The organism is Pseudomonas saponiphila (genome assembly GCF_900105185.1).
Lineage (GTDB): Bacteria > Pseudomonadota > Gammaproteobacteria > Pseudomonadales > Pseudomonadaceae > Aquipseudomonas > Aquipseudomonas saponiphila.
Map to the genome: position 1 here is coordinate 1,930,862 of NZ_FNTJ01000002.1, position 107,910 is coordinate 2,038,771.

General features: G+C 62.8%; 123 protein-coding genes, 2 tRNA genes and 1 pseudogene (2 of these 126 only partly in view). 73 read left to right on the forward strand and 53 right to left on the reverse strand.

Annotated features, from left to right (window positions below; translation table 11 throughout):
• Both BLV47_RS30700 and BLV47_RS30705 read left to right on the forward strand, forming a co-directional pair.
• Positions 1–155 carry the 3' end of a hypothetical protein gene (locus BLV47_RS30700; protein ID WP_092320294.1) on the forward strand. It extends 472 nt beyond the left edge of the window, so only the last 155 of its 627 coding nucleotides appear in the window; its start codon lies off the left edge, out of view; the stop codon is at positions 153–155.
• Positions 155–688, forward strand: a complete 534-nt coding sequence (locus tag BLV47_RS30705; RefSeq protein WP_092320295.1) for a hypothetical protein — start codon at positions 155–157, stop codon at positions 686–688. Before BLV47_RS30700 ends, BLV47_RS30705 begins: the two co-directional genes overlap by 1 nt.
• A 69-nt stretch (positions 689–757) precedes the next feature.
• Here the strand turns inward: BLV47_RS30705 and BLV47_RS30710 are convergent, their stop codons facing one another.
• Together BLV47_RS30710 and BLV47_RS30715 are read right to left on the reverse strand one after the other, a co-directional pair.
• A complete protein-coding gene (locus BLV47_RS30710; RefSeq protein ID WP_092320296.1) occupies positions 758–1,645 on the reverse strand; it encodes a dihydrodipicolinate synthase family protein in 888 nt (295 codons plus the stop codon).
• A 31-nt stretch (positions 1,646–1,676) separates the two neighbouring features.
• Entirely contained in the window at positions 1,677–2,459 is a 783-nt protein-coding gene (locus BLV47_RS30715; RefSeq protein WP_092320297.1) for an aldolase, read from the reverse strand.
• Between the two features lie 161 nt (positions 2,460–2,620).
• Here BLV47_RS30715 and BLV47_RS30720 point away from each other — a divergent pair, with 161 nt between their 5' ends.
• Positions 2,621–3,163, forward strand: a complete 543-nt coding sequence (locus BLV47_RS30720; protein WP_092320298.1) for a helix-turn-helix domain-containing protein — start codon at positions 2,621–2,623, stop codon at positions 3,161–3,163.
• A 110-nt stretch (positions 3,164–3,273) separates the two neighbouring features.
• Here BLV47_RS30720 and BLV47_RS30725 read toward each other — a convergent pair whose 3' ends face one another.
• A complete protein-coding gene (locus BLV47_RS30725; protein WP_092320598.1) occupies positions 3,274–4,293 on the reverse strand; it encodes a DUF4917 family protein in 1,020 nt (339 codons plus the stop codon).
• Positions 4,294–4,449: 156 nt separating this feature from the next.
• Between BLV47_RS30725 and yiaY the strand changes: the two genes are divergently transcribed.
• On the forward strand, positions 4,450–5,598 hold the full coding sequence (yiaY, locus tag BLV47_RS30730; RefSeq protein ID WP_092320299.1) for an L-threonine dehydrogenase: 1,149 nt from the start codon (positions 4,450–4,452) through the stop codon (positions 5,596–5,598).
• A 28-nt stretch (positions 5,599–5,626) separates the two neighbouring features.
• Here the strand turns inward: yiaY and BLV47_RS30735 are convergent, their stop codons facing one another.
• Positions 5,627–5,911, reverse strand: a complete 285-nt coding sequence (locus BLV47_RS30735; RefSeq protein ID WP_092320300.1) for a type II toxin-antitoxin system RelE/ParE family toxin — start codon at positions 5,909–5,911, stop codon at positions 5,627–5,629.
• On the reverse strand, positions 5,901–6,140 hold the full coding sequence (locus tag BLV47_RS30740; RefSeq protein ID WP_092320301.1) for a CopG family ribbon-helix-helix protein: 240 nt from the start codon (positions 6,138–6,140) through the stop codon (positions 5,901–5,903). The genes BLV47_RS30735 and BLV47_RS30740 overlap by 11 nt, the downstream gene beginning before the upstream one ends.
• 200 nt (positions 6,141–6,340) lie before the next feature.
• Between BLV47_RS30740 and BLV47_RS30745 the strand changes: the two genes are divergently transcribed.
• From BLV47_RS30745 to BLV47_RS30780, 8 genes are all read left to right on the forward strand, one after another.
• Positions 6,341–7,078, forward strand: coding sequence for a PA3715 family protein (locus BLV47_RS30745; RefSeq protein WP_092320302.1), 738 nt, complete (start codon positions 6,341–6,343; stop codon positions 7,076–7,078).
• A gap of 10 nt (positions 7,079–7,088) precedes the next feature.
• Positions 7,089–7,820, forward strand: coding sequence for a PA3715 family protein (locus tag BLV47_RS30750; protein WP_092320303.1), 732 nt, complete (start codon positions 7,089–7,091; stop codon positions 7,818–7,820).
• Between the two features lie 3 nt (positions 7,821–7,823).
• On the forward strand, positions 7,824–8,240 hold the full coding sequence (gene fos / locus BLV47_RS30755; protein WP_092320304.1) for a fosfomycin resistance glutathione transferase: 417 nt from the start codon (positions 7,824–7,826) through the stop codon (positions 8,238–8,240).
• 126 nt (positions 8,241–8,366) lie between these two features.
• A complete protein-coding gene (locus tag BLV47_RS30760) occupies positions 8,367–9,005 on the forward strand; it encodes a LysE family translocator (RefSeq protein ID WP_092320305.1) in 639 nt (212 codons plus the stop codon).
• A gap of 105 nt (positions 9,006–9,110) precedes the next feature.
• A complete protein-coding gene (locus tag BLV47_RS30765; protein WP_092320306.1) occupies positions 9,111–10,460 on the forward strand; it encodes a sensor domain-containing protein in 1,350 nt (449 codons plus the stop codon).
• Positions 10,461–10,618: 158 nt separating this feature from the next.
• Entirely contained in the window at positions 10,619–11,143 is a 525-nt protein-coding gene (locus BLV47_RS30770) for a DUF4142 domain-containing protein (RefSeq protein ID WP_092320307.1), read from the forward strand.
• Positions 11,144–11,374: 231 nt separating this feature from the next.
• On the forward strand, positions 11,375–12,460 hold the full coding sequence (locus BLV47_RS30775) for a type I restriction endonuclease (RefSeq protein ID WP_092320308.1): 1,086 nt from the start codon (positions 11,375–11,377) through the stop codon (positions 12,458–12,460).
• Positions 12,461–12,653: 193 nt separating this feature from the next.
• Complete coding sequence (locus BLV47_RS30780; protein ID WP_092320309.1) at positions 12,654–13,427, forward strand: GNAT family N-acetyltransferase; 774 nt, start codon at positions 12,654–12,656, stop codon at positions 13,425–13,427.
• On the opposite strand, the gene BLV47_RS30785 is transcribed toward BLV47_RS30780, so the two are convergent.
• The 5 genes from BLV47_RS30785 to BLV47_RS30805 all read right to left on the reverse strand — a co-directional run bounded on the left by BLV47_RS30785 (position 13,387) and on the right by BLV47_RS30805 (position 17,840).
• Positions 13,387–14,205 (reverse strand): AraC family transcriptional regulator, encoded by an 819-nt coding sequence (locus BLV47_RS30785; RefSeq protein ID WP_092320310.1) that lies wholly within the window; start codon positions 14,203–14,205, stop codon positions 13,387–13,389. The two genes, BLV47_RS30780 and BLV47_RS30785, sit on opposite strands and share 41 nt — an antisense overlap.
• Positions 14,206–14,309: 104 nt before the next feature.
• Positions 14,310–15,569, reverse strand: a complete 1,260-nt coding sequence (locus tag BLV47_RS30790; protein ID WP_092320311.1) for an NAD(P)/FAD-dependent oxidoreductase — start codon at positions 15,567–15,569, stop codon at positions 14,310–14,312.
• Entirely contained in the window at positions 15,566–15,799 is a 234-nt protein-coding gene (locus tag BLV47_RS30795; protein ID WP_092320312.1) for a 2Fe-2S iron-sulfur cluster-binding protein, read from the reverse strand. The genes BLV47_RS30790 and BLV47_RS30795 overlap by 4 nt, the downstream gene beginning before the upstream one ends.
• The gene (locus BLV47_RS30800; RefSeq protein ID WP_143038337.1) at positions 15,796–16,905 is read right to left on the reverse strand and encodes an NAD(P)/FAD-dependent oxidoreductase; all 1,110 of its coding nucleotides are present in this window, start codon (positions 16,903–16,905) and stop codon (positions 15,796–15,798) included. The genes BLV47_RS30795 and BLV47_RS30800 overlap by 4 nt, the downstream gene beginning before the upstream one ends.
• A 2-nt stretch (positions 16,906–16,907) precedes the next feature.
• Positions 16,908–17,840, reverse strand: a complete 933-nt coding sequence (locus tag BLV47_RS30805) for a 4-hydroxyproline epimerase (protein ID WP_092320314.1) — start codon at positions 17,838–17,840, stop codon at positions 16,908–16,910.
• 265 nt (positions 17,841–18,105) lie between these two features.
• Between BLV47_RS30805 and BLV47_RS30810 the strand changes: the two genes are divergently transcribed.
• From BLV47_RS30810 to BLV47_RS30825, 4 genes are all read left to right on the forward strand, one after another.
• A complete protein-coding gene (locus BLV47_RS30810; protein ID WP_092320315.1) occupies positions 18,106–19,026 on the forward strand; it encodes a dihydrodipicolinate synthase family protein in 921 nt (306 codons plus the stop codon).
• A gap of 127 nt (positions 19,027–19,153) precedes the next feature.
• Positions 19,154–20,725, forward strand: coding sequence for an APC family permease (locus tag BLV47_RS30815; RefSeq protein WP_092320316.1), 1,572 nt, complete (start codon positions 19,154–19,156; stop codon positions 20,723–20,725).
• A 32-nt stretch (positions 20,726–20,757) separates the two neighbouring features.
• Positions 20,758–22,332 carry an aldehyde dehydrogenase (NADP(+)) gene (locus BLV47_RS30820; protein WP_092320317.1) on the forward strand — a complete coding sequence of 525 codons (1,575 nt, stop codon included), beginning with the start codon at positions 20,758–20,760 and terminating at the stop codon, positions 22,330–22,332.
• Between the two features lie 61 nt (positions 22,333–22,393).
• Entirely contained in the window at positions 22,394–23,404 is a 1,011-nt protein-coding gene (locus tag BLV47_RS30825) for an Ldh family oxidoreductase (protein WP_092320318.1), read from the forward strand.
• A gap of 172 nt (positions 23,405–23,576) precedes the next feature.
• Here the strand turns inward: BLV47_RS30825 and BLV47_RS30830 are convergent, their stop codons facing one another.
• A complete protein-coding gene (locus tag BLV47_RS30830) occupies positions 23,577–24,038 on the reverse strand; it encodes a TonB-dependent receptor domain-containing protein (RefSeq protein ID WP_279626610.1) in 462 nt (153 codons plus the stop codon).
• A 98-nt stretch (positions 24,039–24,136) separates the two neighbouring features.
• Between BLV47_RS30830 and BLV47_RS30835 the strand changes: the two genes are divergently transcribed.
• Complete coding sequence (locus BLV47_RS30835; protein WP_092320319.1) at positions 24,137–24,673, forward strand: GNAT family N-acetyltransferase; 537 nt, start codon at positions 24,137–24,139, stop codon at positions 24,671–24,673.
• A gap of 57 nt (positions 24,674–24,730) precedes the next feature.
• Here the strand turns inward: BLV47_RS30835 and BLV47_RS30840 are convergent, their stop codons facing one another.
• From BLV47_RS30840 to BLV47_RS30855, 4 genes are all read right to left on the reverse strand, one after another.
• On the reverse strand, positions 24,731–25,105 hold the full coding sequence (locus BLV47_RS30840; RefSeq protein ID WP_092320320.1) for a hypothetical protein: 375 nt from the start codon (positions 25,103–25,105) through the stop codon (positions 24,731–24,733).
• Positions 25,106–25,324: 219 nt separating this feature from the next.
• Positions 25,325–25,612, reverse strand: a complete 288-nt coding sequence (locus BLV47_RS30845) for a hypothetical protein (protein ID WP_092320321.1) — start codon at positions 25,610–25,612, stop codon at positions 25,325–25,327.
• Positions 25,613–25,952: 340 nt separating this feature from the next.
• Positions 25,953–27,149, reverse strand: coding sequence for a DUF1501 domain-containing protein (locus BLV47_RS30850; protein ID WP_092320322.1), 1,197 nt, complete (start codon positions 27,147–27,149; stop codon positions 25,953–25,955).
• A 42-nt stretch (positions 27,150–27,191) separates the two neighbouring features.
• Positions 27,192–28,730, reverse strand: a complete 1,539-nt coding sequence (locus BLV47_RS30855; RefSeq protein ID WP_208605319.1) for a DUF1800 domain-containing protein — start codon at positions 28,728–28,730, stop codon at positions 27,192–27,194.
• Positions 28,731–29,026: 296 nt separating this feature from the next.
• On the opposite strand from BLV47_RS30855, the gene BLV47_RS30860 reads away from it, so the two are divergent.
• Complete coding sequence (locus BLV47_RS30860; RefSeq protein ID WP_092320324.1) at positions 29,027–30,802, forward strand: sensor domain-containing diguanylate cyclase; 1,776 nt, start codon at positions 29,027–29,029, stop codon at positions 30,800–30,802.
• A gap of 247 nt (positions 30,803–31,049) precedes the next feature.
• Here BLV47_RS30860 and BLV47_RS30865 read toward each other — a convergent pair.
• From BLV47_RS30865 to BLV47_RS30885, 5 genes are all read right to left on the reverse strand, one after another.
• Positions 31,050–31,123, reverse strand: a tRNA-Gly gene (locus BLV47_RS30865).
• Positions 31,124–31,280: 157 nt separating this feature from the next.
• Positions 31,281–32,165, reverse strand: a complete 885-nt coding sequence (locus BLV47_RS30870) for an alpha/beta fold hydrolase (RefSeq protein ID WP_092320325.1) — start codon at positions 32,163–32,165, stop codon at positions 31,281–31,283.
• Between the two features lie 324 nt (positions 32,166–32,489).
• Positions 32,490–33,182: a pseudouridine synthase gene (locus tag BLV47_RS30875; protein WP_092320326.1), complete on the reverse strand. Its 693-nt coding sequence runs from the start codon at positions 33,180–33,182 to the stop codon at positions 32,490–32,492.
• A 35-nt stretch (positions 33,183–33,217) separates the two neighbouring features.
• Entirely contained in the window at positions 33,218–33,436 is a 219-nt protein-coding gene (locus BLV47_RS30880; RefSeq protein ID WP_092320327.1) for a cysteine-rich CWC family protein, read from the reverse strand.
• Positions 33,429–34,916, reverse strand: coding sequence for a sensor domain-containing diguanylate cyclase (locus BLV47_RS30885; RefSeq protein WP_092320328.1), 1,488 nt, complete (start codon positions 34,914–34,916; stop codon positions 33,429–33,431). Before BLV47_RS30885 ends, BLV47_RS30880 begins: the two co-directional genes overlap by 8 nt.
• A 303-nt stretch (positions 34,917–35,219) precedes the next feature.
• Between BLV47_RS30885 and BLV47_RS30890 the strand changes: the two genes are divergently transcribed.
• On the forward strand, positions 35,220–35,606 hold the full coding sequence (locus BLV47_RS30890) for a hypothetical protein (RefSeq protein WP_092320599.1): 387 nt from the start codon (positions 35,220–35,222) through the stop codon (positions 35,604–35,606).
• 49 nt (positions 35,607–35,655) lie between these two features.
• Here BLV47_RS30890 and BLV47_RS30895 read toward each other — a convergent pair whose 3' ends face one another.
• The gene (locus tag BLV47_RS30895) at positions 35,656–36,768 is read right to left on the reverse strand and encodes an enoyl-CoA hydratase/isomerase family protein (protein ID WP_092320329.1); all 1,113 of its coding nucleotides are present in this window, start codon (positions 36,766–36,768) and stop codon (positions 35,656–35,658) included.
• Between the two features lie 132 nt (positions 36,769–36,900).
• On the opposite strand from BLV47_RS30895, the gene ung reads away from it, so the two are divergent.
• Positions 36,901–37,593: a uracil-DNA glycosylase gene (gene ung, locus BLV47_RS30900; protein WP_092320330.1), complete on the forward strand. Its 693-nt coding sequence runs from the start codon at positions 36,901–36,903 to the stop codon at positions 37,591–37,593.
• A gap of 71 nt (positions 37,594–37,664) precedes the next feature.
• Here the strand turns inward: ung and BLV47_RS30905 are convergent, their stop codons facing one another.
• The 5 genes from BLV47_RS30905 to BLV47_RS30925 form a co-directional block, all read right to left on the reverse strand.
• A complete protein-coding gene (locus BLV47_RS30905; RefSeq protein WP_092320331.1) occupies positions 37,665–38,690 on the reverse strand; it encodes an AbrB family transcriptional regulator in 1,026 nt (341 codons plus the stop codon).
• Entirely contained in the window at positions 38,683–40,197 is a 1,515-nt protein-coding gene (locus BLV47_RS30910; protein WP_092320332.1) for a tripartite tricarboxylate transporter permease, read from the reverse strand. The genes BLV47_RS30905 and BLV47_RS30910 overlap by 8 nt, the downstream gene beginning before the upstream one ends.
• Before the next feature lies 1 nt (position 40,198).
• The gene (locus BLV47_RS30915; protein ID WP_092320333.1) at positions 40,199–40,657 is read right to left on the reverse strand and encodes a tripartite tricarboxylate transporter TctB family protein; all 459 of its coding nucleotides are present in this window, start codon (positions 40,655–40,657) and stop codon (positions 40,199–40,201) included.
• 58 nt (positions 40,658–40,715) lie between these two features.
• Entirely contained in the window at positions 40,716–41,702 is a 987-nt protein-coding gene (locus tag BLV47_RS30920; RefSeq protein ID WP_092320334.1) for a Bug family tripartite tricarboxylate transporter substrate binding protein, read from the reverse strand.
• A 175-nt stretch (positions 41,703–41,877) separates the two neighbouring features.
• Positions 41,878–43,170, reverse strand: a complete 1,293-nt coding sequence (locus BLV47_RS30925) for an OprD family porin (protein ID WP_092320335.1) — start codon at positions 43,168–43,170, stop codon at positions 41,878–41,880.
• A gap of 236 nt (positions 43,171–43,406) precedes the next feature.
• Between BLV47_RS30925 and BLV47_RS30930 the strand changes: the two genes are divergently transcribed.
• Together BLV47_RS30930 and BLV47_RS30935 are read left to right on the forward strand one after the other, a co-directional pair.
• On the forward strand, positions 43,407–44,078 hold the full coding sequence (locus BLV47_RS30930; RefSeq protein WP_092320336.1) for a response regulator: 672 nt from the start codon (positions 43,407–43,409) through the stop codon (positions 44,076–44,078).
• Positions 44,071–45,456, forward strand: coding sequence for a sensor histidine kinase (locus BLV47_RS30935; RefSeq protein ID WP_092320337.1), 1,386 nt, complete (start codon positions 44,071–44,073; stop codon positions 45,454–45,456). Before BLV47_RS30930 ends, BLV47_RS30935 begins: the two co-directional genes overlap by 8 nt.
• A 3-nt stretch (positions 45,457–45,459) precedes the next feature.
• Here BLV47_RS30935 and BLV47_RS30940 read toward each other — a convergent pair whose 3' ends face one another.
• Both BLV47_RS30940 and ygfZ read right to left on the reverse strand, forming a co-directional pair.
• Entirely contained in the window at positions 45,460–46,281 is an 822-nt protein-coding gene (locus BLV47_RS30940; RefSeq protein ID WP_092320338.1) for an HDOD domain-containing protein, read from the reverse strand.
• A gap of 37 nt (positions 46,282–46,318) precedes the next feature.
• Entirely contained in the window at positions 46,319–47,260 is a 942-nt protein-coding gene (ygfZ, locus tag BLV47_RS30945; RefSeq protein WP_092320339.1) for a CAF17-like 4Fe-4S cluster assembly/insertion protein YgfZ, read from the reverse strand.
• Between the two features lie 149 nt (positions 47,261–47,409).
• Here ygfZ and BLV47_RS30950 point away from each other — a divergent pair, with 149 nt between their 5' ends.
• Positions 47,410–47,664 (forward strand): FAD assembly factor SdhE, encoded by a 255-nt coding sequence (locus tag BLV47_RS30950; RefSeq protein WP_016963899.1) that lies wholly within the window; start codon positions 47,410–47,412, stop codon positions 47,662–47,664.
• The gene (locus BLV47_RS30955) at positions 47,648–48,100 is read left to right on the forward strand and encodes a protein YgfX (protein WP_092320340.1); all 453 of its coding nucleotides are present in this window, start codon (positions 47,648–47,650) and stop codon (positions 48,098–48,100) included. The genes BLV47_RS30950 and BLV47_RS30955 overlap by 17 nt, the downstream gene beginning before the upstream one ends.
• Here BLV47_RS30955 and nadB read toward each other — a convergent pair.
• Positions 48,063–49,685: an L-aspartate oxidase gene (gene nadB / locus BLV47_RS30960; protein WP_092320341.1), complete on the reverse strand. Its 1,623-nt coding sequence runs from the start codon at positions 49,683–49,685 to the stop codon at positions 48,063–48,065. The two genes, BLV47_RS30955 and nadB, sit on opposite strands and share 38 nt — an antisense overlap.
• A 557-nt stretch (positions 49,686–50,242) precedes the next feature.
• Between nadB and rpoE the strand changes: the two genes are divergently transcribed.
• The 4 genes from rpoE to BLV47_RS30980 all read left to right on the forward strand — a co-directional run bounded on the left by rpoE (position 50,243) and on the right by BLV47_RS30980 (position 54,063).
• A complete protein-coding gene (gene rpoE, locus BLV47_RS30965) occupies positions 50,243–50,824 on the forward strand; it encodes an RNA polymerase sigma factor RpoE/AlgU (protein WP_007930230.1) in 582 nt (193 codons plus the stop codon).
• Between the two features lie 31 nt (positions 50,825–50,855).
• Positions 50,856–51,443, forward strand: coding sequence for a sigma-E factor negative regulatory protein (locus BLV47_RS30970; RefSeq protein ID WP_016963902.1), 588 nt, complete (start codon positions 50,856–50,858; stop codon positions 51,441–51,443).
• 8 nt (positions 51,444–51,451) lie between these two features.
• Positions 51,452–52,408, forward strand: a complete 957-nt coding sequence (locus BLV47_RS30975) for a MucB/RseB C-terminal domain-containing protein (protein ID WP_092320342.1) — start codon at positions 51,452–51,454, stop codon at positions 52,406–52,408.
• Positions 52,409–52,632: 224 nt separating this feature from the next.
• A complete protein-coding gene (locus BLV47_RS30980) occupies positions 52,633–54,063 on the forward strand; it encodes a DegQ family serine endoprotease (RefSeq protein WP_092320343.1) in 1,431 nt (476 codons plus the stop codon).
• 75 nt (positions 54,064–54,138) lie between these two features.
• Here the strand turns inward: BLV47_RS30980 and BLV47_RS30985 are convergent, their stop codons facing one another.
• A complete protein-coding gene (locus tag BLV47_RS30985) occupies positions 54,139–55,572 on the reverse strand; it encodes a M48 family metalloprotease (protein ID WP_092320344.1) in 1,434 nt (477 codons plus the stop codon).
• Positions 55,573–55,804: 232 nt separating this feature from the next.
• Between BLV47_RS30985 and BLV47_RS30990 the strand changes: the two genes are divergently transcribed.
• Together BLV47_RS30990 and BLV47_RS30995 are read left to right on the forward strand one after the other, a co-directional pair.
• Positions 55,805–56,044, forward strand: coding sequence for a sulfurtransferase TusA family protein (locus BLV47_RS30990; protein ID WP_092320345.1), 240 nt, complete (start codon positions 55,805–55,807; stop codon positions 56,042–56,044).
• Between the two features lie 33 nt (positions 56,045–56,077).
• On the forward strand, positions 56,078–57,148 hold the full coding sequence (locus tag BLV47_RS30995; RefSeq protein WP_092320346.1) for an AI-2E family transporter: 1,071 nt from the start codon (positions 56,078–56,080) through the stop codon (positions 57,146–57,148).
• Positions 57,149–57,183: 35 nt separating this feature from the next.
• Here the strand turns inward: BLV47_RS30995 and BLV47_RS31000 are convergent, their stop codons facing one another.
• On the reverse strand, positions 57,184–57,657 hold the full coding sequence (locus BLV47_RS31000) for a peroxiredoxin (RefSeq protein ID WP_092320347.1): 474 nt from the start codon (positions 57,655–57,657) through the stop codon (positions 57,184–57,186).
• Positions 57,658–57,666: 9 nt separating this feature from the next.
• A complete protein-coding gene (locus BLV47_RS31005) occupies positions 57,667–58,227 on the reverse strand; it encodes a glycine cleavage system transcriptional repressor (protein WP_016963909.1) in 561 nt (186 codons plus the stop codon).
• Positions 58,228–58,553: 326 nt separating this feature from the next.
• On the opposite strand from BLV47_RS31005, the gene dapA reads away from it, so the two are divergent.
• From dapA to BLV47_RS31030, 5 genes are all read left to right on the forward strand, one after another.
• On the forward strand, positions 58,554–59,432 hold the full coding sequence (dapA, locus tag BLV47_RS31010) for a 4-hydroxy-tetrahydrodipicolinate synthase (RefSeq protein WP_092320348.1): 879 nt from the start codon (positions 58,554–58,556) through the stop codon (positions 59,430–59,432).
• Between the two features lie 17 nt (positions 59,433–59,449).
• Positions 59,450–60,565 carry an outer membrane protein assembly factor BamC gene (bamC, locus tag BLV47_RS31015; RefSeq protein WP_092320349.1) on the forward strand — a complete coding sequence of 372 codons (1,116 nt, stop codon included), beginning with the start codon at positions 59,450–59,452 and terminating at the stop codon, positions 60,563–60,565.
• A gap of 4 nt (positions 60,566–60,569) precedes the next feature.
• On the forward strand, positions 60,570–61,328 hold the full coding sequence (locus BLV47_RS31020) for an MBL fold metallo-hydrolase (protein ID WP_092320350.1): 759 nt from the start codon (positions 60,570–60,572) through the stop codon (positions 61,326–61,328).
• Positions 61,329–61,356: 28 nt separating this feature from the next.
• Positions 61,357–62,070, forward strand: a complete 714-nt coding sequence (gene purC / locus BLV47_RS31025) for a phosphoribosylaminoimidazolesuccinocarboxamide synthase (RefSeq protein WP_060838001.1) — start codon at positions 61,357–61,359, stop codon at positions 62,068–62,070.
• Between the two features lie 84 nt (positions 62,071–62,154).
• Positions 62,155–62,244: transfer RNA gene (locus BLV47_RS31030), tRNA-Ser, on the forward strand.
• Positions 62,245–62,356: 112 nt separating this feature from the next.
• Here the strand turns inward: BLV47_RS31030 and BLV47_RS31035 are convergent.
• Entirely contained in the window at positions 62,357–63,061 is a 705-nt protein-coding gene (locus BLV47_RS31035; RefSeq protein ID WP_482822348.1) for a site-specific integrase, read from the reverse strand.
• Between the two features lie 225 nt (positions 63,062–63,286).
• Here BLV47_RS31035 and istA point away from each other — a divergent pair, with 225 nt between their 5' ends.
• Together istA and istB are read left to right on the forward strand one after the other, a co-directional pair.
• Positions 63,287–64,972 carry an IS21 family transposase gene (gene istA, locus BLV47_RS31040; protein WP_062838241.1) on the forward strand — a complete coding sequence of 562 codons (1,686 nt, stop codon included), beginning with the start codon at positions 63,287–63,289 and terminating at the stop codon, positions 64,970–64,972.
• Positions 64,860–65,609: an IS21-like element IS1474 family helper ATPase IstB gene (gene istB / locus BLV47_RS31045; protein ID WP_062838242.1), complete on the forward strand. Its 750-nt coding sequence runs from the start codon at positions 64,860–64,862 to the stop codon at positions 65,607–65,609. Before istA ends, istB begins: the two co-directional genes overlap by 113 nt.
• A 49-nt stretch (positions 65,610–65,658) precedes the next feature.
• Here the strand turns inward: istB and BLV47_RS31050 are convergent, their stop codons facing one another.
• The 16 genes from BLV47_RS31050 to BLV47_RS31120 all read right to left on the reverse strand — a co-directional run bounded on the left by BLV47_RS31050 (position 65,659) and on the right by BLV47_RS31120 (position 75,212).
• Positions 65,659–66,222, reverse strand: a complete 564-nt coding sequence (locus BLV47_RS31050) for an Arm DNA-binding domain-containing protein (RefSeq protein WP_244168979.1) — start codon at positions 66,220–66,222, stop codon at positions 65,659–65,661.
• Positions 66,219–66,434: an excisionase family protein gene (gene xisR, locus BLV47_RS31055; RefSeq protein WP_092320351.1), complete on the reverse strand. Its 216-nt coding sequence runs from the start codon at positions 66,432–66,434 to the stop codon at positions 66,219–66,221. Before xisR ends, BLV47_RS31050 begins: the two co-directional genes overlap by 4 nt.
• The gene (locus tag BLV47_RS31060; RefSeq protein ID WP_092320352.1) at positions 66,431–66,742 is read right to left on the reverse strand and encodes a hypothetical protein; all 312 of its coding nucleotides are present in this window, start codon (positions 66,740–66,742) and stop codon (positions 66,431–66,433) included. Before BLV47_RS31060 ends, xisR begins: the two co-directional genes overlap by 4 nt.
• Before the next feature lie 58 nt (positions 66,743–66,800).
• Entirely contained in the window at positions 66,801–67,511 is a 711-nt protein-coding gene (locus BLV47_RS31065) for a hypothetical protein (protein ID WP_092320353.1), read from the reverse strand.
• Positions 67,508–67,906 carry a hypothetical protein gene (locus tag BLV47_RS35855; RefSeq protein WP_143038324.1) on the reverse strand — a complete coding sequence of 133 codons (399 nt, stop codon included), beginning with the start codon at positions 67,904–67,906 and terminating at the stop codon, positions 67,508–67,510. Before BLV47_RS35855 ends, BLV47_RS31065 begins: the two co-directional genes overlap by 4 nt.
• A complete protein-coding gene (locus BLV47_RS36635) occupies positions 67,903–68,760 on the reverse strand; it encodes a hypothetical protein (protein WP_244168980.1) in 858 nt (285 codons plus the stop codon). Before BLV47_RS36635 ends, BLV47_RS35855 begins: the two co-directional genes overlap by 4 nt.
• Positions 68,757–70,838 carry a DNA cytosine methyltransferase gene (locus tag BLV47_RS31075; RefSeq protein ID WP_092320354.1) on the reverse strand — a complete coding sequence of 694 codons (2,082 nt, stop codon included), beginning with the start codon at positions 70,836–70,838 and terminating at the stop codon, positions 68,757–68,759. Before BLV47_RS31075 ends, BLV47_RS36635 begins: the two co-directional genes overlap by 4 nt.
• A complete protein-coding gene (locus BLV47_RS31080) occupies positions 70,835–71,452 on the reverse strand; it encodes a hypothetical protein (protein ID WP_092320355.1) in 618 nt (205 codons plus the stop codon). The genes BLV47_RS31075 and BLV47_RS31080 overlap by 4 nt, the downstream gene beginning before the upstream one ends.
• A gap of 75 nt (positions 71,453–71,527) precedes the next feature.
• The gene (locus BLV47_RS31085) at positions 71,528–72,340 is read right to left on the reverse strand and encodes a DUF2303 family protein (RefSeq protein ID WP_092320356.1); all 813 of its coding nucleotides are present in this window, start codon (positions 72,338–72,340) and stop codon (positions 71,528–71,530) included.
• Positions 72,341–72,379: 39 nt separating this feature from the next.
• A complete protein-coding gene (locus BLV47_RS31090) occupies positions 72,380–72,730 on the reverse strand; it encodes a hypothetical protein (RefSeq protein WP_092320357.1) in 351 nt (116 codons plus the stop codon).
• Positions 72,731–72,779: 49 nt separating this feature from the next.
• Positions 72,780–73,022 carry a pyocin activator PrtN family protein gene (locus BLV47_RS31095; RefSeq protein ID WP_092320358.1) on the reverse strand — a complete coding sequence of 81 codons (243 nt, stop codon included), beginning with the start codon at positions 73,020–73,022 and terminating at the stop codon, positions 72,780–72,782.
• Positions 73,019–73,387 (reverse strand): hypothetical protein, encoded by a 369-nt coding sequence (locus tag BLV47_RS31100; protein ID WP_092320359.1) that lies wholly within the window; start codon positions 73,385–73,387, stop codon positions 73,019–73,021. The genes BLV47_RS31095 and BLV47_RS31100 overlap by 4 nt, the downstream gene beginning before the upstream one ends.
• Positions 73,384–73,659: a phage antirepressor KilAC domain-containing protein gene (locus tag BLV47_RS31105; RefSeq protein WP_092320360.1), complete on the reverse strand. Its 276-nt coding sequence runs from the start codon at positions 73,657–73,659 to the stop codon at positions 73,384–73,386. Before BLV47_RS31105 ends, BLV47_RS31100 begins: the two co-directional genes overlap by 4 nt.
• Positions 73,660–73,669: 10 nt before the next feature.
• Positions 73,670–74,242: a deoxynucleotide monophosphate kinase family protein gene (locus tag BLV47_RS31110; protein WP_092320361.1), complete on the reverse strand. Its 573-nt coding sequence runs from the start codon at positions 74,240–74,242 to the stop codon at positions 73,670–73,672.
• Positions 74,239–74,424, reverse strand: a complete 186-nt coding sequence (locus tag BLV47_RS31115) for a hypothetical protein (RefSeq protein WP_092320362.1) — start codon at positions 74,422–74,424, stop codon at positions 74,239–74,241. Before BLV47_RS31115 ends, BLV47_RS31110 begins: the two co-directional genes overlap by 4 nt.
• A gap of 137 nt (positions 74,425–74,561) precedes the next feature.
• Positions 74,562–75,212: a S24 family peptidase gene (locus BLV47_RS31120; RefSeq protein WP_092320363.1), complete on the reverse strand. Its 651-nt coding sequence runs from the start codon at positions 75,210–75,212 to the stop codon at positions 74,562–74,564.
• Positions 75,213–75,308: 96 nt separating this feature from the next.
• Between BLV47_RS31120 and BLV47_RS31125 the strand changes: the two genes are divergently transcribed.
• The 30 genes from BLV47_RS31125 to BLV47_RS31265 all read left to right on the forward strand — a co-directional run bounded on the left by BLV47_RS31125 (position 75,309) and on the right by BLV47_RS31265 (position 100,455).
• Positions 75,309–75,536, forward strand: a complete 228-nt coding sequence (locus tag BLV47_RS31125) for a transcriptional regulator (RefSeq protein ID WP_092320364.1) — start codon at positions 75,309–75,311, stop codon at positions 75,534–75,536.
• A 316-nt stretch (positions 75,537–75,852) separates the two neighbouring features.
• The gene (locus tag BLV47_RS31130) at positions 75,853–76,341 is read left to right on the forward strand and encodes a phage regulatory CII family protein (RefSeq protein ID WP_092320365.1); all 489 of its coding nucleotides are present in this window, start codon (positions 75,853–75,855) and stop codon (positions 76,339–76,341) included.
• Positions 76,334–76,540, forward strand: coding sequence for a TraR/DksA C4-type zinc finger protein (locus tag BLV47_RS31135; protein ID WP_092320366.1), 207 nt, complete (start codon positions 76,334–76,336; stop codon positions 76,538–76,540). The genes BLV47_RS31130 and BLV47_RS31135 overlap by 8 nt, the downstream gene beginning before the upstream one ends.
• Positions 76,537–79,233, forward strand: coding sequence for a bifunctional DNA primase/polymerase (locus BLV47_RS31140; protein WP_092320367.1), 2,697 nt, complete (start codon positions 76,537–76,539; stop codon positions 79,231–79,233). Before BLV47_RS31135 ends, BLV47_RS31140 begins: the two co-directional genes overlap by 4 nt.
• A gap of 328 nt (positions 79,234–79,561) precedes the next feature.
• Entirely contained in the window at positions 79,562–80,026 is a 465-nt protein-coding gene (locus BLV47_RS31145) for a hypothetical protein (protein ID WP_092320368.1), read from the forward strand.
• Positions 80,027–80,236: 210 nt separating this feature from the next.
• Positions 80,237–80,578 (forward strand): phage holin family protein, encoded by a 342-nt coding sequence (locus BLV47_RS31150; protein WP_092320369.1) that lies wholly within the window; start codon positions 80,237–80,239, stop codon positions 80,576–80,578.
• 154 nt (positions 80,579–80,732) lie between these two features.
• Positions 80,733–81,254: a terminase small subunit gene (locus tag BLV47_RS31155; RefSeq protein ID WP_092320370.1), complete on the forward strand. Its 522-nt coding sequence runs from the start codon at positions 80,733–80,735 to the stop codon at positions 81,252–81,254.
• 43 nt (positions 81,255–81,297) lie between these two features.
• Positions 81,298–83,184 (forward strand): phage terminase large subunit family protein, encoded by a 1,887-nt coding sequence (locus BLV47_RS31160; protein ID WP_208605320.1) that lies wholly within the window; start codon positions 81,298–81,300, stop codon positions 83,182–83,184.
• A gap of 15 nt (positions 83,185–83,199) precedes the next feature.
• Entirely contained in the window at positions 83,200–83,415 is a 216-nt protein-coding gene (locus tag BLV47_RS31165; protein ID WP_092320372.1) for a hypothetical protein, read from the forward strand.
• A 2-nt stretch (positions 83,416–83,417) separates the two neighbouring features.
• Entirely contained in the window at positions 83,418–85,025 is a 1,608-nt protein-coding gene (locus tag BLV47_RS31170) for a phage portal protein (RefSeq protein ID WP_092320373.1), read from the forward strand.
• A gap of 2 nt (positions 85,026–85,027) precedes the next feature.
• Positions 85,028–86,251 (forward strand): S49 family peptidase, encoded by a 1,224-nt coding sequence (locus BLV47_RS31175; protein ID WP_092320374.1) that lies wholly within the window; start codon positions 85,028–85,030, stop codon positions 86,249–86,251.
• Positions 86,252–86,259: 8 nt separating this feature from the next.
• Positions 86,260–86,610, forward strand: a complete 351-nt coding sequence (locus BLV47_RS31180) for a head decoration protein (protein ID WP_092320375.1) — start codon at positions 86,260–86,262, stop codon at positions 86,608–86,610.
• Positions 86,611–86,621: 11 nt separating this feature from the next.
• Positions 86,622–87,653, forward strand: a complete 1,032-nt coding sequence (locus BLV47_RS31185) for a major capsid protein (RefSeq protein WP_092320376.1) — start codon at positions 86,622–86,624, stop codon at positions 87,651–87,653.
• A gap of 1 nt (position 87,654) precedes the next feature.
• Complete coding sequence (locus BLV47_RS36300; RefSeq protein ID WP_167365725.1) at positions 87,655–87,831, forward strand: hypothetical protein; 177 nt, start codon at positions 87,655–87,657, stop codon at positions 87,829–87,831.
• Between the two features lie 2 nt (positions 87,832–87,833).
• Positions 87,834–88,154: a head-tail joining protein gene (locus BLV47_RS31190; RefSeq protein ID WP_092320377.1), complete on the forward strand. Its 321-nt coding sequence runs from the start codon at positions 87,834–87,836 to the stop codon at positions 88,152–88,154.
• Positions 88,151–88,810: a hypothetical protein gene (locus BLV47_RS31195; RefSeq protein WP_092320378.1), complete on the forward strand. Its 660-nt coding sequence runs from the start codon at positions 88,151–88,153 to the stop codon at positions 88,808–88,810. Before BLV47_RS31190 ends, BLV47_RS31195 begins: the two co-directional genes overlap by 4 nt.
• On the forward strand, positions 88,803–89,318 hold the full coding sequence (locus tag BLV47_RS31200; RefSeq protein WP_244168981.1) for a hypothetical protein: 516 nt from the start codon (positions 88,803–88,805) through the stop codon (positions 89,316–89,318). Before BLV47_RS31195 ends, BLV47_RS31200 begins: the two co-directional genes overlap by 8 nt.
• A complete protein-coding gene (locus BLV47_RS31205; RefSeq protein ID WP_092320379.1) occupies positions 89,315–89,905 on the forward strand; it encodes a phage baseplate assembly protein V in 591 nt (196 codons plus the stop codon). The genes BLV47_RS31200 and BLV47_RS31205 overlap by 4 nt, the downstream gene beginning before the upstream one ends.
• Before the next feature lie 43 nt (positions 89,906–89,948).
• Complete coding sequence (locus tag BLV47_RS31210) at positions 89,949–90,164, forward strand: hypothetical protein (RefSeq protein ID WP_092320380.1); 216 nt, start codon at positions 89,949–89,951, stop codon at positions 90,162–90,164.
• Positions 90,165–90,168: 4 nt separating this feature from the next.
• Positions 90,169–90,495, forward strand: a complete 327-nt coding sequence (locus BLV47_RS31215; RefSeq protein ID WP_092320381.1) for a GPW/gp25 family protein — start codon at positions 90,169–90,171, stop codon at positions 90,493–90,495.
• Positions 90,492–91,373, forward strand: a complete 882-nt coding sequence (locus BLV47_RS31220) for a baseplate assembly protein (protein WP_092320382.1) — start codon at positions 90,492–90,494, stop codon at positions 91,371–91,373. The genes BLV47_RS31215 and BLV47_RS31220 overlap by 4 nt, the downstream gene beginning before the upstream one ends.
• 1 nt (position 91,374) lies before the next feature.
• A complete protein-coding gene (locus BLV47_RS31225) occupies positions 91,375–91,986 on the forward strand; it encodes a phage tail protein I (RefSeq protein WP_092320383.1) in 612 nt (203 codons plus the stop codon).
• On the forward strand, positions 91,983–94,241 hold the full coding sequence (locus tag BLV47_RS31230) for a phage tail-collar fiber domain-containing protein (RefSeq protein ID WP_208605321.1): 2,259 nt from the start codon (positions 91,983–91,985) through the stop codon (positions 94,239–94,241). Before BLV47_RS31225 ends, BLV47_RS31230 begins: the two co-directional genes overlap by 4 nt.
• Entirely contained in the window at positions 94,238–94,585 is a 348-nt protein-coding gene (locus BLV47_RS31235; RefSeq protein WP_092320384.1) for a tail fiber assembly protein, read from the forward strand. Before BLV47_RS31230 ends, BLV47_RS31235 begins: the two co-directional genes overlap by 4 nt.
• Before the next feature lie 98 nt (positions 94,586–94,683).
• Complete coding sequence (locus tag BLV47_RS31240) at positions 94,684–95,847, forward strand: phage tail sheath C-terminal domain-containing protein (protein WP_092320385.1); 1,164 nt, start codon at positions 94,684–94,686, stop codon at positions 95,845–95,847.
• A gap of 12 nt (positions 95,848–95,859) precedes the next feature.
• Positions 95,860–96,369 (forward strand): phage major tail tube protein, encoded by a 510-nt coding sequence (locus tag BLV47_RS31245; protein WP_092320386.1) that lies wholly within the window; start codon positions 95,860–95,862, stop codon positions 96,367–96,369.
• A gap of 11 nt (positions 96,370–96,380) precedes the next feature.
• Entirely contained in the window at positions 96,381–96,683 is a 303-nt protein-coding gene (locus tag BLV47_RS31250; protein WP_092320387.1) for a phage tail assembly protein, read from the forward strand.
• Between the two features lie 141 nt (positions 96,684–96,824).
• Complete coding sequence (locus tag BLV47_RS31255; protein WP_092320388.1) at positions 96,825–99,419, forward strand: phage tail tape measure protein; 2,595 nt, start codon at positions 96,825–96,827, stop codon at positions 99,417–99,419.
• Positions 99,420–99,428: 9 nt separating this feature from the next.
• Positions 99,429–100,274, forward strand: coding sequence for a phage tail protein (locus tag BLV47_RS31260; RefSeq protein WP_167365726.1), 846 nt, complete (start codon positions 99,429–99,431; stop codon positions 100,272–100,274).
• Positions 100,249–100,455, forward strand: a complete 207-nt coding sequence (locus tag BLV47_RS31265; protein ID WP_092320389.1) for a tail protein X — start codon at positions 100,249–100,251, stop codon at positions 100,453–100,455. Before BLV47_RS31260 ends, BLV47_RS31265 begins: the two co-directional genes overlap by 26 nt.
• Here BLV47_RS31265 and BLV47_RS31270 read toward each other — a convergent pair.
• Positions 100,452–100,922, reverse strand: coding sequence for a hypothetical protein (locus BLV47_RS31270; protein ID WP_092320390.1), 471 nt, complete (start codon positions 100,920–100,922; stop codon positions 100,452–100,454). The genes BLV47_RS31265 and BLV47_RS31270 overlap by 4 nt on opposite strands.
• A gap of 80 nt (positions 100,923–101,002) precedes the next feature.
• Here BLV47_RS31270 and BLV47_RS31275 point away from each other — a divergent pair, with 80 nt between their 5' ends.
• Both BLV47_RS31275 and BLV47_RS31280 read left to right on the forward strand, forming a co-directional pair.
• Entirely contained in the window at positions 101,003–102,046 is a 1,044-nt protein-coding gene (locus BLV47_RS31275; protein WP_092320391.1) for a phage late control D family protein, read from the forward strand.
• Between the two features lie 27 nt (positions 102,047–102,073).
• Positions 102,074–102,625, forward strand: coding sequence for a glycoside hydrolase family 19 protein (locus tag BLV47_RS31280; RefSeq protein WP_092320392.1), 552 nt, complete (start codon positions 102,074–102,076; stop codon positions 102,623–102,625).
• Positions 102,626–102,642: 17 nt separating this feature from the next.
• Here the strand turns inward: BLV47_RS31280 and BLV47_RS37215 are convergent, their stop codons facing one another.
• Positions 102,643–102,858: a hypothetical protein gene (locus BLV47_RS37215; RefSeq protein ID WP_425272214.1), complete on the reverse strand. Its 216-nt coding sequence runs from the start codon at positions 102,856–102,858 to the stop codon at positions 102,643–102,645.
• On the opposite strand from BLV47_RS37215, the pseudogene BLV47_RS31285 reads away from it, so the two are divergent.
• A pseudogene (locus BLV47_RS31285) lies at positions 102,781–103,222 on the forward strand (lysis protein). The gene BLV47_RS37215 and the pseudogene BLV47_RS31285 sit on opposite strands and share 78 nt — an antisense overlap.
• A 478-nt stretch (positions 103,223–103,700) precedes the next feature.
• Here the strand turns inward: BLV47_RS31285 and BLV47_RS31290 are convergent.
• Positions 103,701–104,024 carry a hypothetical protein gene (locus BLV47_RS31290; protein ID WP_092320393.1) on the reverse strand — a complete coding sequence of 108 codons (324 nt, stop codon included), beginning with the start codon at positions 104,022–104,024 and terminating at the stop codon, positions 103,701–103,703.
• A 364-nt stretch (positions 104,025–104,388) separates the two neighbouring features.
• Positions 104,389–104,724 (reverse strand): hypothetical protein, encoded by a 336-nt coding sequence (locus BLV47_RS35860; protein ID WP_143038325.1) that lies wholly within the window; start codon positions 104,722–104,724, stop codon positions 104,389–104,391.
• Positions 104,725–104,871: 147 nt separating this feature from the next.
• On the opposite strand from BLV47_RS35860, the gene BLV47_RS31295 reads away from it, so the two are divergent.
• From BLV47_RS31295 to BLV47_RS31305, 3 genes are all read left to right on the forward strand, one after another.
• On the forward strand, positions 104,872–105,435 hold the full coding sequence (locus BLV47_RS31295) for a fimbrial protein (protein ID WP_092320394.1): 564 nt from the start codon (positions 104,872–104,874) through the stop codon (positions 105,433–105,435).
• 27 nt (positions 105,436–105,462) lie between these two features.
• Positions 105,463–106,227: a fimbrial biogenesis chaperone gene (locus tag BLV47_RS31300; protein WP_092320395.1), complete on the forward strand. Its 765-nt coding sequence runs from the start codon at positions 105,463–105,465 to the stop codon at positions 106,225–106,227.
• A gap of 184 nt (positions 106,228–106,411) precedes the next feature.
• Positions 106,412–107,910 carry the 5' portion of a fimbria/pilus outer membrane usher protein gene (locus tag BLV47_RS31305; protein ID WP_244168982.1) on the forward strand. It continues 1,057 nt past the right edge of the window, so 1,499 of the gene's 2,556 nt are visible here — the first part of the coding sequence; it begins with the start codon at positions 106,412–106,414; its stop codon lies off the right edge, out of view.

Genomic DNA, 107,910 nt, shown 5'->3' on the forward strand with positions numbered 1-107,910 from the left:
TGCACAGCGACCACCTGGTGCGCGCCAAGTACCCGCAGGTGCCGAGCCTGCAACGGGTCGATCTGGAGCAGATGGAACAAGTCACCTCGCTGATCGTCAAGGAGCAGGGGCCCAAGGCGTCGATGCTCAAGGCCATGCTCTCGGGGGATCTGTAATGGGCGCTCGGTTGTGGTGGTTGATGGTGCTGATGCTGGGGCTTGGCGGTTGCCAGACCAGCCATAGCCTCAAGCCGGCCGAGGTGGATTATCGGCAGCGGCTGCCGGCGATCAGCGTCAGTGTGATGGGCGCCATCCCGGCCGGCCTGATCCGTGACGAACTGCGTCGGCGCGGAACCTTCGAGCAGGTGCAGTCGGGGTTCAGCGCCGATGGCTACAACGTGATCGTGGCGGCCAACAGTGATTACTTTGGCTGGCAGAACATTCCCATGGGGCTGCTCAGTGCGATGACCTTTTTCATCGTGCCGGGCCGGGTCACCTGTGACAGTCAGGTGATGTTCCATGTCAGCCGTGGCGACCAGCCGCTGGCCAAGTATCGGGTCAGCAATCAGACCCGCTCCTGGCGCGGTTGGGCCAATCCCGATGGCAGCCAATACCAGCATGTGCAGCGCATCACCGATGACTTCATCGCACAGATGTTGCAGGACCCGCAGTTCAAGGCCAAGGCCCCGGTGGCGCTGAACAGCCATTGAGCGAGGGTTGAACGCGGCCCATGCCAAAGCCCGGACGGTGTCAGCCGCCCGGGCTTTTTTGTCAGGGCATCAACCCAGGGTCTGCAGCAGCGTCTGCAACTGCTGGCGTGCGCTCTGGTTCAGGGCAAACACCGGCCGGCGTGGCTCGCCGGCGTTCAGTCCGCTCAGTTCCAGCCCGGCCTTGACCGTGGCTGGCAGGCCGCCCTTGAGGATGAAATCCAGCAGCGGCAGTTGGCGGTAGAACAATTCCCGGGCCCGTTGCAGGTCATGCTCCTGCACGGCCTGATACAGGTCGAGGTTGAGCTGCGGGATCAGGTTCGCCGCCGCCGTGCACCAGCCGCTGGCGCCGGCGGTGAAGGCTTCCAGGGCCAAGGGATTGCAGCCGTTGTAGAACGGCACCTGGCCTTCACCGAGCATGTGCAGCTTGTGCATGCGCTGGATGTCGCCGGTGCTTTCCTTGACCAGGGTGACGTTTTCCACGGTGTGGAAAATCTTCAGGATCAGTTCCACCGACATGTCGGTGCCGCTGGTGGCCGGGTTGTTGTAGAGCATGATCGGCACGCCGATGCTGGCACCGATGGCCTGGTAGTGGGCGAGGATCTCGGCTTCGCTGAGCTTCCAGTAGGAGGTCGGCAGTACCATCACCACGTCGGCGCCCTGGGCTTCGGCAAAGCGCGCGCGGCGGATGGCCTTGGCGGTGGTCAGGTCGGAGACGCTGACGATGGTCGGCACGCGCTTGGCCACGTGGCGGATGCTGAACTCGGCGACCTGGTCCCATTCCGCGTCGCTCAAGTAGGCGCCTTCGCCGGTGCTGCCCAGGGGCGCGATGGCGTGGACGCCGGCGTCGAGCATGCGGTCGATGGAGCGTCCGAGGGCGTCCAGGTCCAGGCCTTCGCCGTTGGCGCCGAAGGGGGTGACGGTGTAGCCGATGATGCCGTGGATCTTGGGGGTAGACATGGTGCAACTCCTGCAAGGCATAAGGGGTGGATCAGTTCAGGCAGTCGGCGTGTTTTTTCAGGTTCTGCCGAGCGTAATAGTTGAAGGCGGCGCCGTGGCGCTTGGGCTTGGAGATCCAGTCGTGGGCTTCGCGGCCCAGCTCCGGGAGGATCGGCTTGATGGTGCCGGCGGCCATGGCCAGCAGTTGCAGCCTGGCCGCGCGCTCGATCAGCTGGGCGATCACGCAGGCCTCCTCGATGCTCGCGCCAGTGGACAGCTGGCCGTGGTGGGAAAGCAGGATCGCGCGCTTGTCGCCCAGGGCCGCGGCGATGATTTCGCCTTCTTCGTTGCCCACTGGCACCCCTGGCCAGGCTTCGAGAAAGGCGCAGTCCTCGTACAGCGGGCAGAGGTCCATGTGCGACACCTCAAGCGGTACTTCGAGCATCGACAGCGCGGCAACGTGGGTCGGGTGGGTGTGGATGATGCAGTTCACGTCCGGCCGGGCGCGGTACACCCAGCTGTGGAAGCGGTTGGCCGGGTTGGGCATGCCGTGGCCTTCGAGGACTTCCAGGTCTTCGTTGACCAGCAGCAGGTTGCTGGCGCTGATTTCATCGAAGCCCAGGCCCAGCTGCTGGGTGTAGTAGGTGCCCGGTTGCGGGCCGCGGGCGGTGATCTGCCCGGCCAGGCCCGAGTCATGGCCGTTCTCGAACAGAATGCGGCAGGTCAGGGCCAGCTTTTGCCGGTCGGTCCACGTATTATCCGCCAGGGTGTTTTGCATCTGGGTCAGGGCTTGCTTGACCAGTTGGTCTTTGGGCAGTGCTAATGTCTTGGCCATGTCGAAGGTCCTTTGAGAAGTGCAATGGACGTCGGATCTGCGCTTCACCTGCTGCTTGCGAGGTCGTTGGGTGAGTCGCGATGACACTTAAAATGCTATATGACACTTTGTGTCATTGGCAAGCGCCAATCGTTGTTTCCTAGATGGATTAACCGCTCCACATGTCTATCCGTTTGAAATTACTCAGAAAAAAACTTGGCGTGACCCTGGAGGCCCTGGCCGAAAAATCCGGGATGACCAAGAGTTATCTGTCGAAAGTCGAGCGCGGGTTGAATACCCCGTCGATCGCGGCGGCGTTGAAACTGGCCAAGGCGCTGAACGTCAAGGTCGAGGAGCTGTTCGCCGAGGACAGCCTCAGCCTCGACAGCTACAGCCTGGTGCGCAGTGACCAGCGCCAGTCGCTGGCGGCCAACGACCAGGCCCCGGGCTATGCGGTGCTGGCTCATCAGGTCAGCGAGCGCAACCTGCTGCCGTTCATCATCTACCCGGCCAAGGAGTTCAGTGACAAGACCTTCAAGGAACACCTGGGGGAGGAGTTCCTGTTCGTCCACGAAGGCCAGGTGGAAGTGGACTTCATGAACGAGCGGGTGATTCTCAACCGTGGCGATGCGCTGCATTTCAACGCACAGAAACCCCATCGCATCCGTTCCCTGGGGGACGAGCAGGCGCAGTTGCTGGTGGTGGTGCACAGCAGCGAGGACTGAAGGCGTTCATCTACCAGGAGCTGGCCGGGCGCTGGAGCCTTGTGTTGTTTCTGCGGTCGCCTTCGCTGGCAAGCCAGCTCCTACGCCAGTCGTGAGATCTGCGGGGTTGGTCAGTGTTCGACGGGCACCGACAGCGCTGGGTTGCCCAGGGCGTGGGTCTTGGAATCGAAGAAGCGCAGGCTCAGGTCCTGGCCCTCGAACAGCTTGGCGTAATGACGCTTCTGGTGCTGGATGAACGCCGCGCTGCGCGGGTAGATGGAGATCGCCAGGGTCGTGACCGCCGACTGGCGGATCGCCTGTGCCAGGTGCTGGTCCTGGGGCCCGAGGTTGTGCCCGAAGATGCACAGGGCGCCGCTGTGATCCTGCAGTTGCTGATAGCAGAACGACAGGTAGTCCGAGCTGCGGATGGTCTTGAGCTTGTCCGCCAGCGGCCCTTCGCTGACGAACAGCGGTACGTCGTCCAGGGTCTTGAGGGTGTTGTTGATGGCGAAGCTGCCCAGCAGCGTGCCTTCGGTAGCGGTCAGCTTGCGCGCGCTGCCGTCCAGGTTGCGCACCAGGTGCAGGCCGCCGTGCAGGTAGAGGAGGCGGGTCGCGGCGTCCGGGGCGGTGCCCGGTTCGAAGGCCGGATCGGCGCCGCGAAACAGGTCGTCGATGCCTTGGCTGTCATGCTGTACGGCCCAGTAGTTGAGCAGGTCGTAGTTGCTGGTGAACACCGTGGGATAACGCCGCAGTTCCTGGTTGATCGCCGCCAGGCTCTGCTCCTGGATCAGGCGCCAGGGAATGTGCACCGCGTGCACGGTGTTGATCAGCGCTTCCTTGATCGCGTAGTAGCGATTGCGCGGTGCCGCCGAGCTGACCGCCAGGGCCTTGTTGACCCGGCTGGTGGTTTTCAGGGCGCCCAGCACCTGTTCGAAACTGCGGGTCTGCAGGGCTTCGAACACGCTGAGTTCGGATGGGCTGAGGGGCTTTTCTTCCACCGTGCGGGCGTTTTCGAACAACGAGTCGTAGGCAAAGTCTTCCCACACGGCGCGGCTGGCGCCGTTGCCGATCAGCAAGCCGCTGAACGGGGTGCTTGCACGCAGGGCGTTCCAGTCTTCTAGTTCGGCATCAAATTCCTGGAAATCCATCATCGCGGTCATCGGTCTCAAGGCTGGAGGTATTTCGGCCGCCGACTTTATCACGACCGACCCTTGAGCCAGATCAACAACGCCGGTGACCGATGAGTCGATCCTGTCACGCATAACCGCATCGACACCCGAATTGGGCCTTCGCCCGGAGACTTCCTGATGAGCAGCACCTTCTTTATTCCCGCCGTCAACATCATGGGTATCAACTGCCTGGACGAAGCCATGGAGGCCATTCGCAACTATGGCTTTCGCAAGGCGCTGATCGTCACCGACGCCGGCCTGGCCAAGGCCGGGGTCGCCGGGATGATTGCCGAGAAGCTGGCCATGCAGGACATCGATTCGGTGATCTTCGACGGCGCCAAGCCCAATCCGAGCATCGCCAACGTCGAGCAGGGGCTGGCGCAGTTGCAGCAGTCGCAGTGCGACTTCGTCATCTCCCTGGGCGGCGGTTCGCCCCATGACTGCGCCAAGGGCATTGCCCTGTGTGCCACCAATGGCGGACAGATTGCCGACTACGAAGGCGTCGACCGGTCGGCCAAGCCGCAACTGCCGCTGATCGCCATCAACACCACCGCCGGCACCGCCAGCGAGATGACCCGTTTCTGCATCATCACCGACGAGTCGCGCCACGTGAAAATGGCCATCGTCGACCGCAACGTCACGCCGTTGCTGTCGGTCAACGACCCGGCGCTGATGGTCGCGATGCCCAAGGGCCTGACCGCCGCCACCGGCATGGACGCCTTGACCCATGCCGTTGAAGCCTATGTGTCCACCGCTGCCAACCCGATCACCGATGCCTGTGCGCTCAAGGCCGTCAGCATGATCAGCGCCAACCTGCGTCAGGCAGTGCACGACGGCAATGACCTGGTGGCGCGGGAAAACATGGCCTATGCGCAGTTCCTGGCCGGCATGGCCTTCAACAACGCGTCCCTGGGGTTCGTACATGCCATGGCCCACCAGTTGGGCGGTTTCTACGACTTGCCTCACGGGGTGTGCAACGCGGTGCTGCTGCCCCACGTGCAGAGCTTCAATGCGACGGTCTGCGCCCAGCGTCTGACCGATGTGGCCCATGCCCTGGGCGCGGACATTCGCGGTTTCAGCCCGGAAGAGGGCGCTCAGGCGGCCATCGCGGCGATTCGCGCCTTGGCTCGGGACGTGGAGATTCCCGCCGGTTTGCGTGAGCTGGGGGCCAAGTTGCAGGACATCCCGCTGCTGGCGGCCAATGCCCTGAAAGACGCCTGTGGCCTGACCAACCCGCGGCCGGCGGATCAACGGCAGATCGAGGAGATCTTCCGTAGCGCGTTCTGAGCCAGGGGGCGGTTCGCGGGCGAAGCGTTCACCAGCGCTGTGGCGGCTGCCGGCGAGTGTGGAATATTCGCAATATCTGTAGTCGATCCCCCCGTACCCGGTAGGGAACCAGGTAGGGCCAGCCCGGGACTACCCACTCCCGGGTGCCGGGCAGGCGGCCTTCGCGGCCGCTTGAGGGGAACCGGGCCAGTTGCTCGATACTGGCCAATAGCGTCCTGACGAATTCCGCTGCGGCCCGGGGATCGTCCTGGGCGATATGACGCGCCTCAGCATCCAGGTTGTTCAAGGCGCTGCGCAGCCATTCAATGCGCATTGTCGGTCCACTTGCCGGCGATGGCCGCCACTTCTTCGGCACTGGCGAAGTCACCCGCGTCGGCCTCGTTCAGAGCCTTCTGGATTTCCTCTATCTGCCAGGCTTCCCGCGCCAGGTATTCCCGCAGGGCATCCACGGCGAGAAACGACTTGCTGCGCCCGGTGGCCTTTGCCAGCAGGGCCAGGGTTTCAGCGAGCTCATCGGGCAAGCGCAGGGACATGATGGACATGGCGATCTCGTTGTAGTGATGTGTAATACAAAATACTACCTCGTCATACCCTAGCCCGGCCCCGGCCATTCGTCAGGTCTGGAGTTGTCACAAGGCAAGGCAACTCCCGAGCACCAGCTCCCAGCGTTGAAAGCGCCCGCGTGGCAGAGGATAGTGCGACCTGAAATCGCGCTGTATCCGCCTGTCACAAGGAGTCGTGAATGTTCCCTCGCTCTTCTCTGATCCTGCTGCTGGGCAGCCTGGGGTTGCTGGCCGGCGCCACCTCGGTGGCGGCCCAGTGCCTGCCGCCACCGCGCAATGCCGAAGTCCCGGGCTTTTCCCTGTGCAAGGACTGGCCGGCGTTTGCCGACCAGAGCATCAGCCTGCTGTCGGAGATGGTCCCGGACCCCAGCGACAGCGGCAACGGTGACGGCACCTACAACCTGCAACTGGCCGTGCTGGAGCGCAACAGCGGACAGGTCCTGGCTCGCTATGCGCAGCCGGCGGCTTTTGTTTCCGACGCGGTGCGCCTGGAGAGCGTGAAGCTCGACACCGGGCGCTTCCAGTTGACGCCCCAGGTGCGGGCGTTCGGGGTCCGGGCCGGGTTCGAAGGCTCGTCCCGGGTCAACCCTTTCAGTCAGGTCTGGCTCAGCCTGTATGTGCGCGAGGGCAGCACCTTGCGCCCGGTGCTGGAGAAGTTCCTGGCCCATTCCTACAACGGCGAATGGGATGGCCAGTGTGCCGGGGAGGGGACCAAAACCACCCGTACCCTGGAGATCGCCAAGACCCGCAGCCACGGTTATGCCGACCTGATCGTGCGTTCGGTCAGCGTCAGTACCCGCAGCGAGCAAGTCGGCGACCAGTGCCAGTCCAAGTCGCTGACCGCCAAGCCGTTGCTCGTCACTTTGCACTACGACGGCCAGCGTTATGTCCTGCCCAATGGCTACAGCGGTATCTGAGGGCGTTTTGATGAAGTGGCTGGAATCATGTGGCCTCGGCCTGGCCCTTTGTGCCGGGTTGGGGGGCGTTACGGCGGCGCAGGCGGGGTGCGACAACACGACGGATATCCCCGGAGAGTTGCATGTCTGCAAGCCCTGGCCCGCGGAGCCGGAGCTGAGCATCAGTGCCCGGGCGACGCCCATGCCCGGAAGCCAGACCGGCGACGTCCGCCGCTACAGCCTGGACGTGTCGCTGCAGGACATCGACTCCGGTTGGACCCTGGCCAGCAACTACCAGGATTCTGCTCTGTTCTCCGATGCCGTGGCCCTGCAGGGGCTGCAGATCGACACCGGGCGCTACCGTCTGAATAAAGAGCAGCGGGCCTTTGGCCTGCGGGTTCTCTATCACCACAGCTCCAGCGCCATTCCCTACGAGAAAAGCGTGCTGACCCTGTATCGACGTGAAGACAAGGAAGTCCTGCCGCTGCTGGAAGGGTTGGTGATGGATGAGAGCAACGGCGAGTTTGGCTGGGGCGGTGAATGCGAGGGCCGCTCCCGGACCCTGCACCGGACCCTGGAAGTCGGCAGTGGCCAACGCAACGGTTACGCCGATCTGATCGTGCGTACCCGTGAAGTCAGCACCCGGCATTTCAAGGGCCGTGATGGCTGCGAAAGCCGCGACCTGCCGCCCAGGAACACGCTGGCGACCCTGCATTATGACGGCCAGCGCTATGTACTGAGCACAGCCCTGAAAGGACAGTAATCGATGCTTACCGGCCTCAATCACCTGACTCTGGCGGTCAGCGACTTGCCCCGCAGCCTGGCCTTCTACCACGCGCTGTTGCAGCTGCGTCTGGAGGCCACCTGGGACGGCGGAGCCTACCTGTCGTTGCCGGGGCTGTGGTTGTGCCTGTCCCTGGACCCGCAACGGCAGGCGCCGGCCGTTGCCGATTACACCCACTACGCCTTTGGCGTCGGCGCTGCGGATTTTCCACTGCTGGTCCAGCGCCTGCGGGAGGCGCCGGTGCAGGAGTGGCGCGACAACCGCAGCGAGGGCGCGTCGTTTTATTTTCTCGATCCCGATGGCCATCGACTGGAGATCCATGTCGGTGACCTGGCCTCGCGATTACGTGCCTGTCGCGAACACCCTTATGCGGGAATGCGCTTTTACCTCAGCAACTGAGGTGGCGCTGCCCGGAAGCAGCTGACGAAAGTCGCTGGTGGCAAGGTGCCTTGATCGTGCAGAATCCGCCAGATTCGTTCTGTGCCTGGCGTTTCCGTGAGGTGCATCCGTTCTGGAGTCTTGCCGATGACCTCATCGCTGTTGCTGGCCGTTATCGCCTCGGGTTTCATTTATGCCATCACCCCCGGGCCCGGGGTCCTGGCGGTGTTCGGTATCGGTGCGTCCCGAGGCCGGAAGGCCGGTGCCGGGTTTCTCGGCGGGCACATGCTGGGGGATGTGCTCTGGTGCAGCACGGCGCTGATTGCCATTGTCGGCGCCCGGGAAATCGGCAGCGACGCTTTCAATATCCTCGGCCTGTTCAGTGGCCTGTACCTATTCTGGCTGGGCATGCGCGCGATCCGCGCCCGTCGCGGCAACGGCGATGAGCCCCAGGGCGCCGCGCGCCATCCGTTCTGGCACGGCGTGCTCTTCGGCCTGACCAATCCCAAGGCCTACCCGGTGGCCGTGGCCACCTTCACCGCGCTGCTGTCCAGCCGCGCCGAACTGCTCACCTGGTCGATGCTGCCCGGTCTGATTGCCCTGAGCTTCCTCGGGGGCCTGGCGGCATACGCTATTCTCATCGGCGTTGTCGGCGCGCGTCGGGTGCGCAACGGCTACCTGCGCCACGAGCTGGCGATCACCCGGATTTGCGGGGTGATGTTCATCGGTTTCGCGATCAATGCCCTGCTGCATGCGGTACCGGGGCTGATCGGCAACAAGGCATAACGCCGCTCGCGGGTTGCGAGGGTGTAAGGCCGGTGCTCGACACTGGCCGAACAGGCTCAAGGGATGGGTACTCAGTGCATTTTTCATGGGTAGTAGCTTTCTCTGATGGCAACCAACAACTCCGCGCCTCTGGCCAGTTTCATCGACCTGCTCCTGGATGCCGTGTGCGCCGTGGATATCGAGGGTCGCTTCGTGTTTGTCAGCGCTGCCTGCGAGCGGGTTTTCGGCTACACCGCCGATGAGCTGATCGGTCGGCGGATGATCGAGCTGGTGCACCCTGACGATCGTGAACGTACCTTGCAGGCTGCCCGGGAAATCATGGGCGGCGTGCCCAAGCCCAACTTCGAGAATCGCTACCTGCGCAAGGACGGGCGCGTGGCCCATATCCTCTGGTCGGCACGCTGGTCGGAGGTGGACCAGTTGCGCATTGCCGTGGCCCGGGACATCACCGAGCGCAAACTGGCCGAGTCGAAACAGGCCGCGCTGTATGCCATCTCCGAGGCGGCCCATGCCACCGAAGACCTGCTGGGGCTGTTCAAGCGGGTGCATCGGATCATCGGCGAGTGGCTGCCGGCGCTCAATTTCGCCCTGGCGCTGTACGACGAACGCAGCGACAGCCTGAGCTTTCCCTACCACGTCGACGACTGCGAAAGCAGCCCGGAACGGCCCGGAACCCTGATCGGGCGTTTTTGCGCCCAGGTGCTGCACCATGGCCAGTCCCTGCTGCTGGCGCCCTCTTGCCCGTTGAGCCGGGACCTGTGGAACGAGTTCGCGGTCATTCAAGGCCCCCGTTGCTGGCTGGGAGTGCCGCTGAATTCGCAGAAGGGCACCATCGGCGTGCTCATGGTCAAGAGCGCCCCTGGCGCGCAAGGCTATGGCGAGGCGGAGCTGGAACTGCTGCAGTACGTCAGTGCCCAGCTGGCGGCGGCCATCGAACGCGCGCAATTGCATGCGCGCCTGCACTACATGGCCGAGTACGACCAATTGACCCATCTGCCCAACCGCGAGCTGCTGCGCGAGCGCTTGCGTTCGGCCCTGGCCCGGGCCCGGCGCGACTCGGGACGCATGGCCCTGCTGTACGTCGACCTGGACAAGTTCAAGGAGGTCAATGACACCTGCGGGCACGCCGTGGGCGACATGCTGCTGCAAGCGGTGGCCAACCGCCTCAAGGGCTGCGTGCGGGAAACCGACACCGTGGCACGGATGGGCGGCGATGAGTTCGTGGTGCTGCTGGAAAGCGTGCAACACAGCGACGATGCCCAGCAGGTGGCGGAAAAAATTCGCCATGCGCTGAACGAGCCACTGCGCCTGGACGGCCATTGGCTGAACATCCTGCCGAGCATCGGCATCGGCCTGTACCCCGAACATGGCCTGGAAGAAAAACAGCTGTTCAAGTACGCCGACGAAGCCATGTATGCGGTCAAGCGCGAGCGCAAGAGCCGCTCCAGCGCCTGAGGCCGGCGTGCCGATCCGGCCCCCGGACCACGCCGGGGAGCGCCGCCGTTCGTCGTCTCGGCGCCGCTCCCGGTAAACCTTTGGCGCTCAGGGTTTTCCCAATGCAGGCGGGGGCGCTGGCTCCCGCCTGCATTGATTGGCAAGAGGAGAACCCACCCATGAACTTGATGGCCACTGTCCTTGGCCGCGCCGGCCTGGCTCTGTTGCTGGGCCTTGGTGCCGGCAGCGCCCTGGCCCAATCCCCTGCGGCCTTCATCGACGATGCCTCGGCCCGGGCCATGGCCGATATCGAAGCCAGTCGCCAGGCGCACCGGCTGACCTCATCCAAGGCACTCAAGGAATACACCATCCAGGTGATCAACGATCGCACCACCGCCAATCAGCATCTGGCGAAGATCGCCAGGCAACTGGACCTGCCGGTGGCCCCCCGGGAACAGCTGCTGGAGCAGGCCAAGCGCCTGGTGCCGGCACTTCCCGAAGGCGAGGATAGCGACCGCGTCTACGCCACGAACCAGATCAAGGCCACCGAGGCGGCGATCCGGCAGATCCGGCAACAGGCGCAAAGCAGCGAGCTTCCCGAGCTCAAGGCGTTCGCCGAGGAAACCCTGCCGAAACTGGAAAACCACCTGCAAATGGCCCGGACGATCCGCTCCGGACGTCCGATCGATCGGCTGGAGGGGTAAGGCGTGAGTGGCTACTGGCTGTCTGTGGTGTTACAGGCAGTCGTTCAGGGCGCATCAGTCTTGAGGCAGTTTGCTGCAGCGGGTCGTTTTTCTCTGCATTGCTGCCATCTGCTGCTCAGGTGCGCCCAGTTGATGTGGATGTCTGTCTTTGTGACGGTTTGTGACTAGTATCTATGGCGGTCAATGTGCCAGCACGCTAACTCATGGATCGGAATCAGTCAGAGGTCTCTCATGGAATTTCTCGAAAAACTCACCAACCTTGCTGCCAAGGTGCGTTTGCAAGGTGCAGCCATTCAAACTGAAGAGGCTACGAAGAACGCATTCGTCATGCCCTTTATCAGTACGGTTTTGGGCTATGACGTCTTCGATCCGATGGAGGTGACCCCGGAGTTCGTCTGTGATGTTGGAACCAAGAAGGGCGAGAAGATCGATTACGCGATCATCAAGGATGGCGAGGTGCAGATGCTCATCGAGTGCAAGAAAATCGGTGAACCACTGCACATCAATCATGCTTCTCAGTTGTTCCGCTATTTCCATGTCACCAGTGCGCGTATTTCCATTCTCACCAACGGTCAGGTCTACAAGTTCTTCACCGATCTGGACGCGCCGAACAAGATGGATGAGAAACCTTTCCTTGAGCTCGATCTGCTGGACATTGACGAGTACTCCGTTCCTGAATTGATCAAGTTGACCAAGTCGGCGTTTGACGTCGATTCGGTACTCAGTGCAGCTGGCGAATTGAAGTACGTCAGTCAGATCAAGAAAGTGATTGCCTCCCAGATCAGCAAACCTGATGACGACTTTGTGAAGGTTTTTGCTTCTCGGGTGTATGAGGGGGTGATTACCCAGAAAGTCAGGGATCAGTTCTCTGAGCTGACACGCAAGGCCATCGGGCAGTTCCTCAATGATCAGATCAATGACCGCCTCAAGTCAGCCATGAGCGGGACTAACCAGACGGTCATCACGACGCATTCTGCCCCCATCAACGATGGGCGTGAGGTCGCTGACGAGGAGGGCCCGGATGAAAAGATTTTCACGACACTGGAGGAGCTTGAGGGTTATCACATCGTGCGAGCGGTGGTGCGTTCGGTGGTCGATGCCAAGCGGATTGTCCAACGTGATACCCAGAGCTATTTCGGTATCTTGCTCGACGACAACAATCGCAAGCCCATTTGCCGTCTGCATTTCAACCGTGCCCAAAAGTACATCGGCATTTTCGATCAGGACAAAGTTGAAACGCGTCATCCGATCAGTTCGGTCGACGAGATCTATGAGTATTCGGAACATCTGAAGAAGACCGTGGGTTTTTACGACTAGGCGGTCTGCCTCCTGAAGAACAGCCGGCAGCCTGTCGTGATGAATGAGCAAGGCGGTTCAGCGCCTGCTTACACCTGCAGTACATGGCTTCGCACAATAAAACAGGATGGTGCTGGAACTGCCGGGGCTGTGGGCTTAACGTGGCCCGCAGTCGGCGTCGCTCCTGGCGCCGCGAGGCTCAAGGAGGCAGGACATGGCGCAGGCACCGCGCGCTGCGATCAGCGATCTGTACCATCGGGCGGAGGATCATTTCTTCCTGTCCATCTCGCAGTTCCATCGACGCTTTGGCGATGAGGTGAACGCCTATTGCACCGGCGTCGCAGCCAGCAGCCTGAACCTGCTGCTGATGCAGGGCAGTGAACGCGACAACGCCGAGCCTCTGGCCGAGGGCGTGGCGTTTCTCCAGCGCGCCGGCGTGCCGTTCTGTGTGGTGATGCCCCAGGCCCAGGCGGCGCGCTACAGCCAGCAGTTGCGCCAGCTGCAGATGGTGGCGGCGGACCAGACCCGGTGCATGGCCCTCGATCTGGCCACCTACGTTTCGCGCCAGGCCGCGCCGGGGCTGATGGAGGTGCGCTGCACCGATCGGCATCTGCAGGATTGGGCGGGGCCGGTGGCGAGTGCCTTCGAGTCGGGGGACGCGGCCATCGAGCAGTACCTGGCGCGGCATCGGGCGGCGTTGCTGGCCGGCCGGGCCTTGCAGCATTTCAGCCTGTATGTCGATCAGCGTCCGGTGAGCGCCTTGACCCTGTCCCTGGGCCCGGAGGTGGCGCGGCTGGACGATATCGGCACGCTACAGGGTTTCCAGGGGCGGGGTTACGCCACTGCGCTGATCCACGCGGTGCTCGGCTTCGCCCAGGCCCGGGGCGCCAGGTGGTGCGTGCTGGAGGCCTCGCTCGACGGTCTGTCGATCTATCGCAAGGCCGGCTTCAATGTCCTGTTCGACTACCGCACTTTCTGTCAGGCATGAGCGGGGCCGCGGCGTTCTGCCGGAACTGCCGCGGGCTGAGCCCGGTGAGGGCCTTGAACTGCCGGCTGAAGGCGCTGTGGTCGGTGTAGCCGCATTGCAGGGCCACTTCAGTGATGGGCTCCTGGGTCAGCAGCAGTTGTGAGGCATGTTCCAGGCGCACCTTGTGGATCATCTGCCGTGGCGTGAGGTGGAAGATGCGCTTGCAGTAGCGTTCCAGCTGGGCCGTGGACAGCTTGGCGATGCGGGTCAGGTCCTGCAGGCGGATGGCTTCGCTGTAGTGCTCGCGGATGTGCCGGTCCACCGCCGCCAGGCGTGCGTAGGCCGGATGGGTGTCATGGGCTGCCTGCAGGTCCAGGGAGATGCCGGCCATGCCGATGATCCGGGCGTCGCGACCATACAGCGGCAGTTTGTGGGTCAGGCACCAGCCCGGCTCGCGGCTGCCGTACAGGTGCAATTCCAGCTGGCCCTTGATGGTCACGCCCTGCTGCAGCACGCGCTGGTCCTGCTCGGTGTAGACCGGGCCGAGCACCGCGGGAAAGACCTCGGCGGAGGTCTTGCCCAGCAAGGGGCGGATGCTCTTGAAGCCGCAGCGCTGGGCCAGGGTCAGGTTGGCGATCAGGTAGCGGGCCTGCAGATCCTTGATGAAGAACACTGCGCTGGGAATGCAGTCCAGCAGCGGGGCGAGGGGCGCCATGTTGGCCAGCAGGCTGTCGATGTCTCCGGGGGATTGGGCGGCGATGGCCCTGGGCAAGTGGTGGAGCTGTGCGCTATCGATCATCGTCGGCCTCTCTCTGTGGGGGGCTTGGGGGATGGATCTGTGTCGATAAAGCCAGGGGCTGCAAAGGGCTTGGGTCAGGGGCCGACCAGGGCCGGCGGCGGTTTTCAGTCTGCCGCGTCCGGCGGGCAGGCGTCGAGCATCAGGGTAGCGACCCGGGCCGGCACCAGGGGCGAACGGGGCGCCACCTCGGGCCAGTCGAACAGGCGCCGGGCGGCGCTGGCGCAGACCCGGCCCTGGCAGGCGCCCATGCCGCAGCGGCTGTGCAGCTTGGCGCTGCTCCAGTCCGCTGCGCCAGCCACGGCTGCGTAGGGCACATCTTCGCAACGGCAGAGCAGGGTGTCGGGGCGGGCCAGTTGCAGGATCCTCGGTTGCAGTTCGAAGTGCTGTTGCAGCCGTGTAGCAAAGTCCTGCCAATGCCGGCGTTGAGCGATCAAGGCAGCCGCCCGGGCGCTCTGGCCGCTGGCGACGCAGCCGGCAATCTCGCCTTCGATCCGGGCCAGCTCGCTGCCACCGATGCCGGTGCATTCGCCGGCGGCCAGGACCTGGGGCAGGCTGCTGCGTTGTTGCGGGTCGACGGCGATCGCCCCCTGTTCCAGGCGACAGCCCAGGTGGCTGGCCAGTCGGGTGTTGGGCACCAGGCCGAAGCCGCAGGCCAGGTAGTCGCAGGGCAGTTCACTGAGCTGCCGGTCCTGGCGGATGCGCACCCGTTGCAACTGCTGGTCGCCCAGGGCCTCCACCACGTGGGCGTTGCAGCGGTAGGCCGGGGTGAGCAGTTTGATCGCCTGGATCAGTTTGGTCGGCCAGCGCCACAAGTGGCTGGCGAACCCCAGTACCGCCGTGGTGGGCGCCTGTTCCAGCACCCGCAGCACCCGCGCCCCGGCCTGGCGTGCGGTGGCGGCGGTGGCCAGCAGCAAGGGGCCGCTGCCGGCGATCACCAGGGTTTTTCCGTGCATCGGCAAGCCGTTTTTCACAAGGGCCTGCAGGCCTCCGGCGCCGGTGACCCCGGGCAGGGTCCAGCCGGGAAAGGGCAGCAACAGTTCCTGGGCACCGCAGCACAGGATCAGGTGTTCGAACTCCACTTGCCAGGCCTGCCGGGCATCCTCCAGCAGCAGACTGTGGGGGCTCAGGGCGGCGATCACGCGGGTGGCGCCGAGGTAGCGCACCGCTGGGTGTTGCACAACCTTGAAGCGTTCGTCCGCGGCCGACGGCGTCGGACCCTGGCGCCAGATCTGCCCGCCGGGACGCGGGTTGTCATCGATGAGCACGATCGAGCGCGCGCTGTGGCTGGCGGCCCGGGCCGCGGCCAGCCCCGCCGGGCCGCTGCCGACAATCAGTATCTGGCAGTGCAGGCGTTGGGCGTTCATTGGCCGCGCTCCACCTGCATGCCGTCCTGGCACAGGGTCTGGCAGGCCAGTTGGCGCAGGCCGTCGATGCTCATCCGGCATTCCTGGCAGATGCCCATGCCGCAGAACGGCGCCCGTGGCCCGCCGTTGCAGGCGGTGCGGGTCCGCGGGTCGCCGCTGGCGGCCACGGCGGCGGCGACCGTGAGGCCGGGCCGCACGGCCAGTGCCTGGCGATCCAGGTAGATGATCATGGGGACTCTCCAGTCAGGGGGGCGAAGCGCCCGGGCCGATAAGGTCGCGGGTCGAGCGCCGGGCATTCACCGAGCATCTGCTGCACCAGCAGCCGTGCGCTGCCGGGGGCGGTGGTCACTCCCAGCCCTTCGTGGCCGAGCGCCAGCCACAGCCCCGGCTGTTGCGGGTGTTCGCCGAGGATCGGTAGGCCGTCCGGGGTGGCGGCGCGAAAACCGGTCCAGGCGCGGATGCCGTTGAGTTGTGCCAGTGCCGGCAGGTACTCCACCGCGCGCTGCAGCATCGCTGCCAGCACCTGGGGCTCGACCTCGGGCTCCAGGGTGTCGAACTGCCGCGACGAGCCGATCAGCAGTTGCCCGGTGGGACGTGGCTGGACATTGAACGCCACCGAGGTGCCGTGGCTGGCGTGGGCGCTGGCGGCGTAGCCCAGTTCCACCAATTGATGCCCCACCTGCTGCGGGTAGCGGTCGGTGATCAGCAAGTGCCCCTTCTTCGGCCGCAGGGGCAGTTGCGCCAGCAGCTCCCGGGCGCCGTAGCCGTTGGCCAGCAGCACCTGGGGCGCGCGCAGCACCCGTCCATCGTCGAGCTCCAGCCGGTTGCCGTCGACGTTGCGGACCCGGGCGCGCTGACAGCTGATCAGCGGCTGGCTGTCGAGCAGCCAGCGGGCGGTGGCCGGGGCGTAGAGAATGCCGTCGCCGGACACTTGCAGGGCACCGCCCAGGCCCTGGCGCAGCATCGGTTCCAGGGCCGCCAGTGCCGGGCCGTCGAGCAGCTGGCCGGTGACGCCCTGTTCGGCCAGGGTCTGCTGCTTGGTCCGCGCCAGGTCCATTTCCGCGCGGTCGGCGGCCAGCCACAGGGTGCCGCAGTTGCGGTAGGCGCAGGCCTCGGGCAGTTGAGCGCGCAACTGGCGCCAGAGCTCGAGGGAGTAGTGACTCAGGGCCAGTTCCGCAGGGTTGTCGTCCATGGCCACCAGATGGCCCATGCCGGCAGCGGTGGCGCCGCCACGGGCGTCGTCCAGCACCTGCACCCGCAGACCGCGGCTGGCCAGTTCGTGGGCGCAGGCGGCGCCGATGATGCCGGCGCCGACCACGATCACATTGGCCTGCACTTTCACGAGCCGATGCCCCAGGCGAACGGGTCTCTAGCGTCCAGCAGCAGGGTGGCTTCGGCGCTGATATGGGCACTGCCGCGCAGGGTCGGAATGATCCGCTCGCCGGCCAGTTCGTAATGGGCGCTGAACTGGCTGCCGATGACGCTGGCCTGGCGCCAGGTCTGGCCCGGGGCGAGCTTGCCGTCCGCGGCCAGGCAGGCCAGCTTGGCGCTGGTGCCGGTGCCGCAGGGCGAGCGGTCGTAGGCCTTGCCCGGACAGAGGACGAAGTTGCGGCTGTCGGCCTCTGGGTCGTCGGCGAACAGTTCGATGTGGTCGATGATCTCGCCCCCGGCGCCGGTGATTCCGGCGGCTTCCAGGGCTGCGCGCACGCTCCAGGTGTAATGGGTCAGGGCTTCGACATTGTCCAGGGCCAGGCGCTGGCCGTGATCGCTGATCAGGAAGAACCAGTTGCCGCCCCAGGCAATGTCGCCGTGCAGCGTGCCGTGCCCCGGCACCTGCAGCGCCACCTGGCGGCGGTAGCGATAGGCGGGCACATTGCGCACGCTCACCGACAGGTCCTCATGCAGGGTGGCCTGCACCGTGCCCACCGGGGTTTCGATGCGGTGCACGCCGCAGTCGATGCGCCCCAGGTGGTACAGCGAGCGCACCAGGCCGATGGTGCCGTGGCCGCACATGCCCAGGTAGCCGCTGTTGTTGAAGAAGATCACCCCGGCGCAGGCATCGCTGGCCTGGGGCGCGCAGAGCAGGGCGCCCACCAGCACGTCGCTGCCCCGGGGTTCGAGGACGCAGGCACGGCGCCATTGATCGTGGTCGCTGCGCAGGGTTTGCAGGCGCTCGGCCATGGAGCCCCGGCCCAGGTCGGGAAAGCCGTCGATGACCAGACGAGTGGGTTCACCTGCGGTGTGGGAGTCGATCACGGTTATTTTTTTCATGGCGGCACCTGCGGGGAAAGAGCTACAGAGTGGCCCTGGCGAGGGGCCGGCCGCTTGTGGGTTTTCCCTGGCGCGGATGACGAAATCGGCACAGTCGCCCGCGCGCGCCCGGGCTCGGAGAAGCAGGGTGCAGGGGATCGGCGAATGTGCCGATTTCGTCTCTTGCGGGGGTGAAAAGCTTCAAGCTGCAAGGGGGATAAAAGGCGACTCTGGATAGCGTCTCCAACGCCTGTCGGCCCAGCCGACCTCAAACAAGGACAAGACCATGAGCCGTAAAGCCATCCAGTGGAGCGGTGTATTCCCCGCCGTGACCACGCAATTCAAAGCCGATTTCTCCCTCGACCTGCAGGCCACTCACCAGGTCATGCGCAAGCTGGTGGACGATGGCGTGTCCGGCCTGGTGGTGTGCGGCACCGTGGGGGAAAACACCTCCCTGAGTACCGCCGAGAAACTCGCGGTGATCGAAGTCGCCAAGGACGCCGCCGCTGGCCGGGTGCCGGTGATTGCCGGGGTGGCCGAATTCACCACCGAGTTCGCCCGCAACACGGTGCGCGAGGCTGCCAAGGCCGGGGCCGATGGGGTGATGGTGATGCCGGCGCTGGTGTACTCGGCCAAGCCCCATGAAACCGCCGCGCATTTTCGCGCCGTGGCCACCGGCACCGACCTGCCGGTGATGGTCTACAACAACCCGCCGATCTACAGGAACGACGTCACCCCCGAGGTGCTGATCGCCCTGCAGGACTGCGAGAACATCGTCTGCTTCAAGGATTCCTCCGGTGACACCCGGCGCTTCATCGACCTGCGCAATGCTGTCGGCGAGCGCTTCGTGCTGTTCGCCGGGCTCGACGATGTGGTGGTCGAAAGCGTCGCGGTGGGGGCCGAGGGCTGGGTTTCCGGCATGTCGGTGGCCTTCCCCAAGGAAGGCGAAACCCTGTTCCGCCTGGCCAAGGCCCAGCGCTTCGAGGAGGCCCTGGCCCTGTATCGCTGGTTCATGCCGCTGCTGCACCTGGACGCCCGTCCGGACCTAGTGCAGTGCATCAAGCTCTGCGAAGAACTGGTGGGCCGCGGCTCGTCCATCACCCGGCCGCCGCGCCTGCCGCTGCAGGGGGAAACCCTGGCCGAGGTCAAGGCGATTGTCGCCAAGGCCCTGGCCACGCGGCCAAGCCTGCCGGACGTCGGCCTGTAATCCCTTGCCGGGCGCCCCGGGTGGGGCGCCCGCTTGCGCAACAGCGCATGTGCTGCAAGCGTCGGGCGGCCCCGCCGACGTGACATACGACCTGCCTATTCCAATAACCCAAAAAAGGCGCAGCCCCATGTCAGGCAAAGGCAAATTCAAGAAGCAACTCTCTCTGGTGGACCTGACCTTTATCGGTCTGGGTGCGATCTTCGGTTCCGGCTGGTTGTTCGCCGCCAGCCACGTTTCGGCGATTGCCGGGCCGGCGGGGATCTTTTCCTGGTTGCTGGGCGGCTTTGCCGTGCTGCTGCTGGGCATCGTCTACTGCGAGCTGGGGGCGGCCCTGCCCAGGGCCGGTGGTGTGGTGCGCTACCCGGTGTTCTCCCATGGCCCGCTGCTGGGCTATTTGATGGGGTTCATCACCCTGATCGCCTTTTCCAGCCTGGTGGCGATCGAAGTGGTGGCGGCCCGGCAGTACGCCGCGGCCTGGTTCCCGGTGTTGACCCATGAAGGCAGCAGCAACCCGACCACCATTGGCTGGCTGCTGCAGTTTGCCCTGTTGTGCCTGTTCTTCTGGCTCAACTACTCCAGCGTCAAGACCTTCGCCAAATCCAACAACTTCATCAGCCTGTTCAAGTTCGTCGTGCCACTGCTGGTGATCGTGGTGCTGTTCACCTTCTTCAAGCCCGACAACTTCCATATCCAGGGTTTTGCGCCGTTCGGCCTGTCGGGGATCGAGATGGCGGTGTCGGCCGGGGGCATCATCTTTGCCTACCTGGGGCTGACGCCGATCATTTCCGTGGCCAGCGAAGTGCGTGACCCGCAGCGCACCATTCCCATTGCCCTGATCCTTTCGGTGCTGCTGTCGACCCTGATCTACGGCCTGCTGCAATTGGCCTTCCTGGGCAGCATTCCCACGGAGATGCTGGCCAACGGCTGGAGCGGTATCAGCAAGGAGTTTTCCCTGCCGTACCGCGACATCGCCCTGACCCTCGGGGTCGGCTGGCTGGCCTATCTGGTGGTGGCCGATGCGGTGATCTCCCCCAGCGGCTGCGGCAACATCTACATGAACGCCACGCCGCGGGTGGTGTATGGCTGGGCCCGTACCGGGACCTTCTTCAAGATCTTCACCCGCATCGATGAGCAATCGGGGATCCCGCGTCCGGCGTTGTGGCTGACCTTCGGCCTGTCGGTGTTCTGGACCCTGCCGTTCCCCTCCTGGGAAGCGCTGATCAACGTGGTTTCGGCGGCCCTGGTGCTCAGTTACGCGGTGGCCCCCATCAGCGTCGCGGCGTTGCGCAAGAGCGCCCCGAATATGCCGCGGCCGTTCCGGGTCAGCGCGTTTGCGCTGCTCGGCCCGGTGTCGTTCGTGATCGCCGCGCTGATCGTCTACTGGTCCGGCTGGGGCACTGTGTCCTGGCTGCTGGGGCTGCAGATCCTGATGTTCGTCATCTACCTGCTGTGCAAGCGCCTGGTGCCCACCGACCACCTGAGCATCGGCGAGCAGGTGCGCTCATCGCTGTGGCTGATCGCCTTCTATGCCCTGACCATGGTCATTTCCTACCTGGGCAGCTTCGGCGGCATCGGCGCCCTGAGTCACCCCTACGACACCCTCACCGTCACCCTCATGGCCCTGGGTATCTACTACTGGGGGGCCAATACCGGGGTGCCCAGCGCCAAGCTGGTGCTGGACGGCGACGAGGTGGAATGACCCTTATCCCTTTTATTCAGACGAGGTACTGCATGACGGTTACGGGACGGATGCTGATAGGTCACAGCGCTGTACTAGGCGGCAATGGCTGGATTCATGGCGTGGCCGCCGCCAGTGGTGAGGTGTTGCAACCGGCTTTCGGAGGCGCTTCGCAGGCAGAGCTTGAACGTGCCTGTGCCTTGGCGGAGGCGGCCTTCGATTCTTATCGGCAGTTGCCGCTTGTGCAGCGGGCGGCATTTCTGGAGGGCATTGCCGAGCAGATTCTGGGGTTGGGCGAGGAGTTGATCGAGCGCTGTCAGTTGGAAACCGGCTTGCCCCGGGCCCGCCTGGAAGGTGAGCGAGGGCGCACCGTCGGCCAGTTGCGATTGTTTGCCCAGGTGGTCCGTGACGGCGGTTTTCTCGGGGTCAGGATCGACCCGGCACAACCTCAGCGTCAGCCTCTGCCCAGGGTCGCGTTGCGCTTGCGGCAGATCGGCCTGGGCCCGGTGGCGGTGTTTGGTGCATCGAACTTTCCCCTGGCATTTTCCGTGGCCGGCGGTGACACCGCCTCGGCCCTGGCGGCGGGGTGTCCGGTGATCGTCAAGGCCCATTCGGCGCACCCCGGCACTTCGGAGCTGGTGGCGCAGGCCATCGTTCGGGCGGCCCGGCAGCACGGCATGCCCGAGGGAGTGTTTTCACTGCTGTTCGACAGTGGCCGGAGCATCGGCCAGGGCTTGGTGGCGGATTCGCGGATCAAGGCCGTGGGCTTCACCGGCTCGCGCAGCGGCGGGATGGCGCTGATGCAGATCGCCGCGGCGCGTGCCGAACCGATTCCGGTCTATGCAGAGATGAGCTCGATCAACCCGGTGCTGCTGTTGCCCCATGCCCTGGAGGAGCGCACGGAACCGATTGCCTCGGCATTCGTTGCCTCACTGACCCAGGGCGCCGGACAGTTCTGCACCAACCCGGGGCTGATCCTGGGCGTCGATGGGCCGGCGTTGCAGCGTTTTGAACGGGCCGCCGCCGAGGCCCTCGGCCACGTGGCGGCGCAGACCATGCTCACGCCGGGCATTTACCGTAGCTACTGCCAAGGCGTGGCCATCCTCGCGGCGCATGCCCGGGTGCAGACCCTGGCCCAGGGCCCGGAAGGGCAGGGCCAGCAGGCGCGCGGGGCGTTGTTCGCCACCTCGGCCGCGGCGTTCATGGCGTGCCCCGAATTACGCGAGGAAATCTTTGGCCCGGCCTCGCTGATTGTTCGCTGCGCCGACATGACGGTCCTGCAGCAGGTGCTGCAGAGCCTGGAGGGCCAGTTGACCATCGCCCTTCACCTGAGCGAGGGCGATCAGCCGCAGGTGCAGGCGTTGTTACCGTTGCTGGAGAGCAAGGCCGGACGCCTGCTGGCCAATGGTTTTGGCACCGGGGTCGAAGTCACCCATGCCATGGTCCACGGTGGCCCGTTTCCGGCCACTGCCGACAGCCGCAGCACCTCGGTGGGCAGCCTGGCGATCCAGCGCTTCCTGCGCCCGGTGGCCTACCAGGACCTGCCCGAGGCGCTGTTGCCGGCCGAGCTGCGCAGCGCCAACCCGTTGCAGGTGCCGCAACTGCTCGACGGTCGGTTCCCGGGTTGATCTCTCCATCCACCAAGACTCTCCCACAGGAGCGTTCCCCACCTGCCATAGAGGTTCTCGCATGTCTGAACACATCACCCTGTCACCGGATGAAGTCCGCGCCCTGTCGTATCGGATCCTTACCCATCACGGTCTGTCCGAGGCCCATGCTCGGGTGATCGCCGAGGTCATCACCCAGGGCCAGCGTGACGAGTGCCACTCCCACGGTGTGTACCGTCTGCTGGGCTGCGTGCGCTCGGTACGCGAAGGCAAGATCGACCCCCGAGCCGAGCCTAGCCTGCGGCACATATCGCCGGCGGTGCTGGAGGTGGATGCCCATTACGGCTACTCGTTGCTGGGCTTTCACACCGGCTTGCCGCTGTTGGCGGAAAAGGCCCGCAAACAGGGCATCGCGGCGATGGTGATCAAGCGCTGCTTTCATTTTTCCGCGCTGTGGCCGGAGGTCGAGGCGCTTGCCGACTGCGGCCTGGTGGGCCTGGCGATGAACCCCAGCCACAGCTGGGTGGCCCCGGCGGGGGGCCGTCATCCGGTGTTCGGCACCAACCCCCTGGCCTTTGCCTGGCCGCGGCCGGGGGGCCATCCCTTTGTCTTCGACTTCGCCACCAGCGCCATCGCCCGGGGCGATATCGAACTGCATGCGCGCCAGGGCAAGCCGATTCCCGAGCACTGGGCGATTGACGCCGACGGCGAGCCCACCACCGATGCACGGGCCGCCTTGCAAGGGGCGATGCGCACCTTTGGCGGACACAAGGGCTCGGCCCTGGCGGCGATGATCGAACTGCTAGCGGGAGCCTTGATCGGCGACCTTACCAGCGTCGAGTCCATGGCCTTCGATGAGGGCGTCGGGGCCACGCCTTGCCATGGCGAACTGGTGCTGGCCTTCGATCCCAAGGTGTTTCTGGGGCCGGGTTATCAAGCCGGTCTGGAGCGGGCGGAGGGCTTGTTTGCCGGCATGGCCCGGGACGGAGCCAGGTTGCCGTCCCAGCGCCGCTTCGAGGCTCGGGCCCGGAGCCTGGAGCATGGGGTGCAGATTCCCCGGGAGTTGCTGGAGGAGATTCGCCGGCTGCTCTGAGGCCTGTTCCTGCAGGCCGGCTTGCCGGTGAGCGGGAGCGGCTGCATGCGGCGTTTTGGTGGGCGTCTTCGCTGGCAAGCCAGCTCCTACAAGCATCCGTAGGAGTCGGCTTGCCGGCGAACAGGGGCGGGCATGATGCCGTGTCTTGATCGGCGGCTGGCCGGCGTACGTGTCAGAAGCGCACCTTGGCCGCCAGCTCCGCCGAGCGGCCAGGGGCGACGATGGCGAACATCCCCACGTGAGAGGCGTCGTAGTAGGTTTCGTCGGTCAGGTTGAGCACGTTGAGTTGCAGGTCCAGGTTCTTGTTCACCCGGTAGGCGAGCATGGCGTCGTAGCGCCAGTAGGCGTCGAGGCTGCGGGTGTTTTCGTCGTTGCTGTAGCGCTTGTCCACATAGTTGGCGCCGCCGCCGACCTTCCAGCGCTCGGTGAGCGCGTAGGTGGTCCAGATCGAGCCGCTGTTGGGGGCGATGAACTTGGCCTGGTTGCCATCGAAGCGGGTGTCTTTCCCGGACGCGTACTTGAGCGTCCTGGCATCCAGGTAGGTGTAGCCCGCCATCACTTCCCATTGATCGGTGAGGTGGCCGGTGGCGCCCACTTCAAAGCCCTTGACCTCGACGTTGCCCTTGGCGCTTATCGCTGATCTTGCGCGACACCTTGATTCTCATGCCGCCCCTTCTATTTTTCCTTGCGTTGCGATTTCATGGACGGCCCCTCCTTCTTGGACACTCATGGATGAACCTGCACCTTGAAACCCCCAGGCTGTTTTTACGTCCACGTACCCTTGAGCATTTCGAGGCTTGCCTGCGCATGGACCAGGATCCGCAAGTCACGCGCTTTATTCCGGGCACCTGGGACGGCGACCAATGGCACCGGGATTTTCTGCGCTCGCGCATGACCCAGGACTTTGGCCCGCGCTGCGGTTATTGGGCGATTTTTGCCAAGGACGCGCCGGATGAATTGCTGGGCTGGGTGTCGTTCATCCCCTTTGACGCCGTGGGGCCGGAGCTGGAAATGGGCTGGCGCCTGGTGCGGCGGGCCTGGGGGCGCGGTTTTGCCAGCGAGGCCGCGCGGCGGATTGTCGAGCATGCGTTTGCCGACCCGGCCGTGGAACGGATAGTCGCCGATGCCCATGTCGATAACGCGGCGTCGTTGGCGGTGGCGCGCAAGATCGGTTTTCGCTTCACCCACGAGGCCGATTTCGAAGGCTTGCCTTGCCGCTTCTTTGCAATGACTCGCGAGGACTTCCAGCAACAAGCGGTCGCTGGCTGAGGCGGGTTCAAGTGCGGGGCACCGCTAGCTGGTGCCCCGCAGGCTCGACGGTGGTCGTCAGAGGTGACGGCTGACCCACCACAGCACCAGGAAGGCGATTGCGGCGGCCAGGGCCGCGAGCTGGAACAGATTGATCAGGCACTTCAGGCCCAGGGGGAATCTGCGGTAGTCCTTGGCGTTCATGCCGCCGTTGCGCAGGAACAGATGGGGCATGGCGAACATGGAGCCGATGCACAGCAACATGAAGAAGCGGCTCAGGGGGTCCTTGCCCAGGAGCGGCATGCGGATGGCGATGACTCGGCAGCGCGCCAGGTGCTTGACCATGTCATCGAGCCTGAAATAACCCAGGTACACCTGGATCACCAGGGACACCAGCCCGGACATGACCACCAGGACCCAACCCGCAGTGTAAATATCTTTGGCGTTACACATATCTCTTCAGTGACCTCCTCAAGCTTCACGACCAGGCGTTCAGCGTATTGCTCCTCCAGTGAGCCCCGACATACAGGGCAGCCGGCCACCATACCACCCCGGGAGGCGGGGCGGGCCGTAGCGGGGCTGTTGCGACCATAGCCGCAGGCTTGCCCGGGCTACATGAGACAAGTACCAAAGGTGCGGGCCAGGGCCCTGGAATGTTCGCAGAGGGTTGCCCTAGAGCTTGGCGCAACGTTCCACATCGGCCTGGGTGGTGACTTGGGTGTCGATGCCCAGGCGGTATTTGCAGTAGTCGATGATCATCTGCCGTTGTTCGTTACTGAGTGTTTCCACGCGCCGGTCATCGCCGTCGTTGGCATGGATGTTGAAAAACTCCAGGCGCAGGGTCGGGGCTCGCTTGAGAAACCAGCGGGTGTGGGTTTCAGCCTCTTCAAGCTCGGTGTAGTAACCGACATTGAGCATCAGCAACAGGACGAGGGAGAGCAGGAACAGCAGTTTTTTCAAGGTTCGGCTCCTTCCGTGAGCGAGGGGCGCCCAGGGCCCGGGCGGCGCATGCTTGAGTTTTTTGCGCCGCTTGGCAAGCGCCGCGGATCGCGGGATGGGTGAAGTGTTCCTGGCCCGGGTTGCATCCGGGTTCAGCAAGCAGACAGTTGCCAACTGTTAAAAAGTGCAGCACGCCCAGCAGGAGCGGGGCGGTAACAGGGGGCAAATGGCTTGCCGCGGATGCACGGCAGATCGCCAAGAGTCTGTCGCGGCCAGCGGCCAATGCATCGGCTTGCAAGCCTCGGGGGCGATCTTCGGATCGCTCCTTTTTTTCGTGTTCATCCGGCATCCGGTCGAGGCTTCAGACCAGCCCCAGGGCATTGGGCCGCGAGCTGGGGAACACTTGCTGCACCTGGGCCCCCGTCAGTCCCCAGGTCGTGGCCAGCAACCCCCCGAGCAGATCGCGGTAGTTGTTGAGCACTGGGTAGTCGCGGTTCTGCAGCAGGCTCTGGGCATTTACCGCCACTTGCTCGCCGGCCAGGCGCCCACCGCGTACAGCGCCGCCGAGCACCCAGTACACCGTGCCATGGCCGTGATCGGTGCCCTTGGCGCCATTCTCGCGAAAGGTCCGGCCGAATTCGGATACCACGATTACCAGGCTGTTCTTCCAGTGTTCGCCCATGGCCTCGGCATAGGCCGCCAGCCCTTGCCCGAGGTTGGCCAGGTTGTTGGCCAACGGGCCCTGGGTACTGCCCTGATTGACGTGGGTGTCCCAGCCGCCGACATCGACGAAACCCAGGCGGTACTGTTCGCGCATCAGGCTCGCCATGCGCCGGGTCTGGGTGGCGAAGTTCTGCGCATTGGCGGCCCCGCGATTGGCCGCGAGCATCTCTTGCTCCAGCTCCTGCGAGACTTTCTGGCGCAAGGCCAGGCCATCGCTGGCTGCTGCGGCGTAGGCCGTGTGCTGATACATGGACGAGAGAATGTTTGCCTGGCGCGCATCGAAGGGCACCCTGCCGGCGCTGCGCAGGGACAGATTGGGAATGTCCCGGCCACCCTGGAAGCTCAGGGGCAGGGCATCGGTGAAAGCCATCGGCGCGCTGTCGGGCACTTGCCGGACCAGGCGCGCGAGAAAGCCCGAGTCGTAGCGCCGGCTTGGCTGGTTCGGCTGTCCGGCCTCGATGCTGTCCTGGGTTGCGAAGTGGCTGCGGGACAGGTCGTCGGTGCCGGCGAAGGGCACGAAGGCCATTTCCTTGCGCTGCCACAGCGGGTACAGCGAGTCCCGCAGCACCGGGTTCAGGCCCCAGTGGCTGTCCAGGGCGATGGCGCTTTGCGGGTCGCGCGCGTCGGGGCGGGCGATCGCCAGGTTCGGCCGCGACTCGTAGTAGAAGTCGCTGCCGTAGGGCACTAGTAGGTTGTTGCAGTCGTAACCGCCGCGCAGGAACACCAGCAGGGTCCGCGGCGCGGCTGTCGGTGCGGCGAACAGCCGGGCGGAGAACGACAGGCCGGGCAGGGCAGCTGCGGCGGCCGCGGCAATCAGCAGTTGGCGACGATTCATGGCGGTTCCTGGTCAGGTGGCGGGCAGCCCGGTGGCGCGAGCTCAGCGGTTGTTGAAGTCCGGCGAGGACAGCAGAAAGGTGTTCCATTCCTGGGGCGAGACGGCCTGCTCCAGGGCGTTGCGGGTTGCGCTGGAGAGATGAGGAGCGAACGCCTGGTAATACATCGGGGTGGTGATCATCGGAAAGCCCGGCCCCGGGACCGTGCTGCCTTCGGCGGTGAACAGCCGGTTGTTACCCGAACCTATGGCCCGGGCGATTTCAAAGCGCTTGGCCATCTGTCCGGAGCTCGACCAGCCACTGGCCACCAACGGCCAGCCGTCGGGGGTAATCCGGCCGAATATCGGCTGGCCCAGCTGATTCAGCCAGTTGAGCAGCGGGCGCGGGTTGGCCACGGGCTTGCCGTCATAGGTCAGGCGCAGCGCCGAGATCACGAACTGCTGCGGATCCTTGAATTTCCTGCCGGTCGATTGCAGCAACTCCGGCGACTGCATCAGCGTGCGCATGACCTGGGCAATGTCGCCGTCGCTGTCGTGGAAGGTCTTGGCCATGCGGGCCACCAGGGCCGGTGGCGGTTCGTCGGCGACAAAGTACTGGGCCAGCTTGCGCGCAATGAACTGGGCGCAGGCCGGCTGCCGGGTGATCAGGTCGATGGCCTGGGTGATTTCGGCGTAACCGCTGCCCTTGATGGTGTGGCCGAGCAGGTGCTTGTCGCTGAAGTCATGGCGCTTGGGGTTGAACTGGAACAGACCCTGTTGCACCACTAGCGGTTGCAAGGGCCGGGGCCAACGTTGCTCGCGGCCATCCAGGGGCATCAGCCCGGCGCCGGTGAGGATCAGGGCCAGTTGCTGCACGTCCTCCTGGCTGTAGCCGGCCGCCACGCCAAGGCTGTGTAGCTCCAGCAGTTCACGGGCGTAGTTCTCGTTGACCCGGCCCTTGGCGTTCTGGCTGTTGTCGAGGTATTCGAGCATGGCCGGGCTTTGCAGGGTGGCCAGCAGCAGGTCCTTGAACTTGCCCAGGGCATGGGGGCGAATCGCCTCGTTCACGTAGTCGGCGCTCAGCAGCCGCACCTGGCCCTTGCCCTGGAACAGGCTGAAGTGATTGAGCCAGAACAGCACCAGTTGCTCCTTGAGCTGGTTGGGGCCGTAGATAGCGTGCAGCAGCACCGCGGACTGGGTCTGCTCGGCGAGTTGGCTGGCCCGCTGGCGAAGGTCTTGCCTGGCCTGGTTGCGGGCATCGCCGTCAGGCATGGCCTTGAGCTGTTCCTGGCGCTGCTTGAAGTCCTGCAGCAGGGCCGGGGTCGAACCGTTCAGGGCCGGGTAGCTGCGTAGCAGGGCGTCGATTGCCGCTGGCAACGGCTCGCGCAGTCGATCTTGCAGTTGCGCCTCGAGCAATCCGTCGCGGCCCAGGTGGCGCAGGCGCTGGAATTGCGCGGTGTCCAGGTCGAAGCCGTCGCGCCTGAGCCAGGCAATGTCGGCGGCGCTGGGGGGCTGGGGCTCGGCGGCCTGGGCGAGGATCGGCAGGAACACGGCCAGCGCGCTCCACAGGTACAGGCAACGATGCAACGTATGGGGCCTTGGCATGGGGCGGTTTTCCGGGGGGAGAAGGCAGTGGTGTGGCGTCTCAGTTCGCCCTGGCGGAGCTCTACCTTCCAGGGTAGGTCGCTCTAGATCAAGTGTTTCAACGAAGCGTTCAGACGCTGGCCGTCGACCGTTCGTCCGACGGATGGAATTGGCAAGCACCAGTCACTGCGTCATGCTGTCGATAGATGTCGTAATGCCATTACCTCAAGGTTCGGCCCGGTTTCCGGGCGTCGTTAGATCCCCGCGTGGGTGAGATAGGTTGCTGATGAGTGTGTTGAACCTGCCAGAGACGGCGTATGCCCGATAAGGCGTTGGCCGAGGAGCAGCGCCTGGCTGCCCTGTATGCCCTGGAACTGCTGGATACCGCCCGTTGCGAGCGTTTTGACCGTATTTGCCGGCTGGCCGCCGAGTATTTCAAGGTGCCCACGGCGTTGATCACCCTGGTGGACCGTGATCGGCAATGGTTCAAGTCGCGGGTGGGGTTCGCGGCCGAACAGACCCCCATCGAGCAATCGTTCTGCGCTTACACCATCAGAACCGATGATGTGTTCGAGGTAGAAAACGCCCGTCAGGATGTGCGCTTCCATTCCAATCCCTTGGTGACCGATGAGCCGGGCATCGGCTTTTATGCGGGTGCGCCACTGATTACCTCCACCGGGCATGCGATTGGCAGTCTGTGCGTCATCGACAAAGAGCCCCAGCGCCTGAATGCCGCCGAGCGCCAGCAATTGCGTGACTTGGCATCGCTGGTGATGGAACAGGTCGAGCAGCGTCAGCGCCTGACCCGGCGTGACCCGGTGAGCGGCCTGCCCAACCGCGAACAGTTCCAGAGCGATCTGTACGACCTGGCGGAGGAGCATCCGGGAGAAAGGCGCGTACTGGTGCTGGTGGATGCGGTGGACATGACCGTGGCCCACGAGCTGACCCTGGCCATGGGCCTGGCGCCATTCGAAACCATCGTGCGCTTCCTGGCCCAGCAACTGCTCACCTACCTGGGGCGGCATGTGCGGGTGTATCACGTGTCGGTCAAGCGCTTTGGTTTCCTGTTGCCGGCGGCCCCCGGGATCGAGCGCTTTCTGGATGGGTTGGTGCGGCGTCTGCGCCGTCAGCCGCCGGGCCTGGAGTTGCCGATGATTCCCGGGGTGTGCGCGGGCACGGTGGAGTTCTTCACGGACCGCGACGCGGTGCCCGACGTCCTGCGCAAGGCGATGTTCGCCCTGGAACTGGCGACCCTCGGCCGCAGCACCTGGGCGCCTTACGATGTGGTGCGTGACCAGGCCTATCGGCGGGCCTTCAACCTCGCCTCGGACATCAGCGAAGCCTTGGACAGCGGGCAGATCTACCTGATGTTCCAGCCGCGCTTCGCCCTGCCCGATGGCGCTCAGGTCAGCGCCGAGGCACTGATCCGCTGGGATCATCCGTGGCTGGGGCCGATTTCACCGGCGGAGTTCATTCCGGTCATGGAGCGCAATACGCTGATCCACCGGGTGACCCACTGGGTGATCAATGCCGTGCTGGAGCGCCTGCAGCGCTGGAGTTCCAGCGACGTGCAGCGTCTGTCGATCAACCTCTCGCCCCAGGATTTCGAGGACCAGGACATTGCCGATGTGCTGCGCGATGCCTGCCGGCGTCATCGCATCGACCCACAGCGCCTGGAAGTGGAAATCACCGAAGGCGCCTGGCTGCGCTCCAACCCCACGGTGCTGGATCAACTGAGCAAGATTCGCGGCCTGGGCATGGATGTGGCCATCGACGACTTCGGCACCGGCTACAGCAACTTCGCCTACCTGCATCAGATTCCGGCCAATGTGGTGAAGCTCGACAAGTCCATGGTCACCGACCTTGAGAGCAGCGCCCAGCACCAGAAGATCACCCGCTCGGTGATCGCTCTGGCCCGGGAACTGGGTTACCGCACCGTGGCCGAGGGCATCGAGAGCTTCAAATGTCTGCAGATGCTGCGCACTTTCGGCTGTGATGAAGCCCAGGGGTATTTTCTGGCGCGGCCCATGGGCCAGGAGAAATTCCTCGCTCGCAGCGGTGCCCGGCGCTTTCCCTTGCAGCAGGTCTTCTGAGCGGGCTGGACAAAGCTGTCGGGGCGGTTGTGCAGCAGGGGCGGCTAGCGGTGGCTCGCGCAGTTCGCCCGGGGGCGGTGGTGCCAGCTTTTGCTTGGCAATCAGCCCAGGTGCGCGGCAGGTCAGTGATGAACCCGGAGCATCCGGACGAGGCTTGTGCTTGAGAAGCGGGAGTCGAGGAAAACGCTTGAAGCGAGGACTTGATGAACTGCTACGGACATCTGCACAGGCTTGCAGATAGAGGAAGTGGAGCGGGTGAAGGGAATCGAACCCTCGTTATCAGCTTGGGAAGCTGGAGTAATGCCATTATACGACACCCGCTCGAACGGCTGACTTTGTACCAGATGTGGCCGCAGATTTGAAGTTTTTCTTTATCTGACCTGTGCTTGCGTGTCATCGCTGTTCGCCGCAGGTGGGCCATGCGCCAGGAAAAACAGGGTTTTTCAAGGACGTCTGGCCCACCTGTGACGCTGCACGGTCAGATCGCCCGTGCATGCTGAGGCTGATCATAGTGCGCGCGCGTTCGAGCGTCGTACTGACCCGGCTTGAGGAATCCCAGCAATGCCTGGCGGCTGTCGCGGCAGGCGGCCTTGTGTTCCATGTCGAGAAAATGCCCGGTGGCCTGGATGGTGCTGAAGCTCGCTTGCTGCACATGGTCGGCGAACAGCTTGGCGTCGTTGGCCGAGGTGTACTCGTCCCACTCACCGTTGAGAAACAGCACCGGCACCTGGATCTTCTTCGCCGCCCGCAAGTAGCACTGCCGGTCGCCGTTGAGCACATGGCTGATGTGGAAGTGCATCTGCCCGTACTCGTGTTCCGCCAGGCTGCTGACGTGGCGATAGTTGTAACGCTTGAACAGCGAGGGCAGGTGCTTGCCGATGGTGTCGTTGACCAGGTGGCCGACGCGATGGCGGTCGAGGTTGCCGAGGTAGTCGACACCGCGCTCCAGGTAGTCGCGCATCGGCTCGTTGATCACCGGCGAGAACGAGCTGATCACCGCCTTCTCGATGCGCCGTGGACGCTGGGCCAGGGCCTGCAAGGCTGCGGCGCCGCCCCAGGAAAACGACAGCACATGCTCGGCGGCAAAGTGCTCGATCAACTCCAGGAGGATCTGCCCCTCCACTTCCTTGGTGAGCATCCGTTCGTGTTTGTTGTGGGCTTTGGAGCGGCCCGCGTAGGGCTGGTCGTAGAGCACCACGTTGAACTGCGGGTGCAGGTTCTTCACGGTCTGCGCAAAGGACGCAGTAGTGGCCATCGAACCGTTGACCAGAATGATGGTCTTGTCTGCGGCATCTGCGCGATAGAACTCCGTGTAAACCCGATACTGACCCTGTATATCCAGCACAGCGATTTCTGGCCTCATGTCATAAGACTCCTGGCAAGCGGGTATGCGCGCATCACTGAGTGTGCACGGGCAATGTGACAGGTAGGCATACGCCTGGAATGGGAGCCCATGTCGATCCGGTAAGGCAGGTCGACGGGTGTTGTTATAGGTGGGCGATTTGCCGGGGAAATGCAGAGCAGGCAGGGCTCAGGCCGGCAAAAGGTTTCTTAGATGTCTGTTCGTGACTCGTCGGTCACATTTCGGCCGACGGAGTGATTCAAGCAGGGCAATCGGCAACCTGCAAGTCGATTGGACAAATTGTTCGACAGCTTCTGCCCAGCGGTCGTCCGGGCAGGGGGTACTTCAGATCAGGCGGATTTCGTCGGCGCTCAGGGGCCGGTATTCGCCAGGTGCCAGCCGTTCGTCCAGCAGCAGCGGCCCCATGCGTTCGCGATGCAGGCGCAGCACCTTGTTGTTGAAGTGGCCGAACATGCGTTTGACCTGGTGATAGCGCCCTTCGACGATGCTCAGTCGAGCGCTGCGCGGACCGAGGATCTGCAACTGCGCGGGCAGGGTGGTGAGGTCTTCGAAGGCAAAATACAGGCCCTCGGCGAAGGTCTGGATGTACTCGGGGCCAATCTCGTCTTCGGTTTCCACGTAGTAGAGCTTGGGCAGCTTGGTCTGCGGCTGGGTCAGGCGTCGCGACCAGTGGCCGTCGTTGGTGATCAGCATCAGCCCGGTGGTGTTGTAGTCCAGGCGTCCGGCGATATGCAGTTCCTGTGGGTCCGGCTCGTGGATCAGCTCCAGCACGGTCCGGTGCTCGGGATCGCGGGTGGCGCTGACGCAACCCATGGGCTTGTGCAGCATGAAGTAGCGTGCCGGCTTGCCGGCCTGCAGCACGTCCTCATCCAGCTCCACCCGACTGAATTCATCGACCTCGGCCCGGGGATCGCTGACCGGCTGACCGTCGATACGCACGCGCCGCTGCACCAGCAGCAGGCGCACCTGTTGGCGGTTGAAACGCGGCAGGTTGCTGAGGAAACGGTCGAGGCGCATGGCAGGGGATCGCTGGCAGTGGACGAGGGCGGGTTTCAGGAGCGGGGCAGGGTGCCGGCGCGCAACTGCGCCTCGACCCCGGCGCAGCGCGGGCACAGGCAGGCACGGTCGCGCAGTTGCGGCGCCAGGGCCTCGATGATGGCCGGGTCGATGCTCACGCTATAGCACCAGCAGGCTTGGTCCGCCGTGCGTGGGTCGGCCAGGGCGCAGTCGTTGCGGGCACCGCAGGCCGGGCAAAGGTCAGGTTCATTCATGGCTGGAGTGAGGCATTTCCACGCAGGTTCGATTACGTCCACTTTGCTTGGCGCGGTACATCGCATGGTCGGCACGGGACAGCAGGCTGTGCAGGGTGTCCTCCGGTTGCAGGGCGGTCAAGCCGATACTGACGGTCAGTTGCAGGGGTTGCCCTTCATAGTAGTAGCGCTGCCGCTCGGTCAGCTGGCGAATCTTCTCGGCGATCTGCAGGGCGGGCCCGCTCTCGGTGTCCTTGAGCAATACGATGAATTCCTCGCCGCCCCAGCGACAGACGATATCGGACTGGCGCAGGCAATCCTGCAGGTCCCGGGCGAAGCCGCTGAGCACCTGATCCCCGGCCAGGTGGCCGTAGGTATCGTTGAGGCGCTTGAAGTGATCCAGGTCCAGCAGCAGGGCGCAGAGCGGTGTCAGATCGCGTCGCGCCTCTTGCAGGGCCTGGGCTGCCAGCAGGTCGAAACCGCGGCGGTTGGGCAGGCGGGTCAGGCTGTCGAGGGTGGCCTGGGTTTCGATCTTGCGCTGGTAGCGGCGCACCACGCTGCTGAGCAGGATCAGCACGATGCTGGTGATCACCAGGCAGATCAGCAGGTTCAGGTACAGCGATTGGCGGATGCCGCTCAGGGCGCCATCTTCGCGCTTGTCGACGAACAGGTACCAGTTCAGCTCGGGAATGAAACGCACATTGAGAAAATGCCTCTGGCCCTGGGTCGAGTATTCAAAGCTGCCACTGTGGGGCTTGGGCAGTTGGGGCATCAGTTCTTTCAAGCTCGCCAGGTCATGCAGGGACTGGCCGCTGCGGGCACCCTGGGGGCCGCCATCGGCACCGGTCAGCACGATGCGCCCGAAGGTGTCGACGAAGTACACGCTGCGCTGGTAGCGCTGCTGGTACTTGTCGATCAGCTTGATGACCGCGTCTACCGTCAGGCCGACGCCGGCGGCGCCGATGAAGCGGTCCTGATAGTCGTGGACCTTGTAGTTGATGAAGAAAGTCAGCTTGTCCTGGTTGGCCAGGTCCGGGTCGACATTGATTTCATAGGGCGCGGCCATGTCGCGCACGCGAAAGTACCAGGCATCCCGGGGCTCATCGACCTTGATCTTCTTCAGCACGCCCTTGGCCTGGTAGTAGGTGAGGCTGGTGTTGGACACGAAGAACGCGGTGTAGGCGTCGTAGTGGGTCATGACCTCATTGAGGTAGCGGGTCATCTGGCTGGGGTCGCGCTCGCCGGCCACCACCCAGTCACGCATGAAGGTGTCGCGGGCCATCATCGAGGAGATGAGCACCGGCCGTACCAGGTCCTTCTGGATTTCCGAATACACGGTGTCGGAAGTCAGCGGCAGCTCGGTGTTGACGATGTTGTCGCGGATCGAATCCCGCGAGGCGTAGTAGCTGAGCAGGGAGGTGGCGAGGAAGCCACTGCCCAGCAAGGTGATCAGGACCAGCACCAGCGAACGTTGCGAATACAGGGGAGAACGAAGCGGCATGGCGATTCCGTGAGAGTGGCCCGATGACGCATTCTAGTGGCATGGCGGGCAAATGACTCGTTCATCAGCGCACTGAATTGTCTGGGTATCGATGTATTGCAAACGCCTCTTGCGTCGCCACCGGCCGACGCCTTGAGGCGCCATGGGCGGCGGTCTACCAGCGGTCGCATGACTTGTATAAATGTGTTGCCAGAATCGCACCGGAAGGCATTTTTGCGGTCAGATATTTCGTCAGTCAGCCTGTTGCTGATTGCCGCCTGCCAGCGTCGCTGGCGTGGCTTCTTCGCGGTCCAGGAGGCCGCCATGTATCGTCGACTTCTGCTTGTTGCATTACTGGGTTTGAGTCTTGGCGCGTGTGTCCCTTATTACGATGGCGGCTCCAGCTACTACAGCTCGGAGGTCTACAGCACCCCGGCACCGGCCTATTACTACGGTGGCGGCGCTTCCTATTACTCCACCGGACGCAGCTACTACGCGCCGCGCTACTACCAGTCGGCGCCGCGCTATTACTCACCGGCTCCGCGTTATTACCAGGTTCCCCGGGCGGTCTACCGGCCCTATCCCGCGCAGGGTTGGGGCGGGCACGAGCGTCATGGCAACTGGAACAATGACAACGGTGGCGACCAGGACTGGGGCGGTCACGGCGGGCGTGGCCGTGGCGACCATGGACGAGGCGGGCGCGGCCACTGATCCTGCCGGGGCCAGGAGCCCATAGCCGCCACGGGCGGCTATGGGCTTTTTAGTAATCCGTCAGGTCCGCCAGGGGATGGCGACCTTCCCAGGCCTTGTGGAAGTGCGCTTCGACCACGGCCTCGGGCACCTGGTTGATATCCGCCCAATGCCAGTGCGGTTGCTGATCCTTGTCGATCAGGCGCGCACGCACGCCCTCGGCGAACTCCGGATGCCGGCAGCAGTTCAGGCTCAGGGTGTATTCCATCTGGAACACCTCGGCCAGGGACAGCAAGCGCGCGCGGCGGATCTGTTCCCACACCAGGTGGGCGGTCAGCGGACAGCCTTCGGCGAGGGTCTTGGCCGCGCGGCTGTAGAGGGCGTCGCTGTGGCTGTGCAACTGGCTGATGGCCCGCCAGGCGCAGGCCACGTCGCTGACATCCAACCAGCCGTCGATCTGTTGCCGGCGTGGCAACCACTGCGCGGCGGGCATCTGCTCCACGGCTTCTTGTTGCAAGGCCTTGAGCAGGCTGTTGAGCTGACGCGGAGTTTGTTCCTGCCAGTTCAGTTGCAGCAGGCCCTCGATCAGCGCCTCTTGTTGCTCATCCAGCAGGAAGCGGTCGGCGAGGCCCAGGTCCAGGGCGTCGCGGCCATTCATATGGGCTCCGGTGAGCCCGAGAAACAGGCCGAGCTTGCCGGGCATCCGTGAAAGGAACCAGCTGGCGCCGACATCGGGATACAGGCCGATGCTGATCTCCGGCATCGCCAGGCGACTGCTGGGGGTGACGATGCGGATGCCGGCCCCTTGCAGCAACCCCATGCCGCCGCCCAGTACATAGCCGTGGCCCCAGCAGATCACCGGCTTGGGGTAGGTGTGCAGGCGATAGTCGAGACGGTATTCCGCGGCGAAAAAATACCCGGCCAAGGCCGGCACTTCGCCCGGATGATCCAGGCATGCCTGGGCCAGGCTGCGCACTTCGCCACCGGCACAGAAGGCCTTGGTGCCGTTGCCGCGCAGCAGCACGCAGACCACTTGCGGGTCCTTGGCCCAGGCGTCGAGGTGTTCGCTCAGTTGCTGGATCATCGGCAGCGACAGGGCGTTCAGGGTTTTTTCCGCGTCCAGGGTGGCAATGGCGATGCGGGCGCCATCACTGCCGGTGAGTGCTTCGACATGCAGGTTCATCGTGACCTCGAGGAGCAATACAAGCGATCAGTATGATCGCTGGTAGGGAAAGTGCCGGATCTGTGTCAGATCAATTGACAAGCGAAGTCGGCTTTCCTAGGGTGCGGCCATTGTTTTTTCACGGGCCTGGCCATGACTGCTGACGATCGTATCAAACTCGAACCGAGCTGGAAGGAGGCCCTGCGGGCCGAATTCGAGCAGCCCTACATGAGCGAACTGCGCGAGTTCCTGCGCCGGGAACATGCCGCCGGCAAGGAAATCTACCCGCCGGGACCGATGATTTTCAACGCCCTGAACTCGACGCCGCTGGACAAGGTCAAGGTGGTGATTCTCGGCCAGGATCCGTACCACGGGCCGGGCCAGGCCCACGGCCTGTGCTTCTCGGTGCAGCCCGGCGTACCGGCGCCGCCGTCGCTGGTGAACATCTATAAAGAGCTCAAGCGCGACCTGAACATCGACATCCCCAATCATGGCTACCTGCAAAGCTGGGCCGACCAGGGCGTGCTGATGCTCAACACCACCATGACCGTGGAGCGGGCCAACGCTGCGTCCCACGCGGGCAAGGGCTGGCAGTTCTTCACCGACCGGATCATCGAAGTGGTCAGCGAGCATCAGCCGCACCTGGTGTTCCTGCTGTGGGGCGCCCATGCCCAGAGCAAGCAGAAGCTGATCGACGCCACCAAGCACCTGGTGCTGACCTCGGTGCACCCGTCGCCGCTGTCGGCCTACCGTGGCTTCCTCGGTTGCGGGCACTTCAGTCGTACCAACAAGTACCTTGAGCAGAACGGCGAGACGCCGATCGAGTGGCGCCTGCCGCCGGTTTGATCCAGCCCCTTTCGCCGGCAAGCTGGCTCCAACATCCCCTGTAGGAGCCGGCTTGCCGGTGAACAAGACTTTCAGTCCCGGTTCCAATGGCGGAACAGGGGCTCGGCAAGAAACAGCACGAACAACAACCTCATCACCTGCATCGCCGTCACCAGTGGCACCGACAGTTGCAGCACCTCCGCCGTCAGGCTCATTTCCGCAATACCGCCGGGCATCATGCCCAGGGTCAGCGAACGCAGATCGAGGCGGGTCAGCACGCTCAGGCCCAGGGCCGCGAGGCCGGCCATCAGCATGGTCAGGGCGGTGGCGATCAGGGTACGGCCCATGAACGAGGGCGCCCGACGAAAGAACTCCCGGTTGAAGTGACAGCCCAAACCACTGCCGATCAGCCACTGGCCCAACTGGCTGGCGCCGTCAGGCAGGCCGATGTGCAGGTCCCAGGCGATGCTCGCCGTCGCGCTGAGCAACAAGGGCCCGAACAGCCAGGGATTGGGCTGGTGCAGGCGTTGCCAGAGCCAGGCCAGCAGCGCTCCGGCCGGGAACAGCAGGGCCAGCCACTGCCAGTCCACGCTGCTGGCGTGCTGGGACGGGGTGCCTTCCCCCAACAGGTACTTGAACGCCGCCGGTACGCAGAGCACCACCGTCAGCACCCGCAGGCTCTGCCCGGCCGCTACCCGACTGAGCTCCGCACCGTTACGGGCGCCGAGATTGACCATCTCCCCGGAGCCGCCGGGCATGCTGGAGAAGAACGCCGTGGCCCGGTCTTCCCCGGTGCGTCGCAGCAACCAGACCCCGACCACGCTGGACAGGCTGGTGACCAGGGCTCCGAAGAAGATCAGGCCGAAGTGGCTCAGTACCTGCTCCATCACCTGCGGGGTGAAGTGCAGGCCAATGCCGATGCCCACCACCCATTGCCCGCCTTTGCGCCCGCCGGGGATCTCCGCCAATTGCCAGGGCGTCAGGCAGCGCACCAGGATGATCGCCAGCAACGAGCCGACCATCCACGGCAGCGGCCAGCCGATCTGGCTGGCGAGGTAACCGCCAGCCAGGCCCACCAGGGGCGTGCCCCACCATTGCCTGAAGCGGGCTTCAGACATCGGCCACGGCACGTTGCTGGGCCGCGCGCTTGCGCCAGATACGCAGCAACGGCATCAGCAGCATGATCAGGGTCAGCACCCAGACCCCGACGGTGATCGGGCTCGACCAGAGGATTTCCATGGCGCCGTTGGAGATCGACAGCGCCCGGCGTAGGTTCTGTTCCATCAGCCCGCCGAGGATGAAGCCCAGCAGTACCGGCGACAGCGGGAAGTCCAGCTTGCGCAGGATGTAGCCGAAGATGCCGATGCCGACCATCAAGAACAGGTCGAAGGTGGTGGCATGCACTGCGTAGACGCCGATCCCGGTGATGATCGCAATCACCGGCACCAGGGCCCAGTTGGGCACCGCGAGGATGCGGGTGAAGATGCGGATCATCGGGATATTGAGGATCACCAGCATGATGTTGGCGATGAACAGCGAAGCGATCAGGCCCCAGACAATATCCGGCTGCTGCTGGAACAGCAGCGGACCCGGGGTGATGTTGTACAGCGACAGCGCGCCGATCATCACCGCGGTGGTGCCGGAGCCGGGTACGCCGAGGGTCAGCATCGGCACCAGAGCGCCGCAGGCCGAGGCGCCGATGGCGGTTTCCGGGGCGGCCAGGCCGCGCTTGTCGCCCTCGCCGAAAGTGCCGCTGGCACCGGCGATGCGCTTCTCGGTCATGTAGGCCACGGCGCTGGCCAGGGTCGCACCGGCGCCGGGCAGCACGCCCATGATGAAGCCCAGCAGGCCACAGCGGATGTTCACCACGAACACCGAAGCCGCTTCCTTGAGGTTGAACATCATGCGCCCGGTGGCCTTCACCGCTTCCTGGCCGCGATGGGTCTTCTCCAGCAGCAACAGGATCTCGCTGATGGAGAACAGGCCCAGCACCAGCACCACGAACTGGATGCCGTCGGTGAGGTGGATGTTGTCCCCGGTGAAACGGTACACGCCGCTGTTGGCGTCGATGCCCACCGCCGACAGAAACAGCCCGATCAGCGCGGCGATGAAGGTCTTCAACGGCCGGTCGCCGGCCATGCCGCCCAGGCAGACGATGGCGAACACCATCAGCACGAAGTACTCCGCCGGGCCGAAGGCGATTGCCCACTTGGCCAGCAGCGGGGCGAACAGCACCATGCCGCAGGTGGCGATGAAGGCACCGATGAACGAGCTCCAGGCCGACAGCGACAGGGCCACGCCCGCCAGGCCCTTGCGGGCCATGGGGTAGCCGTCGAGGGTGGTCATCACGGTGGAGGCTTCACCGGGAATGTTCAGCAGGATCGAGCTGATGCGGCCGCCGTATTCGCAGCCCAGGTACACCGCCGCCAGCAGGATCAGCGCCGACTCCGGCGGCAGGCCCAGGGCGAAGGCGATGGGGATCAGCAGCGCCACGCCGTTGATCGGGCCCAGGCCCGGCAGCAGCCCGACCACGGTGCCGATCAGGGTGCCGGACAGGGCGGTGACCAGGTTGTAGGGGGTCAGTGCAACGCCGAAGCCCTGGCCCAGGTAACTGAGGGTATCCATATCAATTCTCCAGAACGTCGAGCAGGCCGAGGGGCAGAGGCACGTCCATGACCCGGTCGAACAGCCAGTAGAGGCCGATGCTGAGCAGGCTGATGATCACCAGGCTGGGCAGCCAGCGACCGCCATAGAGCCGGGCCATCGGGACGCCGATGAGGATGCTGGCGACGATGAACCCCAGGGGTTCGAAGGTGCCGGCGAACACCAGCAGCAAGGCCACGCAGATCGTGATCTTGTTCAGGGTTGCCCGGTCCAGGGGTGGTTCGTCTTCGCTGTGCTTGATCGGCGCCGGGCGAAACAGCATGTACAGCAGGGCCAGGCCCATCAGGCCGAGCATCAGCAGAGGGAAGGCCCGCGGGCCCACGGGTTCGTAGGAAAAGGCCGCCTGATACGGCCAGGCCATCAGTGCCAGAGCGGCACAGGCCAGCAGCAACACCGCGGCGAAGAGACGTTGAACGAGCATGGTTAACTCCCGGGCGCGGCCCCCGATGCGCGAGGGCCGGGCCGTCAGCAAGGGACGGTCACTGGATCAGGCCGAACTCTTTGGCCAGGGTCTTGTAGTCGGCCACCTGCTTTTTCACGTAGGTGTCCAGCTCGGGGCCGGTCAGGGCGAAGGGGAACAGCTCGCGCTGATCACGCAACTTGGCGAACTCTTCGGAGGCCAGCAGCTTGTCGAAGGCGTTCTTCCACCAGGCGTACTCCTCGTCGCTGACCTTCGGCCCGAGGTAGAAGCCGCGTACCACCGGCCAGACGATGTCGTATCCCTGTTCCTTGGCGGTGGGGATGCCTTTCATTTCCGGTTCGTCCAGACGCTGTTCGGAGAACACCGCCAAGAGGCGCATGTCGCCGGCCTGGATATGCGGCATGGAGTCGGAAATGTCGGTGCTGCCGACCTGAATGTGCCCACCCAGCAGGGCGGTGGCGATTTCACCGCCGCCTTCCAGGGCCACGTAGCGCAGGTCCCGGGGGTTGATCCCGGCGGCCTTGGCGATCAGCGCGGTCTGCATCCAGTCCTGGCTGCCCACGGTGCCGCCGGAACCTATCACCACCTTGCTTGGATCTTTCTTCAGGGCCTGGACCAGATCGTCCAGAGTCTTGTAGGGCGAATCACTTTTCACGGCGATGGCGCCGTAGCTGGTGCCCACTGCCGCCAGCCAGCGCACTGCGCTTTCATCGAAGCGGCCGAACTTGCCCTGGGCCAGGTTCAGCAGCGAGCCGCTGGACCAGGCCACCAGGGTTCCGGCGTCGGCCGGGCGCTGGGCCACCACCGCGTTGTAGGCCACGGCACCGACGCCGCCGGGCATGTAGGTCACGCGCATCGGCTTGGTCAGGATCTTCTCGTTGACCAGCGCGCTTTGTGCCAGCTTGCAGGTCAGGTCGAAGCCGCCGCCGGGGGAGGCCGGGGCGATGCATTCCGGGCGCTTGGGTTCGGCGGACGCGGCCAGCAACTGGCCGGCGAACAGCATGCAGCCGGCGGTGAGGGCGAGGTTGCGCAATGAAAAGTCCATGATTGTCTCCACAGGAGTTGTTGTTATCGGTCTGTCCGGGTCATCCACGACCCTTTTTTCCGTAGGAGCCGGCTTGCCGGCGAAAGAGCCTTGAGCCCTGTGCAGGGCTTGCGGGCCTGTTCGCTGGCAAGCCAGCTCCTACGCAACGGTGAAACAGCGAGGCTTGCTCGCGGGCTTACCACAGGGCTACGGCGTAACTCACCAACAGGCGTACTTCATCCGCGTCGCGAGCCGAATAGTTGGAGCGGTAGGTGGCGTTGCGCAGGCGCACGGCGACGTTCTTGAAGGTGCCGCTTTGCACCACGTACTTGATCTCGGTGTTGCGCTCCCACTCCTTGCCGGTGTCGCCGTTTTTCAGGGCGATGTTGTCGCCGCTGATGTAGCGGGTCATGAAGCTCAGGCCGGGCACCCCGAGCTTGGCGAAGTCGTAGTCGTAGCGGGCCTGCCAGGAGCGTTCCTCGGCACCGGCAAAATCGTTGATCTGTACGAAGTTCACCAGGTACGGGTCGCTGCCATCGACATAGGGAAAGGCGCTGTCGCCGGACATGTGCTGGTAGCCGGCGCTGAGTTTGTGGCCGCTCAGGGCGTAGCTCAACAGGCCGTTGAGGGAGCGGTTGTCGATCTTGCCGCCTCGGGCCTGGCCCTGGTCATCGCTGATGGCCAGGCGCAGGTCGCTGGCAAAGGTACCAGGCCCCAGGGGGCGGGACGCCAGCAGGCCGAGGAAGTGCTGGTTGTAGACGTCGTCCAGTTGGGCGAAGTGGTAGCTGCCGGTGATCTTGTCGGTGAACTTGTAGTCCAGGCCGCCGAAGTTGAAGTGCTTGCCGGCCACGGTGCCGGCGAAGCGGCTGTTCTTGTTGTTGAGGCGGATGTCTTCGTAGTTGCTGTCGTCGCGGTCCTTGGCCTTGTCCAGGCGGCCGCCGGTGAAGGTCAGGTTCTTGATCTCCTTGGAGGTCAGCAAGCCGCCTTCGAAGGTCTGCGGCAGGATGCGCCCGTCGTTGGGCTTGAGGATCGGCAGTTCCGGGATCAGGCTGCCGATTTTCAGTTCGCTGGCGGAGATCTTCACTTTGCCGGTCAGGCCGAGCTTGGAGTACTGGTCGGCGGCGCGTCCGTCATCGTGGGTCGGCAGCAGGCCGGTGCCGGTGCGGTCGGGGCTGGAGTCGAGCTTGACCCCGAGCATGCCCAGGGCGTCCAGGCCGAAGCCCACGGTGCCTTCGGTGTAGCCCGACTGCAGGTTGAGCATGAACCCCTGGGCCCATTCGTCGCGCTTGGACTGCTGGGCGCTGGTGCCGTCGCGAAAGTCGCGGTTGAAGTACATGTTGCGGGTTTCGAAGGTGGCGCTGCTGTCTTCGAAAAAGGCGGCCTGGCTCAAGGGCGCGACACCGGCGAGGGCCGCGGCGCTGGCCAGGGCGGTCGGGGTCAGACGGGGAAAAAAAACAGGTGTGACGGCGTGAGGGCGCGTGGACGGCATCCAGGGGTACTCCGTTATTGTTCTTATTGTCGACGAAAACGCTTCGAGGCGTTTTGCGGGTCAGCGGTCGTTTAGACCAGGGCAGTCGAGACTGTCCGTAGCGGGACTCTAAAGGGCCAACCTTTCGCTAACCTTTCAGTGCATTTTCCCGGTTTTCGGGCTTCACAGCGGCGGATGCGGCGGTACACTCCGCGCCAAAGAGCGGCGTCGATCCCCCTGAAACGAGGTAATCATCCATGCGAGTCCTGCTCGTCGAAGACCATCTGCAACTGGCCGAAAGTGTCGCCCAGGCGCTCAAGAGCACCGGCCTGACCGTGGATGTGCTACACGATGGCGTGGCCGCCGACCTGGCCCTGGGCAGCGAGGAGTACGCCGTGGCGATCCTCGATGTCGGCCTGCCGCGCATGGACGGTTTCGAGGTGCTCGCGCGCTTGCGGGCCCGGGGCAAGAACCTGCCGGTGCTGATGCTCACCGCCCGCAGCGACGTCAAGGACCGGGTCCATGGCCTGAACCTGGGCGCCGACGATTACCTGGCCAAGCCGTTCGAGTTGACCGAGCTGGAAGCCCGGGTCAAGGCCCTGTTGCGCCGCAGCGTGCTGGGCGGCGAGCGTCAGCAGCGCTGCGGGGTGCTGGCCTATGACCTGGACACCCGGCGCTTCACCCTGGGCGAGGAACTGCTGACCCTGACGTCTCGCGAACAGGCGGTGCTGGAGGCGTTGATTGCCCGTCCTGGCCGGGTGATGAGCAAGGAGCAACTGGCATCCCAGGTGTTCGGCCTGGATGAGGAGGCCAGCCCCGATGCCATCGAGATCTATGTGCATCGCCTGCGCAAGAAGCTCGATGGCCACACGGTCGCCATCGTCACTTTCCGTGGCCTCGGTTACCTGCTGGAAAGCCGCGATGCATAAGCCCAGCAGCCTGCGCTGGCGGTTGCTGTGGAACCTGGCGCTGCTGCTGGTGGTGCTGATGCTGGCCAGCGGCTTGAGTGCCTACTGGAACGGCCGCGAGGCCGCCGACACCGCCTACGACCGGACCCTGCTGGCCTCGGCACGGACCATTGCCGCCGGCCTGTCCCAGCGCGATGGCAGCCTGAGCGCCAATGTGCCCTATGTGGCCCTGGACACCTTCGCCTACGACAGTGCCGGGCGCATCTACTACCAGGTCAACGACATTCACCAGCAACTGATTTCCGGCTACGAAAACCTCCCCGGTCCGCCGCCGGGCACTCCGCGTACCGATGACTACCCTGCCCTGGCGCGCTTCTATGACGCCACTTACCTGGGACAGAACGTGCGGGTGGTGAGCCTGCTCAAGGCAGTCAGCGAGCCGAACATGAACGGCATGGCGGAAATCCGCGTGGCCGAGACCGACGAGGCGCGGGTCGCCATGGCCCGCAGCCTGATGGCCGATACCTTGCTGCGCCTGGGCATGCTGGCCATCGGTGCGTTGCTGCTGGTGTGGTTTGCGGTGAGTGCCGCGTTGCGGCCGCTGGAGCGTTTGCGCGGTGCAGTGGAAGAGCGCCAGCCCGATGACTTGCGGCCACTGCCGCTGGTGTCGGTGCAGCGCGAGTTGTGGCCCTTGGTGCGGGCCTTGAATCATTTCACCGAACGTCTGCGCGGGCAGTTCGAGCGCCAGGCGCAGTTCATCGCCGAGGCCGCCCATGAGTTGCGCACGCCCTTGGCCGCGCTCAAGGCCCGCCTGGAACTGGGCTTGCGCTCGGACGAACCGCAGACCTGGCGTTCGACCCTGGAAGGCGCGGCCCAGGGCACTGATCGCCTGACTCATCTGGCCAATCAGCTGCTGTCCCTGGCGCGGGTGGAAAATGGCGCCCGGGCGATTGCCGAAGGCGGTGCGCAGTTGCTCGATCTGAGCCAGCTGGCTCGGGAACTGGGCATGGCCATGGCGCCCCTGGCCCATGCCCGGGGTGTGGCCCTGGCGCTGGAGGCCGACGAGCCGGTGTGGTTAAAGGGCGAGCCGACCTTGCTCAACGAGTTGCTGAGCAACCTGCTGGACAACGCCCTGGCCCACACGCCGCCGGGCGGCAATGTGGTGCTGCGGGTCTTTGCCCCTGGGGTGCTGGAGGTGGAGGACGATGGGCCGGGGATTCCCCTGGAGGATCGGGACCGGGTCTTCGAGCGTTTCTATCGGCGCAATCAGCAGGTGGCCGGTTCGGGATTGGGCTTGGCGATCGTGGGGGAGATCTGTCGCGCCCATCTGGCCCAGATCAGCCTGCATGACGGCGAGCCTTCGGGGTTGAAGGTGCGGGTGAGTTTTATCGCCGGATGAGCATCAGTAGAGCATCGAGCGGGATGCTTGCAGATCGTTGCACATGGCCTGGTTTTCCGGGTCGATCCCCAGCCTCTTGAAGGCCGGCACGCTGAAGGCGTCGATCCGCGAGAGGGGGTGATCAGTGTCCTTGTGGCAGTACAGGGTCGCCACCTGCACCAGATCGACGTAGTCGATCCCGGCGCCCTGGCGGTCGAAGTGCAGGTACTGCCCGGGGATTGCCACCAGTTGCTCGGGGAACTCCCAGACTTGCAGCAGCTTGTCTCCCAGCAAGGGGTGGATACGCTCGATCACGTGGTTGAGGCTGACCGGATCGGACAGCAGTTCGTAATGGTCTTCGGCGTAGGTCAGGATCGGCAGTACGCCGATCTGGTGCACCAGGCCGCCCAGGGCCGCCTGGTCGGGCTTGAGCTGGGTGTAGCTGCGACACAGGGCATAGCTGACACCGGCCACTTCCAGGCTACGACGCCAGACGTCGTGCATCTTTTGCGCTACCACTTCGGAGCGGGCGTTGAAGATCTGCTCCATCACCAGGCCGATGGCCAGGTTGCTGCTGTAGTTGACTCCCAGGCGGGTGATCGCGGTGTGCAGGTCGGTGACTTCCTGGGTTGCCCGCAGCAGGGGACTGTTGACCACCTTGATTAGCCGTGCCGACAACGCGGTGTCGCGGCTTATCACTTTACTCAGGGTGCTGACGCTGATTTCCGGGTCTTCGGCGGCCTGGCGAATCTGCATGGCCACCTCCGGTAGGGTTGGCAGGACCAGGTCATCGTTGTCGATGGCCTCCACCAAATCCCGTTGGACCTTTTGCGCCAGCTCAGTCATTTCAGTTCTCTAGGGTGTTGCAGGAAAGGAGGAGCGATCAACGCTGGATTTCGCGATCGCGGTCCAGCTGATAAGGCAGATCCAGCAAGTGCAGGCTGGGCCCTTCAAGTGCCCCCAGGTGCAGGTTGCCGTCTTCCACCGCCTCGGCCTGCAATACGGCCAGCAGTTCCACCTGATCGGTTGCCCGGGCGGCCAGCACCACTTCACCGATGGCGCTGCCGTGGGTCGGGGAGAACAGCGGGGTGCCCGGGACGGGAAGCTCGCCTGTGGGCAAGGCAAGGCGGTACAGGCGGCGCTTGAGCTTGCCCAGGTACTGCATGCGGGCGACGATTTCCTGGCCGGTGTAGCAGCCCTTCTTGAAGCTGACGCCACCCACGGCTTGCAGGTTGAGCATCTGTGGAATGAACAGCTCGCGGGTCTGTGCCATGACCTGGCCGAGGCCGGCGCGGATCTGGCCCAGCAGCCACTGGTTGAGCTCGCCCTCGGGCAGTTGCGCGGCCAATTGCCGGGCCAGGTGCTCGGCCTGTTCGGCCGGGGCCCAGAGTTCGGCGCGGTCGCTGGACACGCGTATGGCTATCAGGTCGTCGGACCGGACCACGGCGCCGTCTTCCTGGGGCAGTTCGAGGCCCAGGCCGCTGAGGGTGGCGTCGCCGCCTGCAAGGCCGAAACGCACCCAGTTGGCGCTTTCGTCGCTGAGCTTGGCCTTGGAGAACACGGCGTACTTCTTCAGGTCGGCCAGTTGCGGCTCGAGCAGTTCACTGGCCATGGCCAGCAGGCAACCGTCACCTTGCACAAGGATGCGGAAACTCGACTGCATGCGACCTTTCTGGTTGCAGCGCGCGCCGAGGCTGGATTGGCTGTCGCTGAGGTAATTGAGGTTGCAGGTCAACTGACCCTGAAGGAATTTGCTGGCATCAGGGCCGCGGACGGCGAGGACGCCTTCGTGGGACAGGGGGCAGAAAAAAGCGGAGTCAGCCATGGTTCATCGCAGGGTAAAAAGTCTGGGGCACATCATAAGGGGGCGCCCCTGAAATGGATAGTTCACAAAGGATAGCCGGTGACCGACCAAAGCCGACTGTTCTCGTGTTCCCCGGGCTGTATACTTGCGCTCTATTTGAGGAGCGCTCCATGGTTGAAGATGTTGAACTGAATCGCCTCTACTGGCACAGCCGTCGCGGCATGCTTGAGCTGGACGTGTTGCTGGTGCCGTTCGTCAGGGAGGTGTACCCGCATCTCGATGAGACTGATCGCGAGTGCTATCGCAAGCTGCTGGAGTGCGAGGATCAGGACATGTTCGGCTGGTTCATGGAGCGCAGCGAGTCCGAGGACCCTGAGCTGCAGCGCATGGTTCGCATGATTCTGGACCGTGTCCAACCCAAGTAGCGTGTTCGAGTGCCGCTGGCGTGCTTCAAGGCAACTGCTGGCGGCCTACCTGATGGCCCAGGCACTCGCCGTGGCGGCCATTTTTCTTTTGCAGTGCGCACCTGTCGCCAAGTTCCTGGGGCTGTTGCTGTGCCTGTTGCATGCCGGTTGGGTGCTGCCTCGACAGATTCTCCTGACTCATCCCAGGGCGTTCACGGGCTTGCGGCATTCGGCACAGGGCTGGCAGTTGTGGAGCACGGCCAAGGGCTGGCAGGCGGTGCAGTTGCGCCCTGACAGCCTGGCGTTGCCGCTGATCGTGGTGCTGCGTTTTCGTGTGCACGGCGAACCGTGGGTGCGTGCTCTGTGTGTCCCGCGGGATGCGCAGGCGGCCGACGTGCATCGGCGCCTGCGGGTGCGACTCAAGTTCGGCCGGCGTAGGTGGGCGGCTGCAGAATAGTGTCCCGGGCCTCGGGCAACTGCAGCGGGTAGTCGAGTGTGTAGTGCAGGCCGCGGCTTTCCTTGCGTTCCATGGCCGAGAGGATCATCAGCTCGGCGACCTGGGCCAGGTTGCGCAACTCGATCAGGTCGCGACTGACCTTGTAGTTGCTGTAGAACTCGTCGATCTCATCCAGCAGCAGGCGCACCCGATGCTGAGCCCGTTGCAGGCGCTTGTTGGTGCGCACGATACCCACGTAGTCCCACATGAATCGCCGCAGTTCATCCCAGTTGTGCGCAATGATCACGTCTTCGTCGGAGTCGGTGACTTGGCTGGCGTCCCAGGCGGGCAGGGCGGCGGGAATCGAGACCTGGGGCAGTTGCTCAAGGATGTCGGCGGCTGCCGAGCGGGCATAGACGAAGCACTCCAGCAACGAGTTGCTGGCCATGCGGTTGGCCCCGTGCAGCCCGGTGAAGCTGGTTTCGCCGATGGCGTACAGGCCTGGCACGTCGGTGCGGCCCTGCTGGTCGACCATTACCCCGCCACAGGTATAGTGGGCCGCTGGCACCACCGGGATCGGCTGCCGGGTGATGTCGATGGAAAACTCCAGGCAGCGTTCATACACCGTCGGGAAATGGCTTTTGATGAACTCGGCCGGCTTGTGGCTGATGTCCAGGTAGACGCAGTCAATCCCCAGGCGCTTCATTTCGTGGTCGATGGCCCGGGCGACGATATCTCGCGGAGCCAGTTCGGCCCGAGGATCGAAGCGCGGCATGAAGCGTTCGCCATTGGGCAGCTTGAGGTGGGCGCCTTCGCCGCGCAGGGCTTCGGTGATCAGGAAACTCTTGGCCAGCGGGTGATACAGGCAGGTGGGGTGGAACTGGTTGAATTCCAAGTTGGCTACCCGGCAGCCCGAGCGCCAGGCCATGGCGATGCCGTCACCACAGGCGCTGTCGGGGTTGCTGGTATAGAGGTAGACCTTGGCCGCACCGCCGGAGGCGAGAATCACGAAGCGTGCGCCGAAGGTGTCGACTTCGCCGGTGCTGCGATTGAGCACATAGGCCCCCAGGCAGCGATCGCCTTCCAGGCCCAGGCGCTTTTCGGTGATCAGGTCGACGGCGACCCTTTGCTCCAGCAGCTCGATGTTGGGGTGTTGTCGGGCCTGGGCCAGTAAGGTCTTGAAGATCGCCGCGCCGGTGGCGTCTGCGGCATGGATGATCCGCCGGTGGCTATGGCCGCCTTCGCGGGTCAGGTGGAACTCGAAGCCGCTTTCATCGCTGCCGGCGTCTTCGTCGCGGGTGAAGGGGACGCCTTGGTCGATCAGCCATTGGATGGCTTCGCGGCTGTGCTCGACGGTAAAACGCACCGCATCTTCATGGCACAAGCCGCCGCCGGCATTGAGGGTGTCATCGACGTGGGACTCGACGGTGTCGGTATCGTCCAGCACGGCTGCTACACCGCCCTGGGCCCAGTAGGTCGAGCCGTTGGCCAGGTCGCCCTTGCTCAGGACGGCAATACGCAGGTGGCTGGGCAGGGTAAGGGCCAGGCTCAAGCCGGCGGCGCCGCTGCCAATCACCAGAACATCGTGTTGAAACTGTTGGCTCATTTAAAGGATTCCGCTCAAAGCGACCCAATACGGGGTTGGCGCAAGACGCCTGAATCGGCGAGTCAAGGCAGCCACACAGCCCACTAGTATATAGAGGGGTGGATCGGCACAATAGTCGCGCCTTCATGGCGTTGTGCGACCTCGCTGAGCAAAAGCGTTGCTCTCGACCAGCCTCTACTCGCGGCGTTCCAGCTTCCGCGCGGGCTGATCGAAGAAGTAGGGCGGTTTTTCTCTTCACCGTTACACAATCTTCGTTTGGCACAGCTATAAAGATTGGGAACTTTTGCCAAGGCCCCAAACTCAATAGAAGGTTGCCTGAAAGAAGGGACAGCGTCGGTTCTGGCCAGGGTTTGCAGTCTGTTCCTTGTGACAGAAATCGACGACAGGATTATTCGCGCAGCCGGCCTCGCCCGCGCTGCGTTTTTCGTGCGTGCCGGATCAGAGCCCGCAGGAAACTTGCTTGGAGGGGGAGAACTTTTGCGAAAAGCCCGAGTCTATGTTTGCAAGCCTGATCGATTAGTGATGCAAGCCTCCTCCGAGCTTACCGAGGAGTGTTCATGCTAACCCAGGAAGAGGATCAGCAGCTGGTCGAGCGCGTTCAGCGTGGCGACAAGCGAGCGTTCGATCTGCTCGTGCTGAAGTACCAGCACAAAATTCTCGGGTTGATCGTGCGTTTCGTGCACGACACCCATGAAGCCCAGGATGTCGCACAAGAAGCCTTTATCAAGGCTTACCGTGCACTAGGTAATTTTCGGGGGGACAGTGCGTTTTATACGTGGCTGTACCGTATCGCCATCAACACGGCGAAAAACTATCTGGTTTCACGCGGCCGTCGGCCGCCGGATAGCGATGTCAGTTCCGAGGATGCGGAGTTCTATGACGGCGATCATGGCCTGAAGGATCTCGAATCGCCGGAACGCGCATTGCTGCGGGATGAGATCGAAGGCACCGTCCATCGAACCATTCAGCAACTACCTGAAGATTTGCGTACAGCCTTAACTTTGCGTGAATTCGATGGTCTGAGTTACGAGGACATTGCCAGCGTCATGCAGTGTCCGGTGGGTACCGTGCGCTCCCGGATTTTCCGCGCTCGGGAAGCCATCGATAAAGCCCTGCAGCCGTTGTTGCAGGAAACCTGAGACAGCGGCGACAGCCAAGAGAGGAACCGCCATGAGTCGTGAAGCCCTGCAGGAATCGCTGTCCGCGGTGATGGATAACGAAGCGGACGAACTGGAATTGCGTCGGGTATTGAATGCCGTCGACGAAGTGGAAACCCGTGAAACCTGGGCTCGTTATCAAATCGCCCGGGCAGCCATGCACAAGGAGTTGCTGCTTCCACGTCTGGACATTGCCGCTGCCGTTTCTGCAGCCCTGGCCGATGAAGCTGTACCGGCCAAAGCGTCTCGTGGGCCTTGGCGCAGCCTGGGTCGTCTGGCAGTTGCTGCGTCCGTGACCGTAGCGGTACTTGCTGGCGTACGTCTGTATAACCACGACGAGATCGCTGGTGTTGAGCTCGCTCAGCAAGCGGGTCAGCCAACCCTGGCTGCTCCACAAGTCAAAGGCCCTGCCGTATTGGCCGGCTACAATGAAAGCTCGGAAGCCACCGGCCCCATGGCCAATGGCGTATTGCAAGGGCAGCCCGGCTGGCACGACCAGCGTCTGCCAAGCTACCTGCGTCAGCATGCCCAGCAAGCTGCACTCAAAGGCACTGAAAGCGCGTTGCCTTATGCCCGTGCGGCGAGCCTGGAAAACCGCTAAGGAGGATCATGCGCGCCATACCTCTAATCTCGCTTCTGCTCAGTGGCTGGTTTGTGGTTCCAGCCCACGCCGACGAAGCCCAGGACTGGTTGCAGCGTCTTGGGCAAGCCGAACAGCAGCAAAGCTTTCAGGGCACCTTCGTTTACGAGCGTAATGGTAGTTTTTCTACTCATAACATCTGGCATCGTGTCCAGGATGGGAAGGTCCGTGAGCGGTTGATCCAGCTCGACGGTTCCGCTCAAGAGGTTGTGCGCGTCGATGGTCGTACCCAGTGCGTCAGCGGTACGCTGGTGGCAGGGTTGGGGGATGCACCGGACTCTGCGGCGCGTGCCCTGGATCCGCAAAAACTCAAGAATTGGTATGAGCTTGCCGTTATCGGCAAGTCGCGCGTGGCCGGGCGCGAGGCAGTGATCATTGCGGTCACGCCGCGAGACCAGCACCGTTACGGCTTCGAATTGCACTTGGATCAGGAAACCGGCTTGCCGCTCAAGTCCCTGTTGTTGAATGAAAAGGGGCAACTGCTTGAGCGCTTTCAGTTCACTCGCCTGGACACTGCAGATGTCCCGGATGACAACGAACTGCGTGCAGGCCCGGAATGTAAACCAGTGCTTCTGGACAGCGACAAGGCCTCCGCGATCAAGAATACCCGGGTCTGGCACTCCGACTGGTTGCCTCCGGGGTTCGAGTTGACCAGTAGCAGCGCCCGCAAGGATCCGCAAACCAAGTCCGTGGTCAACAGCCTGCTGTATGACGATGGTTTTGCGCGTTTTTCCGTGTTCCTCGAGCCGCTAAATGGCGAGGCGGTCACCGACACTCGTTCGCAGTTGGGGCCGACTGTCGCCGTGTCGCGACGACTGACCACCCCAGAAGGCGAAATGATGGTCACGGTGGTCGGGGAAATTCCCATCGGCACCGCCGAACGTATCGCCCTGTCCATGCGTTTCGATGCCACCACCCAGCAATGAACCTTTATTGGTTGTGTAAGAGGTCGATCATGGCTTATCCACAATTGAGAAGATGAAATGTTTGGTGAGCAATTTCATTTGCAAAATCCACCAAGTTTTTTTATAGGTCAGAACCCCCTCGGTTCTGACCTTATTTGTCGTTCCTGGAGCGAAATTGCCACCCCTGTCGTTTCGGCATTTGCTGCTCCATATCGCTTAACCACGCTCGTCGTAACGGGAGCCGTATGTCGATACCACGCTTGAAGTCCTACTTCACTATTCTTGCCACCGTACTGGTGCTGGGGCAGGCCGTGTCTGCCCAGGCAGCCGAGTTGCCTGATTTCACCCAACTGGTCGAGCAGGCCTCGCCTGCGGTGGTGAACATCAGTACCACGCAGAAGCTGCCTGATCGGCGGGTTTCCAACTCAGCGCAGATGCCCGATCTGGAAGGCTTGCCGCCAATGCTGCGGGAGTTCTTCGAGCGCGGCATGCCTCAGCAGCGCTCTCCGCGCGGCGACCGCCAGCGTGAAGCGCAATCCCTGGGGTCGGGCTTCATCATCTCCCCGGATGGCTACATCCTCACCAACAACCACGTGATCGCCGATGCGGACGAGATCCTCGTGCGCCTGGCCGACCGCAGCGAATTGAAAGCCAAGCTGATCGGTACCGACCCGCGCTCCGACGTGGCGCTGCTGAAGATCGATGGCAAGGACCTGCCCGTGCTGAAACTGGGTAAATCCCAGGATCTCAAGGCCGGTCAATGGGTCGTGGCCATCGGTTCGCCGTTCGGCTTTGACCACACCGTGACCCAGGGCATCGTCAGCGCCATCGGTCGCAGCCTGCCGAACGAAAACTATGTGCCGTTCATCCAGACCGACGTGCCGATCAACCCGGGCAACTCCGGTGGCCCGCTGTTCAACCTGGCCGGTGAAGTGGTGGGGATCAACTCGCAGATCTACACCCGTTCCGGCGGTTTCATGGGCGTGTCCTTCGCCATCCCGATCGACGTGGCGATGGACGTTTCCAATCAGCTGAAAACCGGTGGCAAGGTCAGTCGTGGTTGGTTGGGCGTGGTGATCCAGGAGGTCAATAAAGACCTGGCTGAGTCCTTTGGCCTGGAAAAACCCGCCGGTGCACTGGTGGCGCAAGTTCAGGATGGCGGCCCGGCAGCCAAGGGTGGCTTGCAAGTGGGCGATGTGATTCTCAGCCTCAATGGCCAGCCCATCGTCATGTCGGCGGACCTGCCGCACTTGGTGGGCGCGCTGAAGGCCGGGGCCAAGGCCAATCTGGAAGTGATCCGCGAAGGCAAGCGCAAGAACGTCGAGCTGACCGTCGGTGCTATCCCTGAGGAAGACAAGGACCTGAGCATGCTGCCCAAGTCCGGAGTCGAGCGCAGCAGCAACCGTCTCGGCGTGGCCGTGATCGAACTCAACGATGAGCAGAAAAAAGCCTTCGACCTCAAGGGTGGCGTTGTCATCAAGGAAGTTCAGGATGGCCCTGCTGCCCTGATCGGCCTGCAACCAGGCGATGTGATCACTCACCTGAACAACCAGGCGATCACCACAGCCAAGGAGTTCACTGAGATTGCCAAGGCGCTGCCGAAGAATCGTTCGGTGTCCATGCGTGTTCTGCGTCAGGGGCGAGCCAGCTTCATTACCTTCAAGCTGGCCGAATAACCCGCCAGCCTTAAGGAGTGCCCAATAAAAAGCCCGCCTCGTATGAGGCGGGCTTTTTTATGGTCCCGCTCAAGGTCAGCGCATCATGTCCTTGACCATCTGTTCCTGATCCATCATCTCGCGCTGACGCGCATCGATCCTTGACGACAGGGGGAAGTTGCTGCCGGCCCGGCGCTTGGCAAAGTCCAACTGCTGGATGGCCTGGCGATAGTCACCGACCAGGGCGAAGTACTCGGCCCGGGCCTGGTGCAGGCCGATGATGTTGCCGGACAGGCCGCGGGTTTCTGCAACCAAGTACCAGACGTCCGGGTCATCCGGGCGACTTTTCAGCAGGCTTTCCAGGGCTTTTTCTGCATCCGCCGGGCGGTTCTGCTTGAGTAGAAGGTCTACCCGGACCTGGTTCAGCGGATAGTTTCCGGGGTAAAGGTTAAGCATTCGCTCGACCCGACTTTGCGCATCCGGCAGGCGGCTGTTGGCCATGTCCAGCTCGATCTGGGCCAGGTTGTAGGTGATGTCATTGGGCGACTTGGCCAGCAGTGGCTTGAGGTTTTCCCGAGCCTCGTTCCATTGGCTGCCCTTGATCTGGGCGATGGCCAGGCCGTAGCGCGCGATGTCGTTCTTCGGGTTTTCGTCGAGCTGGGCACGAAAGCGCTTGGCGGCCAGGCCCGGGGACTCTTCATAGTTGAGTTGCACCCGGGCGCGAATCAGTTGATAGCGCAGGCTGTCTTCGGTGCCGCCTTGCTTGGCCTGTTCGGCGCGGTTGCGGGTGTCGGCGATCCGCGATTCGGTGACCGGGTGGGTCAGGAGGAATTCCGGCGGCTTGGCATCGAAGCGGTACTGGCGCATCAGGCGCTCGAACATGGTGGGCATCGAGCGCGGATCGTAGCCGGCCTTCTCCAGATTGAGGATGCCGATACGGTCGGCTTCCTGCTCGTTCTGTCGGGAGAAGCGTCGCTGTTCCTGGATCGCCGCAGCCTGGGTGCCGGCGATGGTAGCGATCCCGGCATCCCCGGCACCGGCGGCGGCGATCACGATCCCGGCCAGCAGTGCGGCCATCATCGGCACCTGCATGCGTTGCTGGGCCTCGACGCCGCGGGCGAAGTGCCGCTGGGAAAGGTGCGCCAGTTCGTGAGCCAGTACCGAGGCATATTCGCCTTCGGTCTGGGCGTTGAGAAACAGCCCGCCGTTGACTCCGACAATCCCGCCGGGAGCGGCAAAGGCGTTGAGCTGCGGGCTGTTGATCAGGATGAACTCCAGGCGACGGTCATTGACCTGGCTGGTTTCCACCAGTTTGTAGACGCTGGTTTCGACGTAGTCCTTGAGTTGCGGGTCGTTGAGCTGAGAAACCTGGCTGCGCAGCAATGCCAGCCAGGCGCGGCCCAACTGGTATTCCTGTTGCGGCGAGACGATGGCTGAACTGGCATCACCGAGTGACGGCAGGTCGTCGGCGAAGCCCGGTGAGGCGAGCAGGCAAGCGAGCGTCAGCAGGGTAGGGCGCAGTAAATTCATGCACAAAGCCTTAATCGACAAAGGCTCTACTTTAGCTGGCCGCTGGTCCGGGGACCAGACAAAGGCGCTGAAAACTCTGCGGACCCCGGGTGCTTTCTGGCAAATTCCAGCGTCTATCCCATGAGCCCTTTGCCAGAGTGGTGCTGTTGTTTGGGGGCGGGCGTGTTTATTGCCGAAGGCTTTGCCTTGCAGGGTATTCTAGGCGCCTGAATTCACGATCGGAGTCAGTTCAATGACTGATGTTGTCGCCCATGATGCCGAGCTGGATGCCAGCGGGCTCAATTGTCCGCTGCCGCTGCTCAAGGCCAAGATGGAACTCAATCGCCTGGCCAGTGGCGCGGTGCTCAAGGTCATTGCCACCGATGCCGGGTCCCAGCGCGACTTTCGCACCTTTGCCCGCCTGGCCGGTCATACCCTGCTGCGCGAAGAGGACGATGCCGGGGTCTATCGTTACTGGCTGAAAAAGGCCTGACGGCCGCTCACCGATTTCATCTAAGGATCATTGATGTTCAAAGTGCTACGCGACTGGATACAGCGCTACTTCTCGGATGAAGAGGCGGTGGTGCTCGCTGTCCTGCTGTTCCTGGCCTTTACTGCGGTACTGACCCTGGGCGGCATGCTGGCGCCGGTGTTGGCGGGCATGGTCCTGGCGTACCTGATGCAGGGGCTGGTGGTGAGCCTGGAGCGCCTGCGCCTGCCCGGCGGGGCGGCGGTGGGGCTGGTGTTTGCCTTGTTCATGGGCTTGTTGCTGGTCTTTATCCTGGTGGTGGTGCCGCTGCTCTGGCACCAGTTCGTCACCTTGTTCAACGAGCTACCCGGGATGCTCGCCAAGTGGCAATCGCTGTTGCTGCTGTTGCCCGAGCGTTACCCGCACCTGGTGTCGGATGAACAGGTGCTGCAGGCCATTGAGGTGGCCAGGGGCGAGATCGGCAAGTTCGGGCAATGGGCGTTGACCTTCTCCCTGTCCAGCCTGCCGTTGCTGGTGAACATCATGATCTACCTGGTGCTGGTGCCGATCCTGGTGTTTTTCTTCCTCAAGGACCGGGCAATGATCAGCCGCTGGGTCATCGGCTATCTGCCGCGGGAGCGGACCCTGATTACCCGGGTCGCCCACGAAATGAACCGGCAGATTGCCAATTACATTCGCGGCAAGGTCATCGAGATTGTCATCTGCGGCGGCGTCACCTATATCGCCTTCGTTGCCCTGGGCCTCAACTACGCGGCGTTGCTGGCGCTACTGGTAGGTATTTCGGTGGTGGTGCCTTATGTCGGCGCAGTGGTGGTGACGGTGCCGGTGGCGCTGATTGCGCTGTTCCAGTGGGGCTGGAGCGATCAGTTCATTTATCTGATGGCGGTCTACGGGATCATCCAGACCCTGGATGGCAACGTGCTGGTGCCGTTGCTGTTCTCCGGCGCGGTGAACCTGCACCCAGTGGCGATCATCTGCGCGGTGCTACTGTTTGGCGGGCTGTGGGGGTTCTGGGGGATTTTCTTTGCAATACCCCTGGCCACCTTGTTCAAGGCGGTGCTGGATGCCTGGCCAAGGAAAGACCCGGCGGTGGCGCCTTTACTCTAGATACGCGGGGCGGCTATTCAGCCGCCCCGGTCATTTCAGGCCTTGTTCAGGGCCTGGGCCGCGGCCAGTACGGCGTCGACGTGGCCCGGAACCTTCACCCCGCGCCATTCCTGGCGCAGTACACCGTCCTTGTCGATCAGGAAGGTGCTGCGGTCCACGCCCAGGTATTCCTTGCCATAGAGCTTCTTCAACTTGATCACGTCGAACAACTGGCAGACGGCTTCGTCCTTGTCGCTGATCAGCTCGAAGGGGAATTCCTGCTTGCACTTGAAGTTCTCGTGGGATTTCAGGCTGTCGCGGGAAACACCGAAGATTTCGGTGTTGGCAGCCTGGAAGGCGGCGTATTGATCGCGAAAGCCCTGGCCCTCTGTGGTGCAGCCCGGGGTGCTGTCCTTGGGATAGAAGTAGATCACCACTTGCTTGCCCTTGAGACCGGACAGGCTGATGGTCTGGCCGCTGGTGGCAGGGGCCTGGAAATCGGCAATAGGTTGATCGATAGCAACGGCCATGGGGCTTCCTTACATTGGGTTCTGTGGGCGCCAGGGTTCGATCAGCGCATCGAGGTTCATGGCATCGGCAAAATCCAGGAACTGATCGCGCAACCAGCTGATCTGGGTGCCGGCGGGCAGGGTCACGGTGAAGGTGGCGTTGAGCATGGTGCCCCCGGTCTGCGGAGCCTGGTAGGTATCGCAGGTGAGGTTTTCCAGCTCGACATGGTGGTCGATGAAGAATTGGCACAGCTCGTTGACGATATCCGAGCGGTACGCCGCGCTGACATAAGCCACATACGGCAGAGCCTGGGGACGGCTTTCCAGGGCTGCGCTGCGCACCACATTGACGGTAAAGGCGTGCTTCTTGGCCAGGAATGGCAGGCTGCTCTCCAGGCGCGCCAGGGCGTCCCAGCTGCCGGAAATCTCCAGCACCAGGGCGCTGCACTCGCCATGCCGGGTCAGGCGCGAGGTCACGACGGCACAGCGGTTTTCATGGCTGGCGCGGCACAGGACGTTGGTCAGCTCCATGGGGTTGGCGCCGAGGGCACTGATGACAAGGAATTGTTCGCGAACTGTGGGGGTGGACATGCAGCATTCCTAAAGCGATGAGCGGTCGATACTTTTTGACAAGTCGGTGTCGGGCAAGCGCCGCCAGGGACTTCTCGGGGCCCCGAAGCACCAGCCGGCGACAGGTCCCGAAACCTCCGGAACACGGGCTGGCAATGCAGGAATGGGGCTTTGGAGAAGCGACAGGCAGGTGATAACCCGGTTTACACGCTTATCGGTAGCGATCAAAGCCTGAAGGGTAGCGAAAACCATCGCTCAGGGGAATGCTCACGGCGCGGGACTTCGCTTGTGCAAGGAACTTGGCGCCAGTACCATTACCGCTCTCTTTTTCCGGCAGGAGCGGTTGCATGATTGCGGGCAGTATGGTGGCACTGGTCACACCCATGGATGCACAGGGAAATCTCGACTGGGACAGCCTGAGCAAACTGGTGGACTTCCACCTGCAAGAGGGCACCAACGCCATCGTGGCGGTCGGCACCACAGGTGAATCGGCCACTCTGGATGTCAACGAGCACATCGAAGTGATTCGTCGGGTGGTGGCCCAGGTTGCAGGGCGCATCCCGGTGATTGCCGGTACCGGCGCCAACTCGACGCGTGAAGCGATCGAACTGACCACCAACGCCAAGATCGCCGGCGCCGATGCCTGCCTGCTGGTGACTCCGTACTACAACAAGCCGACCCAGGAAGGCCTGTACCAGCATTTCCGCGCCATTGCCGAGGCCGTGGACATCCCGCAGATCCTCTACAACGTTCCAGGCCGCACCGCATGCGACATGCAGGCCGAGACCGTGATCCGCCTGTCCAGCGTGAAGAACATCATCGGCATCAAGGAAGCCACCGGCGACCTGCAGCGGGCCAAGGCGATCCTGGCCGGCGTGCCTGAGGATTTCCTGGTGTACTCCGGCGATGACGCCACCGCGGTCGAGCTGATCCTGCTGGGCGGCAAGGGCAATATCTCGGTGACCGCCAACGTCGCACCCCGGGCCATGAGCCAGATGTGCGCCGCGGCCATGGCCGGCGACGCCGCCAAGGCCCGCGAGATCCACGAAACCCTGATGCCGCTGAACAAGACACTGTTCATCGAATCCAACCCTATTCCCGTGAAATGGGCCCTGCACGAAATGGGCTTGATGCCGGACGGTATCCGTCTGCCGCTCACCTGGCTCAGTGCCGCCTGTCACGAACCGCTGCGGCAGGCCATGCGCCAGTCCGGCGTCTTGGTTTAATTGAGGAAGTACAACGCATGAAGCGAATGGCCGGACTTTCCGCACTTGCCTTGATTATCTCCAGCACCAGTGGCTGCGGTTGGATCTGGGGCCCGGAAGGCTACTTCCGTGACCGGGGTAGCGATTACCTGCAAGCGCAACAAACAGCACCGATGCAACTGCCGCCGGATGTACAGACCTCCAAGCGTCTGGATCCATTGCTGCCGATCCCGCGCAACGTCGCTGACGACAACGTCAAGGGCGAGTACCAGGTGCCTCGTCCGCAGCCGCTGTCGGCGATTGCCGATGCCAGCGACTACAGCCTGCAAAAGAGCGGTGATTCGCGCTGGGTCATGGCCCAGCATCCACCGGCCGAGGTCTGGCCAGTGGCGGTGCAGTTCTTCCAGGACAACGGCTTTCGCCTGGATCAGCAGCGTCCGCAAACCGGCGAGTTCACCACCCGCTGGCAGCGTTCCGACGAGCTTTCCGCGTCCGTGGCCAAGCGCCTGAGCAGCGCCGGCGTTGCCGCCGACAGCGAAACCCGCGTGCGGGTACGCATCGAGCCGGGCGTGCAGCGCAACACCAGTGAAGTCTACGTGGTCAGCGCCGAGCGTCCCGCCGGCAGCAGCGCCGACGTGGAGTTCACCAACCGTTCGCTCAACACCGGACTGGACGCGGCGCTGGTGGACGACATGCTCGCCAGCATGAGCCGTACTGCCGAAAAAGGCGGTTCTGTGTCCCTGTTGGCGGCTCGTGATTTCGATACCCCAAGCCGGGTCAGCCTCAGCGAAGACGGCAGCGGCAACCCGGTGCTGAACCTGGGCGCCGACCTCGATCGCGCCTGGTCCAGCGTGGGCCGCGCCCTGGAGCAGGGCGAATGGCGGGTTGAGGACATCAACCGCAGCCTGGGCCTGTACTACATCAACCTGGCGGAAAAAGCCGAGAAGAAAAACGACGAGCCGGGCTTCTTCGGCAAGTTGTTCGGCAGCAAGCCGGCCACGGAAGAGATCGAAGCCCGCGCCGAGCGCTATCAGGTTCGCCTGAGCAAGGTCGGCGACAACGTCCAGGTCACCGTCGAGAAGAACATCAACACCGTGGCGCCGGCCGATGTGGCGCGCAAAGTGCTGGGCGTGATTCAGGACAACCTGGGCTGATCAGATGCGTTTTGCCGTTCTCGGCAGTGGTAGCCAAGGGAATGGCACGCTGATCGCCAGTGCTGACACTTACATCCTGGTGGATTGTGGTTTCTCCCTGCGGGAAACCGAGCGGCGCCTGCTGCGCCTGGGAGTCCATCCCTCGCAGCTGAGCGCCATCCTGGTGACCCACGAGCATGCCGACCACGTGCATGGCGTGGGTTTGCTGTCTCGGCGCTACAATCTACCGGTCTACCTCAGCCAGGGCACTTTGCGCGGGATGCGCAAGCCGGTCGAGGTGGCGGGTTTTGTCCGTGGTGGCGAGCCACTGCAGATCGGCACCATGCGCATTGACGTGGTTGCCGTCGCCCACGACGCCCAGGAGCCTACCCAGTTTGTCTTCAGTGACGGCCAGCGGCGTTTTGGCCTGCTGACCGACCTGGGTTCCTACTGCGCCGGCGTACTGGAAGGCTACCGTGGCCTGGATGCCTTGATGATCGAGGCCAATCACTGCCGGGACCTGCTGGCCCGCGGTTATTACCCGTATTTTCTCAAGCAGCGGGTCGGTGGCGACCAGGGACATTTGAACAACCATCAGGCCGCAAGCCTGGTGGCCGAATTGGGATGGCGGGACCTGCAGCACCTGGTCCTCGCCCATCTGAGCAGCAAGAACAACCTGCCGCAGCTGGCCCGGCAATGTTTTGTCGACACCCTCGGGTGCGACCCGGACTGGCTGCAACTGGCCGATCAAGATTCAGGGCTCGACTGGCGTCACATCGCCTAGCCCACCTACGTAGCAAGCGGAGCCCATCATGGAAAAACGTGAAGAACTCTACCGCGGCAAAGCCAAGTCGGTTTACAAGACCGATGACGCCGACCGCTTGATCCTGCTGTTTCGCAACGACACCTCGGCGTTCGACGGCAAGCGCATCGAGCAGCTGGACCGCAAGGGGATGGTGAACAACAAGTTCAACGCCTTCATCATGCAGAAACTCGAAGCCGCCGGCATTCCGACCCAGTTCGACAAGCTGCTGGGCGACAACGAGTGCCTGGTGAAGAAGCTCGACATGATTCCGGTGGAGTGCGTGGTGCGCAACTACGCCGCCGGCAGCCTGGTCAAGCGCCTGGGTGTGGAAGAGGGCATGAAGCTCAACCCCTACACCTTCGAACTGTTCCTCAAGGACGACGCCAAGGGCGACCCGTTCATCAACGAATCCCACGTAGTGGCATTCGGCTGGGGCACTGCCGAGCAACTGGCGCGCATGAAAGAGCTGTCGCTCAAGGTCAACGAAGTGCTGAGCAAGCTGTTCGATGACGCCGGCCTGCTGCTGGTGGACTTCAAGCTGGAGTTCGGCGTGTTCAGCGACGGCTCGATCGTCCTGGGCGACGAGTTCAGCCCGGACGGCTGCCGCCTGTGGGACAAGGACACCAAGAAGAAGATGGACAAGGACCGCTTCCGCCAGGGCCTCGGTGATGTCATCGAAGCCTACGAAGAAGTGGCCCAGCGCCTCGGCGTGCCGCTGTAATCGACGCAAGCATCTGATAGCACGGAAAAAATTCGCTCAAGGGGCTTCGCTTCGAGCAAATGTGCTGTTATGATGCGCGCCGTTGGAGAGATGCCAGAGTGGCCGAATGGGACGGATTCGAAATCCGTTGTACCTTCACCGGTACCTAGGGTTCGAATCCCTATCTCTCCGCCATTATTGAACAAGACTAAGCCCCCGTAATCATTGAAGATTACGGGGGCTTTTTCGTTTCTGTAGTACTTGTTAGGGCATTTTTAGGGCAAAAGATGCAGCATGCAGGGCCGCTTTAGGCCGCCCGGAACCCGAGCATTTTCGACACGATACCCGCCATACTCTTGGTGTCCTTGGGTATCCAGCGGCCATAGTGCTTTCTTACCATGGTTGTGTCAGCGTGGCCCAGCTGGCGCGCCACCCACTCGACAGGAACGTAACTCGACAGCATCTGGCTCGCGAAGGTGTGGCGGCATTGGTTGGCGCCGCGGTGCCGGACTCCGATCTTTTTCAGATGGGTGGTAAACCATTTGCTAAGGGTTTTGCCGTTCCAAAGCACGGCGCTTCTTGAATTGCGGAAAAGGAACCGGACCTTCTGTTTCTTCGCTGTGATGTTATCGCGCTGCATCACTTTGATCTCAACTGCTGGTGCAGTCTGTGCTGCAGCAACAATCTCGCGCATCAGGTCTAGGGCTGGATCTATCAGCTCGACGATCCGTATCCGTGATCGTTCCTTGGGTACTTTGAATTCCCCCACGACTAGGGCTCGGCGCACATGAACGGTGCCGGCGACGAGGTCTACATCTTCAAGGGCCAGGGCGATGATTTCGGACATTGACAGGCCGGTCCAGCAGTTGAAGGCCAGCATGCGGGCATCCTCCAGGCGCTCTGGGTCGCCCGTCGCAATTAGCTCGATTTCCTCGCGACTAAAAGGGTCGGCGTGTTCCGAGTCGGAATCGGTACCGACATTGCTGATCCGCTCCAGAGGGTTTGATTTCAGTGCGGATTTCGGAGCACCGTGACCGGCCGTTTCGGTTGATCGTGACCGGTCATTTCGCTAACGCGTGACCGCTCATTTCGGTAGCAACGTGACCGATTTTCCGCCTGTTCCGAAACAGGTGGTCACGGCTTACCGAAATCGCCGGTCACGACTTAGCGAAAGCCTTCCCCTTCGTTGCGCATGACCTGATGCGCCGCCATCCTCGACCGATTTCGGGAGAGGAAGATGGCGGCGCCGCGAGTAGCCATGCGAAACATCAAAGAATGTCTGCGCCTCAAGTTTGAGGCCGGCTTGTCCCACGAGAAGATTGCCCGTGCCTTGCAGCTGTCCAAGGGCGTGGTTAGCAAGTACATCGCGGCGGCGCGGGTGGCCGGGCTGGACTGGCCGGCGCTGGTGGCCATGGACGAGGCCGCGCTGGCGGCCGCCTTGTTTGCACCGACGTCGACGAACAAGCCGCGCGGTGAGCGAGTGCTGCCCGATGTGCTGAGCATCCACCGCGAGTTGCGACGCAAGGGCGTGACCTTGCAGCTGCTGTGGGAGGAATATCTCGCCGCGCATGCGGGCCAGCCGACCTACCGCTACACCCAGTTCGTCGAGCACTACCGGCGCTACGCCCAGACGCTCAAACGTTCGATGCGTCAGCTGCACCGTGCGGGCGAGAAGCTATTCATCGACTATGCCGGGCCGACGCTGCCGGTGGTCGACCCGGCCACCGGCGAAGTGCGCCGGGCGCACATCTTCGTCGCCGCCCTGGGCGCCTCGAATTACACCTATGCCTGCGCGACGCCAGGCGAAACCCAGGTGGACTGGCTGACCTCGCTGGGCCAGGCTCTGACCTACTTTGGCGGCGTGCCGGAAATGGTTGTGCCGGACAATCCGCGCGCCCTGGTCGCCCAGCCGGATCGCTACGAGCCGGGCCTGAACCGGGCCACGCTGGAGTGCGCGCGTCATTACCAGACGGTGATCCTGCCGGCACGGCCACGCAAGCCTCAGGACAAGGCCAAGGCCGAGGTGGCGGTGCAGGTGGTCGAGCGCTGGATCATGGCGCGGCTGCGCCATCGGCAGTTCTTCAGCCTGCATGCGCTTAACCAGGCCATCGCCGAGCTGCTGGAGGATCTGAATCGGCGCCCGTTCAAGCGGCTCGATGGCTGCCGGCGCGACTGGTTCGAGCGCCTGGATCGCCCGGCCTTGCGAGCGCTGCCGGTGCATCCCTACGAGGTCGCCACCTTCAAGCGCTGCAAGGTCAGCATCGACTACCACATCGAGGTCAATGGCAGCTTCTACAGCGTGCCCTCCGCCCTGGCCCGGCAGAACGTGGACGTGCGACTGACGGCACACACCCTGGAAGTGCTGCATGGCAACCGGCGGGTGGCCAGCCACCTGCTGCTGGGGCGACGCGGCGCTTACAGTACCCAGCGCGAGCACATGCCCGCGGCGCACCAGGCGCATCGCGAATGGACGCCACAACGCCTGCTCGACTGGGGCGCGCGGATCGGCCCCTACACGCGCCAACTGATCGATCACCAACTGACCCACAAGCCGCACCCGGAGATGGGCTACCGCGCCTGCCTCGGCCTGCTCTCGCTGGCCCGGCGCTATGGCAATGCACGCCTGGAAGCCGCTGCCGAACGTGCCGTACACCTGCGCGCCTTCACCGGGCGCAGCGTGCGCAACCTGCTCCAGCAAGGCCTGGATCAACAGCCGCTGCCCCAGCGTGCCGCCGAAACGACCTTACCCGGCGACCACGAGAACGTCCGTGGCGCCGACTACTACCAACCCCCGCAACAGGAGCTGTTCGATGATGCCGCAACACACCCTGAATCAACTGCACCAGCTACGCCTGGACGGCATGGCCCGCGCCCTGGAAGAGCAATGGACGCTGCCGGCCAGCCACAGCCTGAGCTTCGATGAACGCCTCGGCCTACTGCTCGACCGCGAACTGGCCTGGCGTGACAACCAGCGCCTGGTACGGCTGCGCAAGAAGGCCAAGCTCAAGTACGCCAACGCCTGCCTGGAAGATCTCGACCGCCGCACCGGACGCGCCCTGGACGAGCGTCTGATCGCCACCCTGGCCAGTGGCGACTGGATCCGCCAGCAGCACAACCTGCTGCTGACCGGCCCGACCGGTGCCGGCAAAACCTGGCTGGCCTGCGCCCTGGGCAACCAGGCCTGCCGCCAGGGCTATAGCACCCTGTACCTGCGCACCCCGCGCCTGCTGGAACAACTGCGCATCGCTCATGGCGACGGCAGCTTCGGCCGTACCCTGCAACAGCTGGCAAAGGTCGACGTCCTGGTGCTGGACGACTGGGCGCTAGCCCCGCTGGAGGAAGGAGCCCGGCATGACCTGCTGGAGGTGATCGACGACCGCGCTGGCAGCCGCTCCACCATCCTGACGAGCCAACTGCCCATCGAGCACTGGCACGGCTGGATCAACGACCCGACCCTGGCCGATGCCATCCTCGACCGCCTGGTGCACAACGCCTACCGACTGACGATGAAAGGCGAGTCGCTGCGCCGAAAAAAAGCCGAGGAACAAGCCGCATCGTGACCGATGCGATTACAATCCAGAACCCGCGCAACCGGGGTGGAAGCACCGGTCACGTATTAGCGAAACGCTCGGTCACGTTCACCGAAATCCGCAATTTCAGTATTCCGTCGCCAAAGGCGTCGGCCCAAACCCCACGGACTACGGTGAAAATATCGTTTACGGTCTTCGGGGACAGGCTCTGCTTGAGCAGATGCGCCTGGAACAGTTCGATATCGCTTTTGCTGATGTCGACAATGCGCCGTTTGCCGAATTTGGCGCCGACGTGTTTCGATTTACTTGCGTAGTTCGCGACTGTGCTGGAGGCTCGAAGTGCGCGTTGTACCTCAAGCCACCTATCTATGCCTTCCTGCACAGTTCGTTTCGTCGAGTGGCCGCCGGTACCCGAGAACATGGTTGCCCTCGGTGATTCGGGGAAGTGGGCGGCGTAGTCAAATCGTCCCTCTTTGATCTCTGTAAGGATCGTCCGGCGCTTGTTGTCGGCATAGGCAATCGAAGCTTTGTTGACGGCAACTATGCCGGGCAGCGGTTCGCGGCACCGCTGCCCGTGTAGCATGAACACAATGCGGAGTTGCTTGCCGTTCATCTCGACGCCTGTTGGCATTTTCTCCTTCATGGTTGGCCGGCCATCCACTTTTCAATGGCTTCCTTGTTGTAGACCAGCACGTTGGCCGGGTCTGTACGGTAGTGCTTGCCCTCCAGCCAGATGCCACGAGTGCGGTACTTGCGGACCGCTTCGGTACTTAACCCAAACACCGGGTACAGCAGGTCTTGGCGGAACCAGGCGCCTGGCGTGATGTGAAGATCGATTTTCTCTGCGGCGCTCATGCTGCCTCCTTTGTGGTATCGCTGACCTGCTGCGCGGATGAGGCGCAGACCTGTTGGGTAAACGTCTCGCCTTTCTTGCGGCTGACGGTGAGGTACCGGCGTTGGCCCTGGCGCATCTGTTGGATCTTCTCAGGGTCTGCCCAGCCCACTAGCGGTGCGCTGGGGCGTTCGGGGTCCTGGCGGGTCTCCAGCTTCTCCAGCTCGGCCAGGATGTCCTTGAGGTCAAGCACCGATATCGTCAGCGTCTTGTCGCCCTGGTTGATTGCACGATGCAGGCAGGCTTTGGTGTAGGCGATAGCTTGATTCATGGTCTTGGCCCCGTGTAGATGTTCCATGCCATGAAAAGCAGGGCGGCATATGGGAGGATCATGGCTGCACCCTCCGAAACTCGACGACCCAGACCCAGGGGTTTGCGTCCCAGTCGCCGCCGACCGAAGACCAGAGCCCTGCAAACGAATCAATGGGGCTGGCCCAGTAATGCTTGCCGTCTTCGACGTGGTGGCCGCCGCCTGGGTGCTTTGCGATCCCCTCGGCCAGCGCCTGTTCCTCGCTGATGTCCTGCAGCCGCTCGACACGCACCGTGGTGATTTCCAGCAGGATGCGGCTGGCCCAGCGCGGCATGTGAATGGACGGGCGCGATTTACCTGGCGTGATCATGGCGCACCCAGTCTGCCGGGCACCCCCATCTGCTGGGTACCGGATCGGCTCGCCTTGGCTCAGATCTCGCGGCGCTACCGCATTAACCTGGGCATCCGCTACCCACACCTCGCGCACCCACAGCCGGTCACCGGGCCGCCCGTAGGGGCAGACACCGCGCTCGGCCAGCTCCTGGGCACACTCCGCCTCAGTCTCGCCGAAGACACAGTACCCATAGCGTGGATGGCGTTGGCCGATGGCGCTCCAGCGTGGACCACCGTCATTGCCGGCGGCGTCTTCGGTGGGTGTCTGGCCTCCTTTTACTGGACGCCGCGTGACTGTCTTCCGGTCTTCCAGGATGGCGCGGACCATTGACCCGCTGAACAGGATCGGACGTTCGTTTCCTTTGGCTGTTTTCGCCTGTATAGCCTGCTTGCTCATTTAAGGAATTCCTCGACTGGAACAACTCGGCCCGTCCGGCGCGCTAGGTCCTTTCGCTTGGCCAGCGCCAGCAGGTGGCATTGGTGGCAGCAGGCATCGGGCGCTGCGTTCTTGATGGCTTTCGCGGTTCGCAGGCCGTAGGTGCCGCATACGCAACGAACAACCCAGCGTGCGTTAACCTCGGCAGAAATACCGATTACGGTAAGTCGACCAAACTTTGTGGTGGTCAGGTCTGTGAAGCATGCTTGGTGCGTTTCGGCTCGGCTAACCGGGCGTGTTGGAAGCGGAAGGAACGAGTTGACTGCGCCTTCACTCACCTTGAATTCGTAGTTGATACCGGCTCCCACCACTCGGGCGGCCATTCGATCAACTGGGCGTTCATGTCCTGGTTTCATGGCTTGCGCTCCAGGGCGGCGCGGGCCTCCGGGAATTCCACCAGGGTGGTGCTGCCTTCTTCCCAGTATTCATCGGTCGCAATATGCAGCCCGTGGACCTTATTCCCGTCGTCATCGAGAACGTAACCAACCCACAGGCGGCCGTCGGCGTATTGGCCAAACTGTCCGCCTTCTTCCTCGTCGGTGTCGCCGCAGTGGAAGTTGATTGCGCCGATTACCTCCTTGTCGAGCAGCATGCTTTTCGGAACGAGCGCATAACCTTCAGGCACAACAAACTCCGCCCGCTCGTCGCGCTCGGCCGGCGAACTTGGTCCCGTACTGCGCTGAAACATCATTACGTCGTGCGCCCTTGGAAGGGTTTTTGGCGTGGTCGGCTCTGCGCTGGCGGATAGAAGCCCCATCACATCCAGCAGCATCATGCAGCAGTTGGCTACGTCGGCCGCGTACTCGCTGATCTGCGGGTAGTCCAGGGCGGAAAGCGCCTCGCCGAGCTTGTCTTGGTGGTGCGTGATCTCGTTGAAGGCCGTTGCGGCAGTCATGCGAAGCCAGCCATCACGGTCGCCCTTATGACTGTTGGCCTTCAGCTCGCGGACCATCAACGCCAGGAACGGGCGCAGCGTGTCGCCGTATGCTCCGAACAGCGCATCCATTTCGGCCAGTTTCTGCTTGGCTGCGTGCAGCTTGACGCGCAGTTCATGCTCGCGCTCGCCGGCCCGGACGTAGGCGTTTTCAAGCACGGCGATACGCTGGCGAGCGGCGTTCTGATCCTGCTGTTGTTGGGCTACCTGGCGTTGAGGGCTGCAGGTGCAGGGCAAGCAACCCTGGTTGCAGTCGCATAGAGGTTTCTGGCTCATGCGGCCTCCTTGAGTTGTTTGGTTTGGCGCCAAGGGTCGTTAGCTCTTGCCAGCGCAGCCATCGGCGGCGGGCTAACACTGTTGCCGCACATGTGGACTTGTTCGGTCTTGGTGAACGGCTTGCCATCGGCACCGCGGTCGATGATGTAGCTGGCCGGGAAGCCCTGAGCGCGGTACAGCTCGTGCGGCTGGAGCATGCGCAAGCAGATATCGACGATCACATAAGGCGTGCCCTTCACGTACACAGTGACCAGGGCTAGGCGGTCCTTGGTGGTGATCGTTGAAAGCGGTTCGTCGCAGGCGCTCATGTTGTGAGTGCCGTAGTAGCGGATCAAAAAGGCCGCGACGCGAAGGGCACCGGCTTCATGCTCAGGCGACAGCTTGTATTCGACCAGAGCGTGATGCTCGGCGCCGGCGGTCATGGTTGGCACGGGGTCTTCAATGGCGACCCCGGTGCAGTTGCGGCGCAGGGTGGCCAGGTTGGCGGTTACCAGTCGCTGCTGGCTGCCGCTGCTGGTCACAGTGGTCATGGGGTCGGTGACTCCTTTGGCGTGGGTGGTGTTGAAGCCGCCATTGGCCTGTTCCATGAAGGCTGTGCAGGTGCCCAGGGCATGAGCTGCCCCCGCCGGGCGCTTGTAGTTGCCGCCGCTGGTGATGGTGGGCACCGGATCGGTGATGGCTGCGCCTTCGCTGTTGAAACGGAATTTGACCAGGTGCGCAGTAGCAATCGAATGGCCACCGCTGGCTGTGACAGTTCCCAGCGGTTCGCTGGCTGACTTGCTGCCGTTCCCCCAGCGCTGTGCGCCGCCCGGCTTTCCTTCGCCGTGCGCGGCGGTCACCAGCACCGGACTGGCCAGCATCAGTTCGCCTCGGTTGGCAGCGGTCACGGTTGGCAACGGTTCGGCCGGGTCGTTGGTGCGATCGCTGCCCTGGTGAGTTGCTGGCAGGATCACAGCGCTGGCCAGGGCATGCTTGATGCCGCCGGCGACGACTGTGCCCAGAGGCTGATCGATGCCCGGGGCGCGTGGTTGCTGGCCTTCGCGTTCTCCATACCCGGTCTGTACCAAGGTAGGGCTTGCCATGGCGAAAGTGCCCCCGCGTGGCCATGACGTGATGGTGCGCAAAGGTTCGGCTAGGGGTTGCGCACTTTCCCCCGACCAGTTGGCTATCGGCACTATGAACGGGGTCGGGTTGTCCAAGACGAATTTCTTCATGCCCTTTGCAACCCGGCGCAGCGTGGCCTCTGCCAGGGGCTTCTTGCGTCCGAAAATGCTCTTGCTCGGCACAGTCCAATCGATGCAATCGGCAGCGGTGCGGTGCTTCTGCTGACCCTTGGCGGGCTTCTTTGCGTGGGTCGGTTCTGGCCACACGATGGGCTGGCCGTCGCATCGAGCGATCATGAACAGGCGTTCACGGGTGGTTGGTGCGCCGTAGTCGCAAGCCTTCACGATGCGCCATTCCACCTGGTAGCCCATGCCCACCAGCAACTGGACGAACCGGTGCCAGGTGACGCCGCGACGTTTCGGGTCTGGCACCAGGAACTGTTCGTGCACCGGCACGCGCTCGCCTGTGGCGGCCACGGTGCCGTCGAGTTTCATTACCCGGCCGGTGGCCTTGTCGCGCTTGGCGATCAGGGGGCCCCATTGCAGGATCTGCTTCACGTTCTCCAGACTGATGACGCGAGGCTTCTTTTTGCCGCCCCACTTGAGGCCGATCCACGACAGGTTGCGGATCTCGCGCTTGCGCGGTTGTCCGCCGGCTGCCTGGCTGTGGTGGGTGCAGTCGGGGCTCATGTGGAACCAGCCAACGCGGCGGCCCTGGCATTCCTCGTCGGGGTCGCCCTCGAATACGTCGGTGGTGTAGTGCCGGGCGTGCGGGTGGTTGGCGGTGTGCATGCTGATCGCGGCGGGGCTATGGTTCTTGGCCACGTCGACCTTGCGACCCAGGCCCATCTCCAGTCCGGTGCCTGCGCCGCCGCCACCGCAAAAGAAGTCGACAACGATTTCATCATCCTGGGCGTTAAGGCTCAGGGAATATTGAGTCTTGAAGTCGAAGGGAGGTTTTTTCAAGGAACTCATGCCGCGTCCTCCACGACCAGTTCGCCAGCTTCGTGCTGCAGGTGCAGCTCGTAGGCCTCGCGCAGGGCGTCCCGAATGTGCGGGTAGCCCTCGGTGTTGGCTTCGTGAGGGAACGTAACGGTGCTGTTTTCAAGCTCGGGCCAGAAGCTGCCGTGAGTGTTCAGCCACTCGATCAGCTTGGTATCGAGTGAATCTGCGTTCATTGCGCCGCCCGCGGTGGCGGTGTTGAAGACCCGATAGGCCAGGGCGCGTGCCTGGGCGGCCAGGGCATCTGCTTTCGCCTGGACGGGGGCGGTCCCAGGGATCGCCTTGTACGTCGAGGAGGCCAGGCCGAGTGCTTGTGCGATGCTGATCAGGGTCTGCTGGTCTTCCAGGGTGAAGGGCTGCGCCTTGAGCTGGAGTTGCTGGCCCTGGTGTTCGGCCACCTGGGCCGCCAGCACTTGGCAGCGCTCGGCTGCGCGCCCCAGGTCGTTGCTCAGGGCGTGGATACGGTCGCGGTCGTCTGCTGTGGCGCGTGCCAAGGCGCGCAGGAACGCCCGGCGGATGAAGTAGCCCAGTAGAACCAGCCCGGCCAGCTGGCCCGTGGCGATGATGATCAGGTGTTGAGTTTGCATGTGCTGTGATCCTCGTTAGAGCCCGCCGCCGGACGGATAAGTGGTGAGAGGACGGCGGCGGGGTGTTGCAGGTGGTTACGCCAGCTTGAAGCTGCCGATGGTCAGCGTTGCGGCGGTGCCCACATCGGCCTGGACGACTTCCTTGAACTCCTGGGCCAGGTCTTCGCGCAGTTGTTCCTCGCCAATCCAGCGCAGCTTGAGCAGTGGCTTGTCGCCGCCGGTCAGTACCGCCACACGCAAGCGGATGGTTCTCGCCGTGAGCCCTTCGTAGGGCTCGACGGTGAAGCGGAATTCAGCGGGCAGCCCTTCGGACGACTTGGCCTCGATCTGGTCCATGGCGGAGCGCGATGCGCTCAGATCGCCCACGACGTGCTCACTCTTGCGGGCCTGCTCGATGCTGATCGAGCGAATGGCACTCGCTGCTTTGCGCAAGTCGATGGGGGAGTCGTCGGCGGCCAGGGAAGTCAGGTTAGAGGCCCAGTCTTCGATCCAATCACTCAGGTCTTTCTGCGGGAAAGTCGTGGCGGCGGCGCGCTCCAGTGCCAGAAACCCGGCGGTCTTGCGCAGGTTCAGCGTTGCTGTGAAGTCGCCGTGCCCGGGGGCAGTGATGTCACCCAGGTTGAAGTACACGGTGCAGCGCATCTGCTCGGCGTCGACGAAGCCTGTGGTCGGAGTTTCTGCGCTGTGCTGTTGCACGTAGTTGCCGAAGTCATGCAGCGAGTGGGTGACCAGCGCACCCCGGAAGCGGCTGCGCAGAGGCTGGAACATTTCGATGCTGTGTATCTTCTGGTCGGACGGCAGCACCAGGGCTGGGGTGTGCGTGTCCAGGGGCTTGGCATGGGCAAGAATGGCGGTGTCCTGAATCAACTGAACTGCTTGGGCTTCCATGGATCGGTTCCTTCTGTGGTGAGAGGTATGGACTTAGGGTTACGACTTGGCGTGAATCGGAGCGTCTTGTCGGTCGAAGAGCTGCCCCGGGCCTGGCGCCTCGGCGAACAGGGTCAGGCGGCCGCCTTCGTTGACATGCATGGGCGTGTCGAGGGTGGTGTCCTCGCTGCGGCTGCCGCGCTTGGTGGGCACCTTGTAGGCCAGCTTGTGGTTGACGGTCACCTGATGGCTGGACGCGATCTGGCTCAACGTGAAGGTGATGGTCACGGTGCCGACCTTGCTGTGATCGACTACGCCGGCGGCCACCTCGGACAGGGCATGTCCGATTTGGCTGGCGAATACGCCGGCGTTCAGTTCGCCGATGAATTCGGCGGTGTCGGTTGGTTTCATGTGCTGTGTCTCACTGGTTGTTGCCCCTGGACGGCAGGGGCTACCGTTGCTATGCCGCGGCTTTGCTGGCCTGGGCGTCGAGGTAGGCGGCCAGGTCGTGCAGGTAGACCACCCACGGGGCACGGGTTGAGTGGTGAATGCGCTTGACCGTCAACTTGATTCGCCCTTTGCGGATCTCTGCCAGCAGGTACTTGTCTGTCTGGATGTGCGGGAAATACTCCTGGCGCACGGCTGCCAGGGTTGGGCACGGGGTTGCGAACTGGCGTCGTAACTGGTCGAGGGTTTCGCTCATGGGCTGGCCTCCCCGGCCCCCACGGCGGGCTGCAGCTTGTGGCGGATCAAGTCGGCGAGACTTCGGGCGTCGGCAGCTCGGCCGGTTGCGCAGATGCGGCCCCGGGCATCGGCAATGACCGCGCCGAATGGTGTTTCCGGTGTCTTCGTCGGGGTGACGAATGCGGTTTGTCCGGGCTGGATGATGCTGTTGACGCGGTGGAATACTTCGGCGAGTTCGATGGCGCTGCTCGGCAACAAGCCAAGGCCCTGGGGTTTGCCGATCAGCGTCGGCCCAGACACCGCTCCGGGGCTGCCGAGGTAGATCGGAATCAAGGCCAGGGTGTCGCCGGTGGTGGTGAATGCGTTGAAGTAGTTGGTCTTCATGCTGCGGCTTCCTTGTTCGCGATGGTGACGCCCAGTTTTTTGGCGAGGTACGACACGCCGGTTTCGGTGACCATCACCACTGCGTAATGCCGAACCTGGCCGGACTTGCCGATCTGTACCGAGCGCGGGTCGGCGAACAGGTTGCCCTGGTCGCGGTGGTGGCTGGCCAGGGTCCCGTCCTTGGCCAGTACATGCAGCTCACGGAGCTTGGCGCGGAAGGCTCGGGGCTTGAGCCCGAGCAGTGCCGCGGTTTCGTCGAGGGTGCGGTTCATGGCGATGGCCTCAAGCTGCAGGGCGTTTTTCGCGTTGTCGGATGATCTCTACACAGCAGTCGACTTGCTGTCGCAGTGAGGCCAGGTCGGCTGTGTTGCGCGCGATCAGATCGCCCTGACGTTTAGAGATGCTGGCCTCGGTGATATGTGGGTTCACTGATGGAGCATCGGGACGGTGGATGTGGATGATCGTGCCGCCGCGCCTGCGGATGAACTCGGCTTCGTTCTCGACGCGCACATCGCTGACAACGAAGCCGATCACGCTCGACAGCGAGTTTTGTAGGTAGTTGAGGTTTTGCTCGGCAATCTTCACCCAGATGTCTGGGTGCACCATCTGGCGCGCCCACTCGGTGCCCATCGACTGCATCAGCTCCCGCGGAGACCGCTCAAGCCAGGGCAGGGGTTGTTCTTTGCGCTCGCCCTCGAAGTCGTCCGGATCGAGGTTGAACATCTCCATGAGTCCTGCGCGTATTGGGTCGGCGAAGGCGTAGTGCTCCAGCAGGTGGTTGCGCACCAGGTGTTCAGCAGCAGTTGATTTACCCGAGCGAGCCGGGCCAGCGAGGCCGATCAGAATGGGCTTCATGCTGCATCGCCTCCGAATGGGCCGAAGTCCACGGGCTTGGTGGTCGCGGTGCGGCGGGTGGTGGTGATCACAAGCAGCCCGGTTTGGCGCTGGATGGCTTCAACCGCGGCGGGGCTGGTGCAGGCTGCGGGGTGGAGGTACACCGGGCAGCGGTTGGGGCTGTGCTGTGTAGTCGTTTGCATGATTCGTACTCGTGGTGAGAGATGTACGAGCAAACGTTAGCAACGGCTAACTGATTTAACAATAGCTGTGGCTATATATTTTTACGTAATGCAAAAAAAAACCGCACAGGGCGGTTTTTTTGATGCTGGGGAGTTACTCAGTTCTGAATCTTGCTTGGTGGCATGATGCCGCCTACGTAGTGGATTTTGGCGATTTCAGAGCGTTGTAGCGTCAGCCGGCCGTAGGTGTCGTTAACGGACATCAGGCTAACCTCTTCGTCGTTTGCGTAGAGAAGTTCCTTGATCATCGATTCACCGTTGCTCCGAATAACCAATACGTACTCCCCTGGCACCAATTCTTGCCTCGGTTCGCACCAAACAAGCCATCCATTTCGAATGGCTGGGGCCATTGCGTCCCCCTTAATGCGTAAGGCATACGCTGTAGGGTCCAGAGTGGGAACGTTCATCCAGCCACTTGTTGGTGTCAGTTCATCCCACAATCCATCTGGTTTCACTTGGGCTAGTCCTTGAATAGGTACCCGCCGGAAACTGTTTGCTGCGTTGGAGCTTGCTGCAATGCCAAGCACCTGGCCTTCCTGGGCCGAAAGCGCGGGCATCAAGAGAGTTCCACCAGGGAGGCCAATCTTATCTTCTAGATTCTTGGCAGCTTTATCGCCCAAGGGACGATGCCCATTCAAGAGCTGGGAAATATAGGAGGCATCCAGGTTGTAGCGATCCGCGAACTCTTTGGTTTTGAGGTCGCCGATAAGCTTCTTGAGCGTGTCAATTCGTAGCTGGCTGATATTCATCTACGCATCTTAGAATCGTTTAGCGTTTTGTAAATTACGTGCGGCTATTGTTAATGTCGTTAGCGGCTGCTAGTCTTTTGCCAAACGGAGGTGCACATGAGCTTGCATACATACATGAAGACTCTCGACAAATTGCAGGTAGAAAACCTGGCAGGTCGCTGTAAAACCACGACGGGTCAGCTTAAGCAAATTGCTTACGGCAACCGTCGTGCCTCTGGCGGTCTGGCTGTGAATCTGGAGCGTGAAACGCGGGGTGCTGTTACGTGTGAGGAGCTTCGCCCTGATATTGATTGGGCATATCTGCGGGGCTCCAGAGCAGCATAAAGGGTGCTGGCCCGGGAATTCTCACCACAAGATTCCCGGCCCAGCAGTGGCAGCACCAGCACATGAATGCCGCCACTTGAAACACCGGCCTTGTACCTCTCACCACGAAAAGCAAGGCCGATCGTAACAGGTTGCATAGATACACAACGCGTTACTGGAGGCGTCGGGCCGGGGCATCTCACCACAAGAACTCCCCGGACTGACTGGAACGATGAGCCGTGCTGCACAGCACGATTAGCACAGCACACCGGTCTTGGGTCGGATGATAGGGCGCGCCCTAAAGTCTGGCTAGACCGTAAAAGGGGTATTTACGGTTATGAGTCGCATCGCTAAACCATCGGCCATCGAGCCGGTACTTTCATTGCGTAAGGCGCTCTACCGCGCCGGCCATAGCTACCGGGGCGGCGTCACCGCACTGGCGGTGGACATGGTCATGGATTACGACACCCTGCAGAAGAAGCTCAAGCACGATTTCGAGCATCGCTGGCTGGACCCGGACGAGCTTGAAGAGGTTATCCGACTGACCCAAAGCGAGGTGCTGCTGGACGCGCTAATGCGTCCAGCAGGGATGGTCTGGTACAAGCCCGAACCTGCCGCACCAACATACCAAGCCTTGCAGGCAGTCAGTCGGCTACTGCACGAAACCGGCATGTTCGTTTCGAGTATGCACCACGGTGCCGCCGACAACATCTGGGAGCCTCACGAAGTAGAGGACCTGGAGAAGCACGGCGCGGACGTGATTCGTGCTGTCCTCGGGATAATGGCCGGGGCCCGGGCTGCTATGGAGGAACACCTCCATGACTGATGTGATCGATATCGCCAACGACCAGGCCGAGTACTTCTTGCAGGTGGCGCTGGACCGCCGCCAGCGCCAAGCGTCGACCGCCGCCAGCGCGGAATTCTGTGAAGACTGCGACGAGCCTATCCCGCTTCTCAGGCAGCAGAAAGTCAGGGGTTGTCAGACCTGCGTCAGCTGCCAGGAGTTGCGGGAGCGGCGCAGATGAGTGAACAGGTAAATGACGTGCCTACTGCAGAGTGGGCGCGGCGCTATGTCGAGGATTTCGATCTAGCCCTGGTTCCCATCGACCCAGGGGAGAAGGCCCCCAAGGGGATGGGCTGGAACAAACCAGGCGGTTATCTCACCGATGCCGACACGGCATCGGAGTTCTGGCAACGAAACCCCGCGCACAACTTGGGTGTGGTGCTAGGCCCGAGCCGGGTCTGCTCGCTCGATGTCGATGATGTCCAGTGGACCCGGCACGTACTCTACGAACTTCACGGCATCGACCTGGATGCTATGGCGCTGGTGTTCCCGACGGTGGTCGGTAACCCGGCGCGCTTTCGTGTGATGTTCCGGGTTCCGGATGATCTGGAGCTAACCCGCCATTCCTTGTCCTGGCCGAATGAAAATGACCCGGACGGGTCGATCTACAAGCGGCTGACGGCTCAGGCCAAGGCAGCAAAGGCAGCTGGTGATCTGGCAGGGGAGGCAGCAGCCAAGGCCGAGGCGCAACAGTTCCAGCGCTTCACGGTGCTGGAGCTGCGCGCCGGCCTGGGGCAGGACGTGTTGCCACCCTCGATTCACCCAGGCACAGGTAAGCCGTATTTCTGGCGGAAAGCGCCTAATGCGGCTGAGGGGCTGCCGGTGCTGCCGGTTGAGCTGCTTAAGATCTGGAACAACTGGGACATCTTCAAGCGGGATGCCGAGGCAGCATGCCCGTGGGCGCCGAAGCCCAAGAAGGAACCGGGCAAGGCGATCAAGCGACCGCCTCCCAAGGGTGACCAGCCGTCGGTGATCGATGAATTCAACCGTTGTCACGATGTCGAGGAGCTGCTGCGCGCCCATGGCTATATCAAGCGGGGCAGTAAATGGCTGTATGCGCAAAGTAGCACCGGCATGCCAGGTATTACGGTCAAGGAACGCAAGGTTTACTCGCACCATGGCGCCGACCCACTGGCCAACGGTCACCAGAACGATGCTTTCGAGGTCTATTGCCTGCTGGAACACAACGGCGATCAGTCCCGGGCGGTGAAGGAGGCGGCGCGCTTGCTCGGTATGCAGCATGCGTCGCGGCCAGATCCCCGAGACCTTCCCCCGCCCCCTTCTGAGGACATGAGCGGGCCGGGCCGGGTCGGTGCAACTGGCGAAAGCGAGGCCGCTCCGGCTCCTATGGGGGGCGCGGGGGAGGTCTTGACGCCTGAACAAGTGCTGCGTCGGTTTGCGCTGATCGAGGGCACCACACACGTCTGGGACTGCGATCAAGCGCGGGCCATGAAGAAGTCGGCATTTGAAGCGCGGGTGAGCAAGCCCATTGCCAAGGAGTGGCTGGACAACACCGCCAAGCGCCTTATCTCCGCTGACCATGTCAGCGACATTGAGCAGGCGCGGCGCATGGCTGGCAAGAAGACTGATGCCTTCGGCATGTCGCCAACTGATCGCTATGTGTATATCGACGGGACGAAGGACGTCTGGGACCGCGAGAAGAAGCGGCGTATTGCCGAGGGCGCGGTAAAGATGGCCCTCGGCGATACCTATCCGCTATGGCTCAACAGCAGCGAGCGGCGGACGGTGGACGTTGAACACATTGTGTTCGACCCGACCATGACGAAAGACCCATCGATCTACATCAACACCTTTGACGGGCTGCCGCTGGAGCCTGTCCGGAATGATGAAGCCTGCAAGAACCTGCGTTGGTTGATCTCGTTTCTGTGCAACAACGACGAAGCCGCGGTGCAGTGGCTTACGCGGTGGCTGGCGTACCCGTTGCAGCACCTGGGCGCCAAGATGGATACCGCAGTGTTGATGCACAGCACCATGGAAGGCTCGGGTAAAAGCCTGCTGTTCGCCGATGCGCTGGGCATGTTGTACGGCCAGTACGCGGCAACCGTGGGCCAGACCCAGCTGGAAAGCAACTTCAACGCCTGGCAAAGCCGCAAGCTCTGGTCGGTGTTTGAAGAGGTGGTCAGTCGTGACCAGCGCTACAACCAGGTGGGCAAGATCAAGCACTTGATCACGGGTAAAACCGTGCGGATGGAATCGAAGTTCATCAATGGTTGGGAAGAAGCCAACCACATGAACGCGGTGTTCCTCAGTAACGAGATCCTGCCGTGGCCGATCAGCGACAGCGACCGCCGGATGCTGGTCATGTGGCCCATGGAAACGTTGCCGGTGGAGCGGCAGAAGGCGATAGGCAAGGAGCTGGAAGAGGGCGGCGTTGCAGCGCTTTATGGCTGGCTGCTTTCGGTTGACCTTGGCGACTTCAACCAGCGCACACGGCCACCCTCGACCGAGGCCCGGGAACGACTGGTGGCCTTGAGCCGGGCCGCCTGGCAGACGTTCTTGCATCTGTGGCGCTATGGCGAGCTGGGTTATGGCCTCTGGGGGCCGTGCCTGTCTTCGGATGTGTACTCGGTGTTCCTGGAGTGGTGTCAGCGCAACAAGGAACACGCCATGAGCCAGACCAAGTTCTCGCTGTTCCTCAGTTCAGAGGTCGATAAGACGCGGGCGATCCCTTGGAGCGAGGGGAATAACCGCCGGTTCGGCGCGTTCTTCTTTCCTGCGCATCTTGATCCTTCCCCGCCCCCTTCGATGAAGGCGGCCGACCTGGGCAAGCAGGTGGAGGAGTGGCGGGCCCGTGCACGGCTCGCGGGTTGGAGTGTGGACAGCTGGGACCATGTGAAGGGGCCTACACCATGACTGCGCCTGAATGTGTGTTGGGTGTGTTGGGTGTGTGTCGGGTTGGTTTTGGCAACTCAACACAGGTCAAACCCTTCTATTTCAGGGGTTCTAGCGCTGTGTGTCGGGTGTGTTGGGTTTGGCTACGCGTGCGCGCATGCGTGACGTTATTTGTAGCCGCTTCAAAGGCTGCAAATTCTTCTCATGCGAGGACTGAAAAACCCAACAAACCCAACACACTCAACACAAAAGCTATTAGGGCATTGAATTTATTGGGATTTATCTGTGTTGGGTTTGTGTTGGGTTCGGTGTTTTTTGTGTCGGGTATGGTTTCCAGGGGGATGGGGCAATGATTGGGGAAATCGAGGAGCTGTTGGAGTATTGGGGCGAGCAGCAACGCCGGCTCGGCCTGGGTGGCGGGTTGGCCAGCCAAATGGGCACCATCATGCAGTGGAAGGGCGGCGCGCCGCGTGGCGTTCCTGGAACGCGGGAGCCATTGAACGGAGCAGGGCTCGACCCACTGGCTCATGAAGTGGATGCGGCGCTGGCGACGATTGAGCGATCCAGTGCCACTGGCATGGCGATGTACCGCCTGGCCGAGCTCCGGTACTTCACGACGCCGACACCAACAGTTCGGGAGCAGATGCAGTTGCTGGAGATCTCCGAGGGAGCCACGCAAACCTATTACGACCGGGTGCATTCGCTCCACGGACGCCTCCAGCGGGAGCTTAAGGCGCGCCTCTTGGCCCGGCGTCGCGTGACCGTTCGTCGGGGTGGATTGCCTCAAGTTGGCGTCAAGTCGGCGTCAACCTAGCGCCGAGTGGATCTACCGAAAATCGGCCCTTTTCGGTTCCGTAATTCGTAGGTAAAAAGTCCCCAACATCTGGAATCTGCGCCTAGGCGCTTCACCCGAGCACGTGCTGTGCACCTCGCCCTGGCTTTGGCCAGGACACTGAAAACCCCGTCACCCTGGCGGGGTTTTCTTTTTCCGGCGTTCGCCGCGCTCCCTCATTTGAGACCCGTTATGACAAACGAGCAGCAAGCGCTGGCAGAAATGCCGATCTGGTTGGTAATCGTCCTGGCCCTGGTCGGAGGTGTATCCGGCGAAATGTGGCGGGCAGACAAGGATGGCGCCCGGGGTTGGGTGCTGCTTCGGCGCCTGGCGCTGCGCTCTGGTGCCTGCATTGTCTGCGGCATGGCAGCGATGATGCTGCTGATCGGTGCCGGGGTCTCGGTCTGGACGGCGGGCGCCTTCGGTTGCCTGACGGCGATGGCCGGTGCCGATGTCGCCATTGGCTTGTACGAGCGCTGGGCGGCACGCCGGATCGGTGTCTCGGACCAGCCGCCCGGCAGCGGGGCAGCCTGACCAGCAGGGGCTGCCCGACCCGCCGGGCAGGCCGGGGGTGGGGGCCGATTTCCGGGTCCTCCCCGGGGGCCGCCCCCTACACGGGTACTCGGACTCGCGGTTTCCCTGCAGCTGAGATTTGTACAGGGATGTCCGTCTTTTCAAGGACTTAGTAATGGGCAAGACAGTCAGCAAACTGGAACTCGGCGAGATCGTCGGTCGTGATGAACGCACCCTGAGCCGGTGGCAGAACGAAGGTATGCCGGTTATCGAGTTCGGGGTAGGGCGCGGCAACGAGAACCAGTACGACACCCAGGCGGTGATCGAGTGGCTGATGCGCCAAGCGGCCTTGAACGGCAAGAAGGAATCCACCCGTGACCGGCTCGACAGGATACGCGGCGACCGCGAGGAGCTGGCGCTGGCCAAGGACCTGGGCGAGGTCGTGATAGAAGCCGAGATCGTCCAACGCTTCGAAGCGGTGATCACCGCCGCCAAGATCGAACTGCTCAATACCTTTCCTGATGAACTGGCGGCCACCTTGTCCGCTCGCTACGGCGTCGAGGTGGACGATCAACTGGTTCGTGAGCCCATCGAACTGATACTGAGGAGGTTGTCCGCCTATGAGGACGATGGCGATCTCGATGGGGATCTTGACCAGCCAGACGACACGGAAGGCACTGAAGAGGACGGCGATTGAGGGCATGCGCCGGGCCTGTCGCAAGTGGGCCCCGCCGCCACGCATGAGCGTTATCGAGTGGGCCGACCGGTTCCGCTGGCTGGCGCCGGAGGAGTCCGCGACCCCGGGTAAGTACCGCTTTGACAAGACGCCCCACCTGATCTGGCCAGGCGGACCCCTTGAAGCCCTGGACGATCCGAACGTGGTCGAGATCGTCGGTCGCAAGTCGGCCCAGGTGGCCTGGACCTCGGGGGTGATGGGTAATGCCATCGGCAAGTGGATCGACCTGGACCCCTCGCCGATCCTGATCCTGTTTCCGAAGGCCGAGGCCGCCAAGCAGTACGTGGCCGAGAAGCTGGAACCGATGATCGAGGCAACCCCACGGCTGCGCAAGAAGGTCGACCTGCGCAGCCGCAAGTTGCAACAGCGCCAGGACTTCAAGCGCTTTCCTGGCGGCTTCCTGAAAATGGTCGGGTCCAACAGCCCGGCCAGCGTGAAGTCGACGCCGGTGCCTCGGGTGGCGGTGGAGGAGCCCGACGACTGCAACCTCAACTTGAGGGGGCAGGGGGACAGCATCAAGCTGGCCAAGGAGCGTTTGAAGACCTTCCGCCGCTCCAAGATCATTATCGGCGGCACCCCGACCATCAAGGGGCTGTCGGCAATCGATGCTGAGCTGGAGCTGTCGGACAAGCGTATTGGCCTGGTGCCGTGTCACGAATGCGGGCAGGCCCACGCGCTGAGCTTCGAACACCTGCACTGCGATGAAGACCCGCACTATTTCCATGAGGTCTACGGCAAGCGTCGTCCTGAAACGGCGTTCTATGTTTGCCCGCATTGCAGCGCCATCTGGGATGATCACCAGAAGAACGCGAACCTCAAGCGCGGCCGCTGGGAAGCGACCGCCGAATTTCGCGGGATTGCCGGCTACATCATCAACGAGCTGTATGCCACGTTCCACGGCTCACGCTTCGAAGTGCTGATGGAGAAGAAGCTGCAAGCCGAGCATGCCGCCTCGAACGGCAACATTGGCCCGATGATCGCCTTCACCAACAGTTCGATGGGTGAAAGCTACGAGTACAAGAGCAACGCGCCCAAGACCGACGACCTGGAGAAACGCGCCGAGCCTTATGCCGAGCTGACCGCACCCAAGGGCGTGCTGCTGGTGACGGTTGGGGTGGACGTCCAAGGTGACCGTCTGGCGCTGCTGATTATCGGCTGGGGCAGGGGTGAGGAGTCGTGGCGGTTGTACTGGGGCGAGCTGCCCGGCAACCCCATCGACCCCCACGACCCTGTCTGGTCCGAACTGGACAAGATCATTGCTACGCCGATTCCGGTGGATGGTGGCGCCCAGATTGCGGTGTCGGCGGTGAGCCTGGACAGCTCGGACGGCAACACCAGTGACGCGGTGTACACCTACGTGCGGGACCGGCAGCGGTTCAACATCATGGCGATCAAGGGCGCGTCCATCGACAGCCGGGACCGGGAGATATTCACCAAGCCGGCGCAGTCCGCAGACACCACCCAGGACAACACCAAGGCCGCCAAGTACGGGCTGCGGGTGTACATCGTCGGCACGCACAAAGCCAAGACGCTGATCGATGGCCGGATGCGCCTCACCGGCAGCGGGCCCGGCAGGATGCACTGGTACAGCGAGATCCGCGCGGACTATTACGAGCAGGTCACCAACGAAGTGCTGGCCCCGCATCCCCGCCAGCCCAGCAAGATGGTCTGGCAGAAGAAGGCCGGCCGGCGCAACGAGGCGCTGGACTGTGAGGTGTACGCACTGCACGCGGCTCGCAGCCTCAAAACGCACCTGCTGCGCGACAACGAATGGGACCAACTGGAGCAGCAACTGCTCCAGCCCACCCTCTTTACCACCGAGCAGGCGGTAGCCCCGGTTCCACGTCGCGCAGCAAGTCGTGGCAGGGGCACCCGGAGCCGCGTCGGCTAACCACTGAGGTTCAACATGACTGATGCACAACAACGCCTGGCGGAAGTCAGGGCGGCGATCTCGGCCGTCCTGAAAACAGGCCAGCGCCTGCGCCGGGCTGATCGTGAGATCCAGCTGGCCGAACTCAATAGCTTGCGGCTGCTGGAAAAACAGTACGCCTCCGATGTCGCCGCCGAGCAGGCCGCGCTCCAGGGACGTGGTCGTAATCGCGTTTCCTACATGGGGATTTGATCATGTGGCCATTCCGTAGCCGAGAGGCACCGGCCGAGCAACTGATGCGCGAGGCCATCAAGGTGGCCCGGGCCTCGGTTGACGGCGGGCAAGTTGTCGCCCAGGGCGGCGGCGGTGGCGTTGAAACCCGTTGGCGTGGCGCCTCGCGGGTGCTACGCAGCATGGCCAGCTGGATACCCGGCCTGGGCAGCCCTCGCCGTGACTTCAACCAGGGCGAGCGGCGCATGCTGGTTGCGCGCTCCCGCGATGCGATGCGCAATCACCTGATCGCCCGGGCGGCCATCACCCGGCTGCGCACCAACGTGGTGGGCACCGGCCTGGTGTGTCGGGCCCAGGTCGACCACGAAGCCCTGGGCTTGACGGAGGAGCAGGGCGACGCGCTCAACGGCAAGCTGGACCGGATCTGGTCACTGTACGCCGATGACCCTCGCGAATGTGATGCCGAGGCCACCTTGAACCACTACCAGCTCCAGGCCCTGGTGCTGGTGTCGTCGTTGGTGGCGGGAGATGTGTTGGTGGCCAGCCCGGACCAAGAGCGGGCCGGTTGCGTGTTCAGTACTCGACTGCAACTGATCGAGTCCGACCGGGTGAGCAACCCAAACAGTGGATTGGACCGGGTCAACCTGGTCGATGGCGTCGAGTTTGACGACCTGGGTGCCCCGGTCGCTTACCACGTCTGCACCGGCTATCCCGGCGAATACTTGGCCGGGCGTCCCCTGTCCTGGGAGCGGCTGACAGCCTTTGGTGCTGCCACCGGACGCCGCAGGGTGCTGCATGTCCTGGCGGATAAGGAGCGGCCGGGCCAGAAGCGCGGCATGCCCTACCTGGCCCCGGTGCTGGAGCCGTTGCAGAAGTTGGAGCGCTACAGCAGCGCCGAGCTGATGGCGGCGGTGATCTCGGCAATGTTCACCGTGTTCATCAAGAAAAGCTCTGACTTCCAAACGAGCAATCTGCCAATGACGGCCTTGTCCGATGAGAAGCCCGAGGGCGACAACACCTCGGACGGTGAGTTGAGTCTGGGCGAAGGCGCCGTGGTGGATCTCGGTGTGGGTGAAGAACCGGTGGTGGCCAACCCAGGACGGCCGAACGCTCAGTTCGATCCGTTCTTCTCGGCCGTGGTGAAGGAGATCGGCGCCGCCCTCGAGCTGCCCCTGGAGGAGTTGCTGTTGCACTACAGCAGCAGCTACAGCGCCGCCCGGGCTGCGATGCTGCAGGCGTGGCGCTTCTACAGCCTGCGGCGCTGGTGGCTGGCCTGTGACTTCTGCCAGCCCAGCCGTGAACTGGTGATCGATGAAGCGGTGGCCCGAGGGCTGATCGACCTGCCTGGCTACAGCGACCCAGCCAAGCGCAAGGCGTATTGCCAGGCGCTGTGGATCGGCCCGGCCCGTGGCGCCATCGACGAGCTGAAGGAGGCCAACGCCGCCGGCAAGCGCATCGATATCGGTGTCAGCAACGAAACGCTGGAGACCGCGGCCATGACCGGCGAGCCCTGGCAGCAGGTGTTCCGCCAGCGCGTGCGCGAGGTTGAGCAGCGGCGCAAACACAACCTGCAGGCGCTGCCCAAGGGCGGGTTGGAAAACCCGCCTGAACCCGAACCCAAAGAGGAATAACCATGTCGCGAGCATTTGAGCTGGCTGCGTCGCAGCCCTGGCTGATGCTGCCTGCTGCCCTGGATAACCTGCTGGCCATCTCCGACCGGCTGGGCGACCCAATGGCCCTGGAAGCCAAACGCGCCGAGCGGCTGGACAACACCCGGCGCGTCACGATGCGCAACGGCGTGGCCGTGGTGCCAGTGGTGGGGCCGATCTTTCGCTACGCCAATCTCTTTACCGAGATCAGCGGGGCGACCAGTACCCAGGTGCTGGCCACGGACATTCAGCAGGCGCTGGATGACCCCAAGGTCAAGGCCATTGTCCTGAATATCGACAGCCCTGGTGGCGTGGCATCGGGCATCAACGAGCTGGCCGAGCTGATCTACGCCGGCCGGGACCGTAAGCGGATTGTCTCGTACATAGGCGGTACAGGCGCCAGTGCGGGCTACTGGATCGCCTCGGCCGCCAGCGAAATCGTGATCGATGAGGCCAGCCTTGCCGGCAGCATCGGTGTCGTGGTCGAGGCCGTGGTGGAGGGGGAGAACGCCACCGGGCGCAAGCGATACCAGATTGTCAGCCGCAACGCTCCGAACAAGCGCCCGGATCTGGCCACCGAAGAGGGTCGGGCCAAGATCGGCGAAACCATCGACGCCTTGGGCGAGGTGTTTGTGGGCAAGGTCGCCCGCAACCTGGGCGTTGCCGCTGAGAAGGTCCCCGAGATGGGCGATCACGGCGGGTTGCGCGTCGGTGCCGATGCCGTCAAGCACGGCCTGGCCCACCGCGTGGGCTCGCTGGAAGCATTGATAACCGAACTGGCCAAGCCGGCCATCACCACCAACCCAAGGATACACACCATGACCACTGTCACGACTACGGCTGAGCTGCGCACCGCTCTGGCAGCCGGCACCGACCCCGCCACCATCGAAATTGCCCAGGCCTCCCAGCCTGACCTGGGCGCGATTCGCACCGAGGCCGCGACGGTCGAGCGCGAGCGCATCAAAGGTATCAATGCCCTGGCCAGTAAGGGTTTCGAACAGGAGATCGAAGCCGCCATCGATAACGGCAGTTCGGTCGAGGCCACCGCCCTGGTGCTGTTCAAGGCGGCCCAGGACCGGGGTATTTCGCTCCAGGGCATCAAGAGCGATGCCCAGGGCGTGACCGGCACCACCCCGGCCGGCGACAGCAAAGAGGTCGAGCGTAAGGCGGCCGTTAGCGCAATCGTTGTTGGCGCCTCGCGCCGTTAGGAGATTCCATGACTAACCCTAAACGTGACACCTACACCCCCCGCCAGATCACGGCGGGCGATTTCCCCGTTGTTGTCGATACCGGGGTCATTGCTGTCGGCCAGAAGCTGCTCGCCGGCGCTGTGCTGGGGCAGGTAACGGCTTCCAAGGAGTACGTGCTGTGCAAGGCCGCGGCCGAGGACGGTTCGAAAGCCCCGGTGGCCATTCTCGACCAGGACGTCGACACCACCGAGGGCGCCAAGGGCGCGCCTGTTCGCCTGACGGGTCAGGTGCTGGGCAAGCAGCTCACCCTGGGCGAGGGCTTGTCCCTGGCCGAAGCCAAGGCCGCCCTGCGGCATCTGTGCATTTTCATTCGCTGATCGGAGCCACCATGACTGATATTTTCGACACCCTGACCATGCTGGAAGCGGTCGAGCAGATGACGCCGCCGCGCCGCTTTCTGATGAACACCTTTTTCAATGGTTCGGTCCCGCAGACCTTTGGCACCAAGACGGTGACCATCGATATCGTCAAGGGCCAGCGGAAGATGGCGCCGTTTGTTCATCCTTCGCTTCCGGGTAGCGTGGCTTCCCGCAAGGGCTTTGTATCGAACACCTACGAGCCGCCTTACATCCAGCCCAAGCTGGCAACCAATGCCGAGCTGATTCTCAAGCGTGCTGCCGGTGAGAGCCCATTCTCTACCCGCACTCCGTTGCAGCGTGCGGGCGAGCAACTGGGGCGGGACATTCTGGATCTTGACGAGCAGATTGTTCGCCGCGAGGAGTGGATGTGCGCGCAGGCGCTGACCACCGGCAAGGTCCGCGTCATTGGTGAAGGGGTGGATGACACCATCGATTTTCAGATGGAGGACAGCCACAAGATCACGCTCGGGCAAGGGCGCTGGAACACTTCGGATTCGGACCCAATTGCCAACCTGCGCCAGTGGCACCGCCTGGTGGCCAAGGACTCCGGGCGCACCGCAGGTGTGGCGGTGTTGAGTGCCGAAGCGCAGGACGCTTTCCAACGCAACGACACTGTTCTTAAGCAGCTCAACAATCGCCGGGTGGACATGGGCATCATCAGGCCTGAGCTGTTGCCCGATGGTGTCACCTACCTGGGTTATCTGAATGATCCGGGTGTCGACCTGTACGTCTACAACGAATGGTATCTGGACGACGCAAGCAATGAGGTGCCGCTGATCCCTGCTGGCGGGTTGATCCTGGGGTCTACTGGCACCCGAAACGCGATGCTGTACGGCGCGATTCAGGACCTCAATGCCATCGAAAGTGGTCTGGTCGAAGCTGCGCGTTTCCCAAAAAGCTGGGTGACCGAGGAGCCAAGCCAGCGTTGGCTGAAACTCCAGAGCGCGCCGCTGGCTGGCCTACTGGAACCGAATGCCTTCATCTACGCAAAGGTGGTGTGACATGGCCGCGAAAGTTGAATACGTGGTGCTGGACGGCTGCATTCAGGACGGTAACAAGATCGTCAAGAAGGGCGAAGTCTACGACCCGCCCAACACCGAGGTTCGGGATCTGTTGCTGGAAGACGGCAAGATCACCAAGCGCGGGAAGCTGGACGCCGAGCAGGCCGGGGACGACTGATCATGTCCTTTCGCGACCGCATGTCATTGATGGATGCACGGCTGCTGGACGCTCTAGGTGATGAAGCCGTGATCGAGGGTATTGCACAGCCGGTGCCCGGCTTTCTTGCCGCGCCCTGGCTACGGCCGAAGCTGGGGCAGATCAACACAGGGATGCGAGAGCCGCGCTTTGAGATCCGTGTCAGCGATGCGGCGGGTATCACCCCGGGTCGGCAGGTCTCGATTGACCTGCCGGCTCAGGATGGCGGCGGCAACTATGACCTGGTGCGCGTCGACCCGGCCCAGGCAGGCTGGGTGGCACTGGTGTTGAGGGCTAGACCATGAGCGTCGGTAGCTACGCCAAGTTGACCTCCCAAGACGGGATGATCACCTTGCAGCCCTCGGCAGCCGATTTGCAGGCGTTCCAGGACTTTGCCGCCCTGGTGCCCAAGGCCGCTGCAGCTGCCCAACGTCGGGCCATCAACAAGACCCTGGGCTGGTTGCGTACCCACATTGCTCGAGCTGTCAGCGCCAAGGAACGGATTGTTGTCGGTGCAGTTCGCCAGCGTCTGCGGGCGTACTCGGTCAACAGCAACGGGCAGGGGCGGCTGTGGTTCGGCATCAACCCGATTGAGTCGAGTCGGATTGGTCGGGCCCGCCAGAACCGTACTGGTGTGTCGGTCGCGGGCCGGCGCTATCAAGGCGCGTTCTTCAAGCGTGTCTATGGCGGCAAGGCCGACATCTGGATTCGTACCAGCAGCAAGCACTTCAACGCGAAGGACTACCCCGAAAGCGATCTGTCGAGCAGCAGCTCGGGTTCGGGGTGGGTGTCAGAGCAGGACAACCGTTTTCCGTTGGCGAAAGCCAAGGTGTCGCTCGATGACGTGCGCCCGAGCTTTGAAGAATGGGTCCGGCGGGCGGATGAGCGCTTGCTTGTGATCCTTGAGCAGGAACTGAACTTTGAGCTGCAGAAGTATCTGCGAGGGACTAACCGTGTCTGATGAATCCTTCAGCCTTGATCAGCTGTATAGCGCTATTGAGCAGCGCATCCGGGAGGCGATTCCCGGTCTGGAGTATGTGGGCACCATGCCGCATATGCTTGAAAGCGTGGCGTTACCGGCGGTTGTCGTGGAACTGGTGGAGTTTGAGCCTGGACACGACCCGCTTACGGGTGAAGTGGCGTTGCAGACTCGCTTTGAAGCCCGGGTGATTGTGGGGGCCGAACAGCCTGATTGTGAGCAGCAGGCCGCGTTTGGTGCGTCCCAGCTCGCAGTGCTGTTGCGCATGCAGACTTGGGGGGTGGCAGCGGTCGAGCAGGCAGAGTTTGTGCGGGCGGGCCGGGATTGGACCCGCCCTGAACTGGACACCCTCGCAGTCTGGGCCGTGGAGTGGACCCAGGGCATTTACATTGGCCAGGAGGAATGGCCCTGGCCGGACCAACCCGCGGCTTTTCTTGAGCCGCGCCTGGGTGAAGATGCACCGAGTGTGCGTGTTGAGGTCGAACCATGAGCTACGTTTCCGCGGCTCATGACCGCATGATCGCGGGACTGATCATCCCTTGCAGCGTTGTCGGGGTGGACCTGGCCGCCGCCATGGTGCGGGTTTCCGACGGTGCCGGTTGGACCAGCGCCTGGGTGCGCTGGCACAGCCAGGCCGCTGGTAAGGCTCGACACTGGCGGGCGCCCAGCCTGGGCGAGCAGGGGGCCTTGATCAGCCCCAGCGGCGAGCCGGCTCAGGGCACTTTCATTGCTGGCCTGTACGGCAATGCCGGCCCTCAGCCGGATAACCGCGAGCATGTCGAAGTCTGGCGCTTCGACGACGGTGGCTCGCTGGTCTACGACTGGCAGGCCAAGAGCTACAGCATCAGCCTGCCCAGCGGTACGGTGACCATTCAGGTCGGCGGCAGCTCGGCGGTGATCACTGATAGCGCGCTCACCGGCCAGGCCAGCACCATCAGCCTGACCGGGCAAATCACCTTGACCGGTGAAGTACAAATCAACGGCGCGAGCCTGAAGCACAACGGGGTCAACATCGGCTCGACCCATACCCATGCCGACGTAACGCCCGGAAGTGGGAAAACCGCCGTGCCTCAATGACCACCAGCCCGCTATCGCGGGCCTTTTTTCGCCTGGAGCAAATATGACCACGACCAAGAAACCCGCCGAGCAACCCGGCGGGGAGCCGGCAGCACCTGACGCTTCGGTGTTCCGCGACACCCTCTACACCTCCCGCGTGCTGATTTTGCCGGATGGTCGGCCCCTGACTGTGAAGCAGGGCCAGGTAACGGCCGACGCCGGCGACAGTGTGGCGCTGGAGTACCTGCGCAAGCATTCGGACCTACAGCCGCAGGAGTGACGCGATGATCGGAATGGATCGCCGAACGGGCCAGCCGCTGTCGGGCATCGAGCATGTACGGCAGTCCATCGAGGACATCTTGAGCACGCCCCTGGGCAGTCGCCGGATGCGCCCGGAGTACGGCAGCGACCTGCGCCGCTATGTCGACCTGCCCGTCACTGGCGGTTGGAAGAGCGCCGTCCAGGCTGAGGTGGCTCGGGCGCTGTTGCGCTGGGAGCCGCGGTTGAAGCTGGAACGGGTGCAGGTGGTGGCCGTCGTGGGTGGCCAGATCAGCTTTCAGCTGACGGGCCTGTACCTGGGGGATAACGCGGTATTGGAGGTGACGGCATGAGCATCCTGGACTTGTCGGCCCTGCCGGCGCCTCCGGTGCTGGAGCCCCTGGACTTTGAGGCGTTGTACCAGGGCAAGCTGGCGATGTTTCGTCAGTACATGGGGGAGAACTGGACCGCTGACTTGGAAAGCGACCCGGTCACCAAGCAGCTGGAACTGTCGGCCTACGGGGATTTGCAGCTGCGCGCCCGGATCAATGACGCGGCCAAGGCGTTGTTGTTGGCCCATGCCAAGGGCCCGGACCTCGATCACCTGGCGGCCAACGTCAAACTGCAGCGTCTGGTGATCCAGGCGGGTGATCCTCTGGCGGTGCCGCCGGTGGCTGAGGTCAAGGAGGTGGACGACGCTTTGCGCGAACGCATCCAACTGGCCTATGAGGGGCTGACCACGGCAGGCCCGCGCAACAGCTACATCCTGCATGCCCGCAACGCCTCGGCCCTGGTGGCCGATGCCGAAGCCGAAAGCCCGTCGCCGGCCTGTGTCACGGTCACGGTGTTGAGTCTGGAAGGTGACGGCCGCGCGGCTCCCGAGCTGTTGGCCAAGGTGGCAGCGGCCCTCAATGACGAGAACGTGCGCCCGCTGGGGGATCGCGTCACCGTGCAAAGTGCCCAGGTTTTGCCGTATCGCATCGAAGCGGTGTTGCACATGAAGGGCCCGGGCCCGGAAAGCGATGCGGCCCTGGCCGAGGCCCTGCGCAAGTTGGCGGCCTGGACCAACCCGCGGCGTCGGCTGGGTATCGAGGTAGCCCGCTCAGCCATTGATGCCCAACTGCATGTCGCCGGTGTTGCTCGGGTCGAGCTGATCGGCTGGCAGGACATCGCCCCGACCCGAGCCCAGGCCGCGTACTGCAACGGCTACAGCGTCACGCTGGGGGGCTGACATGAGCAGCTTACTGCCGATCAACAGCACGCCCCTGGAGCGCGCCCTGGAGGTTGCTGACGCCAAGGCGGGAGACACCGCCCAGATACTGCGAGCCCTCTACAACCCCAGCACCTGCCCGGCGCACCTGCTGCCGCAATTGGCCTGGGCCTGGTCGGTGGATCGCTGGGACCCGCGCTGGCCGGAAACGGTCAAGCGTAATGCCATTCGTGCCTCGTTCTTCATCCATGCGCGCAAGGGCACCATCGGCGCGCTGCGCCGGGCGGTGGAGCCGCTGGGCTATTTGATTGAGGTGGTCGAGTGGTGGCAGACGGTTCCCCAGGGGCCGCCGGCCACCTTCGCGCTGAAAGTCGGGGTGCTGGATACCGGCATCACCGAGGAGATGTATGCCGAGTTAACCCGGTTGATCGACGACGCCAAGCCCGTCAGTCGGCACATGACCGGCCTGGCCATCAGCCTGGAAAGCAGCGGGGTGATCGGTTTCGGCGCCTATGTCGACCAGGGCGAGGTGATCGACGTTTACCCGCCGGCTCCCCGCGATATCGAAGTGACCGGCCGTTATGGGCAGGTCATGTGCATTGATGAAATAGACACTCTGGATGTGTACCCATGATTGATTCCAACAGTCAGTTCTTCGCCATTCTCACGGCGGTAGGCGAGGCGAAACAGGCCAACGCCACCGCCCTGGGTATCCCCTGGACCTTCAAGGAAATGGCCGTGGGTGATGCCAATGGCACCGACCCCATTCCCAACCGGGCCCAGACCAAGCTGCTCAATGAATGGCGCCGGGCGCCGGTCAACCAGGTGCGCACCGATCCGGCGAACCCGAACCTGATCATCACCGAACAGGTGATTCCGTCGGATGTCGGCGGGCGCTGGATTCGCGAAATCGGCCTGTTCGACGCCGACGGCGACCTGGTGGCGGTGGCCAACTGCGCACCGAGCTTCAAGCCGCTGCTGGCCCAGGGCACTGGCAAGACCCAGATCATCCGCATGAATTTCATTGTGTCGAACACCGCGCAGATCGTGCTGAAGATCGATCCTGCGGTGGTACTGGCTACCCGCGAGTATGTCGACAATGCGGTGATCGATGCCCTGGCCAGGATGGACTTCAAGCATTCGGCGCTGGTGGCCACCACGGCCAACATCGCCTTGAGCGGGATTCAGACCATCGACGGCGTGTTGCTGCCTGCCGATGCCCGAGTGCTGGTGAAGAACCAGACCCAGGCCAAGGACAATGGCCTGTACGTGGTGTCGTCGACGGGCGTGTGGAAGCGTGCCCAGGATGCCGACACCAGCCTGGAAGTTACCCCGGGGCTGTTCGTCAGTATCGAGACCGGCGCCGTCAATGGCGACAGCGTCTGGCAACTGGTGACCGATGGGCCGATTGTTCTGGGCAGCACCGCGCTGACCTTCGATATGGTCGCCGGCCGAACCGGCGTCAATGCTGGTGCCTATGGCAACGTCACGGTAGACAAGTATGGCCGGGTGATCGCCGGGACCAACCCGAACACCCTGGCCGGGCATGGCATCACCGACACCTACACCAAGGCCGAGATCGAGTCGATTGTCGCCAAGGCGTCAGCGCTGTCGGTGGGCTCGATAGTGGCCTTTCCCAAGACCAGCGTGCCGCCGGGTTTTCTGGAGATCGATGGCAGCGTGCAGAGCGCTGCGACCTATCCAGACCTGGCAGCTTATCTGGGCGGTACCTACAACAAGGGGGATGAGGGCACGGGTAACTTCCGACTGCCAGAGTCCCGCGGTGAATTCCTTCGTGGTTGGGACCACGGGCGCGGTGTTGACCTAGGGCGGGGCCTGGGTGTGTATCAGCTCGATGCGCTGCAGAACATTACGGGCACTATCAGTGCAGCTGACTCGACCGGCCTGGCCCAGGCACTAACCGGAGTCTTCAGCGGTTCATCGGCATCTGTGACAAAAGGTAATGTAGTTGCTGCCAATGCATATACAACAGTTAACTTTGACGCTTCGCGTGTTGTGAGAACTGCCACTGAGACTCGCCCTCGTAACCTGGTGGTTATGTGGTGTATCAAGGCCTGGAGCGCCCCGGTTAATCAGGCGAACATCGATGTTGCCGCCCTGGCCGAGCAGGTCCGCAACATGAGCAAAAATCAGGTCGTAGGGCTGCATCGAAACCTTAGCTGTTCTGCGTCAGGCCTGAGCGCGCTCATCAACGTGAAAGCTGATCAGCTCATCGTTGGGAATGGTGCTTTCACGAAGTCGCTATCCGGTATCGGCTTGAGCATTAGCGTGGAGAAAGTCGGCGCCAATGGGCTGGACAAGGGCCCGCTGGAAGGGTCGACCTGGTACGCCATCTGGGTGATCGAAGGTGAGTCAGGAGTGGCTGGCCTGTTGTCTCTTAGTGAGACCGTCCCGTTTCTGCCGGAAGGCTACTCGTTCAAGGCTCGGGTGGGTTGGATTCGTACCGATGCCACGGCCAGCAAGTACCCGCTGGGATTCACTCAGTGGGGGCGGCGCGTGCAATACCTTGTTATTGCTGGAACAAATGTCCCCCTACCGCGGCAGATGGCCAGCGGTGTAACCGGCTCGCCCTCCTCGGGGTTGTGGACAATCGTGTACGTATCGGCGTTTGTGCCGCCGACAGCGGCCACTATCGCTGTTGGGGTAGCCGCTCCCACTAGCAACTCCTCAACGATGGTTGCACCGAATGCCACCTACGGCGGAGTGTCGACACTGAACAACCCCCCGTTTGCAGCCGTCACCACTCAGACGGGCGCGGCTGGGGCTGTGCAAGCGGTTGAAGTCTTGCTTGAGGGACCGCGGGTTTGCTGGGCCGGGTCCGGCTCAGGTAGTGCCATATATGCCTACGGCTGGGAGGACAGTCTATGAGTGGTTTTGCGGTGAGAAATGACAGAGCGAGTTGGCGCGCAGTCGATCGCCCTGATCAGCTCGATGCAGATGAATACTACTGCGCTGAGAATCCGCCCGATCCAGTACCCCAACTGGGGGAGCTTGCAACGCTGGCGATTGAACAGCGTGATCGGCTGCTGGCTGCAGCTGCAAATCGCATGGGGCCATTGCAGGATGCAGTGGAGGCCGGCCAGGCAACTGAAGATGAGGTAGCACGCCTGCAGCAGTGGAAGACCTACCGGATCGATCTCAATCGGATTGAGCAGCAGGAAGGCTATCCAGCCGCCATCCGCTGGCCCACCTCCCCAGATCAAACTGAGTAAACGCCCCGCACCGACGGGGCGTTTTCTTTCCAGCGCTTCGGCGCTCGTACCGACCCAGCCTCGCATATGCGGGGCTTTCTCATTTCTGGAGCCTATCCATGAGTTTCTTTCACGGCGTTACCGTCACCAACGTGGACACCGGCGCACGCACCATCTCGCTGCCCACGTCCTCGATCATCGGTCTGGTGGACACCTTCACTGAAGGCCCGGCGGCCACAGCCAAGGCCAACGACCTGCTGTTGATCACCAACGAGCGCGAGGCTATCGCCGCCTGGGGCGCGGATGCGGCCATCACCAAGGCGTGCCAGGCCATCTACCAGCGGGCCAAGGCGGTGATCGTCGCGTGCGGCGTGGCCAAGGTTCAGGACGCCGCGCAGCAAACCTCGGCGATCATTGGCGGCGTGCTGGCCAACGGCAAGCGTACCGGCCTGCAGGCGCTGCTGGACGGCAAAAGCCGATTCAATGCCCAGCCGCGGTTGCTGGTGACTCCCAAGCACAGCGCGACCCTGGCTGTCGGCACTGCCCTGGTAGCCCTGGCCGACAAGCTGCGTGGCCTGGCCATTCTCGATGGGCCCAACACCACCGACGAGGCGGCCATGGAGTACGCCAAGAACTTCGGCGCCAAGCGGGCTTACCTGGTCGACCCGGGGATTCAATACTGGGACACCGAGGCAAGCGCCACCGTCGGCGCACCGGGGGCGGCCTGGACGGCTGGCCTGTTCGCCTGGACTGACAACGAGTACGGGTTCTGGGCTTCGCCCTCGAATAAGGAGTTCGTCGGCATCACCGGAACAGGCCGGCCTATCGAGTTCCTCGACGGTGACGAGACCTGCCGGGCCAACCTGCTGAACAACGCGAACATCACCACCATCATTCGCGATGCCGGGTTTCGCCTGTGGGGTAACCGCACGCTGTCCAGCGATCCGAAGTGGGCCTTTGTCACCCGGGTGCGAACCATGGATATCGTCATGGACGCCATCCTCTACGGCCACAAGTGGGCGGTGGACCGCTCGATCACGGCCACCTACGTCAAGGATGTGACCGAGGGCCTGCAGGCGTTTATGCGCGACCTGAAGAATCAGGGCGCGATCATCAATTTCGAGGTCTACGCGGACCCAGAGCTGAACACCGCCAGCCAGCTGGAGCAGGGCAAGGTGTACTGGAACATCCGCTTTACCGATGTGCCGCCCGCCGAGAACCCGAATTTCCGCGTCGAGGTCACCAATCAATGGTTGACCGAAGTCCTCGATAAAGCCGCTTAAGGAGCCGCAGCAATGGCAATGATTCCCGAAACCCTGGCCAACATGAATCTGTTTGTCGATGGCGTCAGCTTCCAGGGCGATGTGCCCAGCCTGACCCTGCCCAAGCTCACGCTCAAGACCGAGGAACATCGGGCCGGCGGCATGGACCTGCCGGTGGAGCTGGATATGGGCATGGAGAAGCAAGAGGCCGGGTTTACCACCACCGGCGTGCGCCGCGACTCGCTGCGCATGTTCGGCTTGGCCGATGGCACGGCGTTCAACGGTGTGTTCCGTGGCGCCTTCAAGGGCCTGAAGGGGCGGGTCACCCCGGCGATTGTGACCCTGCGCGGCCTGCTCAAGGAGGTGGACATGGGCGATTGGAAGGCCGGCGACAAGGCCGAGATCAAGCACAACGTGGCCCTGACCTACTACAAGCTGGAAGTCGACGGCCGCCTGATCTACGAGATCGATGCCCTCGGCATGAAGCGCGTGATTAACGGCGTCGACCAGCTCGCCGCCCAACGTTCGGCCCTGGGCCTGTAAGGAAAACCCTCATGACTCAAGCAAAGAAAACTCCGGCCTGGATGACCCTGAGCACGGATAGCGTAGTGGTGGCCCTGACCAAGGCTGTCGAGCTGAACGGCGTGCAGTGCGACAAGATCACCCTGCGGGCCCCGACTGTGCGCGACGTGCGGGCAGCCAACATCGCCGCCGGCGGCGACGACGAGCAGCGCGAACTCGCGCTGTTCTCCAGCCTGGCCGAGGTCGGCAGCAAGGACCTGGAGGGCATGACCCTCAAGGACTACCAGCGTCTGCAGGCCGGCTATTTTCGCCTGGTGCAAGACGACGAACTTTGACCCGGCGGTGCTGAAGATGGCGGCAAAGCGGCTCGCCAGCGAGCTGCATTTTTCCGCTGAAGAAATCATGACCATGCGCTTTTCCGACATGGTCTGGTGGCTCACGGACTGAGCCCGTCACCGCGGGTAAAGGGGGATCGGATGGCGCGCAATCTCGCGTTGGGGTTGGTGATTGGTGGTGCCGTCAGTGCGACGGTGGGGGCTGCCTTCAAGACGGTTGAAAACCGGATCAAGAAACTGGAGGAGCAGGGCAACAAGGCCAAGGTGCTGAAAAACACCATCGGCGAAACCATGCGTCTGCGCGATGAATGGAAAAAGGCCCACGACAGTGGCGCGGCTTCTGCAGCCGGACTGCTGAGCAAGCTGGAGCGGAACCTGGAAAACCTGCGTAAGCAGGGCATCCAGGTGGGCAAGTTGCGCCAGGAGTACCAGGCCCTCGGCCGGGTGGCCAAGGGTGCCGACCTGCAGCTCAAAGGGCACCAGCAGATCAAGCAGGGCAAGGAGGGGTTGAAGTCGGGCATTGGCCAGGCCGTGGCGGGAACCGCTGCTGTCGCGATCCCGACCAAGATCAGCGCCGACTATCAAGCGATCATCCGGGACATTGCGATCAAGGCCAACGTGGCGAACAAGCCGCAAGAAGCCGAGATGTCCCGCACCATTATTCAGACCTCGAAAGACACCGGCATGGGTCGCAACGAGGTGGCCGACCTGGTTAACCAACTGGTTGGCGCGGGTATGGAGCTGGACAAGGCGCTGGCCTATGCGCCGGTGGCGGCCAAGTTTGCTGTCGGCCAGGGCTCGGGCGGTGAAGACACGGCCAGGATGATCCAGGCGCTGGAGCAGAACGCCAAGATAACCGACCCCAAGATCATGGAAAAGGCCCTGGAAGCTATCGCCCTGCAAGGCCAGGCCGGCAGCTTCGAAGCGGCGGACATGGCGCGTTGGTTCCCGCAGTTGCTCGCGGGGATGGGCAAGATGGAAATCACCGGCATGGACGCGGTGACTCAGTTGGGCTCGATGCTGCAAGTGCAGATGAAGACTGCCGGTGGTTCCGATGAAGCGGCCAACAACCTGAAAAACTGGATGGAGAAAATCGGCTCCAGTGAAGTGGTCAAGGCGTACAAGGATGCGGGCATTGACTACCAGGCGTCGATGGCCACCGGGATTCAAAATAATAAGTCGACCCTGGAATCCAGCTTCGAACTGGCTATGCGTTACATCAAGGCCACCGACCCGGCCAAGGCTGCGAAGATGGCCGAAGCTCAAGCGAAGATCAGCAAGGAGACGGACCCCGCCAAGGCCAAAGCGATGCTGAACGCATTGGAGCAGTCCCTGCGCACGGGCGACCTGTTCGCGGACATGCAGGTCAAGGCGGCGCTTATGGCGTACTCGCAGAACCGTGAGTTGTACCAGCAGCTTAAGAAAGACTCGCTCAGTGCTAAGGGCATCCTCGACAAGAACCTGGCCGAGCGCCGCGAAACCTCCTCGCAGCTCTGGGCCGAAACCGCGCAGGCGATGAACGACGGCATGCGTGCGGTCGGGGATGCGCTGCGGCCGGCGACGGATGCGGTGGCCAGGGGCATCAAGACGGTGGCTACCTCCTTGACGGGGCTCACGGAAAAAATGCCGGGTGTGGTCGCCGGTGTCACCGCCGTGGGCGCGGGCCTGCTCGCACTGAAAAGCGTGGTCTCGGCGTTCAAGATCGGTAAGGGCCTGCTGAACGTTGCCCGGGGTTCGCTGATGGGCAACCCGAATGTGATTCAACGGGTGTTTGTCACAAACGCCGGCGCCATGGGTGGCGGTGATTACGACCTTGACGGCGGCCGGGACAAGAAGAGCAGTAAAGGTGGTAAGGGGGCTCAGGGTGGATTTCGCGACCGACTTGGCAGGGCCGGACAGGCTCTGAGAAATTTTTTCAGACCGGGTGTTGTGGGCCGGACGGTCAAGGGAGCGGCAGGACTGGGATCGTCCGCCTTGAAAGGGGTGGTCAACCTGGGGACTTCGGCACTGAAAGGCGTCGGCTCCATGGTCAAGGGGATTTCACCTTGGGTTAAGGGTGGTGGGCTGCTCTCTGCGTTGGGCTCCGGCCTCAAGATTGCGGACACCTACCAGAATGCCAAGACCAAGGACGAGAAGGCCGAAGGCTATGGCGGTGCGGCTGGGGGCCTGGCGGGTGCCATGATCGGCACCAAGGCCGGCCTGGCGGCCGGTGCTGCGATTGGCTCTATCGTTCCCGGGCTCGGTACGGCCATTGGTGGCGCGGTGGGGGCTGCTGTTGGCGGCGCCCTCGGATACTGGGGCGGCGATGCCCTGGGTGGGTACGCGGGTAAGGCGATGTTCGGTTCCGACCCGGGGCTTAAACGAATGCCCGACGCTGGCCCGCTGATGATGCGCGATGCCGGGAAGAACATCCCTCCGGTGATGGGTGATATCGCCAAGTCCTTCAGTCCTCGCCAGGCGCCGCCGGTGATGGGGCAGGTGGTGCGCTCGATGGAAGCTGCAGCACCTTCTGCAGCAGTGCCTGCGATGCTTAAGGCGCCTGAGCCTGCGAAGGCTTTGCCGCCCAAGGTCGACCAGCAATTCACGTTCTCCCCAACAATTCCCATCACGGTGAATGGCGACGTCAAGGACCCGGCCCAACTGGCGCGGGAGGTGGAACCGCACCTGCGGCGGATGTTCGACGAGTACGGAAGGCAGGCCGCGGCCCGGCAGTTGTCGGATGAACCACATGTCTAAGGAGGCCCCATGGCCTATATGGAACAGTTGCAATCAGGGCTCCAGTCCCTGGTTGCAGCAGGGGAGGCTGGGCGTACCAGTGCCGACGGCATGTTGACCCCCCTGAACGGTGCAATCGGCGATATCACCGGAGCGGCTTCGGAGCTGGAGAACGTGCCATTTGTGGGGCCTGAGATCGGCGCCAAGCTGCAGCGCACCCTGCGTGGGATCACAGCAGCGCAGTCGGTAGTCGGCCAGGTCGCTGCCGGCTACAGCCAGGCGGTGTCGGCGGCGGGGCAGATCCAGCAGCGGCTCGGCAGCCTGCAAGAGCAGACAGCCCGGGCCGGTGCGGCGATCAACCGAATCGGCGGCCAGGCCAGCCCAGCCTTGGGCAACATCTTCCCGAGTGGTGCGTTAGGTGGTCAGGGGACGCCGGCGGCCGCGGCGGTAAAACCATTTCCGCACCTGCTGATCATTCACCCGCTGCGCCCTGGTGGGCAGCCTTACTACTTCAACCTCGACACCGCGGCCTTTGACGAGCTGCGGCGGCAGACAGCATTCCGTTGGGCCGGCCAGGAACGCCTGACCCGCAGCATTGCCCAGCAAGCGGTGGGGCAGGGCGACGACAAGATCACCCTCAAGGGGGCGGTGTTTCCAGGGTTCAAGGGTGGGCTCGGTCAGTTGCAGAAGTTGCGCAGCATTGGCCGCCGGCTCCAGCCGCTGAGTCTGACTACAGGCTATGGCGAAGTGCTGGGCACCTGGTGCTTGACCAGCCTCGAGGAGGAGCAGAGCCACCTGCTGGCCGGGGGTGTACCACGTAAGCAGGGCTTTTCACTGGAGTTTGTAAGCTATGGCGACGACATGCAGAACGTCTGATGGGGATCTGCTCGACACCCTCTGTTACCGGTTCTACGGGCATCTAAATGGCAGTGTCGAGGCGGTGCTGGATGCCAACCAAGGGCTGGGTGATGAACCCCAGCCGTTCCAGGCTGGGGTGTTGATCGTACTGCCGGAGCTGCCGGCGGCGGTCGATGCCGTGGTGCAGCTGTGGGATTAGCCCGCAGCCTGGGCGCACTCCTTGGCGGCCGCCTGGTAGGACATATGGTTTTCGGAGTACTGCCGAGCGTCCTTGAAAATCATGCCTTGCCAGGAAGTATTGGCATCGATTGCTGCGGAGCGGCATTTAGCGAAGGGGGCGAACAGCGTTCCGAAACGGTCGCTTTCATCCATTAACTTTTTCAGTGCAATGGCCTGATCGCGAGCTTGTTTGCCGTCCATGGTTCCGGACAGGGCTAGGTTCTGGCCGTGTTCTACCGTCTTGTTTAGGCGCTTGAGGAATTCGCGGGCTTCCTCGGGTTTGATCTTCTTGGCGGCTTCCTGCGCCGCTATGGCTTGCCGTCCGCGTTCTGCTGCTTCGGCGCTGACGGGCTGATCGTCGCCCAGATCTATCACCCGCAATTTCTGTTCGGCCTGGGCCATCGATGCGGCCAATAGGCACAGCGTCAATCCGAAAATCCTTTTCATTCCTTCAACTCCTGTAGGGGCAATGGTCGCCGGATTCTATGCAGTCCTGGCGGTTCCGTCACTCGGGGGAGGTTTTTTGCATGACACCCATTTTCCGAATCGTCGCGGATGGCCGCGACATCACAGCCCTGATCAACGACCGACTGGTGACCCTGCGGACCTCGGATAAACCCGGCATGGAGTCGGACGAGTTTGAGTTGCGGGTAGACGACCGTGACCGGGCCGTGGCGCTGCCCAGCCGAGGGGCGAGTATCGAGGTGTTCATGGGCTACGCCGGCCAGTCGATGGCCCGCCTAGGACGCTACATGGTGGACGAAGTGGTGGTATCAGGTCCGCCGGACACCATCGAGATCCGCGGCAAGGCCAGCGATATGCGCGGCAGCGGCAAGACCACTCGCAGCGGCAGTTGGGAGGATGTACCGCTGCAGCAGATCGTGCGCGACATTGCCGCCCGCAACGGCTGGCAGCCGGTCTGCCCGGTTACCACCAAGGTGCCCCGGGTCGATCAGCTCAATGAATCCGATTTCAACTTCATCACCCGCTTGGCCAAGCAGTACGACTGCACGGCCAAGGTGGCCGATGGCAAGCTGCTGGTGCTGCCGCGGCAGGCGGGGCAGAGCACGACCGGCAAGGCCCTTGGCACGGTCACCATCACGCGCCGCGATGTGAGCCGTTACCAGTTTCGGCTTGGCGATCGCAGTACGCACAAGGCGGTGCAGACCAAGCACCAGGACAAGAAGAGCGGCAAGCTCCAGGTTGTCGACCTGGGCAACGAGGATTCGCCGGACGGGCTGCCGCCGGTGCACACCGACCGCCATATCTACCCGAACAAGTCCGCCGCAGAGCAGGCCGCCAAGGCCCGGCTGGCAGCGTTCAATCGCAGCACCGCGGGCGTGCGTCTGGAGATGCCCGGGCGTACTGACCTGATCGCGGAACGCATGATCAATGCCCAGGGCTTCAAGGCCGGCCTCGATGGTGAGTACCTGGTCGACTCGGTCGAGCAGGTGTTTACCCAGTCCGGGTGGAGCACCACCGTTGAATGCAACGGCGGCAAGAAGGGTAAGGCGAAGGCCAAGGGCAAGAAAAAGAAAGCAACCAAGCCGCTCAGGGTCGAGCAGCTCTAAACCCCATCACCACTGGAGAAATCACGCATGACCATTACTGCGCAGCAGCTGCTGCAGATCCTCCCCAACGCCGGCGCTAAAGCCGGCGTTTTTGCTCCTGCTCTCAACGCGGCCATGAGCAAGTACGCGATCATCACCCGGCTGCGGATGGCAGCGTTCATCGCGCAGATCGGCCACGAGTCCGGCCAGTTGCAGTGGGTGCGCGAGCTGGGCAGCGATCAGTACTTGAGCAAGTACGACACCGGCACCCTGGCCAAGCGTCTTGGCAATACCCCAGAAGCGGATGGCGACGGCCAGAAGTACCGGGGGCGGGGGCTGATTCAGATCACCGGCCGGGCCAACTATGAAGCCTGCAGCGAGGCGCTGTTCTGCGATTCGCGATTGCTCAATACCCCGGAGCTGCTGGAGAGCCCGGTTTATGCGGCGCTGTCGGCGGGCTGGTTCTGGCAACGTGCGAGCCTGAATACCTTGGCCGACAAGGGCGACTTTCTCACCATCACGAAACGTATCAATGGCGGCACCAATGGCCTGGCGGACCGTGAGGCGCTGTATGAGCGCGCCCTTGAGGTGCTGGTGTGAAGGCCCCGGGTTGGTTGTTACCAGCCCTGGCCCTGGTGCTGGGGGTCGCCCTGGGTGGTTGGCTGGCCTGGACGTGGCAGGCCAACGCCTACGGCAAGGATCTGGCGGACCAAGCCGATTCGTACGGCAGGGACCGCGCGCAGGCCGCCGCAGCGGTGATCGACTGGCAGGAAACCCAGCAGGACGCCCGCCGGGAGCTGGAGGACCGCCTGCAGGCGAATGACAAAACTCACTACAAGGAATTGCGCGATGAACAAGCGAAACAGGCTCGCCTGCGCGGTCAGCTGGCTACTGCTGATGTCCGGCTGTCAGTCCTACTCAACACCACCGCCTCGGGTGGTAGCGGTGGGGTGTCAACCACCGCCGGTGCCGGCGGCCTGGTTCATGGAGCGACGAGAGCCGAACTTGACCCAGCGGCTGCTCAACGAATTGTCAACCACCGCCGGTGCCGGCGGCCTGGTTCATGGAGCGACGAGAGCCGAACTTGACCCAGCGGCTGCTCAACGAATTGTCGCCATCGCCGGAGATGGTGACCAGGGACTGATCGCCCTGGCGGCCTGCCAGAGCTACGTCAAAGAAATCGTTTCAACGAAGTAATAATGCCCCCGCACCGAGCTAAGGTGCGGGGGCTTTTTCCGTTAGATAAACAGCTGTGGGATCAAGCTGCCGAGTTTTACAAGCCAGTAGATCGCTTGTAATGCTCGGATCAGCTCATCTGGAAAAAATCGCTTCATCCAGTGCTCTCCGTTCAGGGGTTGAGAATGCCAACCTGTGACCAGGTGGCGCCTCGCAACGAAGGGAGAAAAATTTGATAGACCGTTATTTACGGCCAGTCATTTTGCTGATAGACTATGTTTGTGGTCATAGTTTTATTTCCCTTCTTGCTGGTCCGATAGTACCACCAGAGTATCTGGGAATAAACATTGCGTTCAGAAAAAGCCGCTTATGCGGCTTTTTTTGTTTCTGATTCTGCTGGATGCAGCGTTGGTATCTGGCCTGGGGCGGCCTGCGCAGAAATATGAAGGGGTGGATTTCTCTTTTTCAAAATGCCCTGCAACCGTTGTTACTCAGGGCTTTAGGGCATTCTTGTTTCAGGTATCTGTCGGCGTAGGTTTTCGTTGGCCCGTTCCTGGCTGCGGATAGTCAGCTCTAGGTCCCGGACATGCTGGCGCAACCTTGCCGCTTCCCCTGAGCGCTCTCGAAGCCGTGCCAGAGCTTCGTCACGATCACTTTCTGTCTGAGCCTGAAGGTTCACCAGCTTGAAAATGTTTTCCCGGGCTGCGCGCAGTTGCTGATTCAGCTCAGCAATTTCATTTTCCAGCAGCAGGATGTGCTGCTTGCTGGTTTCCAGGGGCGAAGGGATGCCCAGCCAATCTGCTGTTTCGTCTTCGGCGTGCACGGTACTACCTCGAATCCAATGCTGTATTTATATACAGTAATCTAGGCGAGGGCTGATCGCGATTTGAGGCGACGAGCTGCTGAATGGTAATCGTAGCTTTAGGGCAAATTTAGGGCAAAGCAGGGGCCGCTATAGGCCGCTATGTACCTTTCGATGCTGTACGTTTTGCCGTAATTGCTGGCCTAAAGCGGCCCTAGTGGAGGCGTGAAGGGGTTCGAATCCCTATCTCTCCGCCATACAAATGAAAGCCCCGGAAATCATCGATTTCCGGGGCTTTTTTGTTGCCTGCCGTTTTGCCCAAGCTGCTTTCCCACTGCGCTGCAAGTCCTCACCCGGTCCTCTCGACGTTCTTGTTCGCCTGACTTTACATCTGCTGCGGTGTATTGCCTCTTCCTCCCAACGCCTGTTGTCGCTCTCGATAGCGGGTGTGGGCCAAGTTGATTTCGCTCATTAGCGATTTCACTAATCTGCTGCTTATTAATAAGTTTTCAAGTTTCAGCACAGTTGCCCTGTATTTAAAAACTTCATCTGGATGTTGTGTTGTGGACGATGTTTTTGGGTTGTAGGAAATTTCTTGAAGATCTCTGGGAGTATTCCTGTAATTCGAGTCGGCGTGGTCTTGATCTAAAACAATCGGCTCTTCGATATGGTGGCGTCCTGCTGGCAAGCCTGGCTCGCTTGTGTGATTGAAGTGGGGCATCGAGCTGGAAACCAGCAGTAATCATAAACGTTTAAAGGCGGGGCAAATCTTTTCTTCTATTGCGGTGGCAAGAGTGTTTGCCGACCTCTTTGGTATAGGGAAGTTTCTTGTTCTTGTTCCTTTGAGTCATTTGGAAAAGGAAATCAGATGAAACGCAAGTCTCTCTTGTCCATGGCTACTTCCGGTTTGATGCTGGCTGCATTGATCCCGACGTTTGCCCAGGCTACCGACGGTGTAGTGAACTTCAGTGGCAGCATCACTGACGTGACCTGCGAGATCAACGGCAAGGCGCCGGGCGAAAACAACGTGACCAACGTTGAGTTGGGCACTTTCTTGCCTACGCACTTTGCAAAAATCGGAACCACCTCCGACTTGAAACCCTTCGAGCTGAAACTCTCGGGCACTAACTGCAAGAACGACTCCAAAGTGTCCATCGAGTTCGATCAGGTCAACAACATTGACCCGGCTACAGGCAACCTGAAGCTGATCGGCAGTGCACCGGCAACCGGTGTACAGATCCAGATCTACAACGACAACGCTGCTCAACCGCAGAAGATTGTCCTGGGCCAGGCCGAGACGACGCCACAGGTGGCAACGGTTTCCGGTAACGCCGCAACCCTCAAGTACAAGGCCGCTTACGTCTCTACGGCAGCTTCGGTCGGTGCCGGTTCGGGTGTTTCCTTTATTCGCTACACCCTGGCTTATCAGTAACCGTCGTTAGTTATTAAGGGGCAGGTCATGACGCCGACAGCGCGTTTTGTACATTCTCTCGTTATCGGTGTCATGTTCCTGGGGCTGTTCTCGGGAACTGCGCATGCCGGGATAGTTCTACAAGGTACTCGGTTGGTTTATCCGGCTGACGCCCGGGAAGTTACATTGAAAATAAGTAACTCCGGTCCTGTCCCTCTTTTGGCGCAAAGTTGGATCGATAAAGGGGAGGCCAATAAGGCCCCTGAAGAAATACAAGTGCCTTTTCTGCTGGCACCGGCGGTCAGTCGCCTGGAATCTGGCGATTCGGCAGTACTGCGCCTCGCTTATTCGAAAGAGCCATTGGCGACCGATCGCGAATCATTGTTCTGGCTGAATGTACTGGAAACTCCACCACGCAAGGAGAAGGATGAAAACGTACTGCAGTTTGCTTTTAGAACACGTATCAAGATTTTCTTTCGACCCCACAATCTTGACGGCGCTGTCGACTCGGCCGCTGAAAAACTCAAGTGGGAATTCAATCGCGCCGGTCATTTGAGTTCAGCTCCAACAGGTACGCAAGTGCCTGTGGTCAAGGTATCCAATCCAACGCCTTACTACGTGTCTTTCGGTCGTATAGACGTTGAACTGGGAGGCCGTCAGTTCGCACTTAAACCAGGCATGGTTGCGCCGTTTGCCCAGGAATCGTTCGCCTGGCCGGCGACAGCTCCGAAAGATCCGGCCAAGGCTTCCATCAGCTATGAGGTGATCAACGATTTCGGTGGCCGCCGGTTGCTGAAAAGTTCACTGCTCTAGTTGGTTTATTAATTCAACTTCGCTCGTTTGTCCGGTTGCTCTTTCTTGAGCGCGTTGGGATCTCGTTATGTTGAGTGTTCAGTGCCATAGGCGCGGTGTATCTGCGCGCCCGGGTGTTTGGTGTGGTCGGGGTTCTGCTCCGGTTGTACAGACGCTGTGTCTGGCAGTGCTGATGGGGCACTCGATGGTCCTGGTCGCGAGCGAGGAGAGCTCTCACCAGGCTGGCGGCGAGCGTGTGCTGTTCGACAGCCAGATGTTGTTTCAAGGCAAGGAGACACCCATCGATACTTCGCGCTTTGAGCAATTGGGTTATATCGCGCCCGGCAAATACCTGCTCGATCTGCTGGTGAGTGGCCAATGGCGGGCGTTGCTGGAGGTCGAGTTCCGTGCCAGCGACGAGCAGCAAGGTAGCCAGCCGTGCTTCGATCGCGGGTCGCTGCAGCAACTGGGGATCGACCTGCACAAGGCCGATGTTGCGCAGGGAGCCGGGGCGTCCCACCCGCTCATGGGGGAGGGGTTGTTCTGTGGAGACCTGGGCAGCTACATCCCTGGGGTAACCAGCCGCATCAATATCGCCGAGCAGAAGATCGAACTGTCGGTGCCGCAGTTCTTCCTCCAGCCGAACCTGTCGAAGACCTACGTCGATCCGGCGAGCTGGGATTCCGGAGTGTCCGCGGCGGTGCTCAATTACAACACCAGCCTGTTCAGCTCCCAGAGCCGTGGACAAAGCCAGACCAATGGCTACGCCGGGCTCAACATGGGGCTCAATATCGGCGCATTGCGCCTGCGCCACAGCGGTACCGCGACCTGGTCGCCGGAATTGGGCAGCCGCTATCAGCGTGGCTATATCTATGCCCAGACCGAGCTGGCGGACTGGCACTCGCAGTTGCTGGTGGGGGAAAGCGTGACCGATGCCGATCTGTTCGATTCGGTGTCGTTTCGCGGCGTTCAGTTGGCCAGCGACCCGCGGATGTTGCCCGATACCCAGCGTTACTACGCACCGCAAGTGCGGGGCACCGCCAGCACCAATGCCAAGGTGTCGGTGTATCAGCGCGGCTATCTGATCTACGAGACGACGGTTGCCCCCGGCCCCTTCGAAATTGCCGATTTGCAGGCGGCAAGCTTTGGCGGTGACCTGGAGGTAACGGTCACCGAGGCCAATGGAAAAATCAGCCGTTTCACCGTGCCTTTTGCCACCACCGTGCAATTGCTGCGGCCGGGCACTTCACGCTACAGCCTGACGGCGGGCCAGGTCACCGACCCGGGGCTAGGCGGCGAGCAGTATGTGGCCCAGGGCACGGTGCACCGCGGGCTGGATAACCAGCTGACCGGTTACCTCGGTACGGCAGTGACCGGCAGCTACATGTCGGCGCTGATCGGCAGTGCGCTGAATACCTCAGTGGGCGCTTTCGCTCTGGACCTGACTCAGGCCAGAACCGAATTGCCCCGGGACGGCAGCCTGCAGGGGTCGAGCCTGCGCCTTTCCTACAGCAAGAACCTGCCCGTCAGCGGTACGCAGTTTTCCCTGTTGGCGTATCGCTATTCCACCAGTGGCTATCTGGGGCTGCATGACGCCATTGCCTTGCAGGACTACGTGGAGCGTGGTGCCGGGGTCGAGTCGTTTTCCCGCGTGCGGGATCGCCTGGACGTGAACATCAACCAGCAACTGGGCGAGGGCGGCGG

Bases quoted from the DNA above. Each gene is read 5' to 3' on its own strand.
- istA (WP_062838241.1), top strand. From the start codon at position 63,287: ATGGCGGCGCCGCGAGTAGCCATGCGAAACATCAAAGAATGTCTGCGC.
- BLV47_RS30975 (WP_092320342.1), top strand. From the start codon at position 51,452: ATGCGCGCCATACCTCTAATCTCGCTTCTGCTCAGTGGCTGGTTTGTG.
- BLV47_RS30920 (WP_092320334.1), bottom strand. From the start codon at position 41,702: ATGGACTTTTCATTGCGCAACCTCGCCCTCACCGCCGGCTGCATGCTG.
- BLV47_RS31225 (WP_092320383.1), top strand. From the start codon at position 91,375: ATGAGCAGCTTACTGCCGATCAACAGCACGCCCCTGGAGCGCGCCCTG.
- BLV47_RS30780 (WP_092320309.1), top strand. From the start codon at position 12,654: ATGGCGCAGGCACCGCGCGCTGCGATCAGCGATCTGTACCATCGGGCG.
- BLV47_RS31260 (WP_167365726.1), top strand. From the start codon at position 99,429: ATGGCCTATATGGAACAGTTGCAATCAGGGCTCCAGTCCCTGGTTGCA.
- BLV47_RS31110 (WP_092320361.1), bottom strand. From the start codon at position 74,242: ATGAAGCCCATTCTGATCGGCCTCGCTGGCCCGGCTCGCTCGGGTAAA.
- BLV47_RS30915 (WP_092320333.1), bottom strand. From the start codon at position 40,657: ATGCTCGTTCAACGTCTCTTCGCCGCGGTGTTGCTGCTGGCCTGTGCC.
- BLV47_RS31240 (WP_092320385.1), top strand. From the start codon at position 94,684: ATGAGTTTCTTTCACGGCGTTACCGTCACCAACGTGGACACCGGCGCA.
- BLV47_RS31165 (WP_092320372.1), top strand. From the start codon at position 83,200: ATGACTGATGCACAACAACGCCTGGCGGAAGTCAGGGCGGCGATCTCG.
- BLV47_RS30950 (WP_016963899.1), top strand. From the start codon at position 47,410: ATGGTTGAAGATGTTGAACTGAATCGCCTCTACTGGCACAGCCGTCGC.
- BLV47_RS31115 (WP_092320362.1), bottom strand. From the start codon at position 74,424: ATGCAAACGACTACACAGCACAGCCCCAACCGCTGCCCGGTGTACCTC.
- BLV47_RS31050 (WP_244168979.1), bottom strand. From the start codon at position 66,222: ATGAAGGAGAAAATGCCAACAGGCGTCGAGATGAACGGCAAGCAACTC.
- BLV47_RS30785 (WP_092320310.1), bottom strand. From the start codon at position 14,205: ATGATCGATAGCGCACAGCTCCACCACTTGCCCAGGGCCATCGCCGCC.
- BLV47_RS30890 (WP_092320599.1), top strand. From the start codon at position 35,220: ATGTATCGTCGACTTCTGCTTGTTGCATTACTGGGTTTGAGTCTTGGC.
- ung (WP_092320330.1), top strand. From the start codon at position 36,901: ATGACTGCTGACGATCGTATCAAACTCGAACCGAGCTGGAAGGAGGCC.
- BLV47_RS31135 (WP_092320366.1), top strand. From the start codon at position 76,334: ATGACTGATGTGATCGATATCGCCAACGACCAGGCCGAGTACTTCTTG.
- BLV47_RS30745 (WP_092320302.1), top strand. From the start codon at position 6,341: ATGTTCCCTCGCTCTTCTCTGATCCTGCTGCTGGGCAGCCTGGGGTTG.
- BLV47_RS31170 (WP_092320373.1), top strand. From the start codon at position 83,418: ATGTGGCCATTCCGTAGCCGAGAGGCACCGGCCGAGCAACTGATGCGC.
- BLV47_RS30760 (WP_092320305.1), top strand. From the start codon at position 8,367: ATGACCTCATCGCTGTTGCTGGCCGTTATCGCCTCGGGTTTCATTTAT.
- BLV47_RS36635 (WP_244168980.1), bottom strand. From the start codon at position 68,760: ATGAGCCAGAAACCTCTATGCGACTGCAACCAGGGTTGCTTGCCCTGC.
- BLV47_RS31180 (WP_092320375.1), top strand. From the start codon at position 86,260: ATGACTAACCCTAAACGTGACACCTACACCCCCCGCCAGATCACGGCG.
- BLV47_RS31185 (WP_092320376.1), top strand. From the start codon at position 86,622: ATGACTGATATTTTCGACACCCTGACCATGCTGGAAGCGGTCGAGCAG.
- BLV47_RS31160 (WP_208605320.1), top strand. From the start codon at position 81,298: ATGAGCGTTATCGAGTGGGCCGACCGGTTCCGCTGGCTGGCGCCGGAG.
- BLV47_RS31020 (WP_092320350.1), top strand. From the start codon at position 60,570: ATGCGTTTTGCCGTTCTCGGCAGTGGTAGCCAAGGGAATGGCACGCTG.
- BLV47_RS30850 (WP_092320322.1), bottom strand. From the start codon at position 27,149: ATGAATCGTCGCCAACTGCTGATTGCCGCGGCCGCCGCAGCTGCCCTG.
- purC (WP_060838001.1), top strand. From the start codon at position 61,357: ATGGAAAAACGTGAAGAACTCTACCGCGGCAAAGCCAAGTCGGTTTAC.
- BLV47_RS31255 (WP_092320388.1), top strand. From the start codon at position 96,825: ATGGCGCGCAATCTCGCGTTGGGGTTGGTGATTGGTGGTGCCGTCAGT.
- BLV47_RS30705 (WP_092320295.1), top strand. From the start codon at position 155: ATGGGCGCTCGGTTGTGGTGGTTGATGGTGCTGATGCTGGGGCTTGGC.
- BLV47_RS31120 (WP_092320363.1), bottom strand. From the start codon at position 75,212: ATGAATATCAGCCAGCTACGAATTGACACGCTCAAGAAGCTTATCGGC.
- BLV47_RS31080 (WP_092320355.1), bottom strand. From the start codon at position 71,452: ATGCAAACTCAACACCTGATCATCATCGCCACGGGCCAGCTGGCCGGG.
- BLV47_RS30935 (WP_092320337.1), top strand. From the start codon at position 44,071: ATGCATAAGCCCAGCAGCCTGCGCTGGCGGTTGCTGTGGAACCTGGCG.
- BLV47_RS30980 (WP_092320343.1), top strand. From the start codon at position 52,633: ATGTCGATACCACGCTTGAAGTCCTACTTCACTATTCTTGCCACCGTA.
- BLV47_RS31205 (WP_092320379.1), top strand. From the start codon at position 89,315: ATGAGCTACGTTTCCGCGGCTCATGACCGCATGATCGCGGGACTGATC.
- BLV47_RS31245 (WP_092320386.1), top strand. From the start codon at position 95,860: ATGGCAATGATTCCCGAAACCCTGGCCAACATGAATCTGTTTGTCGAT.
- BLV47_RS30925 (WP_092320335.1), bottom strand. From the start codon at position 43,170: ATGCCGTCCACGCGCCCTCACGCCGTCACACCTGTTTTTTTTCCCCGT.
- BLV47_RS30870 (WP_092320325.1), bottom strand. From the start codon at position 32,165: ATGAGGCCAGAAATCGCTGTGCTGGATATACAGGGTCAGTATCGGGTT.
- BLV47_RS35855 (WP_143038324.1), bottom strand. From the start codon at position 67,906: ATGAAACCAGGACATGAACGCCCAGTTGATCGAATGGCCGCCCGAGTG.
- BLV47_RS31235 (WP_092320384.1), top strand. From the start codon at position 94,238: ATGAGTGGTTTTGCGGTGAGAAATGACAGAGCGAGTTGGCGCGCAGTC.
- BLV47_RS30895 (WP_092320329.1), bottom strand. From the start codon at position 36,768: ATGAACCTGCATGTCGAAGCACTCACCGGCAGTGATGGCGCCCGCATC.
- BLV47_RS30910 (WP_092320332.1), bottom strand. From the start codon at position 40,197: ATGGATACCCTCAGTTACCTGGGCCAGGGCTTCGGCGTTGCACTGACC.
- BLV47_RS30710 (WP_092320296.1), bottom strand. From the start codon at position 1,645: ATGTCTACCCCCAAGATCCACGGCATCATCGGCTACACCGTCACCCCC.
- BLV47_RS30795 (WP_092320312.1), bottom strand. From the start codon at position 15,799: ATGATCATCTACCTGGATCGCCAGGCACTGGCCGTGCGGCCCGGCCTC.
- rpoE (WP_007930230.1), top strand. From the start codon at position 50,243: ATGCTAACCCAGGAAGAGGATCAGCAGCTGGTCGAGCGCGTTCAGCGT.
- BLV47_RS30855 (WP_208605319.1), bottom strand. From the start codon at position 28,730: ATGCCAAGGCCCCATACGTTGCATCGTTGCCTGTACCTGTGGAGCGCG.
- BLV47_RS31195 (WP_092320378.1), top strand. From the start codon at position 88,151: ATGAGCGTCGGTAGCTACGCCAAGTTGACCTCCCAAGACGGGATGATC.
- BLV47_RS30970 (WP_016963902.1), top strand. From the start codon at position 50,856: ATGAGTCGTGAAGCCCTGCAGGAATCGCTGTCCGCGGTGATGGATAAC.
- BLV47_RS30720 (WP_092320298.1), top strand. From the start codon at position 2,621: ATGTCTATCCGTTTGAAATTACTCAGAAAAAAACTTGGCGTGACCCTG.
- BLV47_RS31190 (WP_092320377.1), top strand. From the start codon at position 87,834: ATGTCCTTTCGCGACCGCATGTCATTGATGGATGCACGGCTGCTGGAC.
- BLV47_RS30940 (WP_092320338.1), bottom strand. From the start codon at position 46,281: ATGACTGAGCTGGCGCAAAAGGTCCAACGGGATTTGGTGGAGGCCATC.
- BLV47_RS31215 (WP_092320381.1), top strand. From the start codon at position 90,169: ATGATCGGAATGGATCGCCGAACGGGCCAGCCGCTGTCGGGCATCGAG.
- BLV47_RS31130 (WP_092320365.1), top strand. From the start codon at position 75,853: ATGAGTCGCATCGCTAAACCATCGGCCATCGAGCCGGTACTTTCATTG.
- BLV47_RS30805 (WP_092320314.1), bottom strand. From the start codon at position 17,840: ATGAAAAAAATAACCGTGATCGACTCCCACACCGCAGGTGAACCCACT.
- BLV47_RS30995 (WP_092320346.1), top strand. From the start codon at position 56,078: ATGTTCAAAGTGCTACGCGACTGGATACAGCGCTACTTCTCGGATGAA.
- BLV47_RS30790 (WP_092320311.1), bottom strand. From the start codon at position 15,569: ATGAACGCCCAACGCCTGCACTGCCAGATACTGATTGTCGGCAGCGGC.
- BLV47_RS31295 (WP_092320394.1), top strand. From the start codon at position 104,872: ATGAAACGCAAGTCTCTCTTGTCCATGGCTACTTCCGGTTTGATGCTG.
- BLV47_RS31140 (WP_092320367.1), top strand. From the start codon at position 76,537: ATGAGTGAACAGGTAAATGACGTGCCTACTGCAGAGTGGGCGCGGCGC.
- BLV47_RS31275 (WP_092320391.1), top strand. From the start codon at position 101,003: ATGACACCCATTTTCCGAATCGTCGCGGATGGCCGCGACATCACAGCC.
- BLV47_RS30775 (WP_092320308.1), top strand. From the start codon at position 11,375: ATGGAATTTCTCGAAAAACTCACCAACCTTGCTGCCAAGGTGCGTTTG.
- BLV47_RS31005 (WP_016963909.1), bottom strand. From the start codon at position 58,227: ATGTCCACCCCCACAGTTCGCGAACAATTCCTTGTCATCAGTGCCCTC.
- BLV47_RS30765 (WP_092320306.1), top strand. From the start codon at position 9,111: ATGGCAACCAACAACTCCGCGCCTCTGGCCAGTTTCATCGACCTGCTC.
- BLV47_RS31150 (WP_092320369.1), top strand. From the start codon at position 80,237: ATGACAAACGAGCAGCAAGCGCTGGCAGAAATGCCGATCTGGTTGGTA.
- BLV47_RS30885 (WP_092320328.1), bottom strand. From the start codon at position 34,916: ATGCCGCTTCGTTCTCCCCTGTATTCGCAACGTTCGCTGGTGCTGGTC.
- BLV47_RS31230 (WP_208605321.1), top strand. From the start codon at position 91,983: ATGATTGATTCCAACAGTCAGTTCTTCGCCATTCTCACGGCGGTAGGC.
- BLV47_RS30820 (WP_092320317.1), top strand. From the start codon at position 20,758: ATGACGGTTACGGGACGGATGCTGATAGGTCACAGCGCTGTACTAGGC.
- BLV47_RS31090 (WP_092320357.1), bottom strand. From the start codon at position 72,730: ATGAAACCAACCGACACCGCCGAATTCATCGGCGAACTGAACGCCGGC.
- BLV47_RS35860 (WP_143038325.1), bottom strand. From the start codon at position 104,724: ATGCCCCACTTCAATCACACAAGCGAGCCAGGCTTGCCAGCAGGACGC.
- ygfZ (WP_092320339.1), bottom strand. From the start codon at position 47,260: ATGGCTGACTCCGCTTTTTTCTGCCCCCTGTCCCACGAAGGCGTCCTC.
- BLV47_RS31175 (WP_092320374.1), top strand. From the start codon at position 85,028: ATGTCGCGAGCATTTGAGCTGGCTGCGTCGCAGCCCTGGCTGATGCTG.
- BLV47_RS30905 (WP_092320331.1), bottom strand. From the start codon at position 38,690: ATGTCTGAAGCCCGCTTCAGGCAATGGTGGGGCACGCCCCTGGTGGGC.
- BLV47_RS31125 (WP_092320364.1), top strand. From the start codon at position 75,309: ATGAGCTTGCATACATACATGAAGACTCTCGACAAATTGCAGGTAGAA.
- BLV47_RS30735 (WP_092320300.1), bottom strand. From the start codon at position 5,911: ATGCGCATTGAATGGCTGCGCAGCGCCTTGAACAACCTGGATGCTGAG.
- BLV47_RS30740 (WP_092320301.1), bottom strand. From the start codon at position 6,140: ATGTCCATCATGTCCCTGCGCTTGCCCGATGAGCTCGCTGAAACCCTG.
- BLV47_RS36300 (WP_167365725.1), top strand. From the start codon at position 87,655: ATGGCCGCGAAAGTTGAATACGTGGTGCTGGACGGCTGCATTCAGGAC.
- BLV47_RS30815 (WP_092320316.1), top strand. From the start codon at position 19,154: ATGTCAGGCAAAGGCAAATTCAAGAAGCAACTCTCTCTGGTGGACCTG.
- BLV47_RS31280 (WP_092320392.1), top strand. From the start codon at position 102,074: ATGACCATTACTGCGCAGCAGCTGCTGCAGATCCTCCCCAACGCCGGC.
- BLV47_RS31270 (WP_092320390.1), bottom strand. From the start codon at position 100,922: ATGAAAAGGATTTTCGGATTGACGCTGTGCCTATTGGCCGCATCGATG.
- BLV47_RS31265 (WP_092320389.1), top strand. From the start codon at position 100,249: ATGGCGACGACATGCAGAACGTCTGATGGGGATCTGCTCGACACCCTC.
- BLV47_RS30715 (WP_092320297.1), bottom strand. From the start codon at position 2,459: ATGGCCAAGACATTAGCACTGCCCAAAGACCAACTGGTCAAGCAAGCC.
- nadB (WP_092320341.1), bottom strand. From the start codon at position 49,685: ATGAGCCAACAGTTTCAACACGATGTTCTGGTGATTGGCAGCGGCGCC.
- BLV47_RS31250 (WP_092320387.1), top strand. From the start codon at position 96,381: ATGACTCAAGCAAAGAAAACTCCGGCCTGGATGACCCTGAGCACGGAT.
- BLV47_RS31075 (WP_092320354.1), bottom strand. From the start codon at position 70,838: ATGAGTTCCTTGAAAAAACCTCCCTTCGACTTCAAGACTCAATATTCC.
- yiaY (WP_092320299.1), top strand. From the start codon at position 4,450: ATGAGCAGCACCTTCTTTATTCCCGCCGTCAACATCATGGGTATCAAC.
- BLV47_RS31085 (WP_092320356.1), bottom strand. From the start codon at position 72,340: ATGGAAGCCCAAGCAGTTCAGTTGATTCAGGACACCGCCATTCTTGCC.
- BLV47_RS30985 (WP_092320344.1), bottom strand. From the start codon at position 55,572: ATGAATTTACTGCGCCCTACCCTGCTGACGCTCGCTTGCCTGCTCGCC.
- BLV47_RS31095 (WP_092320358.1), bottom strand. From the start codon at position 73,022: ATGAGCGAAACCCTCGACCAGTTACGACGCCAGTTCGCAACCCCGTGC.
- BLV47_RS31065 (WP_092320353.1), bottom strand. From the start codon at position 67,511: ATGAGCAAGCAGGCTATACAGGCGAAAACAGCCAAAGGAAACGAACGT.
- BLV47_RS30930 (WP_092320336.1), top strand. From the start codon at position 43,407: ATGCGAGTCCTGCTCGTCGAAGACCATCTGCAACTGGCCGAAAGTGTC.
- xisR (WP_092320351.1), bottom strand. From the start codon at position 66,434: ATGAGCGCCGCAGAGAAAATCGATCTTCACATCACGCCAGGCGCCTGG.
- BLV47_RS31220 (WP_092320382.1), top strand. From the start codon at position 90,492: ATGAGCATCCTGGACTTGTCGGCCCTGCCGGCGCCTCCGGTGCTGGAG.
- istB (WP_062838242.1), top strand. From the start codon at position 64,860: ATGATGCCGCAACACACCCTGAATCAACTGCACCAGCTACGCCTGGAC.
- BLV47_RS31000 (WP_092320347.1), bottom strand. From the start codon at position 57,657: ATGGCCGTTGCTATCGATCAACCTATTGCCGATTTCCAGGCCCCTGCC.
- BLV47_RS30725 (WP_092320598.1), bottom strand. From the start codon at position 4,293: ATGATGGATTTCCAGGAATTTGATGCCGAACTAGAAGACTGGAACGCC.
- BLV47_RS31060 (WP_092320352.1), bottom strand. From the start codon at position 66,742: ATGAATCAAGCTATCGCCTACACCAAAGCCTGCCTGCATCGTGCAATC.
- BLV47_RS30875 (WP_092320326.1), bottom strand. From the start codon at position 33,182: ATGCGCCTCGACCGTTTCCTCAGCAACCTGCCGCGTTTCAACCGCCAA.
- BLV47_RS30810 (WP_092320315.1), top strand. From the start codon at position 18,106: ATGAGCCGTAAAGCCATCCAGTGGAGCGGTGTATTCCCCGCCGTGACC.
- bamC (WP_092320349.1), top strand. From the start codon at position 59,450: ATGAAGCGAATGGCCGGACTTTCCGCACTTGCCTTGATTATCTCCAGC.
- BLV47_RS31155 (WP_092320370.1), top strand. From the start codon at position 80,733: ATGGGCAAGACAGTCAGCAAACTGGAACTCGGCGAGATCGTCGGTCGT.
- BLV47_RS31105 (WP_092320360.1), bottom strand. From the start codon at position 73,659: ATGAACCGCACCCTCGACGAAACCGCGGCACTGCTCGGGCTCAAGCCC.
- BLV47_RS31210 (WP_092320380.1), top strand. From the start codon at position 89,949: ATGACCACGACCAAGAAACCCGCCGAGCAACCCGGCGGGGAGCCGGCA.
- BLV47_RS30880 (WP_092320327.1), bottom strand. From the start codon at position 33,436: ATGAATGAACCTGACCTTTGCCCGGCCTGCGGTGCCCGCAACGACTGC.
- BLV47_RS30860 (WP_092320324.1), top strand. From the start codon at position 29,027: ATGCCCGATAAGGCGTTGGCCGAGGAGCAGCGCCTGGCTGCCCTGTAT.
- BLV47_RS30750 (WP_092320303.1), top strand. From the start codon at position 7,089: ATGAAGTGGCTGGAATCATGTGGCCTCGGCCTGGCCCTTTGTGCCGGG.
- BLV47_RS31100 (WP_092320359.1), bottom strand. From the start codon at position 73,387: ATGAAGACCAACTACTTCAACGCATTCACCACCACCGGCGACACCCTG.
- BLV47_RS30990 (WP_092320345.1), top strand. From the start codon at position 55,805: ATGACTGATGTTGTCGCCCATGATGCCGAGCTGGATGCCAGCGGGCTC.
- BLV47_RS30825 (WP_092320318.1), top strand. From the start codon at position 22,394: ATGTCTGAACACATCACCCTGTCACCGGATGAAGTCCGCGCCCTGTCG.
- BLV47_RS30770 (WP_092320307.1), top strand. From the start codon at position 10,619: ATGAACTTGATGGCCACTGTCCTTGGCCGCGCCGGCCTGGCTCTGTTG.
- BLV47_RS31300 (WP_092320395.1), top strand. From the start codon at position 105,463: ATGACGCCGACAGCGCGTTTTGTACATTCTCTCGTTATCGGTGTCATG.
- dapA (WP_092320348.1), top strand. From the start codon at position 58,554: ATGATTGCGGGCAGTATGGTGGCACTGGTCACACCCATGGATGCACAG.
- fos (WP_092320304.1), top strand. From the start codon at position 7,824: ATGCTTACCGGCCTCAATCACCTGACTCTGGCGGTCAGCGACTTGCCC.
- BLV47_RS30835 (WP_092320319.1), top strand. From the start codon at position 24,137: ATGAACCTGCACCTTGAAACCCCCAGGCTGTTTTTACGTCCACGTACC.
- BLV47_RS31145 (WP_092320368.1), top strand. From the start codon at position 79,562: ATGATTGGGGAAATCGAGGAGCTGTTGGAGTATTGGGGCGAGCAGCAA.
- BLV47_RS30840 (WP_092320320.1), bottom strand. From the start codon at position 25,105: ATGTGTAACGCCAAAGATATTTACACTGCGGGTTGGGTCCTGGTGGTC.